The 112,555-nt window shown below is 67.5% G+C and carries 102 protein-coding genes, 1 tRNA gene and 1 riboswitch (1 of these 104 cut by a window edge); of the genes, 57 read left to right on the top strand and 46 right to left on the bottom strand.

All coding sequences use genetic code 11. The features are described 5' to 3' along the window. Both CFB45_RS15480 and CFB45_RS15475 read left to right on the top strand, forming a co-directional pair. Positions 1-1,056, top strand: the 3' portion of a protein-coding gene (locus CFB45_RS15480; protein ID WP_089426317.1) for an MDR family MFS transporter. 540 nt of this gene lie to the left of the window's left edge; 1,056 of the gene's 1,596 nt are visible here — the last part of the coding sequence; the start codon falls outside the window, past its left edge; it ends in the stop codon at positions 1,054-1,056. Between the two features lie 26 nt (positions 1,057-1,082). Then, the gene (locus CFB45_RS15475; RefSeq protein ID WP_089426316.1) at positions 1,083-1,529 is read left to right on the top strand and encodes a MarR family winged helix-turn-helix transcriptional regulator; all 447 of its coding nucleotides are present in this window, start codon (positions 1,083-1,085) and stop codon (positions 1,527-1,529) included. Between the two features lie 81 nt (positions 1,530-1,610). Here the strand turns inward: CFB45_RS15475 and CFB45_RS15470 are convergent, their stop codons facing one another. Both CFB45_RS15470 and CFB45_RS15465 read right to left on the bottom strand, forming a co-directional pair. Further along, positions 1,611-2,192, bottom strand: a complete 582-nt coding sequence (locus tag CFB45_RS15470) for a DJ-1/PfpI family protein (protein WP_021161332.1) — start codon at positions 2,190-2,192, stop codon at positions 1,611-1,613. A gap of 166 nt (positions 2,193-2,358) precedes the next feature. Continuing rightward, positions 2,359-3,639, bottom strand: coding sequence for an amino acid deaminase (locus CFB45_RS15465; protein WP_039360131.1), 1,281 nt, complete (start codon positions 3,637-3,639; stop codon positions 2,359-2,361). A 132-nt stretch (positions 3,640-3,771) separates the two neighbouring features. On the opposite strand from CFB45_RS15465, the gene CFB45_RS15460 reads away from it, so the two are divergent. The 4 genes from CFB45_RS15460 to CFB45_RS15445 all read left to right on the top strand — a co-directional run bounded on the left by CFB45_RS15460 (position 3,772) and on the right by CFB45_RS15445 (position 7,253). Continuing rightward, positions 3,772-4,710 (top strand): MurR/RpiR family transcriptional regulator, encoded by a 939-nt coding sequence (locus tag CFB45_RS15460; protein ID WP_089426315.1) that lies wholly within the window; start codon positions 3,772-3,774, stop codon positions 4,708-4,710. 2 nt (positions 4,711-4,712) lie between these two features. Beyond that, on the top strand, positions 4,713-6,194 hold the full coding sequence (locus CFB45_RS15455; protein WP_089426314.1) for an N-acyl-D-amino-acid deacylase family protein: 1,482 nt from the start codon (positions 4,713-4,715) through the stop codon (positions 6,192-6,194). A gap of 76 nt (positions 6,195-6,270) precedes the next feature. After that, positions 6,271-6,657, top strand: a complete 387-nt coding sequence (locus tag CFB45_RS15450) for a RidA family protein (RefSeq protein WP_011353171.1) — start codon at positions 6,271-6,273, stop codon at positions 6,655-6,657. A gap of 176 nt (positions 6,658-6,833) precedes the next feature. Next, positions 6,834-7,253, top strand: a complete 420-nt coding sequence (locus tag CFB45_RS15445; protein ID WP_089426313.1) for a bleomycin resistance protein — start codon at positions 6,834-6,836, stop codon at positions 7,251-7,253. Between the two features lie 124 nt (positions 7,254-7,377). On the opposite strand, the gene queF is transcribed toward CFB45_RS15445, so the two are convergent. Together queF and ilvA are read right to left on the bottom strand one after the other, a co-directional pair. Beyond that, on the bottom strand, positions 7,378-8,202 hold the full coding sequence (gene queF, locus CFB45_RS15440) for an NADPH-dependent 7-cyano-7-deazaguanine reductase QueF (RefSeq protein WP_089426312.1): 825 nt from the start codon (positions 8,200-8,202) through the stop codon (positions 7,378-7,380). Between the two features lie 11 nt (positions 8,203-8,213). Next, positions 8,214-9,737 carry a threonine ammonia-lyase, biosynthetic gene (gene ilvA, locus CFB45_RS15435; protein WP_089426311.1) on the bottom strand — a complete coding sequence of 508 codons (1,524 nt, stop codon included), beginning with the start codon at positions 9,735-9,737 and terminating at the stop codon, positions 8,214-8,216. Positions 9,738-10,312: 575 nt separating this feature from the next. Between ilvA and CFB45_RS15425 the strand changes: the two genes are divergently transcribed. The 18 genes from CFB45_RS15425 (at position 10,313) to CFB45_RS15340 (ending at position 32,406) form a co-directional block, all read left to right on the top strand. After that, positions 10,313-14,347: a DUF3683 domain-containing protein gene (locus CFB45_RS15425; protein ID WP_089426309.1), complete on the top strand. Its 4,035-nt coding sequence runs from the start codon at positions 10,313-10,315 to the stop codon at positions 14,345-14,347. 85 nt (positions 14,348-14,432) lie between these two features. Beyond that, positions 14,433-14,876: an HIT family protein gene (locus tag CFB45_RS15420; RefSeq protein WP_089426308.1), complete on the top strand. Its 444-nt coding sequence runs from the start codon at positions 14,433-14,435 to the stop codon at positions 14,874-14,876. Next, on the top strand, positions 14,873-15,286 hold the full coding sequence (locus tag CFB45_RS15415; RefSeq protein WP_089426307.1) for a gamma-butyrobetaine hydroxylase-like domain-containing protein: 414 nt from the start codon (positions 14,873-14,875) through the stop codon (positions 15,284-15,286). The genes CFB45_RS15420 and CFB45_RS15415 overlap by 4 nt, the downstream gene beginning before the upstream one ends. 53 nt (positions 15,287-15,339) lie before the next feature. Then, positions 15,340-16,071, top strand: coding sequence for a bifunctional demethylmenaquinone methyltransferase/2-methoxy-6-polyprenyl-1,4-benzoquinol methylase UbiE (ubiE, locus tag CFB45_RS15410; protein ID WP_039360112.1), 732 nt, complete (start codon positions 15,340-15,342; stop codon positions 16,069-16,071). Positions 16,072-16,112: 41 nt separating this feature from the next. Next, positions 16,113-17,147: a Tim44 domain-containing protein gene (locus tag CFB45_RS15405; protein WP_071335064.1), complete on the top strand. Its 1,035-nt coding sequence runs from the start codon at positions 16,113-16,115 to the stop codon at positions 17,145-17,147. 163 nt (positions 17,148-17,310) lie between these two features. Then, on the top strand, positions 17,311-17,937 hold the full coding sequence (locus tag CFB45_RS15400) for a ubiquinone biosynthesis accessory factor UbiJ (RefSeq protein ID WP_069248831.1): 627 nt from the start codon (positions 17,311-17,313) through the stop codon (positions 17,935-17,937). Positions 17,938-17,950: 13 nt separating this feature from the next. Continuing rightward, positions 17,951-19,528 carry a ubiquinone biosynthesis regulatory protein kinase UbiB gene (gene ubiB / locus CFB45_RS15395; RefSeq protein WP_089426306.1) on the top strand — a complete coding sequence of 526 codons (1,578 nt, stop codon included), beginning with the start codon at positions 17,951-17,953 and terminating at the stop codon, positions 19,526-19,528. A 17-nt stretch (positions 19,529-19,545) separates the two neighbouring features. Continuing rightward, positions 19,546-20,172 (top strand): SAM-dependent methyltransferase, encoded by a 627-nt coding sequence (locus CFB45_RS15390; RefSeq protein WP_089426305.1) that lies wholly within the window; start codon positions 19,546-19,548, stop codon positions 20,170-20,172. A 95-nt stretch (positions 20,173-20,267) separates the two neighbouring features. Next, positions 20,268-20,615: an FmdB family zinc ribbon protein gene (locus tag CFB45_RS15385; RefSeq protein WP_089426304.1), complete on the top strand. Its 348-nt coding sequence runs from the start codon at positions 20,268-20,270 to the stop codon at positions 20,613-20,615. Positions 20,616-20,676: 61 nt separating this feature from the next. Then, positions 20,677-21,327: a DUF502 domain-containing protein gene (locus CFB45_RS15380; RefSeq protein WP_069248829.1), complete on the top strand. Its 651-nt coding sequence runs from the start codon at positions 20,677-20,679 to the stop codon at positions 21,325-21,327. A gap of 67 nt (positions 21,328-21,394) precedes the next feature. After that, positions 21,395-23,197: an aspartate--tRNA ligase gene (aspS, locus tag CFB45_RS15375; protein ID WP_059820390.1), complete on the top strand. Its 1,803-nt coding sequence runs from the start codon at positions 21,395-21,397 to the stop codon at positions 23,195-23,197. A 159-nt stretch (positions 23,198-23,356) separates the two neighbouring features. Beyond that, positions 23,357-23,851 (top strand): dihydroneopterin triphosphate diphosphatase, encoded by a 495-nt coding sequence (nudB, locus tag CFB45_RS15370; protein ID WP_089426303.1) that lies wholly within the window; start codon positions 23,357-23,359, stop codon positions 23,849-23,851. Beyond that, a complete protein-coding gene (gene clsB, locus CFB45_RS15365; RefSeq protein WP_089426302.1) occupies positions 23,848-25,122 on the top strand; it encodes a cardiolipin synthase ClsB in 1,275 nt (424 codons plus the stop codon). The genes nudB and clsB overlap by 4 nt, the downstream gene beginning before the upstream one ends. A 201-nt stretch (positions 25,123-25,323) precedes the next feature. Continuing rightward, complete coding sequence (locus tag CFB45_RS15360) at positions 25,324-25,923, top strand: TetR/AcrR family transcriptional regulator (RefSeq protein WP_006751498.1); 600 nt, start codon at positions 25,324-25,326, stop codon at positions 25,921-25,923. Between the two features lie 58 nt (positions 25,924-25,981). Beyond that, the gene (locus tag CFB45_RS15355) at positions 25,982-27,769 is read left to right on the top strand and encodes an acyl-CoA dehydrogenase C-terminal domain-containing protein (RefSeq protein WP_089426301.1); all 1,788 of its coding nucleotides are present in this window, start codon (positions 25,982-25,984) and stop codon (positions 27,767-27,769) included. A 113-nt stretch (positions 27,770-27,882) separates the two neighbouring features. Then, complete coding sequence (locus tag CFB45_RS15350; RefSeq protein WP_089426300.1) at positions 27,883-30,318, top strand: 3-hydroxyacyl-CoA dehydrogenase/enoyl-CoA hydratase family protein; 2,436 nt, start codon at positions 27,883-27,885, stop codon at positions 30,316-30,318. Positions 30,319-30,345: 27 nt separating this feature from the next. Next, positions 30,346-31,545, top strand: a complete 1,200-nt coding sequence (locus CFB45_RS15345; RefSeq protein ID WP_039360089.1) for an acetyl-CoA C-acyltransferase — start codon at positions 30,346-30,348, stop codon at positions 31,543-31,545. 93 nt (positions 31,546-31,638) lie between these two features. After that, entirely contained in the window at positions 31,639-32,406 is a 768-nt protein-coding gene (locus CFB45_RS15340; protein WP_089426299.1) for an enoyl-CoA hydratase, read from the top strand. Positions 32,407-32,465: 59 nt separating this feature from the next. On the opposite strand, the gene fdhD is transcribed toward CFB45_RS15340, so the two are convergent. Continuing rightward, positions 32,466-33,308, bottom strand: a complete 843-nt coding sequence (fdhD, locus tag CFB45_RS15335; protein WP_373558412.1) for a formate dehydrogenase accessory sulfurtransferase FdhD — start codon at positions 33,306-33,308, stop codon at positions 32,466-32,468. A 117-nt stretch (positions 33,309-33,425) separates the two neighbouring features. On the opposite strand from fdhD, the gene CFB45_RS15330 reads away from it, so the two are divergent. Next, positions 33,426-33,908 (top strand): nitrate reductase associated protein, encoded by a 483-nt coding sequence (locus CFB45_RS15330; protein ID WP_089426298.1) that lies wholly within the window; start codon positions 33,426-33,428, stop codon positions 33,906-33,908. Between the two features lie 44 nt (positions 33,909-33,952). Here the strand turns inward: CFB45_RS15330 and CFB45_RS15325 are convergent, their stop codons facing one another. Next, positions 33,953-34,348: an acyl-CoA thioesterase gene (locus CFB45_RS15325; protein ID WP_041492954.1), complete on the bottom strand. Its 396-nt coding sequence runs from the start codon at positions 34,346-34,348 to the stop codon at positions 33,953-33,955. 175 nt (positions 34,349-34,523) lie between these two features. On the opposite strand from CFB45_RS15325, the gene CFB45_RS15315 reads away from it, so the two are divergent. Continuing rightward, the gene (locus CFB45_RS15315) at positions 34,524-36,395 is read left to right on the top strand and encodes an ABCB family ABC transporter ATP-binding protein/permease (protein ID WP_046546241.1); all 1,872 of its coding nucleotides are present in this window, start codon (positions 34,524-34,526) and stop codon (positions 36,393-36,395) included. A gap of 190 nt (positions 36,396-36,585) precedes the next feature. On the opposite strand, the gene murU is transcribed toward CFB45_RS15315, so the two are convergent. Both murU and CFB45_RS15305 read right to left on the bottom strand, forming a co-directional pair. Continuing rightward, positions 36,586-37,305, bottom strand: coding sequence for an N-acetylmuramate alpha-1-phosphate uridylyltransferase MurU (gene murU, locus CFB45_RS15310; protein ID WP_089426296.1), 720 nt, complete (start codon positions 37,303-37,305; stop codon positions 36,586-36,588). 31 nt (positions 37,306-37,336) lie between these two features. Further along, positions 37,337-38,386 carry an aminoglycoside phosphotransferase family protein gene (locus CFB45_RS15305; RefSeq protein WP_089426295.1) on the bottom strand — a complete coding sequence of 350 codons (1,050 nt, stop codon included), beginning with the start codon at positions 38,384-38,386 and terminating at the stop codon, positions 37,337-37,339. A gap of 223 nt (positions 38,387-38,609) precedes the next feature. Here CFB45_RS15305 and CFB45_RS15300 point away from each other — a divergent pair, with 223 nt between their 5' ends. The 4 genes from CFB45_RS15300 to rsmA are packed head-to-tail and all read left to right on the top strand — an operon-like array spanning position 38,610 to position 44,258. Continuing rightward, positions 38,610-40,970 (top strand): LPS-assembly protein LptD, encoded by a 2,361-nt coding sequence (locus CFB45_RS15300; protein WP_089426294.1) that lies wholly within the window; start codon positions 38,610-38,612, stop codon positions 40,968-40,970. Between the two features lie 51 nt (positions 40,971-41,021). Then, positions 41,022-42,380: a peptidylprolyl isomerase gene (locus CFB45_RS15295; protein ID WP_089426293.1), complete on the top strand. Its 1,359-nt coding sequence runs from the start codon at positions 41,022-41,024 to the stop codon at positions 42,378-42,380. An 11-nt stretch (positions 42,381-42,391) separates the two neighbouring features. Beyond that, entirely contained in the window at positions 42,392-43,381 is a 990-nt protein-coding gene (pdxA, locus tag CFB45_RS15290) for a 4-hydroxythreonine-4-phosphate dehydrogenase PdxA (RefSeq protein WP_089426292.1), read from the top strand. A 49-nt stretch (positions 43,382-43,430) separates the two neighbouring features. Beyond that, the gene (gene rsmA, locus CFB45_RS15285; RefSeq protein WP_047852199.1) at positions 43,431-44,258 is read left to right on the top strand and encodes a 16S rRNA (adenine(1518)-N(6)/adenine(1519)-N(6))-dimethyltransferase RsmA; all 828 of its coding nucleotides are present in this window, start codon (positions 43,431-43,433) and stop codon (positions 44,256-44,258) included. Between the two features lie 95 nt (positions 44,259-44,353). Here rsmA and CFB45_RS15280 read toward each other — a convergent pair whose 3' ends face one another. After that, complete coding sequence (locus CFB45_RS15280) at positions 44,354-45,289, bottom strand: DMT family transporter (RefSeq protein ID WP_089426291.1); 936 nt, start codon at positions 45,287-45,289, stop codon at positions 44,354-44,356. A 395-nt stretch (positions 45,290-45,684) separates the two neighbouring features. On the opposite strand from CFB45_RS15280, the gene gloA reads away from it, so the two are divergent. Continuing rightward, positions 45,685-46,074: a lactoylglutathione lyase gene (gene gloA / locus CFB45_RS15275; protein WP_089426290.1), complete on the top strand. Its 390-nt coding sequence runs from the start codon at positions 45,685-45,687 to the stop codon at positions 46,072-46,074. Between the two features lie 113 nt (positions 46,075-46,187). Here the strand turns inward: gloA and CFB45_RS15270 are convergent, their stop codons facing one another. Genes CFB45_RS15270 through glyQ form a run of 5 tightly spaced genes read right to left on the bottom strand, consistent with a single transcriptional unit; the run spans position 46,188 to position 51,630 of the window. Continuing rightward, complete coding sequence (locus CFB45_RS15270) at positions 46,188-47,075, bottom strand: M48 family metallopeptidase (RefSeq protein ID WP_089426289.1); 888 nt, start codon at positions 47,073-47,075, stop codon at positions 46,188-46,190. 46 nt (positions 47,076-47,121) lie between these two features. Continuing rightward, positions 47,122-47,886, bottom strand: a complete 765-nt coding sequence (locus CFB45_RS15265) for a lysophospholipid acyltransferase family protein (protein WP_039360052.1) — start codon at positions 47,884-47,886, stop codon at positions 47,122-47,124. Positions 47,887-47,929: 43 nt separating this feature from the next. Further along, entirely contained in the window at positions 47,930-48,493 is a 564-nt protein-coding gene (gene gmhB, locus CFB45_RS15260) for a D-glycero-beta-D-manno-heptose 1,7-bisphosphate 7-phosphatase (RefSeq protein WP_089426288.1), read from the bottom strand. A 10-nt stretch (positions 48,494-48,503) separates the two neighbouring features. Continuing rightward, positions 48,504-50,603: a glycine--tRNA ligase subunit beta gene (glyS, locus tag CFB45_RS15255; protein WP_089426287.1), complete on the bottom strand. Its 2,100-nt coding sequence runs from the start codon at positions 50,601-50,603 to the stop codon at positions 48,504-48,506. A 22-nt stretch (positions 50,604-50,625) separates the two neighbouring features. Beyond that, a complete protein-coding gene (gene glyQ, locus CFB45_RS15250) occupies positions 50,626-51,630 on the bottom strand; it encodes a glycine--tRNA ligase subunit alpha (RefSeq protein ID WP_011885965.1) in 1,005 nt (334 codons plus the stop codon). A gap of 321 nt (positions 51,631-51,951) precedes the next feature. Here glyQ and CFB45_RS15245 point away from each other — a divergent pair, with 321 nt between their 5' ends. Beyond that, entirely contained in the window at positions 51,952-53,607 is a 1,656-nt protein-coding gene (locus CFB45_RS15245; RefSeq protein WP_089426286.1) for a hypothetical protein, read from the top strand. Positions 53,608-53,705: 98 nt separating this feature from the next. Here CFB45_RS15245 and lnt read toward each other — a convergent pair whose 3' ends face one another. From lnt to CFB45_RS15210, 8 genes are all read right to left on the bottom strand, one after another. Beyond that, the gene (gene lnt, locus CFB45_RS15240) at positions 53,706-55,394 is read right to left on the bottom strand and encodes an apolipoprotein N-acyltransferase (protein ID WP_089426285.1); all 1,689 of its coding nucleotides are present in this window, start codon (positions 55,392-55,394) and stop codon (positions 53,706-53,708) included. Positions 55,395-55,446: 52 nt separating this feature from the next. Continuing rightward, on the bottom strand, positions 55,447-56,334 hold the full coding sequence (locus tag CFB45_RS15235) for an HlyC/CorC family transporter (RefSeq protein ID WP_089426284.1): 888 nt from the start codon (positions 56,332-56,334) through the stop codon (positions 55,447-55,449). Positions 56,335-56,643: 309 nt separating this feature from the next. Beyond that, complete coding sequence (locus CFB45_RS39020) at positions 56,644-56,796, bottom strand: hypothetical protein (protein ID WP_174972906.1); 153 nt, start codon at positions 56,794-56,796, stop codon at positions 56,644-56,646. Between the two features lie 70 nt (positions 56,797-56,866). Then, positions 56,867-57,499, bottom strand: coding sequence for a gamma-glutamylcyclotransferase (locus CFB45_RS15230; protein ID WP_089426283.1), 633 nt, complete (start codon positions 57,497-57,499; stop codon positions 56,867-56,869). Positions 57,500-57,511: 12 nt separating this feature from the next. Next, positions 57,512-58,288: an rRNA maturation RNase YbeY gene (gene ybeY / locus CFB45_RS15225; protein ID WP_089426282.1), complete on the bottom strand. Its 777-nt coding sequence runs from the start codon at positions 58,286-58,288 to the stop codon at positions 57,512-57,514. A 147-nt stretch (positions 58,289-58,435) separates the two neighbouring features. After that, the gene (locus CFB45_RS15220) at positions 58,436-59,482 is read right to left on the bottom strand and encodes a PhoH family protein (protein WP_089426281.1); all 1,047 of its coding nucleotides are present in this window, start codon (positions 59,480-59,482) and stop codon (positions 58,436-58,438) included. Between the two features lie 29 nt (positions 59,483-59,511). Beyond that, complete coding sequence (miaB, locus tag CFB45_RS15215) at positions 59,512-60,885, bottom strand: tRNA (N6-isopentenyl adenosine(37)-C2)-methylthiotransferase MiaB (protein ID WP_089426280.1); 1,374 nt, start codon at positions 60,883-60,885, stop codon at positions 59,512-59,514. A gap of 215 nt (positions 60,886-61,100) precedes the next feature. Further along, entirely contained in the window at positions 61,101-62,033 is a 933-nt protein-coding gene (locus CFB45_RS15210; RefSeq protein ID WP_089426279.1) for a LysR family transcriptional regulator, read from the bottom strand. A gap of 144 nt (positions 62,034-62,177) precedes the next feature. Here CFB45_RS15210 and CFB45_RS15205 point away from each other — a divergent pair, with 144 nt between their 5' ends. The 3 genes from CFB45_RS15205 to ribB all read left to right on the top strand — a co-directional run bounded on the left by CFB45_RS15205 (position 62,178) and on the right by ribB (position 65,446). Then, positions 62,178-63,353 carry an MFS transporter gene (locus tag CFB45_RS15205; RefSeq protein ID WP_089426650.1) on the top strand — a complete coding sequence of 392 codons (1,176 nt, stop codon included), beginning with the start codon at positions 62,178-62,180 and terminating at the stop codon, positions 63,351-63,353. A 218-nt stretch (positions 63,354-63,571) separates the two neighbouring features. Next, on the top strand, positions 63,572-64,273 hold the full coding sequence (locus CFB45_RS15200; protein ID WP_069248802.1) for a helix-turn-helix domain-containing protein: 702 nt from the start codon (positions 63,572-63,574) through the stop codon (positions 64,271-64,273). 195 nt (positions 64,274-64,468) lie between these two features. Continuing rightward, a riboswitch (FMN riboswitch) is annotated at positions 64,469-64,617 on the top strand. A 118-nt stretch (positions 64,618-64,735) separates the two neighbouring features. Next, complete coding sequence (gene ribB / locus CFB45_RS15195; RefSeq protein ID WP_039360016.1) at positions 64,736-65,446, top strand: 3,4-dihydroxy-2-butanone-4-phosphate synthase; 711 nt, start codon at positions 64,736-64,738, stop codon at positions 65,444-65,446. A gap of 106 nt (positions 65,447-65,552) precedes the next feature. On the opposite strand, the gene CFB45_RS15190 is transcribed toward ribB, so the two are convergent. The 5 genes from CFB45_RS15190 to CFB45_RS15170 all read right to left on the bottom strand — a co-directional run bounded on the left by CFB45_RS15190 (position 65,553) and on the right by CFB45_RS15170 (position 70,610). Continuing rightward, entirely contained in the window at positions 65,553-66,239 is a 687-nt protein-coding gene (locus CFB45_RS15190; RefSeq protein WP_089426278.1) for an HAD family hydrolase, read from the bottom strand. Between the two features lie 202 nt (positions 66,240-66,441). After that, the gene (gene iolG / locus CFB45_RS15185; protein ID WP_089426649.1) at positions 66,442-67,428 is read right to left on the bottom strand and encodes an inositol 2-dehydrogenase; all 987 of its coding nucleotides are present in this window, start codon (positions 67,426-67,428) and stop codon (positions 66,442-66,444) included. Positions 67,429-67,499: 71 nt separating this feature from the next. Continuing rightward, positions 67,500-68,327, bottom strand: coding sequence for a TIM barrel protein (locus CFB45_RS15180; protein WP_089426277.1), 828 nt, complete (start codon positions 68,325-68,327; stop codon positions 67,500-67,502). A 39-nt stretch (positions 68,328-68,366) separates the two neighbouring features. Then, positions 68,367-69,389 (bottom strand): xylose isomerase, encoded by a 1,023-nt coding sequence (locus CFB45_RS15175; protein WP_089426276.1) that lies wholly within the window; start codon positions 69,387-69,389, stop codon positions 68,367-68,369. 156 nt (positions 69,390-69,545) lie between these two features. Next, entirely contained in the window at positions 69,546-70,610 is a 1,065-nt protein-coding gene (locus CFB45_RS15170; protein WP_089426275.1) for a LacI family DNA-binding transcriptional regulator, read from the bottom strand. A 172-nt stretch (positions 70,611-70,782) separates the two neighbouring features. Between CFB45_RS15170 and CFB45_RS15165 the strand changes: the two genes are divergently transcribed. From CFB45_RS15165 to CFB45_RS15155, 3 genes are read left to right on the top strand one after another with little or no spacing between them, the layout of a single operon-like run. Next, positions 70,783-71,865 carry a fatty acid desaturase family protein gene (locus CFB45_RS15165; RefSeq protein WP_089426274.1) on the top strand — a complete coding sequence of 361 codons (1,083 nt, stop codon included), beginning with the start codon at positions 70,783-70,785 and terminating at the stop codon, positions 71,863-71,865. A 36-nt stretch (positions 71,866-71,901) separates the two neighbouring features. Then, positions 71,902-72,210 (top strand): non-heme iron oxygenase ferredoxin subunit, encoded by a 309-nt coding sequence (locus CFB45_RS15160; protein ID WP_089426273.1) that lies wholly within the window; start codon positions 71,902-71,904, stop codon positions 72,208-72,210. Between the two features lie 4 nt (positions 72,211-72,214). Continuing rightward, on the top strand, positions 72,215-73,456 hold the full coding sequence (locus CFB45_RS15155) for an NAD(P)/FAD-dependent oxidoreductase (RefSeq protein WP_089426272.1): 1,242 nt from the start codon (positions 72,215-72,217) through the stop codon (positions 73,454-73,456). Between the two features lie 95 nt (positions 73,457-73,551). On the opposite strand, the gene CFB45_RS15150 is transcribed toward CFB45_RS15155, so the two are convergent. From CFB45_RS15150 to glpD, 3 genes are all read right to left on the bottom strand, one after another. Continuing rightward, positions 73,552-74,268: an MIP/aquaporin family protein gene (locus CFB45_RS15150; RefSeq protein ID WP_006484467.1), complete on the bottom strand. Its 717-nt coding sequence runs from the start codon at positions 74,266-74,268 to the stop codon at positions 73,552-73,554. An 81-nt stretch (positions 74,269-74,349) separates the two neighbouring features. Then, positions 74,350-75,852, bottom strand: a complete 1,503-nt coding sequence (gene glpK, locus CFB45_RS15145; RefSeq protein ID WP_069248793.1) for a glycerol kinase GlpK — start codon at positions 75,850-75,852, stop codon at positions 74,350-74,352. Positions 75,853-75,958: 106 nt separating this feature from the next. Further along, positions 75,959-77,482 (bottom strand): glycerol-3-phosphate dehydrogenase, encoded by a 1,524-nt coding sequence (glpD, locus tag CFB45_RS15140; protein WP_089426271.1) that lies wholly within the window; start codon positions 77,480-77,482, stop codon positions 75,959-75,961. Positions 77,483-77,644: 162 nt separating this feature from the next. Here glpD and CFB45_RS15135 point away from each other — a divergent pair, with 162 nt between their 5' ends. After that, positions 77,645-78,013 (top strand): hypothetical protein, encoded by a 369-nt coding sequence (locus tag CFB45_RS15135; RefSeq protein WP_069248791.1) that lies wholly within the window; start codon positions 77,645-77,647, stop codon positions 78,011-78,013. A gap of 91 nt (positions 78,014-78,104) precedes the next feature. On the opposite strand, the gene CFB45_RS15130 is transcribed toward CFB45_RS15135, so the two are convergent. Both CFB45_RS15130 and CFB45_RS15125 read right to left on the bottom strand, forming a co-directional pair. Further along, positions 78,105-78,302 carry a hypothetical protein gene (locus CFB45_RS15130; RefSeq protein WP_011353109.1) on the bottom strand — a complete coding sequence of 66 codons (198 nt, stop codon included), beginning with the start codon at positions 78,300-78,302 and terminating at the stop codon, positions 78,105-78,107. A gap of 303 nt (positions 78,303-78,605) precedes the next feature. Next, a complete protein-coding gene (locus CFB45_RS15125; RefSeq protein WP_006493999.1) occupies positions 78,606-79,385 on the bottom strand; it encodes a DeoR/GlpR family DNA-binding transcription regulator in 780 nt (259 codons plus the stop codon). A 223-nt stretch (positions 79,386-79,608) separates the two neighbouring features. On the opposite strand from CFB45_RS15125, the gene CFB45_RS15120 reads away from it, so the two are divergent. The 3 genes from CFB45_RS15120 (at position 79,609) to CFB45_RS15110 (ending at position 82,981) form a co-directional block, all read left to right on the top strand. Then, positions 79,609-81,249, top strand: coding sequence for a gamma-glutamyltransferase family protein (locus CFB45_RS15120; protein WP_089426648.1), 1,641 nt, complete (start codon positions 79,609-79,611; stop codon positions 81,247-81,249). A 327-nt stretch (positions 81,250-81,576) separates the two neighbouring features. Beyond that, on the top strand, positions 81,577-82,404 hold the full coding sequence (locus CFB45_RS15115; RefSeq protein ID WP_039360322.1) for a ferritin-like domain-containing protein: 828 nt from the start codon (positions 81,577-81,579) through the stop codon (positions 82,402-82,404). 70 nt (positions 82,405-82,474) lie between these two features. Continuing rightward, the gene (locus tag CFB45_RS15110) at positions 82,475-82,981 is read left to right on the top strand and encodes a hypothetical protein (RefSeq protein ID WP_089426270.1); all 507 of its coding nucleotides are present in this window, start codon (positions 82,475-82,477) and stop codon (positions 82,979-82,981) included. On the opposite strand, the gene CFB45_RS15105 is transcribed toward CFB45_RS15110, so the two are convergent. The 3 genes from CFB45_RS15105 to CFB45_RS15095 all read right to left on the bottom strand — a co-directional run bounded on the left by CFB45_RS15105 (position 82,975) and on the right by CFB45_RS15095 (position 86,640). Further along, positions 82,975-84,423: a DEAD/DEAH box helicase gene (locus CFB45_RS15105; protein ID WP_089426269.1), complete on the bottom strand. Its 1,449-nt coding sequence runs from the start codon at positions 84,421-84,423 to the stop codon at positions 82,975-82,977. The genes CFB45_RS15110 and CFB45_RS15105 overlap by 7 nt on opposite strands. A 134-nt stretch (positions 84,424-84,557) precedes the next feature. Continuing rightward, positions 84,558-85,856, bottom strand: coding sequence for a c-type cytochrome (locus CFB45_RS15100; RefSeq protein ID WP_089426268.1), 1,299 nt, complete (start codon positions 85,854-85,856; stop codon positions 84,558-84,560). Positions 85,857-85,875: 19 nt separating this feature from the next. Beyond that, positions 85,876-86,640: a c-type cytochrome gene (locus tag CFB45_RS15095; RefSeq protein ID WP_046544481.1), complete on the bottom strand. Its 765-nt coding sequence runs from the start codon at positions 86,638-86,640 to the stop codon at positions 85,876-85,878. A gap of 379 nt (positions 86,641-87,019) precedes the next feature. Here CFB45_RS15095 and CFB45_RS15090 point away from each other — a divergent pair, with 379 nt between their 5' ends. Then, positions 87,020-87,952 (top strand): CopD family protein, encoded by a 933-nt coding sequence (locus CFB45_RS15090; protein ID WP_089426267.1) that lies wholly within the window; start codon positions 87,020-87,022, stop codon positions 87,950-87,952. 153 nt (positions 87,953-88,105) lie between these two features. Here the strand turns inward: CFB45_RS15090 and dgoD are convergent, their stop codons facing one another. Then, positions 88,106-89,254 carry a galactonate dehydratase gene (gene dgoD / locus CFB45_RS15085; protein WP_089426266.1) on the bottom strand — a complete coding sequence of 383 codons (1,149 nt, stop codon included), beginning with the start codon at positions 89,252-89,254 and terminating at the stop codon, positions 88,106-88,108. A 163-nt stretch (positions 89,255-89,417) separates the two neighbouring features. Between dgoD and CFB45_RS15080 the strand changes: the two genes are divergently transcribed. Further along, the gene (locus CFB45_RS15080) at positions 89,418-90,101 is read left to right on the top strand and encodes a FadR/GntR family transcriptional regulator (protein ID WP_089426265.1); all 684 of its coding nucleotides are present in this window, start codon (positions 89,418-89,420) and stop codon (positions 90,099-90,101) included. 27 nt (positions 90,102-90,128) lie between these two features. Here the strand turns inward: CFB45_RS15080 and CFB45_RS15075 are convergent, their stop codons facing one another. Further along, positions 90,129-90,374, bottom strand: coding sequence for a DUF1272 domain-containing protein (locus tag CFB45_RS15075; protein ID WP_039359973.1), 246 nt, complete (start codon positions 90,372-90,374; stop codon positions 90,129-90,131). A gap of 155 nt (positions 90,375-90,529) precedes the next feature. Here CFB45_RS15075 and CFB45_RS15070 point away from each other — a divergent pair, with 155 nt between their 5' ends. Next, positions 90,530-90,877: a GFA family protein gene (locus tag CFB45_RS15070; protein WP_089426647.1), complete on the top strand. Its 348-nt coding sequence runs from the start codon at positions 90,530-90,532 to the stop codon at positions 90,875-90,877. A 34-nt stretch (positions 90,878-90,911) separates the two neighbouring features. Here CFB45_RS15070 and CFB45_RS15065 read toward each other — a convergent pair whose 3' ends face one another. Then, positions 90,912-94,013, bottom strand: a complete 3,102-nt coding sequence (locus CFB45_RS15065; RefSeq protein WP_089426264.1) for a transglycosylase domain-containing protein — start codon at positions 94,011-94,013, stop codon at positions 90,912-90,914. 424 nt (positions 94,014-94,437) lie between these two features. Here CFB45_RS15065 and CFB45_RS15060 point away from each other — a divergent pair, with 424 nt between their 5' ends. Both CFB45_RS15060 and CFB45_RS15055 read left to right on the top strand, forming a co-directional pair. Then, complete coding sequence (locus CFB45_RS15060; RefSeq protein ID WP_089426263.1) at positions 94,438-94,830, top strand: MAPEG family protein; 393 nt, start codon at positions 94,438-94,440, stop codon at positions 94,828-94,830. A 155-nt stretch (positions 94,831-94,985) separates the two neighbouring features. Next, positions 94,986-95,270 (top strand): PAAR domain-containing protein, encoded by a 285-nt coding sequence (locus CFB45_RS15055; protein ID WP_048242675.1) that lies wholly within the window; start codon positions 94,986-94,988, stop codon positions 95,268-95,270. Between the two features lie 58 nt (positions 95,271-95,328). Here the strand turns inward: CFB45_RS15055 and CFB45_RS15050 are convergent, their stop codons facing one another. Both CFB45_RS15050 and CFB45_RS15045 read right to left on the bottom strand, forming a co-directional pair. Beyond that, complete coding sequence (locus CFB45_RS15050) at positions 95,329-95,640, bottom strand: cupin domain-containing protein (protein WP_089426262.1); 312 nt, start codon at positions 95,638-95,640, stop codon at positions 95,329-95,331. Between the two features lie 67 nt (positions 95,641-95,707). Beyond that, entirely contained in the window at positions 95,708-96,391 is a 684-nt protein-coding gene (locus CFB45_RS15045; RefSeq protein ID WP_089426261.1) for a DJ-1/PfpI family protein, read from the bottom strand. A 116-nt stretch (positions 96,392-96,507) separates the two neighbouring features. Between CFB45_RS15045 and CFB45_RS15040 the strand changes: the two genes are divergently transcribed. Both CFB45_RS15040 and CFB45_RS15035 read left to right on the top strand, forming a co-directional pair. Next, entirely contained in the window at positions 96,508-97,479 is a 972-nt protein-coding gene (locus CFB45_RS15040) for a GlxA family transcriptional regulator (protein ID WP_089426260.1), read from the top strand. Positions 97,480-97,655: 176 nt separating this feature from the next. Continuing rightward, entirely contained in the window at positions 97,656-98,627 is a 972-nt protein-coding gene (locus tag CFB45_RS15035) for a LysR family transcriptional regulator (RefSeq protein WP_089426259.1), read from the top strand. A gap of 38 nt (positions 98,628-98,665) precedes the next feature. Here CFB45_RS15035 and CFB45_RS15030 read toward each other — a convergent pair whose 3' ends face one another. The 6 genes from CFB45_RS15030 to CFB45_RS15000 all read right to left on the bottom strand — a co-directional run bounded on the left by CFB45_RS15030 (position 98,666) and on the right by CFB45_RS15000 (position 103,992). Beyond that, complete coding sequence (locus CFB45_RS15030; RefSeq protein ID WP_143329847.1) at positions 98,666-98,995, bottom strand: hypothetical protein; 330 nt, start codon at positions 98,993-98,995, stop codon at positions 98,666-98,668. An 18-nt stretch (positions 98,996-99,013) separates the two neighbouring features. Next, entirely contained in the window at positions 99,014-99,388 is a 375-nt protein-coding gene (locus CFB45_RS15025; RefSeq protein WP_089426257.1) for a hypothetical protein, read from the bottom strand. 171 nt (positions 99,389-99,559) lie between these two features. After that, positions 99,560-99,636 (bottom strand) — tRNA-Met (locus CFB45_RS15020). 158 nt (positions 99,637-99,794) lie between these two features. Further along, positions 99,795-101,453, bottom strand: coding sequence for an MFS transporter (locus tag CFB45_RS15010; RefSeq protein WP_089426255.1), 1,659 nt, complete (start codon positions 101,451-101,453; stop codon positions 99,795-99,797). Positions 101,454-101,689: 236 nt separating this feature from the next. Then, positions 101,690-103,246 (bottom strand): sensor histidine kinase, encoded by a 1,557-nt coding sequence (locus tag CFB45_RS15005; protein ID WP_089426254.1) that lies wholly within the window; start codon positions 103,244-103,246, stop codon positions 101,690-101,692. A 17-nt stretch (positions 103,247-103,263) separates the two neighbouring features. Continuing rightward, positions 103,264-103,992, bottom strand: a complete 729-nt coding sequence (locus CFB45_RS15000; protein WP_041492943.1) for a response regulator transcription factor — start codon at positions 103,990-103,992, stop codon at positions 103,264-103,266. 187 nt (positions 103,993-104,179) lie between these two features. On the opposite strand from CFB45_RS15000, the gene recA reads away from it, so the two are divergent. From recA to CFB45_RS14960, 8 genes are all read left to right on the top strand, one after another. Further along, complete coding sequence (gene recA / locus CFB45_RS14995) at positions 104,180-105,253, top strand: recombinase RecA (protein ID WP_089426253.1); 1,074 nt, start codon at positions 104,180-104,182, stop codon at positions 105,251-105,253. Further along, on the top strand, positions 105,253-106,122 hold the full coding sequence (gene recX, locus CFB45_RS14990; RefSeq protein ID WP_089426252.1) for a recombination regulator RecX: 870 nt from the start codon (positions 105,253-105,255) through the stop codon (positions 106,120-106,122). Before recA ends, recX begins: the two co-directional genes overlap by 1 nt. A 146-nt stretch (positions 106,123-106,268) precedes the next feature. Continuing rightward, positions 106,269-106,877 (top strand): DUF2889 domain-containing protein, encoded by a 609-nt coding sequence (locus CFB45_RS14985; RefSeq protein WP_039360581.1) that lies wholly within the window; start codon positions 106,269-106,271, stop codon positions 106,875-106,877. A gap of 68 nt (positions 106,878-106,945) precedes the next feature. Next, entirely contained in the window at positions 106,946-108,112 is a 1,167-nt protein-coding gene (gene sucC, locus CFB45_RS14980) for an ADP-forming succinate--CoA ligase subunit beta (RefSeq protein WP_011353083.1), read from the top strand. Positions 108,113-108,180: 68 nt separating this feature from the next. Further along, positions 108,181-109,062, top strand: coding sequence for a succinate--CoA ligase subunit alpha (gene sucD, locus CFB45_RS14975; protein WP_006477916.1), 882 nt, complete (start codon positions 108,181-108,183; stop codon positions 109,060-109,062). Positions 109,063-109,218: 156 nt separating this feature from the next. Continuing rightward, positions 109,219-109,923 carry a TerC family protein gene (locus CFB45_RS14970; protein ID WP_089426251.1) on the top strand — a complete coding sequence of 235 codons (705 nt, stop codon included), beginning with the start codon at positions 109,219-109,221 and terminating at the stop codon, positions 109,921-109,923. A 96-nt stretch (positions 109,924-110,019) separates the two neighbouring features. Then, positions 110,020-110,616: a pilin gene (locus tag CFB45_RS14965; protein ID WP_089426250.1), complete on the top strand. Its 597-nt coding sequence runs from the start codon at positions 110,020-110,022 to the stop codon at positions 110,614-110,616. Between the two features lie 154 nt (positions 110,617-110,770). After that, complete coding sequence (locus tag CFB45_RS14960) at positions 110,771-112,549, top strand: PglL family O-oligosaccharyltransferase (protein ID WP_089426249.1); 1,779 nt, start codon at positions 110,771-110,773, stop codon at positions 112,547-112,549. The last annotated feature ends 6 nt before the right edge of the window (positions 112,550-112,555 follow it).

Here is a 112,555-nt window from a genome sequence, read left to right as displayed (position 1 = left end):
GTGAACCTGCCGGTCGGGCTGCTGTCGCTGCTGTTCGTGTGGCGCTACCTGCCGCACCTGCGCCACGTCGAGCACGATCGCAAGATGCGGCTCGACTGGCCGGGCGCGCTGCTGATCGCGCTGTCGCTCGGCGCGCTGCAGCTGTTCGTCGAATGGCTGCCGAAGTACGGTGTCGCGAGCTGGGCGTCGCTGCTGCTCGTCGTCGCGGTCGCGGCCGGTTTCGGCCTGTGGCACTGGGAGAAGCGTTGCGCGCAGCCGATCTTGCCGTTCGACATGTTCGGCAACCGCGCGCTGTCGGCACTCTTCGTGCTGGCGATCCTCGCCGGTTTCTCGATGTTCTCGCTGCTGTTTTACGCGCCGCTGCTGTTCCAGGGCGGGTTCGGGATGTCGCCGAAGGAGGCGGGGCTCGTGATCACGCCGCTCGTCGTGTTCATCACGATCGGCAGCATCATGAACGGCCGGGTCGTCACGCGCATCCGCAACCCGAACGCGATGCTGCACGTCGGCTTCGTGCTGTTCGCGATCACCTGCGCGGGCATCGTCGTGTCGACCCACACGACGCCGAAGTGGCTGCTGATGGCGCTGATGGTCGCGGGCGGCATCGGGCTCGGCTTCGTGCTGCCGAACCTCACCGTCTTCGCGCAGCAGACGGCCGGCCGCGAGCATCTCGGCATCGCGACGGCGTTGCTGCAGTCGCTGCGGATGGTTGGCGGGATGGTCGGCACCGCGCTCACCGGCACGCTCGTCAACCAGATGTATTCGAGCGGCGTGCGCAATGCGCTGTCGGCCGACCAGGCGATGCAATGGCATGCGCGGCTCGCCGATCCGCAGATCCTGATCGATCGCGCTGCGCAGGGTGGTCTCGTCGCGGAGCTGACGCGCGCCGGGCATAATGGCGCGCTGCTGCTGGAAGCGGCCCGCGAATCGCTCGTCGGCGCGATTCACCTGGGCGTCGCGATGGCGGCGGTCGTCGCCGTGGTGTCGGTGTGGCAGTGCCGCCGCGTGCCGCCGATCGCGCTGCGGCACAAGATCGAACCGCATGTCGCGGCCGACTGAACGATTGAACGAGTAGAACTGAGCGCATGGAAGAACAGGACCGCGTCGCGATCTTGCAGCAATTCGGACGCACGTATCGCGCGTTCATGACCGCGTTCGAGGCGCACGTCGGGCAACCGATGCCGCGCTGGCGCATCATGGTCGCGTTGCACACGATGGGCGGGCATTCGTCGCAGAAGAAGCTCGTCGAAGTGCTGCGCGTCGATCCGGGCGCGCTCACGCGCCAGTTGAAGTCGCTCGACGCGCTCGGCTGGATCCAGCGCGAATCCGACGCACGCGACAATCGCGTGACCAACGTGACGCTGACGGACGACGGCCGCGCCGCGTTCGACGCGTGCCTGCCGCGCCGCAAGGCGTTTCTCGAACAGACGATGGCGCAATTGCCGGACGACGTGCTGACTGCGCTGTCGGGCGCGCTGGCGATGCTGGAGTCGCGGATCGCGGACGTCGGCTCGACGCCGGCCGCGCGCTGAAGCGCGGGGCAGGGGCGGCGCGCATCCGCCGCCGGCCCGGCCCTTCATCTCATCTCAATTCACTGTCGGTCAGAAGCGGGTTCAAAGCTCGATGCGCGTGCCCAGCAGCGCGAGGAACTGCGCGAGCCAGGCCGGATGCGCGGGCCACGCGGGCGCGGTGACGAACGGCGCATCGGTCACGGCCGCATCGACCGGGATGTCCGCGTATTCGCCGCCGGCGAGCTTCACCTCGGGCGCGCAGGCCGGGTAGGCCGAGATGCGCTTGCCGCGGATCACGTCGGCGGCCGCGAGCAGTTGCGCCGCGTGGCAGATCGCCGCGATCGGCTTGCCGGCTTCGGCGAACTCGCGCACGAGCGAGATCACCTTCGGATCGAGTCGCAGGTATTCGGGCGCGCGGCCGCCCGCGATCGCGAGCGCGTCGTAGCGCGATGCGTCGACGTCGTCGAACGCCGCGTTCAACGTGAACTGGTGGCCGGGCTTCTCGGTATAGGTCTGGTCGCCCTCGAAATCGTGGATCGCGGTCTTGATCTTGTCGCCCGCGCGCTTGCCCGGGCAGACTGCATCGACGTGGTGGCCGACGGCCTGCAGCGCCTGGAACGGCACCATCGTTTCGTAGTCTTCGGCGAAATCGCCGGTCAGGAACAGGATCTTCTTCGCGGCCATGGCTTTCTCCAGTGGAGCTGCGTTGAGGGCCCGCGCGACAGGCAAGTGCCACGCCCGCGTGGGGCCCCGAGGACGAGAGCGCAGTGTACTCCGGCCGCTTGAAGCGCGCGTGACGGCCGCCCCGCGCGAGCGGCGGGGCGGTGGTGCACGTTGTGCGCGACGGGCGTCAGAAGAAGGTTTCGACGACTTCCGTCACGCTGAACTGCGGATCGAGCACGAGCACCTGGCGCCACTTGTCGAACGTCAGGCACGGGTGCGAGATGTCGAACGCGACCATGTCGCCCACTTTCACGTCTGCGCCCGGCGGGATCTGCAGGTACGCGTGCTGGTCCATCATCCCGGTGACGGCCCAGCCTTCGGTGGCGGCGACGTCGCGCGGCGCGGTGTCGCGGCCCGGGCGGAAGTGGCGCGCCGGCTCCGGCAGCCCCGCGTCGAACGCCGCGTCGCGCTTGCCGAGCGCGACGATCGCGCGGTCCGCCTCCGGCACCGACTGCACGTAGGCCCACAGCTGCAGCGCGGGCAGCAGCCCTTCGCCCATCGTGCGTGCGATCGGGTTGCGCGCGAACACGTCGGTCTGCGCCTTCTTGTAGATGCCGACGTCGTGCGTCAGGTAGCAGCCCGGACGCAGCACGACTTCCGCGAAGCCGGCGTTCGACGCCTTCGCGAATTCCTCCGCGACCACGTCGTACCACGCCGAACCGGCGCCCGACAGGATTGCCGGCGTACGCGCGAAGCGGCCTGCTTCGGCGAGCTCGCGCGTGAGCGCGACCGCTTCCTGCAGGAACGTGCGGATCTCGCCTTCTTCCTTCAGCACGCCTTCATAGAGTTCGATCCCGGCCAGCTTCAGCGTGTCCGGATAGCGCGCGATCGCGGCGAGCACGGCTTCGCGTTGCGCGGCATCGCGCACGCCCGCGCGGCCGCCCGGCACGCCGAGCTCGAGCAGCACGTTCAGCGGCTTCTTCAGCGCACCGAAGAAGCGGCCGAGCTGGTCGACGCTCTCCGCCGAATCGACGAGACAGAAGAATTCGAAGTCGGGATCGGACAGCAGCCCGGCGATGATCGTCATGTTCTGGCGGCCGACCAGCTGGTTCGCGAGCAGCACGCGCCGCACGCCGCCGTGATACGCGGCCTGCGTCTGGTGCGCGGTCGCGAGCGTGATACCCCACGCGCCGGCGTCGAGCTGGCGGCGGAACAGTTGCGGCGCCATCGTCGTCTTGCCGTGCGGCGCAAACTTGACGCCGTACTTCTGCACGAAGGCCTGCATCCAGTTCAGGTTGTGTTCGATGCGGTCCTCGTAAAGCACGGCGGCCGGCAGGCTGACGTCTTCCGCAAGCAAGTTCCACTCGAGACGGCCTGCTTCGCCGAGCGGCACGCTCGCGCTGGGCAGATTGCCGAGGCCCTTGCCGAACGGATCGATCGTCGCTTCCTGATAGTTTGTAACTTTCATGTCATCCTGCTCCATCATCACTATGCATTGCACTGAAGTTGACACGCCGATGGTACAGAAAGTAGCATCGGCGCGGTGATGTTATTTAGTAACATCGAGCTTCGCACCCTCGAGCTTCGCCCCTTTTTGCAGATGAATACGCCTGCCACCCCGTCCACCCCGCTCGCACCCGAGCTTCATCCGGCGCCGGCCGCTCCGCCGGTGCTCGACATCGTCGCGCGGATCGCCGAATGTGCGCCCGAGCTGCGCGAAGCCGAGCGCAAGGTCGCCGCGTTCATCCTCGCCGACCTGGCGCGCGCCGCGCATGCGAGCATCGGTGCGCTGGCACGCGACGCGGAGGTCAGCGTCGCGACGGTCACGCGTTTCGCGAAGGCGGTCGGCTGCCGCGACGTGCGCGAACTGAAGGTGCTGGTCGCGCAGGCGGCGGCCGTCGGCCAGCGCTTTCTGGTGCCGTCCGACGACGCGCCGGCCGATGACACGAGCCCCGCGTCGATGGTCTACGACGAGATTCGCGTGGCGCTCGCGCACAACCATCAGTTGCTGCGCAACACGTCGTTCGAGGCAGCCGCCGACCTGCTCGCCGCCGCGAAGATGACTTATGTGTACGGGCAGGGCGGCGGCTCGACCGCGCTCGCCGACGAGTTGCGCTTCCGGCTGGTGCGCTTCGGCCGGCCGGTCGCGAGCTACCAGGACAGCGTGCTGCAGCGGATGGTCGCCGCGACGCTGTCGCGCGACACCGTCGTCGTCGCGCTGTCGGTGAGCGGCCGCGTGCCCGAGCTGCTCGAGAGCTGCCGGCTCGCGAAGCGCTACGGCGCGAAGCTGATCGCGATCACCGCGCCGGCATCGCCGCTCGCGAAGCTGGCCGACCACCTGATTCCGGTCGTCGCGTTCGAAACCGATTTCATTTACAAGCCGTCGACATCGCGCTACGCGATGATGATGGCGATCGACGTGCTCGTCACCGGAGTCGCATTGCGGCTCGGCGATGCGGGCCGAGAATCGCTGCGTCGCATCAAGCACGCGCTCGATGCGCATCGCGGCGGCGGAGACCGTCAACCGGTAGGAGACTGACCATGCATTCGCATCCCGAAGCCGCCGATACGCTGATCGTCGGCGCGCAGCTTTACGACGGTACCGGCGCGCCGCCCGTCACGCGCGACGTCGCGATCCGCAACGGCCTGATCGCGGCGATCGGCAACCTGTCGAACTGGCTGGCCGAGAACGTCGTCGATGCGAACGGCCGCGCGCTCGCGCCGGGCTTCGTCGACGTGCACACGCACGACGACACGCACGTGATCCGCGCACCGGAGATGATCCCGAAGATCTCGCAGGGCGTGACGACCGTGATCGTCGGCAACTGCGGGATCAGCGCGTCGCCGGTGACGCTCGCGGGCGATCCGCCCGACCCGATGAACCTGCTCGGCGAGCGCGGTGCGTTCCAGTACCCGACCTTCGCCGACTACGTCGCGGCCGTGAACGGCGCGCGTCCGGCCGTGAACGTCGCGGCGCTCGTCGGCCACACGGCGCTGCGCAACAACCAGATGGATCGCCTCGACCGCGCGGCGACCGACGGCGAGATCGCCGGCATGCGCGCGCAGCTCGAGGAGGCGCTCGCGAACGGCGCACTCGGCCTGTCGTCGGGCCTCGCGTACGGCTCCGCGTTCGCGGCGCCGACCGAGGAGGTGATGGCGCTCGCCGAGCCGCTCGCGAACGCGGGCGCGCTGTACACCACGCACATGCGCACCGAGTTCGACGCGATCCTCGATGCGATGGAAGAGGCGTACCAGGTCGGCCGCCATGCGCGCGTGCCGGTCGTGATCTCGCACCTGAAGTGCGCGGGCCCGTCGAACTGGGGGCGCAGCACCGAGGTGCTCGCGTCGCTCGAAGGCGCGCGCCGCTACCAGCCGGTCGGCTGCGACTGCTATCCGTACAGCCGCAGCTCGTCGACGCTCGACCTGAAGCAGGTGACGGGCGACATCGACATCACGATCACGTGGTCGGAGCCGCACCCGGAAGTGGCGGGCAAGCTGCTGAAGGCGATCGCGGCCGAGTGGGGCGTGACCGAGCAGGAAGCCGCGCAGCGCATCCGCCCGGCGGGCGCGGTGTACCACAACATGTCCGAGGACGACGTGCGCCGGATCCTGTCGCATCCCGCGACGATGGTCGGCTCCGACGGCCTGCCGAACGATCCGCTGCCGCACCCGCGGCTGTGGGGCGCGTTCCCGCGCGTGCTCGGCCACTACGTGCGCGACACGAACCTGCTGCCGCTCGAGGAAGCGATCCGCAAGATGACGTCGCTGTCCGCGCGCCGCTACGGGATCGCGCGGCGCGGCGAGGTGCACGTGGGCTACCACGCGGATCTCGTGCTGTTCGACCCGGCGAGCGTGATCGACGCCGCGACGTTCGAGAAGCCGCAGCAGCCCGCGCACGGGATCGACGCCGTGTGGGTGAACGGCGTGCTCACTTACGAAAACGGCCAGCCGACCGGCGAGCGCGCCGGCGGCTTCGTCGCCCGCGGCGAGCGCGTGCCGGCGAGTGCCGACGCCGCGTTCTGAACGCGGCGGTTGTTCCGATCTGCCGCGCGCGCCATCGTCGGTGCGCGCATCCGTAACCGAAACAAGGAGTGAAACGATGAAGCGATATGGCGTAGGCGAAGCGAAGGGCACCGGCGGCCAGGTGATGCCGTTCGCACGCGCGGTCGAGGCCGACGGCTGGCTGTACGTGTCGGGCCAGACGCCGATGGTGAACGGCGAGGTCGTCGAAGGCGGCATCGTCACGCAGTCGAAGCAGACGATCGAGAACGTGATCGCGATCCTGAAGGAGGCCGGCTACGGCCTCGAGCACGTCGTGCGCTGCGGCGTGTGGCTCGACGACGCGCGCGATTTCGCGTCGTTCAACAAGGTGTTCATCTCGTACTTCGGCGAGCATCCGCCGGCACGCGCGTGCGTGCAGTCGAGCATGGTCATCGACTGCAAGGTCGAGGTCGACTGCATCGCGTACAAGGCGCCGGCGAAGTAACGCGGCCACGGCGAGCCGCTACGCAACGGGCCCGGCGCATTTACATGCGCCGGGCCCGTTTTTTTCATGTGCGGGGCACTGCTCGACCGGTCGGCGGTGTTCCCGAGGCCGCAATCGTCGCAACGCATCCCGACCGTTCATGTAAGGTGCCGCATGACCATACGGGGAGGATGTGCATGGAATGGGCTGCGCTGGTGCCGGAGCTGATTTGCTCGGACCTTGCCGGAAGCATTCGCTTCTATCGCGACGTGCTCGGATTTCGGATTCGCTTCGAGCGTCCGGAAGACGGGTTCGCCTATCTCGAGCTCGGGGGCGCTCAGCTGATGCTCGAGCAGCACAGCCCGGAGGGCTGGTTGACCGGCCCGCTGGAGCCGCCGTTCGGGCGCGGGATCAATTTTCAGATCGAGGTCGATGCACTCGATCCGATCTTCGAGAGGATTCGCGCCGCGGGCGTGACGCTGTTCGTCGAGCCGCGCACGTCCTGGTATCGGGAGGGCGAGATCGAGCATGGCCAGGTCGAGATGCTGGTGCAGGATCCCGACGGCTATCTGTTGCGCCTGGTGGAGCTTCTTCCGGAGCGGCCGGTGAAAGGTTGACCGTGGGCCGGCCGCGTTTCTCCGCGCAATGAAAAACAGCCCGGCCGGTTGAACCCGGTCGGGCTGTTTCATCAGGGGATACCGCCGCGCGTTGCCAACTGCGAACCGCGGCCACCCGCCGCTGTTACTGCCGCGCGTTGCGCGCGTTGTCCGGCATCGGCTGGTTGTAGTTGGTGCGGAACGGGTTGATGTCGAGCCCGCCGCGACGCGTATAGCGCGCATATACCGCGAGCTTCACCGGTTTGCACGCGTGCAGGATGTCGAGGAAGATCCGCTCGACGCACTGCTCGTGAAAGCCCGTGTGGTTGCGGAACGAGATGATGTAGCGCAGCAGGCCCGCGTGATCGATCTGCGGCCCGACGTAGTGGATCTGCACGCTGCCCCAGTCGGGCTGGCCGGTGACCGGGCAGTTCGAGCGCAGCAGGTCGGATACGAGCGTCTCCTCGACCGGCGCTTCGTCTTCAGCGGCCGACAGCAGCGACGGATCGGGTTCGTACACGTCGGTGTCGAGGTCGAGCCGGTCGAGCGACAGCCCGTCGAGCTCGTCCATCTCGAGCTTGCCGAAATCGTGCGGCGACACGAGCTGCACGGAGACGGTCGCGCCGCACGCGGCCGACACGTCGCGCTTCAGCACGTCGCGCACTGCGTCGATCGAATCGAACTTCGTCTGCGCGAACGAGCCGAGATACAGCTTGAACGACTTCGATTCGACGATGTTCGGCGATTCGGCCGGCACGTAGAACGTCGCCACCGCGATCTGCGGCTTGCCGCGCGCGTTGAGCCACGACAGCTCGTACGCGTTCCAGATGTCGGTGCCGAAGAACGGCAGCGCCGACGTGATGCCGAGCTGCTCGCGCGCGCCGGCGCGCGGGATCGGGAACAGCAGCGACGCGTCGTACTGGGCGGCGTAGACGGTGGCCTTGCCGAGCGGGGAATGTTCGGGATTCATGCGTGACGCCTTTACGACAGAAAGAGGCGGTAAGCCGGGTTGGCGCTCTCCTCGACATACGGATAGCCGAGTGCCGCGAGGAAGCGTTCGAATTCGGCGCGATCGGCCTGCGGCACCTGCAGCCCGACGAGGATCGAGCTGTAGTCCGCGCCCTGGTTGCGGTAGTGGAACAGGCTGATGTTCCAGTCCGGCGCCATCGACGACAGGAACTTCATCAGCGCGCCCGGGCGCTCCGGGAATTCGAAGCGGAACAGGCGCTCGTCGAGCGCGAGCGGCGAGCGGCCGCCCACCATGTAGCGGATGTGTTCCTTCGACAGCTCGTCGTGCGTCAGGTCGACGCTCTTGAAGCCATGCGACTCGAAGTTCGCGGCGATCTCGGCCGATTCGCCGCGGCGCTTGATCTGCACGCCGACGAAGATGTGCGCGGCCTGCGCATCGGCGATCCGGTAGTTGAACTCGGTGACGTTGCGGTCGCCGACGAGCGAGCAGAAGCGCTTGAAGCTGCCGCGCTCCTCGGGGATCGTGACCGCGAACACGGCTTCGCGCGCTTCGCCCACTTCCGCGCGCTCGGCGACGAAGCGCATCCGGTCGAAGTTCATGTTCGCGCCGGACGTGACCGCGACGAGCGTCTGGTTCTCGATGCCTTCGCGTTCCGCGTAGAGCTTCGCGCCCGCGACCGCGAGCGCGCCGGACGGTTCGAGCACGCTGCGCGTATCCTGAAAGACGTCCTTGATCGCTGCGCACAGTGCGTCGGTGTTCACCGTCACGACGCCGTCGAGGTATTCGCTGCAGAGCCGGAAGGTTTCCTCGCCGACCAGCTTCACGGCGGTGCCGTCCGCGAACAGGCCGACCTCGCTCAGCTCGACACGCTTGCCGGCTTCCAGCGACTGCGCCATCGCGCACGAATCCTCGGCCTGCACGCCGATCACCTTGATCTCCGGGCGCACCGCCTTCACGTAGGCCGCGACGCCGGACGCGAGCCCGCCGCCGCCGATCGGCACGAAGATCGCGTGGATCGGGCCCTGGTGCTGGCGCAGGATTTCCATCGCGATCGTGCCCTGGCCTGCGATCACGTACGGATCGTCGAACGGGTGGACGAACGTGAGGCCGCGCTCTTCCTGCACCTTGACCGCGTGTGCATACGCGTCGCTGTACGACTCGCCGGCCTGGATCACCTCGACGCTCGGGCCGCCGTGCGCACGCACCGCATCGACCTTCACCTGCGGCGTCGTGACGGGCACGACGATCACGGCCTTGACGCCCATCCGCGCCGCCGAGAACGCCACACCCTGCGCGTGGTTGCCGGCTGACGCCGTAATCACGCCGCGCGCGAGCGCTTCCGACGGAATGTGCGCCATCTTGTTGTACGCGCCGCGCAGCTTGAACGAGAACACCGGCTGGTTGTCCTCGCGCTTCAGGTAGACGGCGTTGCGCAGGCGGGCCGACAGGTTGCGGGCGGATTCGAGTTCCGTCTCGATCGCGACGTCGTAGACGCGCGCGGTGAGGATTTTCTTCAGGTAATCGTGGGATGCCATGGGTGCTCGCGTGCAGTGCGGAAAGCAGACGGTAAAGGATCAATGATAGCGCCAAGGGTCTGTCTGCACGCAAGCGGCATGCCGAGCCGGTGTTCGCGGGGCCGTGCGGGCGGGGCGTCGGCGGGCGCGCGCTGCCTTTTTTACCGGCTTAACCGCACGGTTACCGACCGGACGGACGGCGAATGATCGCGCGAAATCGCGCCGAGCCAGGCCTGGCGCGGCTCGCGGGGATAGCCCCACGACCTGTCCGACGTGTCACGCGTGGCCCGATCATGGGTTAGAATTCCGTTTTGAATCAAGGATCGGAAGATGCAGAGGCACCCTCGGATCGCACCGTTGAAGCCGACGCCGCGCGCAGCCAGCCCCGCGGCCGAACGGCATGCGCGCCGCGCGCGATCGTGCTGATCGTTCCGAGTGCCGCCAGGCCCTGTCGCCGGCCAGGAGGGGCGAGTCGCCCGCTCCGGCCCCATGAAGGACAGCCGCGCGCCTGGTAACAGAACAGATTTCCCCAAGATTGCGCCCACGCGCTTGCCGACGCCCGTGCACGGTGTATCGGCCCTCCGAGTCGTCCGAACATGAACGCACCACAAGTTTTCGATCCGCATGGCGCGGCCGCCGCCGTCGCCGCCGACCCCGCGCCCCGTTTGCGCGAGATTCCCTACAACTACACGTCCTTCTCGGATCGCGAGATCGTGATCCGCCTGCTCGGCGAAGAGGCGTGGTCGGTGCTCGACGAACTGCGCGCCGAGCGCCGTACGGGCCGCTCGGCACGGATGCTGTATGAAGTGCTCGGCGACATCTGGGTCGTGCGCCGCAACCCGTACCTGCAGGACGACCTGCTCGACAACCCGAAGCGCCGCGCGCTGCTGATCGAGGCGCTGAACCACCGCCTCACCGAAATCGGCAAGCGCCGCAGCGCGGATCTCACCGAGCACCGCGACGACGCGGGCCGCGAGCGCGCATCGCGCGTCGAGATGCTCGAAACCGCCGCGCAGCGTGCGGTCAACGAGTTCGCCGACGAATTCGAGAAGATGGCCGACCTGCGCCGCCGCGCGACCAAGGCGCTCGGCCGCTGCACGCAGAAGGACAACATCCGTTTCGACGGGCTGTCGCGCGTGTCGCACGTGACCGACGCGACCGACTGGCGTGTCGAATACCCGTTCGTCGTGCTGACCCCCGATAGCGAAGCCGAGATCGCCGGCCTGATCAAGGCCTGCTTCGAGCTCGGCCTGACCGTGATCCCGCGCGGCGGTGGCACTGGCTACACGGGCGGCGCGGTGCCGCTCACGCCGTTCTCCGCCGTCATCAACACCGAAAAGCTCGAACAGCTCGGCGCGGTCGAGCTGACCGAGCTGCCGGGCGTCGCGCACAAGGTGCCGACGATCTTCTCCGGCGCGGGCGTCGTCACGCGCCGCGTGACCGAGGCGGCGGAAGCGGCCGGCTACGTGTTCGCGGTCGATCCCACCTCGCTCGACGCATCGTGCATCGGCGGCAACGTCGCGATGAACGCGGGCGGCAAGAAGGCCGTGCTGTGGGGCACCGCGCTCGACAACCTGGCCTGGTGGCGGATGGTCGACCCGGACGGCAACTGGCTCGAAGTCACGCGCCACGAGCACAACCAGGGCAAGATCCACGACATCGCGGTCGCGCGTTTCGAGCTGAAGTGGTTCGACGGCGCCTACGCGCCGGGCGAGAAGCTGCTGCGCACCGAAATGCTCGAGATCGAAGGGCGCCGGTTCCGCAAGGAAGGGCTCGGCAAGGACGTGACCGACAAGTTCCTCGCCGGCCTGCCGGGCGTGCAGAAGGAAGGCTGCGACGGGCTCATCACGTCCGCGCGCTGGGTGCTGCACAAGATGCCCGCGCACACGCGCACCGTCTGCCTCGAATTCTTCGGCCAGGCGCGCGAGGCGATCCCGAGTATCGTCGAGATCAAGGATTACCTGTTCGAGACGTCGAAGCAGGGCGGCGCGATCCTCGCGGGCCTCGAGCACCTCGACGAGCGCTACCTGCGCGCGGTCGGCTACGCGACCAAGAGCAAGCGCAATGCCTTCCCCAAGATGGTGCTGATCGGCGACATCGTCGGCGACGATGCCGATGCGGTCGCGCACGCCACGTCCGAAGTGATCCGGATGGCGAACGGCAAGAGCGGCGAAGGCTTCGTCGCGGTCAGCGCGGAGGCGCGCAAGCGCTTCTGGCTCGACCGCAGCCGCACGGCCGCGATCGCGAAGCACACGAACGCGTTCAAGATCAACGAAGACGTCGTGATCCCGCTGAACCGGATGGGTGAGTACACCGACGGTATCGAGCGGATCAACATCGAGCTGTCGCTGAAGAACAAGCTGCAGCTCGTCGATGCGCTGGAAGCGTTTTTCCGTGCCGGCAACCTGCCGCTCGGCAAGACCGACGACGCGAACGAGATCCCGAGCGCCGAACTGCTCGAGGACCGGGTCCAGCAGGCGCTGGAGCTGCTCAAGCGCGTGCGTGCCCGCTGGGAATTCGTGCGCGACCGGCTCGACCAGCCGCTGCGCGAGGCGCAGCACTACCTCGTGCAGCTCGGCTACGAGGCGCTTGCCGAGAAGTTCGCCGATCGCGCGGACGATCAGCCGGGCGCGACCGTGTTCCACATCACGCAGGACCGCACGGTCCGCATCTCGTGGAAGCAGGAAATCCGTGCAGAGCTGCGCGCGATCTTCAACGGCGGCGCGTTCAAGCAGATCCTCGACGAGGCGCAGGCGATCCACAAGCAGGTGCTGCGCGGCCGCGTGTTCGTCGCGCTGCACATGCACGCGGGCGACGGCAACGTCCACACCAACCTGCCGGTCAACTCCGACAACTACGAGATGCTGCAGGACGCCCACGCGGCGGTCGCACGCATCATGACGCTCGCGCGTTCGCTCGACGGCGTGATTTCCGGCGAGCACGGCATCGGCATCACGAAGCTCGAGTTCCTGACCGACGACGAGATCGCCGAATTCCGCGCATACAAGCAGCGCGTCGACCCGAACGGCCGCTTCAACAAGGGCAAGCTGCTCGAAGGCGCCGATCTGCGCAACGCCTATACGCCGAGCTTCGGGCTGATGGGGTACGAGTCGCTGATCATGAAGCAGTCCGACATCGGCGCGATCGCCGATTCGGTGAAGGACTGCCTGCGCTGCGGCAAGTGCAAGCCGGTGTGCGCGACGCACGTGCCACGCGCGAACCTGCTGTACAGCCCGCGCAACAAGATCCTCGCAACCTCGCTGCTGGTCGAGGCGTTCCTGTACGAGGAGCAGACGCGCCGCGGCGTGTCGATCAAGCACTGGGACGAGTTCAACGACGTGGCCGACCACTGCACGGTGTGCCACAAGTGCGCGACGCCGTGCCCGGTGAAGATCGACTTCGGCGACGTCACGATGAACATGCGCAACCTGTTGCGCAAGATGGGCAAGAAGAAGTTCAACGCCGGCAATGCGGCGGGCATGTTCTTCCTGAACGCGACCAACCCGCAGACGATCAACGTCGCGCGCAGCGTGATGATGGGCGCCGGCTACAAGGTGCAGCGCTTCGCGAACGACATGCTGAAGAAGGTCGTGACGAAGCAGACGCAGCACCCGCCGGCGACGGTCGGCAAGCCGCCGGTGGTCGAGCAGGTGATCCACTTCGTCAACAAGAAGATGCCGGGCAACCTGCCGAAGAAGACGGCGCGCGCGCTGCTCGACATCGAGGACAACAAGATCGTGCCGATCATCCGCAACCCGAAGTCGACCACGGTCGATTCGGAAGCGGTGTTCTACTTCCCGGGCTGCGGCTCCGAGCGCCTGTTCTCGCAGGTCGGGCTCGCGACGCAGGCGATGCTGTGGGAAGCCGGCGTTCAGACGGTGTTGCCGCCGGGCTACCTGTGCTGCGGCTATCCGCAGCGCGGCTCGGGCCAGTACGACAAGGCCGAGAAGATCGTCACCGACAACCGCGTGCTGTTTCACCGGGTCGCGAACACGCTGAACTACCTCGACATCAAGACGGTGGTCGTGTCGTGCGGCACCTGCTATGACCAGCTCGCCGGCTACGAATTCGACAAGATCTTCCCGGGCTGCCGGATCATCGACATCCACGAGTTCCTGCTCGAGAAGGGGATGAAGCTCGATGGCGTGACGGGCACGCGCTACATGTATCACGACCCGTGCCACACGCCGATCAAGACGATGGACCCGGTGAAGCTCGTCAACGAGCTGATGGGCGCCGAGAAGGACGGCTACAAGATCGAGAAGAACGATCGCTGCTGCGGCGAATCGGGCACGCTCGCGGTCACGCGCCCGGACATTTCGACGCAGGTCCGCTTCCGCAAGGAAGAGGAGATCCGCAAGGGGGCCGCGAAGCTGCGCAGCATCCCGGTCGTGGCCGGCAACGCGCCCGGGTCGGCTGCAGCGGCCGCCGCGGCCGCGAACGGCCCGGACGTGAAGATCCTGACGAGCTGCCCGTCGTGCCTGCAGGGCCTGTCGCGCTACAGCGAGGACGCGAACCTCGAAGCCGACTACATCGTGGTCGAAATCGCGCGCCAGGTGCTCGGCGAGAACTGGATGGCCGATTATGTCGCACGTGCGAACAATGGCGGGATCGAGCGCGTGCTGGTCTAATGCGGGCATGACGACCGCCCGACCGGGCCAGGAATGAGCGGGCGCCGGCGCGGCAATGCCGGCGCCCGTCCACATGGGAGCGACGATGGAATGCGTGTTTTGCCGTGAAGACGGCGGCGAGGTGCTCTGGCAGGACGATGCGGTGCGTGTCGTCCTCGCGACGGGCGAGCACGACTACCCGGGCTTCTGCCGGGTGATCTGGGGCGCGCACGTGGCCGAATTCTCCGATCTCGGCGAACCGGAGCGGGCACATCTGATGCGCGTGGTCTATGCGGTCGAGCGGGCCGTGCGCCGCGTGATGCAGCCGAACAAGGTGAATCTCGCGAGCCTCGGCAACATGGTGCCGCACGTGCATTGGCACGTGATCCCGCGCTTTTCCAACGACGCACACTTCCCGCAGCCCGTATGGGCGCCGCGCCAGCGCAGCGTGTCCGAGGCGCTGCTGCGCTCGCGCGCAGCGCAGGCCTCGCTGCTGCACAATGCGGTGCGCGAGGAAATTCAACGCATGACCGATTCGAGGCAGCCATGAGCGGTTTGACTTCCACGACGCCGATTCCGTCCGGCGTCGTCGTGCACGCGGTATCGCGCGTGCTCGAATTGCAGTACCCGAACGGCGACAGTTTCCGGATTCCGTTCGAGCTGATGCGCGTGTATTCGCCGTCGGCCGAGGTGCGCGGCCACGGGCCCGGCCAGGAGACGCTGCAGACGGGCAAGCGCGAAGTGACGATCACCGCGCTCGAGGGCGTCGGCCACTACGCGCTGCAGCCGACGTTCTCCGACGGCCATTCGACCGGCATCTACTCGTGGGACCTGCTGTACGAGCTGGCCACGCAGCAGGACGCGCTGTGGCGCGACTATTTCGACAAACTGAAGGCGGCGGGCGTCGAGCGCGATGCCCCGATGCCGGCGGCGAATGCGTCGCACGGCCACTGCCACTGAAATTCGACGGCGCCCGCTCGGCGCCGTCTTGCCATTTACTGAGGATCAACGCGATGAGCAAAACCCACTTCGGCTTCGAAAGCGTCGAGGAAAACGAAAAAGCGAAGAAAGTGGCGGGTGTGTTCCATTCGGTCGCGAGCAACTACGATCTGATGAACGACCTGATGTCGGCGGGCATGCACCGCGCGTGGAAGGCGTTCACGATCGCGCAGGCGAACGTGCGCCCCGGCTTCAAGGTGCTCGACCTTGCGGCCGGCACCGGCGACCTGACCCGGTCGTTCGCGAAGGCGGCCGGGCCCACCGGCGAGGTCTGGCATACGGACATCAACGAATCGATGCTGCGCGTCGGCCGCGACCGGCTGCTCGACAAGGGCATCGTGACGCCGTCGCTGCTGTGCGACGCGGAGAAAATTCCCTTTCCGGACAACTACTTCGATGTGGTCACGGTCGCGTTCGGGCTGCGTAACATGACGCACAAGGATGCCGCGCTGGCGGAGATGCGCCGCGTGACGAAGCCCGGCGGCCGCGTGATGGTGCTGGAGTTCTCGAAAGTCTGGGATCCGCTGAAAAAGGCGTACGATCTGTATTCTTTCAAAGTATTACCGTGGCTTGGCGACAAGTTCGCGAAAGATGCTGAAAGTTACCGGTATCTTGCCGAATCTATTCGGATGCACCCCGATCAGGACACGCTGAAGACGATGATGGAACAAGCAGGCCTCGATGCCGTCAAATATTACAATTTGTCAGGTGGCGTGGTAGCTTTACACATGGGAGCCAAGTATTAAGGGGCTCTTTCCATACATTTGTCTTACATCTGGAGAAACTGATGTTCGAATCGCGTTCGTTGTTCAACCGTAGCAAGCCGTCGAAGCCGTGGGCTCGACGGGTCGGCACGCTGCTGATGGTCGGCCTGCTCACGGCCGGCACGTTCGCATCGCTCGACGCCGAAGCCAAGCGCATGGGCGGCGGGCGCAGCATCGGCCGCCAGAACTCCACGGTCACGCAGCGCCAGGCCACGCCGCCCGCGCAGCAACCGATGCAGCAGGCCGCGCCGTCGCAGGCGCAGCGGGCGAATCCGGCCGCGCCCGCGCCGGCCGCACAGCCCAACCGCTCGCGCTGGCTCGGGCCGATCGCCGGCCTCGCGGCTGGTCTCGGTATCGCGGCGCTGCTGTCGCACTTCGGCCTGGGCGGCGCATTCGCGAGCATGATGGCGAACGTCATCGTGATCGCGCTGCTCGCGGCGGTCGGCATCTGGCTGATCCGCAAGTTCATGAACCGCCGTCGTCCGCAGGAGCCGGCCTACTCGGTCGGCGGCTCGGCGTCGTCGTCGGGCGGCTACTCGCAAAGCCCGTCGTTCCAGCAGGGCGGCACCGGCAGCAACTACTCGGGTAGCGGCAGCAGCTACGCGAACGAAGCGCAAGGCGTGTTCGGCGGCGGTGCCGCGGCCACCGGCGCGGCAGCGGCTGCTGCGGCAGCACCGCTCCAGGTGCCGGCCGGCTTCGACACCGAAGCGTTCCTGCGCAGCTCGAAGGTTTACTTCGTGCGCCTTCAGGCCGCGTGGGACCAGGGCAACCTGGCCGACATCCGCGAGTTCACGACGCCGGAAATGTTCGCCGAGATCAAGATCGACCTCGATTCGCGCGGCAACGAGTCGAACCAGACCGACGTCGTGCAGCTCGACGCGGAACTGGTCGCGATCGAGGATCGCGGCATCGAGCAGTCGGCGAGCGTGCGCTTCCACGGCCTGATCCGCGAATCGGCGAATGCATCGGCCGCGCCGTTCGACGAGGTGTGGAACCTGTCGAAGTCGGGCAGTCAGGGCTGGCTGCTCGCGGGCATCCAGCAGATCAACACGCACTGAGCGTGACCGGCGGCCCGCGCCGCCGGCACCCGGGCGACGGCCGCCGCACTGCGACCGCTTGCCGCCCGGGTGTGCGGTCAGGCACGGTCTGCCGACGATCCGACGTTACAATAGAAACCCGCGTGGGCGCCCGGCCTGCGCGGGTTTTTTCTTTCCCAGCCCGATGACCTTTGCCGCCAAGCCTTTTGCTGCTGCTGTCAATCACCTGCTCGCCCGCGAATCGTGGGCGCGCGACCGCCTGATTCCCTATTCGGGCAAGACTGCCCGGATCGACGTGCCCCCGGTGACGCTGACGCTGTTGGTGCAGCCCGACGGCTATCTGTCGGCCGTCGACGCGCACGATGCGCAACAGGTCGACGTGTCGATCGCGCTTGCCGGCGACACGGTCGCCGCGTTCCTGCAGGGCGGCCAGGCGGCCGTGATGAAGCACGTGAAGATCGAGGGCGACGCGGAGTTCGCCACGCAGATCGCGAAGCTGGCCGAGCACCTGCGCTGGGAACCTGAAGAAGATCTCGCGAAGCTGGTCGGCGACGCGGCGGCATACCGGATCGCGACGGTCGTGCGCGACGCCGGCGCGCGCGCGCGCCGCACCGGCCGCAACGTGCTCGATTCCGTCGCCGAATACTGGCTCGACGAGAACCCGCAAGTCGTCCGGCGCGCGTCGCTCGGCGGCTTCGATGCCGAACTGGCGCGCGCACGCGATGCGCTTGCACGGGTCGAAAAGCGGGTCGAGCGACTCGAACAAAAAATCGGCGCGCGCACGGGTTCCGGCCCGCGCGGCGCGCACTGAGGGGCCGCAGGGCATGCGCATTTTCCGTTTCATCAAGATTGTCTACACCGTCATCCGCTTTGGCCTCGACGAAGTGATGCTGTCCCGGATCGACGACCGGCGCGTGAAGCTGCTGTTGCGGATCACGACGATCGGCCGCCGCTATTCCGATCCGCCTGCCGTGCGGCTGCGTCACGCGCTCGAAAGCCTCGGCCCGATCTTCGTGAAGTTCGGCCAGGTGCTGTCGACGCGCCGCGACCTGCTGTCGGTCGATTTCGCGAATGAACTCGCGAAGCTGCAGGACCAGGTGCCGCCGTTCGATTCGGCGGTCGCGATCGGGATCATCGAGAAGTCGCTCGGTGCGCCGGTCGACGAGCTGTTCGACGAATTCGAGCGCGAGCCGGTCGCGAGCGCGTCGATCGCGCAGGTGCATTTCGCGAAGCTCAAGCAGGGCCAGCACGCGGGCAAGGCCGTCGCCGTCAAGGTGCTGCGCCCGAACATGCTGTCCGTGATCGATTCCGACCTCGCGCTGATGCGCGACATCGCGATCTGGACCGAGCGCATGTGGGCCGACGGCCGGCGCCTGAAGCCGCGCGAGGTCGTCGCCGAATTCGACAAGTATCTGCACGACGAGCTCGACCTGATGCGCGAGGCAGCCAACGGCAGCCAGCTGCGCCGCAACTTCGCGGGCCTCGACCTGCTGCTCGTGCCCGAAATGTTCTGGGATTTCTCGACGTCGCAGGTGCTCGTGATGGAGCGCATGACCGGCGTGCCGATCAGCCAGGTCGAGACGCTGCGTTCGGCCGGCGTCGATATCAAGAAGCTCGCGCGCGAAGGCGTCGAGATCTTCTTCACGCAGGTGTTCCGCGACGGCTTCTTCCACGCGGACATGCACCCGGGCAACATCCAGGTGAGCCTCGATCCGAATACGTTCGGCCGCTACGTCGCGCTCGATTTCGGGATCGTCGGCGCGCTGTCCGATTTCGACAAGAACTACCTCGCGCAGAACTTCCTCGCGTTCTTCAAGCGCGACTACCACCGCGTCGCGACGCTTCACCTCGAGTCGGGCTGGGTGCCGCCCGAAACGCGCGTCGAGGAACTCGAAAGCGCAATCCGCGCGGTATGCGAGCCGTATTTCGACCGCGCGCTGAAGGACATCTCGCTGGGCCAGGTGCTGATGCGGCTGTTCTCGACGTCGCGCCGCTTCAACGTCGAGATCCAGCCGCAGCTCGTGCTGCTGCAGAAGACGATGCTGAACGTCGAGGGCCTCGGCCGTTCGCTCGACCCCGAGCTCGACCTGTGGAAGACCGCGAAGCCGTACCTCGAGCGCTGGATGACCGAGCAGATCGGCCTGCGCGGCTGGTACGAGCGCTTCAAGGTCGAGGCACCGCAGTGGAGCAAGACGCTGCCGCAACTGCCGCGCCTGATCCATCACGCGATGGCCGCGCGCCATGACGCGCCGCGTGCCGCGAGCGAAGACCTGATGCGCCAGATCCTCGTCGAGCAGAAGCGGACGAACCGGCTGATGCAGGCGCTGCTGATCTTCGGCCTCGCGGTCGGCGTCGGGGCGCTCGTCGCGCGCGTGCTGCTGGCGCTCGCGTACGGCACATGACCGAAAGGAGCAGGGCGATGTCCGATCCGAAGCAACCCGCTATACCGTCAGCCGCCGATTTCACGACGCGCGACCCTGGCAACGCATCGTTCTGGGACGAGCGTTTCGAGCGTGGTGTGACGCCGTGGGAATTCGGTGGCGTGCCCGAGGGTTTCAGTGTGTTCGCGCATCGGCTCGAGCCGTGCGCGGTGCTGATTCCCGGCTGCGGCAGTGCGCAGGAAGCCGGGTGGCTGGCCGAAGCCGGCTGGCCCGTGCGTGCGATCGATTTCGCCGCGCAGGCGGTGGCGGCCGCGAAGGCGCAGCTCGGCGCGCATGCGGACGTCGTCGAGCAGGCCGATTTCTTTGCGTACCGGCCGCCGTTCGACGTGCAGTGGGTGTACGAGCGCGCGTTTCTGTGCGCGCTGCCGCCGGCCATGCGTGCCGGCTATGCGGCGCGCATGGCCGAGCTGCTGCCCGTGGACGGATTGCTGGCCGGCTATTTCTTCCTGATGGCGAAACCGAAGGGGCCGCCGTTCGGAATCGAGCGTGCCGAACTCGATGCGCTGCTCACGCCGCACTTCGAGCTGATCGAGGATTTGCCCGTGACCGATTCGCTCGCGGTGTTCGAAGGACACGAGCGCTGGCTCACGTGGCGTCGCCGCTGATGCGCGCGTGTCGCGGCCGTTGCCGGAGCGCGGCAGGGTTTCGGCTATAATTCAAGGTTTTGCAAGCCGTTTCCAGTTTCCGCGGGAAAAATATCATGCCGATCTACGCCTATCGATGCGAAGCGTGTGGTTTCGCGAAGGACGTGCTCCAGAAGATGAGCGACGCGCCGCTGTCGCAGTGTCCGGAATGCGGGAAGGATGCATTTCGCAAGCAGGTCACCGCCGCGGGCTTCCAGCTGAAGGGTTCGGGTTGGTATGTCACCGATTTCCGTGGCGGTTCGGGCGGCACCAGCGCACCGGCGACGGCGTCGGGCGATGCAGCCCCGGCTGCATCGACGGAAGCCGCGCCCGCCGCGGCCGCGCCGGCTGCATCGAGCAGTTCCGAAAGCACGACGACGAGCGCGGCGCCCGCCCCGGCTGCAGCGCCCGCCGCCAGCAGTTGACCGTCGCGGCCCGGCCGGGCTGCGACCAACCCGCGCCGCCGGCGCGGTTCATTGACGGCAGATGATGAAAAAGACGACCCTGAAATCGGTGTTTCTGACCGGCCTGCTGGTTCTCGTCCCGCTCGCGATCACGCTGTGGGTGCTTGGTCTCATCATCGGCACGATGGACCAGACGCTGCTCCTGCTGCCCGAATCGTGGCAGCCCGAGCGGATGCTCGGCTTCCATCTGCCGGGGATCGGCGCGGTGCTGACGCTCGCGTTCATCTTCGTCGTCGGGCTGGCCACGCAGAACTTCATCGGCCAGAAGCTCGTCACGTGGTGGAACGCCGTGGTGCGTCACATCCCGGTCGTCGGGCCGATCTACACGAGCGTCAAGCAGGTGTCGGACACGCTGCTGTCGAGCAGCGGCAACGCGTTCCGCAAGGCGCTGCTGATCGAATACCCGCGCCGCGGCTCGTATACGATCGCGTTTCTGACCGGCACGCCGGGCGGCGACGTGCTCAATCATCTGACGGAAGAATACGTGAGCGTCTATATCCCGACGACGCCGAACCCGACGTCGGGCTTCTTCCTGATGCTGCCGAAGAGCGAAGTCATCGAACTCGACATGTCGGTCGATGCCGCGCTCAAGTACATCGTCTCGATGGGCGTGGTGGCACCCCCGGCGCCGGCTCCGGCGCCTGCACGCCGCCCCGTCGAGCCGCCGCTGTAAGTAAAGAATCATCGCCCGGGCCGCGCGTTGCGGCGCCCGTTGATCAAACCGAACGAAAGCAAACATCATGTCGATGCGTACTGAATACTGCGGTCTCGTGACCGAACACCTGCTGGGCCAAACCGTGTCGCTGTGCGGCTGGGTGCAGCGCCGCCGCGATCACGGCGGTGTGATCTTCATCGACCTGCGCGATCGTGAAGGCCTCGTGCAGGTGGTGTGCGACCCGGATCGCGCGGAAATGTTCGCGACCGCCGAAGGCGTGCGCAACGAGTTCTGCGTGCAGATCAAGGGCCTCGTGCGCAACCGTCCGGACGGCACGGTCAACGCCGGCCTGAAGAGCGGCAAGATCGAGGTGCTGTGCCACGAACTGAACGTGCTGAACGCGTCGGTCACGCCGCCGTTCCAGCTCGACGACGACAACCTGTCGGAAACGACGCGTCTCACGCACCGCGTGCTCGACTTGCGCCGCCCGCAGATGCAGCACAACCTGCGTCTGCGCTACCGCGTGGCGATCGAAGCGCGCAAGTACCTCGACGAGCAGGGCTTCATCGACATCGAAACGCCGATGCTGACGAAGAGCACGCCGGAAGGCGCGCGCGACTACCTCGTGCCGTCGCGCGTGAACGCGGGCCAGTTCTTCGCGCTGCCGCAGTCGCCGCAGCTGTTCAAGCAGCTGCTGATGGTCGCGAACTTCGACCGTTACTACCAGATCACCAAGTGCTTCCGCGACGAAGACCTCCGTGCCGACCGTCAGCCGGAATTCACGCAGATCGACTGCGAAACGTCGTTCCTCGGCGAGCAGGAAATCCGTGACCTGTTCGAAGACATGATCCGTCACATCTTCAAGACGACGATCGACGTCGAGCTCGACGCGAAATTCCCGGTGATGCCGTACTCGGAAGCGATGGCGCGTTTCGGTTCGGACAAGCCGGACCTGCGCGTGCAGCTCGAATTCACCGAGCTGACCGACGCGATGAAGGACGTCGACTTCAAGGTGTTCAGCACGCCGGCCAACGCGAAGGACGGCCGTGTCGCGGCACTGCGCGTGCCGAAGGGCGGCGAGCTGTCGCGTGGCGACATCGACGGCTACACCGAATTCGTGCGCATCTACGGCGCGAAGGGCCTCGCATGGATCAAGGTCAACGAGAAGGCGAAGGGCCGTGACGGCCTGCAGAGCCCGATCGTCAAGAACCTGCACGACGCATCGATCGCGGCGATCCTCGAGCGCACCGGCGCGGAAGACGGCGACATCATCTTCTTTGCGGCCGACCGCGCGAAGGTCGTCAACGACAGCCTCGGCGCGCTGCGCCTGAAGATCGGCCATTCGGAATTCGGCAAGGCGAACGGCCTCGTCCAGGCCGGCTGGAAGCCGCTGTGGGTCGTCGACTTCCCGATGTTCGAATACGACGACGAAGATGCACGCTACGTCGCGGCTCACCACCCGTTCACCAGCCCGAAGGACGAGCATCTCGAGTACCTCGAGACGGATCCGGGCCGTTGCCTCGCGAAGGCCTACGACATGGTGCTGAACGGCTGGGAAATCGGCGGCGGCTCGGTGCGTATCCACCGCGAGGAAGTGCAGAGCAAGGTGTTCCGCGCGCTGAAGATCGGTGCGGAAGAAGCGCAGCTCAAGTTCGGCTTCCTGCTGGACGCGCTGCAGTACGGCGCGCCGCCGCACGGCGGTATCGCATTCGGTCTCGACCGCATCGTCACGATGATGGCCGGCGCCGATTCGATCCGCGACGTGATCGCGTTCCCGAAGACGCAGCGTGCGCAGGATCTGCTCACGCAGGCGCCGAGCCCGGTCGACGAGCGTCAGCTGCGCGAACTGCACATCCGTCTGCGTCAGCCGGAACAGCCGAAGGCGTAACGCGCCTCGTACCCGGTCGTGTGTGCGTTCGCGCGCACACGGCGCACATGAAAAAGGCGCAGCGATGCGCCTTTTTCGTTTTTTGCGGTACAGTCGCAGCACTTGCCGCCCGTTCGGAGCATTTGCCCGGCGCGCGACCCTGTGCTGCATGAAACAAAGATGACGAAGCCGCCGAAAATCCCCGAATCCGTTCTTGTCGTGATCTACACGCCCGACCTCGATGTGCTCGTGATCAAGCGTGCCGACCAGCCTGATTTCTGGCAATCGGTGACCGGCTCGAAGGACGCGCTCGACGAGCCGCTCGCGCTCACCGCCGCGCGCGAAGTGGTCGAAGAGACCGGCATCGCAGTCGGCACGCCGGACGTGCCGGCGAGCGCGCTCGTCGACTGGCGCCACAAGATCGAATACACGATCTATCCGCAATACCTGCACCGCTACGCCCCGGGCGTCACGCGCAACGTCGAGCACTGGTTCGGCCTGTGCGTGCCGCATCGCGTCGACGTGACGCTGTCGCCGCGCGAGCATGTCGACCATGCGTGGCTGCCGTTCCGCGAGGCGGCCGCGCGCTGCTTCTCGCCGTCGAACGCCGAGGCGATCCTGCAACTGCCCGCGCGCGTGGCACTGTCGCGCGCGCCGCACGGCTCGTCCGCATGACGGCGGAAGCCCGCAAGCGCTTCGCGCAATTGCGGCAGATGTTCCTGCAGGAACGCGGTTCCGCGTCGCGGCTCGCCTTCACGTCGGGCAATACCGTGCGATTGTGCGAGACCGGCGGCGAGTTCTTCCGGGCGCTGATCGAGCGGATCGATGCCGCCCGCGAGCAGGTGATGCTCGAAACCTACATCTTCTGCGACGACGCGGCCGGCCGGCCGGTGTCGGATGCACTGATCCGCGCGGCGCAGCGCGGCGTGCGCGTGCGCGTGATCACCGACGGCATCGGCACCGCGCGCCTGCCGTTGTTCGACACGTGGGTGGCAGCCGGCGTCGAGCACTGCATCTACAACCGTTACCTGTTCGGCCGCTTCGGCTTCTCGCGCACGCATCGCAAGCTCGCGGTGATCGATCACGTGGTCGCGTTCTGCGGCGGCATCAACATCGTCGACGACTACACGCAGGGCAGCGCGACGCTGCCGTTCCCGCGCTGGGATTTCGCGGTCGAGATGGCCGGGCCCGCGGTGTCCGACGTGCGCGCCGCGTTCGAGTTGCAGTGGCACCGGATCCAGTTCGGCCACAAGCCGTACGCGCAGTACGCGGCCGGGCTGCACGGCGGCGAAGCGTTCCCCGACATGTTCCGGCGCTGGATGCGCAGCCATCGATGGATCAAGGCCGGCGCACTGCGGGTCGTGACCGAGCCGAGCGTCGCGTTCGTCGCGCGCGACAACGTCGTGAACCGCCGCGCGATCGAGAAGGCGTATCTCGCGGCGATCGGCCAGGCGCGCCAGCGGATCCTGCTCGCGAATCCGTATTTCATGCCGGGCCGCAAGCTGCGCCGCGCGTTGACGGGCGCGGCCCGCCGCGGCGTCGACGTGCAGGTGCTGATCGGTCGCAAGGAATTCACGGCGCTCGATACGGCCGTGCCGTTCCTGTATCACTCGCTGTTGCGGGCGGGCGTGCGCGTTGCCGAATACGACAAGACGATCCTGCACGGCAAGGTCGCCGTGATCGACGATAACTGGGCGACGGTCGGCTCGTCGAACCTGGACGCGCTGAGCCTTATGCTGAACAATGAAGCGAACGTCGTGCTGGTGCGCTACGATGCAGTGACGAACCAGTTGCGCGACGCGATCGCGACCGCGTTCGCCGAAGGCCGGGAGATCGATGCCGCGCGCTACGCCGCGCGCCCGCGCATCGAGCGGCTGCTGAACTGGCTTGCGTACAACACGTACCGCCTCGTGATGAAGGCGCTGACGGTCGGCGGTTACGACTGAACGCAGACTAAGTATTCGCTTCAAAAAATCTGTCCGCACGTTCGTGCGGAAAAGCCGCTCCGGTCCCGCCGGAATCGCGCAAAATAGCGGCTCGGTTAGACACCGGTTTCTAATAATTTCCTTGTTTCGCGAGCGGCCGCACTCAATAATAGTACGGCCGTTCGATTTTATTCGAACCCCCGAACGGTTACAGAAATAGCTATGCGAAAAGGCGAACAGACGCGTGCCGCGATACTTGAAGCTGCTTTGGACCTCGCCAGCCGTGACGGGCTGGAGGGGCTGACGATCGGCCTGCTGGCCGAGCGCATGCAGATGAGCAAGAGCGGTGTGTTCGCGCACTTCGGATCGCGTGAGGACCTGCAGGTCGAGGTCGTCCGCGAGTATCACCATCGTTTCGAAAACGAGGTGTTCTTTCCGAGCCTGCGCGAGCCGCGAGGCTTGCCGCGCCTTCGGGCGATGCTGGCCCGCTGGACGGAGAAGCGCATCCAGGAGGTGACGACCGGATGCATCTACATCAGCGGTGCGGTCGAGTACGACGACCGGCCTGACAGCCCCGTGCGCGAGCAGTTGATCGCAAGCGTGACGGCCTGGCGTGCCGCGATGCTGCGTGCCATTTCGCAGGCGAAGGAAGAAGGCCATCTGCGTGCGGATACGGATCCGGACCTGATGCTCTTCGAGTTGTACAGCTTCACGCTCGGCCTGCATCACGACGCCCGCTTCCTGCATTCGCCGGACGCCGTGCGCCTCACGTGGGCCGCGCTGGAAAAGACGATTGTTTCGTATCAGAGCGAGAGCCGTTAGCGGCGCGTGATCCGCCCGCCAGGAGCTCGAGCCGTTTTGCCCACCTTTGGAGAGAGTCATGGGACAGTACGCCGCGCCGCTGCGCGACATGCAATTCGTGTTGCACGAGCTTCTGAACGTCGAAGCCGAAGTCAAGCAAATGCCCAAGCATGCGGACCTCGACGCCGACACGATCAACCAGGTCCTCGAGGAAGCGGGCAAGTTCTGCTCCGAGGTGCTGTTCCCGCTGAACCAGGTCGGCGATCGCGAAGGCTGCACGTATGAAGGCGACGGCGTCGTGAAGACCCCGACCGGCTTCAAGGAAGCCTACCAGCAGTACGTCGAGGCCGGCTGGCCGGCGCTCGGCTGCGATCCGGACTACGGCGGCCAGGGCCTGCCCGCGTTCGTGAACAACGCGCTCTACGAAATGCTGAACTCGGCGAACCAGGCCTGGACGATGTATCCGGGCCTGTCGCACGGCGCCTACGAGTGCCTGCACGCACACGGCGCACCGGAACTGCAGCAGCGCTACCTGCCGAAGCTCGTGACGGGCGAATGGACGGGCACGATGTGTCTGACCGAGCCGCACTGCGGCACCGACCTCGGCATCCTGCGCACCAAGGCCGAACCCAACGGCGACGGCTCGTACTCGATCAGCGGCACGAAGATCTTCATCTCGAGCGGCGAGCACGACATGTCGAAGAACATCATCCACCTCGTGCTCGCGCGCCTGCCGGACGCGCCGCAGGGCACCAAGGGGATCTCGCTGTTCATCGTGCCGAAGTTCATCCCCGACGCAGCAGGCGAGCCGGGCGAGCGCAACGGCATCAAGTGCGGCTCGATCGAGCACAAGATGGGCATCCACGGCAACTCGACGTGCGTGATGAACCTCGACGGCGCGACGGGCTGGATGGTCGGCGAGCCGAACAAGGGCTTGAACGCGATGTTCGTGATGATGAATGCCGCCCGCCTTGGCGTCGGCATGCAGGGCCTCGGCCTCACGGAAGTCGCGTACCAGAACTCGCTCACCTATGCGAAGGAGCGCCTGCAGATGCGCTCGCTGACGGGCCCGAAGGCACCGGACAAGCCGGCCGACCCGATCATCGTGCACCCGGACGTGCGCCGCATGCTGCTCACGCAGAAGGCCTACGCCGAAGGCGCGCGCGCATTCACGTACTGGTCCGCGCTGCAGATCGACAAGGAACTGTCGCACGGTGACGAAGCGGTGCGCAAGGAAGCGGCCGACCTCGTCGCGCTGCTCACGCCGATCATCAAGGCGTTCCTGACCGACAACGCGTTCGAGTCGACCAACCACGCGATGCAGATCTACGGCGGCCACGGCTTCATCTCCGAGTGGGGCATGGAGCAGTACGTGCGCGACGCGCGGATCAACATGATCTACGAAGGCACGAACTCGATCCAGTCGCTCGACCTGCTGGGCCGCAAGGTGCTCGGCGACATGGGCGCGAAGCTGAAGAAGTTCGGCAAGCTCGTCACGGAATTCGCGGAAGCCGAAGGCGTGAAGCCGGAAATGGCCGAGTTCATCAACCCGCTCGCCGACATCGGCGACAAGGTGCAGAAGCTGACGATGGAAATCGGCATGAAGGCGATGCAGAACCCGGACGAAGTCGGCGCTGCCGCCGTGCCGTACCTGCGCACCGTCGGCCACCTGGTGTTCTCGTACTTCTGGGCGCGCATGGCGCGCCTCGCACTCGACAAGGAAGCGTCGGGCGATCCGTTCTACAAGTCGAAGCTCGCGACCGCCCGCTTCTACTTCGCGCGCCTGCTGCCCGAGACGGCGTCGACGATCCGCGCGGCACGCGCCGGTTCGAAGACGCTGATGGAAGTCGACGAATCGCTGTTCTGACGCGAGTCCGGGCGGGGCGCGAGGCGCGCCGCCCGAACGCAACGGTTCCTGGTACTCACTTCTCCGTGCAGCCCTCACATTCCGCGCTGCACGACACTATCCGGAGACATCCCGTGAGCAATTTCCTGATTCGCAAGGTCGCCGTGCTGGGCGCCGGCGTGATGGGCGCGCAGATCGCCGCGCACCTCATCAACGCGCGCGTGCCGGTGCTGCTGTTCGACCTGCCGGCCAAGGAAGGCCCGAAAAACGCGATCGCGCTGAAGGCGATCGAGAACCTGAAGAAGCTGTCGCCCGCGCCGTTCGGCGTGAAGGACGACGCGAAGTACCTCGAGGCAGCGAACTACGAAGACGACATCGCGAAGCTCGCCGAATGCGACGTCGTGATCGAGGCGATCGCCGAGCGGATGGACTGGAAGCACGACCTGTACAAGAAGGTCGCGCCGCACATCGCGCCGAACGCGATCTTCGCGACCAACACGTCGGGCCTGTCGATCACGAAGCTGTCCGAAGGGTTCTCGGACGAGCTGAAGTCGCGCTTCTGCGGCGTGCACTTCTTCAACCCGCCGCGCTACATGCACCTCGTCGAGCTGATCCCGACCGCGCATACGCGCCCGGAGATCCTCGACCAGCTCGAAACCTTCCTGACGAGCATCGTCGGCAAGGGCGTCGTGCGCGCGAAGGACACGCCGAACTTCATCGCGAACCGCGTCGGCATCTTCTCGATCCTGGCCGTGATCACCGAGGCCGCGAAGTTCGGCCTGCGCTTCGACGAAGTCGACGACCTGACGGGCAGCCGCCTCGGCCGCGCGAAGTCGGCGACGTTCCGCACCGCGGATGTGGTCGGCCTCGACACGATGGCGCACGTGATCAAGACGATGCAGGACAACCTCGCCGACGATCCGTTCTTCCCGGTCTACCAGACGCCTGCCGTGCTCGCCGAACTGGTGAAGCAGGGCGCGCTCGGCCAGAAGACGGGCGGCGGCTTCTACAAGAAGGAAGGCAAGGCGATCAAGGTGCTCGACGCGAAGACGGGCACCTACGTGGATTCGGGCGCGAAGGCGGACGAAACCGTCGGCCGCATCCTGAAGCGTCCGCCGGCGGAACGCCTGAAGCTGCTGCGTGAAACGGACCATCCGCACGCGCAGTTCCTGTGGTCGATCTTCCGCGACGTGTTCCACTACATCGGCGTGCATCTCGAATCGATCGCCGACAACGCGCGCGACGTCGACCTCGCGATCCGCTGGGGCTTCGGCTGGAACGAAGGCCCGTTCGAAGGCTGGCAGGCCGCCGGCTGGAAGCAGGTCGCCGAGTGGGTGCAGGAAGACATCGCGGCCGGCAAGGCGCTCGCGAACGTGCCGCTGCCGTCGTGGGTGCTCGAAGGCGCGGTGGCGGAAAAGGGCGGCGTGCACACGGCCGAAGGTTCGTGGGCGCCGGCAGCGAAGCGCTTCGTGCCGCGTTCGGACCTCGCGGTCTACGACAAGCAGGTATTCCGCGCGCCGCTGCTCGGCGAAGCCGGTGCCGATCCGAAGACGTACGGCAAGACGCTGTTCGAGACCGATGCCGTGCGTGCATGGGTCGACGACCGTGCGGGTGAAGACGACGTCGTGATCGTGTCGTTCAAGTCGAAGATGAACACGATCGGACCGAGCGTGATCGACGGCCTCGTGCAGGCCATCGAACTCGCGGAGAAGGACTACAAGGGCGTCGTGATCTGGCAGCCGACGTCGCTGAAGCTCGGCACGCCGGGCGGCCCGTTCTCGGCCGGTGCAAACCTCGAAGAGGCGATGCCCGCGTTCATGATGGGCGGCGCGAAGGGCATCGAGCCGTTCGTGAAGAAGTTCCAGGAAGGCATGCTGCGCGTGAAGTACGCGAACGTGCCGGTCGTTGCAGCCGTGTCGGGCATCGCGCTCGGCGGCGGGTGCGAGCTGATGCTGCACAGCGCGAAGCGCGTCGTGCACGTCGAGAGCTACATCGGTCTCGTCGAAGTGGGCGTCGGCCTCGTGCCGGCGGGCGGCGGCCTGAAGGAAGCCGCGCTGCGCGCAGCGGATGCCGCAACGGCCGCGAACGCGACCACCGACATCCTGAAGTTCGTCACGAAGTCGTTCGAGAGCGCGGCGATGGCGAAGGTGTCGGCGTCCGCGCACGATGCCCGTGCGATGGGCTACGTGAAGCCGTCCGACACGATCATCTTCAACGTGTTCGAACTGCTCGACACCGCGAAGAAGGAAGCGCGCGCGCTGGCCGCAACCGGCTACCGCGCACCGCTGCGCGCGAAGGACGTGCCGGTCGCCGGCCGTTCGGCGATCGCGACGATCAAGGCATCGCTCGTCAACATGCGTGACGGCCGCTTCATCAGCGATCACGACTACCTGATCGCGAGCCGCATCGCCGAAGCCGTGTGCGGCGGCGACGTCGAAGCCGGCAGCCTGGTCGACGAGCAGTGGCTGCTCGCGCTGGAGCGCCGTGCGTTCGTCGAGCTGCTCGGCACGCAGAAGACGCAGGAACGGATCATGGGCATGTTGCAGACCGGCAAGCCGGTGCGTAACTGAGCGAGCGGATAAGGCAAGGAGTCTCAAATGAGCAAACAATTGCAAGACGCATACATCGTCGCCGCCAGCCGCACGCCGATCGGCAAGGCCCCGCGCGGTGTCTTCAAGAACACGCGCCCGGACGAGCTGCTGGTCCACGCGCTGAAGTCGGCGGTGGCGCAGGTGCCCGGCTTCGACACGAAGCTGATCGAAGACGCGATCATCGGCTGTGCGATTCCGGAAGCCGAGCAGGGCCTGAACGTCGCGCGCATGGGCGCGCTGCTCGCAGGCCTGCCGCAGACGGTCGGCGGCGTGACGGTCAACCGCTTCTGCGCGTCGGGCATCACGGCGCTGGCGATGGCGGCCGACCGCATCCGCGTCGGCGAATCGGACGCGATCTTCGCGGGCGGCTGCGAATCGATGAGCATGGTGCCGATGATGGGCAACAAGCCGTCGATGTCGCCGCACATCTTCGATCGCAACGAAGACTTCGGCATCGCGTACGGGATGGGCCTGACGGCCGAGCGCGTCGCGGAGCAGTGGAAAGTGAGCCGCGAAGACCAGGACGCATTCTCGGTCGAGTCGCACCGCAAGGCGCTTGCCGCCCAGCAGGCCGGCGAGTTCAACGACGAGATCGCCGCGTACACGATCACCGAGCGTTTCCCGAACCTCGCGACCGGTGAAGTCGACGTGAAGACGCGCGAGATCAAGCTCGACGAAGGTCCGCGTGCGGATACGTCGATCGAAGGCCTCGCGAAGCTGCGCACGGTGTTCGCGAACAAGGGGTCGGTCACGGCCGGCAACAGCTCGCAGACGTCGGATGGCGCGGGCGCGCTGCTCGTCGTGTCGGAGAAGGTGCTCAAGGAATTCAACCTGACGCCGCTCGCACGCTTCGTGAGCTTCGCGGTGCGTGGCGTGCCGCCGGAAATCATGGGCATCGGCCCGAAGGAAGCGATTCCGGCCGCGCTGAAGGCTGCCGGCCTGAAGCAGGACGATCTCGACTGGATCGAGCTGAACGAAGCGTTCGCCGCGCAATCGCTGGCGGTGATGCGCGATCTCGGCCTCGACCCGTCGAAGGTCAACCCGATGGGCGGCGCGATCGCACTCGGCCACCCGCTCGGCGCGACCGGCGCGATCCGCGCGGCGACCGTCGTGCACGGCCTGCGTCGCCGCAACCTGAAGTACGGGATGGTCACGATGTGCGTCGGCACCGGCATGGGCGCCGCGGGCATCATCGAACGCCTGTAAGCGGAGCACGACGACAAGCTACGACGGTGCGCGGGCCACGAGCTCGCGCACCGTTTTTTTCATTCCGATAGAGGAAAGTCAAAGGAGACGGTTGTGGCCGAAATTCAAGTGGAACGCGCCGATGGCGTGATGACGATCACGATCGCGCGCCCGGCGAAGAAGAACGCGCTGACGGCGGCGATGTACCAGACGATGGCCGACGCCCTCGCCGAAGCGCAGGAAGACAAGGCGGTTCGCGTGATCCTGCTGCGCGGTGGCGACGGCAATTTCACCTCGGGGAACGATCTCGAGGATTTCCTGAAGTCGCCGCCGAAGGACGACACCGCGCCGGTGTTCCAGTTTCTCGCACGGATCAGCAGCGCGAGCAAGCCGATCGTGGCCGCGGTGCCGGGCCTGGCGATCGGCGTCGGCGTGACGATGCTGCTGCACTGCGATCTGGTCTACGCGGCCGACACCGCGACGTTCTCGCTGCCGTTCACGCAGCTCGGGCTGTGCCCGGAAGCCGCGTCGAGCGCGCTGCTGCCGCGTCTGGCCGGCCATCAGGTCGCGGCCGAGAAGCTGCTGCTCGGCGAAGCGTTCGACGCGCTGGAAGCGCACCGGATCGGCATCGTCAACCGCGTGCTGCCGGCGGCCGAGCTCGACGCGTTCGCGGCGAAGCAGGCGGCAAAGCTCGCGGCGCTGCCGGCGGCATCGCTGCGTGTGACGAAGGCGCTGCTGAAGGATACGGGCGGGGTGGCGACGCAGGCGCGGATGGCAGAGGAAGCGGGTCACTTCGCTACGATGCTGCGCGCGCCGGAAGCGCGCGAGGCGATGACGGCGTTCTTTGAGAAGCGCAAGCCGGATTTCCGTCAGTTCGACTGACCGTCTGACGGAGCAGGGCGCGCCGGCGGTGGACAGCCGGCGCGCTCCCGCGATCGCGATCAGGCCGTGCCGTAGTCGACGTGGCCGGTTTCGCGGCAGAAGCTGACGAGCCGCAAGCCGGCCGCTTTCGCGATCTCGATCGCGAGCGACGACGGCGCGGAGATCGTCGCCACCATCGGGATGCCGACCCGTGCGGCCTTGCGCACGAGCTCGTAGCTCGCGCGGCTCGACAGGAACACGAAGCCGTCGGTCGCGTCGGCGCGCGACAGCACGAGCGAGCCGATCAGCTTGTCGAGTGCGTTGTGGCGGCCGACGTCCTCGAATGCCATCCGGATCGCGCCTGTTGCGTCGCACCACGCGGCCGCATGCAGGCCTCCCGTGAGCCGCGTGAGCGCCTGGTGAACCGGCAGCGCCTGCGCCGCACGCGTCAGCGCGTCGGGGGCGAGGCGTGCGAGAAAGCCCGTATCGGGCACGCGTTCGGGCGCGAGGTCGAGCAGGTCGATGCTTTCGATCCCGCAGACGCCGCAGCCGGTACGCCCCGCGAGCGCACGTCGCCGGTCCTTCAGCGCGGCGAACGCCTGCTGGACGACCTCCAGGTGGACTTCCGCATGCGGCAGCGGCGCGTCGGCGTTCAGGATCACCTCGATGTCCTTGATGTCGCTGCCGCGCGCGACGATCCCTTCCGAGATCGCGAAACCGACCGCGAATGCTTCGAGGTCGCACGGCGTACACATCATCACCGCATGCGAGATACCGTTGAAGACGAGTGCGACGGGCCATTCCTGGCCGACGTAGTCGTGTGCGGTTTCGACGGCGCCGCCGCGCGTGCGGCGCACGGACAGTTCGATCGCGCCGCGCGGTTCGTCGCGCAGGTCGCCGGATTCGGTCGGATTCACGAGCACTCCCGTTGATTCGGCGCGCGGGGCCGGCGGCAATCGTATCCGCCACCCGCGCGCAGAGGTTCTAAAATACCCCAGGCAAGCCGGCCGCGCCGGTATCCGCCACATCAGGTAACGATCATGGGACTCAGCGACGCTCCACTGCTATTCGCCTTCGAACACGCTTCGTCGGAAAACTTCACGTACATCCCGATGATCGTGCGTTTCAATCTCGACCGTTTCGGTCTGCGGATCTCATTGGAGCAGTGGCAGTTGCTGCCGCTCGAGGACCGCAAGCTGCTCGCGCGCTTTCCGGCCGACGAGGACACCGCGATCGAGCCCAACTTCGATCACGCGCTGTTCGAAATGCTGCGTACGCACGCGGACCTGGAGCCCTCGTGGTTCCAGCCGGACGAGCAGCCGGCCTGGCGCGCCACCGACATCGTGCCGGAGTCGCTCGTGCAGCAGAGCGCGCTGGCCGGGCTGATGGCGCCCGAGCTCGCGCAGTGGCAGCGGCTCGCGCCGTTCCAGCGCTACGTGCTGGTGAAGCTGTCGCGCAAGCCGAAGCTGAACCACGATTTCCTGCCCGCGATGCGGGAGTTCGGGCTGACGGCCACGCACTGAGGTGGCCGAAGGCAGGGAAAGCGCCGCCGTGCGGCGCTCGCCCGTCAGAGCGGCGGCAGTTGCCGCGGCTTGCGGTCAGTGCCGGTCGCGACGTAGGTGAGCGTCGCTTCGGTGACCTTCACGACTTCACCCATCAGGCGCATGCGCTGCGCGTACACCTCGACGTCGACCGTGATCGACGTGTTGCCGGTACGCGTGATGGTCGCGTAGAAGCTCAGCAGATCGCCGACGAACACCGGCTGCTTGAACACGAACGAATTGACCGCGACCGTCGCGACGCGACCGTTCGCGCGCTGGCTCGCGGGGATCGAGCCGGCGATGTCGACCTGCGACATGATCCAGCCGCCGAATACGTCTCCGTGGACGTTCGCGTCGTGCGGTTGCGGGACGACGCGCAGCGCGGGCTGCTTTTGCGGGAGTTCGAGGGTCGAATCGGTCATGGCGGGGGCTTTCATCCTGTAATAATTACGCCGCCGCGCGCAGGCCGGCCGGCGAGGGCGCCGGCAGCGGCGCGAGGCGGCTTCTGCGACAATACAACGTTCGCAAATTGTACGAGAAAGTGAGCGAGCCGGCCGCCGATGCATGTGTCCGGCACCGCCGCCGATCCTTCCCCCCATGCGCCGATTTCCTGCTTCCGGCGAGCCCGCGCCGGCTTCGACCGGGCCCCGCAACGACTGGCAAACCATCCGGTCGCTGCTGCCGTACCTGACCACCTACAAATGGCGCGTCGCGCTCGCGCTCGGCTGCCTGATCGGCGCGAAGGTCGCGAACCTCGGTGTGCCGGTCGTGATGAAGCGCATCGTCGACCACCTGTCCTACGTCCAGCAGATCACCGCGATCGGCCGCGCCGAACAGTCGGCCGGCATCGTGCTCGCGGGCGGCGTGGGGCTGCTGGTCGTCGCGTATGCGCTCGTGCGGCTGTCCACTTCACTGTTTACCGAACTGCGCGAGATCCTGTTCTCGAAGGTCACCGAGAGCGCGGTGCGCCAGCTCGCGTTGCAGGTGTTCCGGCACCTGCACGGGCTGTCGCTGCGGTTTCACCTGGAGCGCCAGACCGGCGGCATGTCGCGCGACATCGAGCGCGGCACGCGCGGCATCCAGCAGCTGATTTCGTATTCGCTGTACAGCATCCTGCCGACGCTCGTCGAGGTCGGGCTCGTGCTCGGCTTCTTCGTGGTCAAGTACGAGGCCTATTACGCGTACGTGACGTTCGCGGCGCTGGTCACCTACATCGTGTTCACGGTGAAGGTCACCAACTGGCGCACGCATTTCCGCCGCACGATGAACGAACTCGATTCGCGCGCGAACTCGCGGGCGATCGATTCGTTGATCAACTACGAGACGGTCAAGTATTTCGGCAACGAGGAGTGGGAAGCGCAGCGCTACGACGAGAACCTGAAGCGCTACCGGAAGGCCGCGATCCGTTCGCAGAATTCGCTGTCGGTGCTGAACTTCGGCCAGCAGGCGATCATCGGCACGGGGCTCGTGTTCATCCTGTGGCGCGCGACGCAGGGCGTGCTCGCGGGCAAGCTGACGCTCGGCGACCTGGTGCTGATCAACACGTTCATGCTGCAGCTGTACATTCCGCTCAACTTTCTCGGTGTCGTCTATCGCGAGCTGAAGCAGAGCCTGACCGACATGGATCGCATGTTCGGGCTGCTGTCGGCCGCGAAGGAAGTGGCCGATTTGCCCGATGCGCGGCCGCTCGCGGTGGCCGGCGCGCAGGTGCGCTTCGAGCACGTGAATTTCGCGTACGAGCCGGCGCGGCAGATCCTGCACGACGTGTCGTTCACGATCGATGCGGGCACGACGACCGCGGTGGTCGGCCACAGCGGCTCCGGGAAGTCGACACTGTCGCGGCTGCTGTTCCGCTTCTACGATCTCGACCGGCAGGCGGGCGGCGCGATCCGGATCGACGGCCAGGACATCCGCGACGTCACGCAGGACTCGCTGCGCGCGTCGATCGGGATCGTGCCGCAGGACACCGTGCTGTTCAACGACTCGATCTACTACAACATCGCGTACGGCCGGCCGACCGCGACCCGCGACGAGGTGATCGCGGCCGCGCGTGCTGCGCACATTCACGATTTCATCGAAAGTTTGCCGAAGGGTTATGACACGCCGGTCGGCGAGCGCGGGCTGAAGTTGTCGGGCGGCGAGAAGCAGCGCGTCGCGATCGCGCGCACGCTGTTGAAGAACCCGCCGGTGCTGCTGTTCGACGAAGCGACGTCGGCGCTCGATTCGCGCTCGGAGCGCGCGATCCAGCACGAACTCGACCAGATCGCGCGGCATCGCACGACGCTCGTGATCGCGCACCGGCTGTCGACGGTCGTGCACGCGCAGCAGATCCTGGTGATGGACCACGGGCGGATCGTCGAGCGCGGCACGCACGACGAACTCGTGCGCGCCGACGGGTTGTATGCGCAGATGTGGGCGCTGCAGCAGCAGCGCGCGGCGGCGGGCGGGGAAGAGGCGGAAGCCGCGTGAGCGGCGGGGCGGCGCGCGGGGCAGGACGGGGCACGTTTGATGGGCGGGAGTCGGGCCGGCATGGTGGCCCGACAGGCGCCCGGGCCCTCTGGTCAGCCAGGCCGACGCGGCCAGTTCGCCGGTCAGCCAGCTAGCCAGCCAGTCAGCTAACCGGCCGTTTGATCAATCAGCGCGAGGGCCCGTCAGCCGGTCACTTCGCGGCGCGCAGCCGCGCATCCAGATCGCCGAGCTGCGCGGGCGTGCCGACGTTCTCCCAGATACCTTCATACAGTTCGCCGCTCGCGCGGCCGGCCTCGATCGCCGCGCGATAGTACGGCGTCAGCGCGCGCCGCGTGCCGGGCGCGAGATCGCGGAACATCCGCGTGTCGTACAGGCCGATGTTGCCGAACGTGAAGCGCGCGGCGCCGTCGAGCGCAAGGCGGCCGTCGTCGCCGAGCGCGAAGTCGCCGGCCGGATGGAACGGCGGGTTCGGCACCATCACGAGGTGCATCGCCGGCGTGTCGAGTGTGGCCATCCGGGCGGCGCGCGGCGCGAGCGACCGGTAGTCGAACGCGCAGTAGACGTCGCCGCTGACCGCCGCGAACACGGCCGGCTGCCCGTTGCGCTCGAGCAGCGGCAACGCCTGTGCGATGCCGCCGGCCGTTTCCAGCGCGTCGCCTTCGGCCGAATACACGAGCCGCACGCCCCAGCGCGAACCGTCGCCCAGCGCAGCCTCGATCTGCTCGCCGAGCCACGCGTGGTTGATCACGATCGTCTCGATGCCCGCGCGGGCGAGCGCCTCGATCTGCCACACGATCAGCGGCTTGCCGCCCGCTTCGAGCAGCGGCTTCGGGCGGGTGTCGGTGAGCGGGCGCATCCGTTCGCCGCGCCCGGCGGCGAAGATCATCGCCGTGGTCAGGGTGTTGCTCATGTTCGGCCGGGTGTCAGGAGAGTCGGAACGATCAGAACGTATAGCCCACGTCGGCCGGTGCGTTGCCCTCGAGCTCGTCGAGCAGCTTCGCGAACGGCACGAGCGGGCGATAGCGCAGCGCGACCTTGCGCGCATACGCGATGAAGCGCGGCAGGTCGTTCAGGTAATGCGGCTTGCCGTCGCGGTAATTGATACGCGCGAACAGGCCGAGCACCTTGATGTGGCGCTGCAGCCCCATCCATTCGAGCTGGCGGTAGAACTCGCCGAAATCGGGGTCGACCGGCAGGCCGGCCTTTTTCGCCTTTTCCCAGTAGTACGCGAAGCAGTCGAGCTCGAACTCCTCGTCCCAGCTGATGAAGGCGTCGCGCAGCAGCGACACGACGTCGTACGTCAGCGGCCCGTAGACGGCATCCTGGAAATCGAGGATGCCCGGGTTCGGCTCGCACACCATCAGGTTGCGCGGCATGAAATCGCGCAGCATGAAACCCTGCGGCTGTGCGTGCGCGCTGGCGACCAGCAGCGCGAAGGTGCGGTCGAGCGTGCCGCGCATCGCGTCGGTGACCGGCTTGCCGAGGTGGCGGCCGACGAACCATTCGGGCATCAGCTCCATCTCGCGGCGCAGGAACGCCTCGTCGAACGGCGGCAGCACGTCGGGCTTCGACGTGAGCTGGAAGCGGATCAGCGCGTCGAGCGCGGCGCGCATCAGCGGTTTTGCGGCGGCCGGGTCGGCCGGATCGAGCACCGAGATGTATGACGTGCGGCCGAGATCGGTCACGAGCATGAATCCCGCGTCGAAATCGTGGGCCAGCACGTCCGGCACGTGGTCGCCGGCTGCGGCGAGCAGTTGCGCGACCTGGACGAATTCACGGCACTTTTCGGGCGGCGGCGCGTCGACGGCGATCAGCGTGCCGCCGGCGCTCGTGGCCGACGCGACACGGAAATAGCGGCGGAAACTGGCGTCCGACGACGCGGGCGCGAGGGTCGACAGGTCGAGCGCGTAGCGTTCGGCGAGCGGGTGCAGCCACGCGGTGAGCGCGTCGAGGCGGGCGTCGGGCTGGGATGCGGCGGATGGGGGCGTCATGAAACTCGGCGGAGGGGGGAACGTCTTGCCATATAATACCCCACGACTTTTTTGACGCGCCCCGCGTCAGCTTTCCGCCGTGCAGGCCCGCCGCCTGTCGCGCGGTCGCCCGAACGCCTCCCCGGTTTGCGCTCAGCCGCAGTCGCGGTGCGACGGTGCGGCCTGCCGCGCGCGCATGTGCCGCGACGGCGCGGTTGACAAGGGGCGATTCGCCAAACGATAGATGCCGCCCAAACCGCTATTCCCGAATGTTTTCCCCGGTGACGGGGCGCCGCGCAAACGGCGGCTCGCGCTCGCGCTCCTGGCCGTGCCCGGCCTCGTGCCGGCCGTGTCGTACGCGCAGCTGTCGGGCGCGGCCGCGCAGCCGCAGCCGCTCGACTCGCCGTGGGATCTGCGTCTCGCGCCCCAGCTCGAGGATCATCCGCTGAAGGACGGCGCGAAACCGGCCGCCTTCGTGATCGCCGACCACACGAGCGGCACGGCCGAGCAGGATCTCGCCGCGAAGGGTTCGGCCGAGCTGCGGCGCGGTGACGCCGTCGTGAAGGCCGACGCGATCCACTACGATCAGGATACCGACATGGCCGATGCGTACGGCCAGGTCAGGATCAACAATGCCGGCACGTCGTTCGCGGGCCCCGAGGCGCACCTGAAGATCGAGGCGAACCAGGGCTTCATGACGGCGCCGAAGTATCACTTCAACGTGACGGGTGGCTCGGGCAGCGCGGAACGCGTCGACATGGTCGACAACGAGCGCTCGGTGTTCGTCAACGGCACCTACACCGCGTGCCAGTGCTCGACGAACCCCGCGTGGTACATCAAGGGCAGCCGGTTCGACTTCGATACGGGCGCCGACGAAGGCACCGCGCGCAACGGCGTGCTGTTCTTCCAGGGCGTGCCGATCTTCGCGAGCCCGTGGATGACGTTCCCGCTGTCGGGCGAGCGGCGCAGCGGCCTGCTGCCGCCGACGTTCTCGATGGACTCGAAGAATGGCTTCGAGTTGACGCTGCCGTACTACTTCAACATCGCGCCGAATCGCGACCTGACGCTCACGCCGCGCATCATCTCGCGGCGCGGCGTGATGGCCGAGGCGACGTTCCGCTACCTGTCGCCGTCGTATTCGGGCACGTTTACGGCCAATTACCTGCCGGATGACCGGCTCGCGCACCGCAACCGCTACGCGATCTACTGGCAGCACCAGCAGAATTTCGGCGGCGGCTTCGGCGGCTACGTCTACTACAACAAGGTCTCGGACAACACGTATCCCGAAGACCTCGGGTCGGCGAACCAGTTCATCAACGGCACGCAGACGCTGTACCAGCAGGAAGCCGGTGTCACGTACAACAACGGCCCGTGGTCGGTGCTCGCGCGCTACCAGCACTGGCAGACGCTGCCGCCGTCGATCGCGCCGTACAGCCGCGAGCCGCAGTTGAACGTGAAGTACACGAAGTACAACGTCGGCGGCTTCGACTTCGGCGCGGAAGCCGACTATTCGCGGTTCCGCATCACGACGGCCGATGCGACGGAAGGCGACCGGATCGTCTTCAATCCGTACATTGCGTACGGCGTGTACGGCCCCGGCTACTTCGTCGTGCCGAAGGTCCAGTACCACTTCGCGTCGTACGACCTGAACTACCTGTCGTCGACCACGCCGAACAGCCCGAAGCGCTTCACCGAGTCGATCCCGACCGTGAGCTTCGATACGGGGCTGATCTTCGACCGCTCGGTGCGCCTGTTCGGCCAGGACTTCATCCAGACCCTCGAGCCGCGCCTGTACTACGTGTACACGCCGTATCGCGACCAGTCGAATGCACCGCTGTTCGACACCGCGGAGTCGGACTTCGGCCTCGCGGAGATCTACCAGCCGAACACGTTCGTCGGCAACGACCGGATCGCCGATGCGAACCGGATCACGGCCGGCCTCACGTCGCGCTTCATCGATCCGCGCACCGGCGACGAGCGTGCGCGTTTCGTGATCGCGCAGCAGTACTATTTCGCCGATCAGCGTGTCACGCTGAATTCCGGGCAGTCCGCCGTGCAGGCGCGTCACTCCGACCTGATCGTCGGCGCCGCGCTGAAGCTCGGCTCGGGCTTCATGTCGGAGACGGCGTTCCAGTACAACCAGAACAACAACCAGCTCGTGAAGTCGAGCGTCGGTTTCGGCTACAGCCCGGGCGAGCGCCGCGTGATCAACGTCGGTTACCGCTACACGCGATCGAACACCACGCTCGACAACCAGCCGATCAACCAGTTCCTGGTGTCCGCGCAATGGCCGCTCACGCGCCGCCTGTATGCGATCGGCCGCTTCAACTACGACCTCGCCGGCGATCGCGTGGTCGACGGTCTGGTCGGCTTACAATACGACGCGGACTGCTGGGCGCTCGGGGTCGGGGTGCAACGGGCGGCGAACGGCATCAATTCGTCGGGACAGCAGAGTTCGTCGACGCGAGTCATGATGCAGCTGACGCTCAAGGGCCTGTCGACCGTCGACAACGGCCTCGTGTCGGCGTTCCGCGCCGGGGTGCCGGGCTACACGCCGCTGCCGCCGCCGCCGCCGCCGATGTCCCGCTTCAGCAACTACGAGTAACGCCGGCTTGTCTGCACCGGTCAGCACGATTTCAATGGAGTTCCAGTGGCAATGAAGAAAACCCTTCGTTTCGCGGCAGTCGTGTCCAGCCTCGCTGCGGCCTCCGCGCTGCTCGCCGCCGCGCCGGCCACGGCGCAGGCGCTCGGTTCGCAAGGTGCGCAGCTCGCCGACGAAGTCGTCGCGGTCGTCAACAACGACGTGATCACGGGCCGCGAACTCGACCAGCGTGCCGGCCTGATCGCGCGCCGGCTGCAGCAGCAGAACGCACCGGTGCCGCCGACCGACCAGTTGCGCGCGCAGGTGCTGAACCAGATGGTGCTCGAGCGTATCCAGGTGCAGAAGGCCAAGGACGACGGGATCCGCATCGACGATGCGACCGTGCAGGCCACGCTGCAGCGTCTCGCGCAGGCGAACGGCATGACGCTCGAGCAGTACCGCGCGCGTCTCGAGGCGCAAGGCGTGCCCTGGAGCATCTTCACGAGCGACGCGCGTACCGAACTGATGCTGTCGAAGCTGCGCGAGCGCGAGGTCGACGGCAAGATCACCGTGTCGGACGCCGAGGTCGCGAACTACATCGCGAGCCAGCGCGGGCCGAGTGCGTCGCAACAGCAGGACCTGCGCTTCCAGCACATCTTCATCAAGGCGCCGACCAACGCGCCGCAGGCCGACATCGAAGCCGCGCAGAAGAAGGCTGACGCGCTGCTGCAGCAGGCGAAGTCGGGCGCTGATTTCGAGAAGCTCGCGAAGAACAATTCGGAAGCGAACGACGCGAAGAAGGGCGGCGACCTCGGCTTCAAGGCGCCGAGCGCGCTGCCGGCCGACGTCGTCGACGCCGCATCGAAGCTGCGCCCGGGCCAGGTCAACCCGACGCTGATCCGCGTGCCGGACGGCTTCGAGATCGTGCGCCTCGTCGATCGTCGCCAGAGCCAGGGCGCGTCCGCCGCGGCACCGAAGATCGTCCAGACGCACGTACGCCACATCCTGTTGCGCGTGGGCGAAGGCAAGTCGGAAGGCCAGGCGCGCCAGCAACTGGCCGACATCCGCAACCAGGTCGAGGCCGGCGGCGATTTCGCGAAGTTCGCGCGCACCTACTCGCAGGACGGTTCGGCGTCGCAAGGCGGCGATCTCGGCTGGATCAGCCCGGGCGAGACCGTGCCGGAATTCGAGCGCGCGATGAACAACCTGCAGGACGGCCAGGTCAGCCAGCCGATCCGTACCGAGTACGGCTATCACCTGATCCAGGTGCTGAGCCGCCGCGAAGCGGAAGGCTCGGTGCAGCAGCAGATGGATATCGCGCGTCAGGCGATCGGCCAGCGCAAGGCCGAGCAGGCGTATGCCGACTGGCTGCGCGAGCTGCGCGATTCGTCGTACGTGCAGTACAAGATCGGCGGCGTCGGCCCGGCGAACTGAGCGAGCTTCAGATGACCGCACCCGCGCTGCAGATCGCGATCACGACTGGCGAACCCGCGGGGGTCGGCCCGGAGTTGACCGTGCAGGCGCTGCGTGATGCCGCGCAGCGCTGGCCCGATGCGCATTTCACCGTGCTCGGCGATGCGGCGCTGCTCGATGCGCGCGCGGCGGCCGTCGGCGCCGACCGGGCCACGCTGGCCGGCAGCGGGCCGGTGTCGGTCGCGCATCACGCGCTCGCCGTGCCCGTGCAGGCGGGCAAGCTGGACGCCGCGAACGGCCCGTACGTGCTCGGGTTGCTCGACGCGGCGATCGACGGTGCGCTGGCAGGCCGGTACGATGCGATCGTCACCGCGCCGCTGCAGAAGAGCACCATCAACGATGCGGGCGTGCCGTTCACCGGCCATACCGAATACCTGGCGGAGCGCACGCATACGCCGCGGGTCGTGATGATGCTGGCCGGTACCGGCCACCAGCCGCTGCGCGTCGCGCTCGCGACCACGCACCTGCCGCTGAAGGACGTGTCCGCCGCACTCACGGTCGACGGGCTCGTCGAGACACTCGCGATCATCGATCGCGACCTGCGGCGCGACTTTGGTCTCGCCGCACCGCGCATTCTCGTGACGGGCCTGAACCCGCACGCGGGCGAGAACGGCTATCTCGGCCGCGAGGAGATCGACGTGATCTCGCCGGCGCTGGCCCGCGCGAACGCGCAGGGCATCGACGCGCGCGGCCCGTATCCGGCCGACACGCTGTTCCAGCCGCGCCATCTCGCGGACGCCGATTGCGTGCTCGCGATGTTCCATGACCAGGGCCTGCCCGTGCTGAAGTATGCGACGTTCGGCGAGGGCATCAACGTGACGCTCGGGCTGCCGATCATCCGGACGTCGGTCGATCACGGCACGGCACTCGATCTGGCCGGCACCGGCCGTGCGGATCCGGGCAGCATGATCGCCGCGCTCGACACGGCCGTCACGATGGCGCGTCATCGCCGCACGGCCTGACGCGGCCCGGCTTCACCTCTTTCGTCGTATTTTTCGTTTTACTCAGTCGATGTCGAACAGCAGACAGCACCAAGGCCATTTCGCGCGCAAGCGCTTCGGGCAGAACTTCCTCGTCGATCACGGCGTGATCGACTCGATCGTCTCGACGATCGGCCCCGCGCGCGGCCAGCGCATGGTCGAGATCGGCCCCGGACTCGGCGCGCTGACCGAGCCGCTGATCGAGCGCCTCGCGACGCCCGAGTCGCCGCTGCATGCGGTCGAGCTCGACCGCGACCTGATCGGGCGCCTGCAGCAACGCTTCGGCGCGCTGCTCGAACTGCATGCCGGCGACGCGCTCGCGTTCGACTTCCGGTCGCTCGCGGCGCCCGGCGACAAGCCGTCGCTGCGGATCGTCGGCAACCTGCCGTACAACATTTCCAGCCCGCTGCTGTTTCACCTGATGACGTTCGCCGATGCGGTCATCGACCAGCATTTCATGTTGCAGAACGAAGTCGTCGAGCGGATGGTCGCGGAGCCGGGCACGAAGGCGTTTTCGCGTCTGTCGGTGATGCTGCAGTACCGCTACGTGATGGAGAAGATGCTCGACGTGCCGCCGGAATCGTTCCAGCCGCCGCCGAAGGTCGATTCGGCGATCGTCCGGATGATTCCGTACGAACCGCATGAACTGCCGGACGTCGATCCCGTGCTGCTCGGCGAAATCGTCACCGCCGCGTTCTCGCAGCGCCGCAAGATGCTGCGCAATACGCTCGGCGACTATCGCGAGACGATCGATTTCGACGCGCTCGGCTTCGATCTCGCACGTCGTGCGGAGGATGTGAGCGTGGCCGAATACGTCGGCGTCGCGCAGGCGCTCGCGGCGGTGCGCAAGGCCGGTTGAGGCCGGTCACGCGAGCCGGACCGGATGGGAACAAGAGGCTGCCCTGCGAGGCAGCCTTTTTTATTGCGTGGGTGCGCGCGTGCTGCGCCGGGTCGTCAAGCCCGCCGGCGCGGCGGCGCGTTGACGAGCGCGATGCCGGTCAGCACGAGCGCGGCCGCGGACATGAAGCGCCAGCCGACCGATTCGCCGAGCAGCAGCACGCCGAACGCGACGCCGAACAGCGGCGACAGGAACGTGAAGACGGACAGCCGCGACGCACTGTAGCGCGTCAGCAGCCAGAACCACGACAGGTAGCTGACGAACGCGACGATCACCGACTGGTATGCGAGGCTTGCCACCGCAACCGGCGTGACGTGCGCAAACGACATCTGGCCGAACAGGGCGGCAAGCGCGACCAGCACGACCGCCGATACCGCGAGCTGGTAGAACAGCGTCTTGCTTGCACTCGCCCGCGCGAGCGCCGTCGAGCGCACGACGACCGTCGTCGCGGCCCACATCGCGCCGCCGAGGATCCCGAGCGCGTCGCCGGCGAGCCCGGCCAGCACCGATGCGCCGGGTGCGCGCGGTTTCAGGAAGCCGTCCGCGAATGCGAGCGCGATGCCGGCGAATGCCAGGCCGACGCCGGCCCACTGCGTGCGCTGCAGCCGTTCGCCCGGGGCGAACAGGTGCAGGCCGAGCGCGGTGAAGCAGGGCGCTGTGTACAGGAAGATCGCCATGTGCGACGCACTCGTCAGCGTCAGCCCGAAGAACACGCAGATGAATTCGCCGGCGAACAGTGCCCCGGCCGCGAGGCCCGCGCCGAACGTGCCGTCCGCCTGGAACAGCGGCGTACCGCGCGAGCGGGCCCAGCCCCACAGCAGCACCGCCGCGATCACCGAGCGCAGCCCGGCCTGGAACATCGGCGCAATCGCGGCGTTCGTGCTCTTGATCGCGACCTGCTGGAAGCCCCAGATCGCGCACAGCAGCAGCATCAGGCCGACGGCGCGCGTGTCGAGCGCGCGACGCATGGGGACGGCGGCGAGCGTGGTCATCGGCGAACCTCGCCGGTTCGGCGCGGCGGCTGCAAGGTCGGGAGGGTGGCGCATCCGGCGCGCTCGAATCGGCGGTTTCGCACGGCAGTGTGGCTGTCTCGGGGAAGGAGTGGTCGCGTTCGGGCAGTGGGTCGCATGCCCGTTTTTGGTGCGAGGTGGAAGGATGTTACCCGATCGGCGCAGTAGCCGGGCGAGCCGGATCGTGCCGTTTTACGCCGTCGTGCTCGCGCCGGTTGGCGACGATGGGCCATATCGGCCGCGTTCGGGCGAGGCGCCTTCTGCTGGTCGCTCCTGGATGGCCGCGGCCAGGCGCCCCCGGCTAGGCGCCCCCGGCGAAATTCACCCGACTCTGGTAGAGTTCCCGGTTCTGGAAAGTCCCCACAGGAGTACAACACATGCGATTGCTGCATACGATGCTGCGAGTCGGCGATCTCGACCGCTCGATCAAGTTCTACACCGAATTGCTCGGCATGAAGGTGCTGCGCCGCGACGACTATCCGGAAGGCAAGTTCACGCTCGCATTCGTCGGCTACGGCGATGAAAGCGACAACACGGTGATCGAGCTGACCCATAACTGGGATACGCCGGCCTACGATCTCGGCAACGGCTTCGGCCACCTCGCGCTCGAAGTCGACGATGCGTACAAGGCCTGCGAGCAGATCAAGGCGCAAGGCGGCAAGGTCACGCGCGAAGCGGGCCCGATGAAGCACGGCACGACCGTGATCGCGTTCGTCGAGGATCCGGACGGCTACAAGATCGAGTTCATCCAGAAGAAGGCTCAGTGAGCGTCGGATGAGCGGACTGCAGCGTGCGATGTGCGCCGCGGCAGCAAAAAAGGGCGATGCGGGGTGATCCGCATCGCCCTTTTCCGTTGGCGGAGACGCCGACGCCGTGCGCATCAGAGCGACGGCAGCAACTCGGGCGGGTGATGCTTGAGCGTATGCCGCGCTTCGCGGAACTCGGGGAAGATCGATTCGACGGTCTGCCAGAAGGCCGGGCTGTGGTTCATTTCGCGCAGGTGCGACAGCTCGTGCGCGACGACGTAGTCGATGATCGACATCGGGAAATGGATCAGCCGCCAGTTCAGCCGGATCTTGCCGTCGCTCGAGCAGCTGCCCCAGCGCGTCGCGGCCGACGACAGCGCGTACATCGAATACGTGACCCCGAGTTTCTCTGCGTAGACCGCGAGGCGTTCGCCGAAGATTCGCTTCGCTTCGCCCTGCAGCCAGCCCTGCACGCGATCCTTGATCTGCTGCATGTCGGCCTGCACGGACAGCGGCAGCGAGAGCCGCAGAGCATCGACATCGAACGCGACGGCGCCCGCGCCAAGCGCGATCGTCACCGTCTTGCCGAGATAGGGAAGCGCCGCGCCGTCGCGCCAGTCGATCTGCGGCAGCGCGCGCTGCTCGGTGCGCGTCTTCCACTCCGCGAGCTTCGCGAAGATCCAGCGCTGTTTCTCGGAGATCGCGGCTTCGATGTCGGCGAGGGTGACCCAGCGCGGCGCGGTGATCGACAGCCCGCTGCCGTCGATCGTGAAGCCGATCGTGCGGCGCGCGGAGCGCTTCAGGCGGTATTCGAGCACGCGGCTGTCGAGTGCGAACGTGCGCACGCGCGAGCGGTCGGGTGCCGGGCCTGGATCGAGGGGCGCCGCGGGTGCCGCTTCGGGCGGCGCCGGCGGCGTGGCGGGCGCCGACGGTGCGGCGGCCGGCCCGTCGAAGAGCGGCAGGTCCATCTGGCGATGATCGAGGGCCACGACGGCAGGCCGTGGCCGCGGACGCTGTTTCATCAGTTCGCTTCTTTTTGTCGTACGCAACGGCTGCAACCTGGGGGCGTCAGACACGCGCGGCATCGCGCGTGCCCGCATTGCCCGCCTGGCGATACGAATCGGGATCGATCCGGCGCATTTCCGCTTCGATCCATGCTTCGACCTGCGAGTTCAATGCATCGGGCGTCAGCCCCTCGCTGGGAATCGGCTTGCCGATCGACACGGTGACGACGCCCGGGAATTTCGTGAACGAGTTGCGCGGCCACACCCGACCTGCATTGTGCGCGATCGGCACGACCGGTGCGCCGGTTTCGATCGCGAAGCGCGCGCCGCCCGTCTTGTACTTGCCTTGCTTGCCGACCGGCGTGCGTGTGCCTTCCGGGAACATGATCATCCATGCGCCTTCCGACAGGCGCTTCTTGCCCTGGCGGATCACCGACGTGAACGCGTTCTTGCCTTCCTTGCGGTTGATGTTGACCATGTGCAGCATCCCGAGCGCCCAGCCGAAGAACGGCACGTACAGCAGCTCGCGCTTGAACACGTAGCAAAGCGGCCTCGGCATCAGCGCCGGAAACGCGAGCGTCTCCCACGCGGACTGGTGCTTCGACAGCAGCACCGCGGGGCCGTCGGGCAGGTTCTCGTACCCTTCGATCCGGTAGCGGATGCCGTTCAGCCAGCGCACGACCCACAGCGTCGACTTGCACCAGCCGGCGGCCATCCAGTAGCGCGCGTCGGAACGCATGAACGGAAAGGCGATGAAGCACGCGGTGGCGTACGGCACCGTGTACAGGACGAAGTAGATCAGCAGCAGCAGGGAGCGGACGAAGCGCATCGGCGTAAGTCTGGCGTTAGGGAGGATGCGCGCGGCGGCTGCATCACTCGTGTTCGTGTGAAAGGAAATCGAGCGCGAACGCGCGCAGGTCGTCGTGGACCTTCGTGCCGGGCGGCAGGTTGCCGGCGGCGAGCGTTTTCTTGCCCTTGCCGGTGAGCACGAGGTGCGGCTGGAAGCCGACCGCGACGCCGGCCTGCAGGTCGCGCAGCGAATCGCCGACGACCGGCGTGTGATCGGGATCGATCTCGAAGCGCTCGGCGATCATCTGCATCATGCCGGGTTTCGGCTTGCGGCAGTCGCAGTGATCCTCGGCCGTGTGCGGGCAGAAGAACACCGCGTCGATGCGTGCGCCGACCGCGGCCGCCGCGCGATGCATCTTCAGATGCATCTCGTTGAGGGCGGCCATGTCGAACAGCCCGCGACCGATGCCGGACTGGTTGGTCGCGACCACCACGCGATACCCCGCGTGGTTGAGCCGGGCGATCGCCTCGAGGGCGCCGGGCAGCGCGATCCATTCGTCGGGCGTCTTGATGAACGCATCCGAATCGACGTTGATCACGCCGTCCCGGTCGAGGACGACGAGCTTACGGTTGGGGCTGGTCGGCATCGTGCGGCCCTTATGCGGCGAGCTTCGAGATGTCGGCGACGCAGTTCATCTGCTGGTGCAGCGCGGACAGCAGCGCGAGACGGTTCGCGCGCAGTGCCGGATCTTCCGCGTTGACCATCACGTCGTTGAAGAACGTGTCGACCGGTGCGCGCAGCGCGGCGAGCGCCGACAGCGCGCCCGTGTACGCACGCGCCTCGAGCTGCGACTGCACGTGCGGCGTCACGGCCGCGAGCTGTTCGTGCAGCGCCTTCTCGGCGGCCTCGACGAGCAGCGTCGGCTGCACCGTGCCGTTCGCGCCGCCTTCCGACTTCTTCAGGATGTTCGAGATCCGCTTGTTCGCGGCCGCGAGCGCTTCGGCTTCCGCGAGGCGCGTGAACTCGCGCACCGCGTCGAGGCGCGCGACGAGATCGTCGACACGCGTCGGGTTCAGGCTCAGCACCGCGTCGATTTCGCCGGCCGAGTAGCCGCGCTCGCGCAACAGGCCGCGCAGGCGGTCCATGAAGAACGCGAGGATCGCATCGGTCGATTCGGCCACGCCCGGCATGCCTTCGAAGCGTGCATGGGCCGTGCGCAGCAGCGACACGAGATCGAGCGGCAGCTGCTTCTCGAGCAGCAGGCGCAGCACGCCGAGCGCGTGGCGGCGCAGCGCGAACGGATCCTTCTCGCCGGTCGGCGCGAGGCCGATGCCCCAGATGCCGACGATCGTCTCGAGCTTGTCGGCCAGCGCGACGGCGGTCGACACCGGCGTGGTCGGCAGTGCGTCGCCGGAGAAGCGCGGCTGGTAGTGCTCGGCGCAGGCGAGCGCGACGTCGTCGGCTTCGCCGTCGTGGCGCGCGTAGTACGTGCCCATCGTGCCCTGCAGTTCCGGGAACTCGCCGACCATGTCGGTCAGCAGGTCGGCCTTCGCGAGACGCGCGGCGCGCTTCGCGTGCGTGGCGTCGGCGCCGATCGCGGGGGCGATCTCGCCGGCCAGCGCCTCGAGGCGCTCGACGCGTGCGAGCGCCGAACCGAGCTTGTTGTGATACACGACGTTCGCGAGCTGCGGCACGCGGTCGGCGAGCGGCTTCTTCTTGTCCTGCTCGAAGAAGAACTTCGCATCGGCGAGGCGCGGGCGCACGACGCGCTCGTTGCCTTCGATGATCTCGCCCGGCGTCTTCGTCTCGATGTTCGACACGATCAGGAAGCGCGAGCGCAGCTTGCCGGCGACGTCGGTCAGCGCGAAGTACTTCTGGTTGGTTTGCATCGTGAGGATCAGGCATTCCTGCGGGACCTGCAGGAATTCGTCCTCGAAGCGGCACGGGTAGACGACAGGCCATTCGACCAGCGACGTCACTTCGTCGAGCAGCGACTCGGGCATCACGACGGTATCGCCGTTCGCGTGCTCGTTCAGCTGCGTGCGGATCGTTTCGCGGCGATCGGCGAAGTGCGCGATCACGCGGCCCTTGTCGCGCAGCGTGTCGGCGTAGCTGCGCGCATGCTGGATCGCGACGAGGCCGTCGGACAGGAAGCGGTGGCCGAGCGTGGTGTCACCGGCGTCGACGCCGAATGCGGTGACGGGCACGATGCGATCGTCGTGCAGCACCGTCAGGCGATGCACGGGGCGCACGAACTTCACGTCGGAGCCGTCCGGGCGCTGGTAGGTCATCACCTTCGGGATCGGCAGCTTCTCGAGCGTTTCGTCGAGTGCAGCCTGCAGGCCGTCGGCGAGCGTCGCGCCGGCTGCCGAATAGTTGATGAAGAATGCTTCGGCCTTGCCGTCCTGCGCGCGCTCGAGATCGGCGATCGACAGGTTCGGGTGGCCGAGCGCCGCGAGCTTCTTCGCGAGCGGCGCGGTCGGCTTGCCTTCGGCGTCGAGCGCGACCGACACGGGCAGGACCTTTTCGCGGACCTGCTTTTCAGGGGCGACGGCGCGCACGTTCTGCACGACGACGGCGAGGCGGCGCGGCGTGGCGTAGCGTTCGAACACGAGTTCGCCTTCGATGAGGTCGCGCGCCGCGAGGCGTTGCGCGAGACCTTCGGCGAATGCGTCGCCGAGGCGCGCGAGAGCCTTCGGCGGCAGCTCTTCGGTCAGCAGTTCGACGAGCAGGGGGGCGGGATGATTGTGCGTCATGTTTGGAGTGAATCTCGTCTCGTCAGTCCTGATCGATCTTGCGTTCGACCTTGAGCGGCGGCGCCCACGCCGGCTGTGCGGCGTCCTGGGCGTCGGTGGTGAGGCCCGGCACGCCCGGCGGGTTGCCGAGCATCGGGAAGCCGAGCTTCTCGCGCGAGTCGTAGTAAGCCTGCGCGACGAGACGCGACAGCGCGCGGATGCGGCCGATGTATGCCGCGCGCTCGGTGACCGAGATCGCGCCGCGCGCATCGAGCAGGTTGAACGTGTGGCCGGCCTTCAGCACGAGCTCGTACGCGGGCAGCGCGAGCTGCGCGTCGATCATCTTCTTCGCTTCCGCTTCGTAGCTGTTGAAGAACGTGAACAGCAGGTCGACGTTCGCGTGCTCGAAGTTGTAGGTCGATTGCTCGACCTCGTTCTGGTGGTAGACGTCGCCGTACGACAGGCGGCGCAGCTCGGGGCCGTTCGGGCCTTGCTCCTCCCACTCGGTCCACACGAGGTCGTACACGTTCTCGACCTTCTGCAGGTACATCGCGAGGCGCTCGAGGCCGTACGTGATCTCGCCGAGCACCGGCTTGCAGTCGAGGCCGCCGACCTGCTGGAAATACGTGAACTGCGTGACTTCCATCCCGTTCAGCCACACTTCCCAGCCGAGGCCCCACGCGCCGAGCGTCGGGTTTTCCCAGTCGTCCTCGACGAAACGCACGTCGTTCTGCTGCAGGTCGAAGCCGAGCGCCTCGAGCGAGCCGAGGTACAGGTCGAGGATGTTTTCCGGCGCCGGCTTGAGCACGACCTGGTACTGGTAGTAGTGCTGCAGGCGGTTCGGGTTCTCGCCGTAACGGCCGTCCTTCGGGCGGCGCGACGGCTGCACGTACGCGGCGCGCCACGGCTCGGGGCCGACCGCGCGCAGGAACGTGTGGACGTGCGAGGTGCCCGCGCCGACTTCCATGTCGATGGGCTGGAGCAGGGCGCAACCCTGCTTGTCCCAGTAGGACTGCAGCGTCAGGATGATTTGCTGAAACGTAAGCATGAAGAGCCTTCGTGGCGCTGGCGCTCCGTTGCGGGCGGCGCTCCGGGCGGGGCCCGGAGGGTCGGCTCGCGCGGCGGCGCGGCTTGTTAGTGTGCTGAAACGCGTAATTTTACCGGATCGGCGAGCGGATGCGGCCGGAACGCGGGCGGGCACACCGTCGGCCCCGTCCGGGCGGCCCGCACGGGCGTGACCGATGCCCGCCGGGCGGCCGCGCGCGGCCTGTCGTGACGCGCGTGCCGCGCGGCTTCGCACGGGCGTTAAGATGCGCGTATTGCGGTGCGCGCGACGCGTGCCGCGCCACCGCTAGCCGATTCCGACTGCATGGACGATCCGACCGATATCCTCATTCCGCTGCTTCCGCCCTTCCTCGCGCTGCTCGGGCAGGCCGCCGATGCGCAGGCGCGCGGCGAGCACGCCGCGCACGATCTGTGGCTTGCCGCCGCCGCGCATCTGCATGCGGTCGACGCCGACGCGCTCGCGCAACTCACCGGCGCGCTCGTCTCGCGGCAGCGTACGGCCGATGCGCTCGCGCTCGCCGAATGCGCGGCGCGCGTGCAACCGGGCGCGACCGCGTACTTCAATCACGGCTACGCACTGCAGATGGCGGGCCGCCACGCGGACGCCGTGGCGCCGTATCGCGCGGCGCTGGCGCTCGATGCCGACCGGCCATCGCTGCGCAACAACCTCGCGATCGCGCTGCGGCTGTCGGGTAGCGGCCGCGCGGAGGAGATCGCGCTGCTCGAAGCGGCGGTGCGCTTCGATCCACGCGACGTGCAGGCGTGGATCAATCTCGTCGTCGCGCGGCTCGCGACGCACGACCTGGACGCCGCGCTCGCGTGCGCGGCGCGGCTCGTCGAGCTCGCGCCCGACAACGCGCTCGCGATGAACAACGTCGCGCTGGCGATGAAGGAGGCGCAGCGCTGGGACGACGCCGAGCGCTACGCGGCGCTCGCGTGCGAGCTGGCGCCCGACGACGCGTCGTTCCGCTTCAACCTGGCGATCATCCAGCTCGTGCGCGGCAACGTCGCGGCCGGCTGGCGCGGCCACGAGGCGCGCTGGGACGGCGCGGGCGAGTTGCGCGGCCGCCGGCCGGTGCTGCCGGGCCCGCGCTGGCAGGGCGAGCCGCTCGCCGGCAAGACGCTGCTCGTGTGGGGCGAGCAGGGGCTCGGCGACGTACTGCAGTTCTGCCGCTTCGTCGCGCCGCTCGCCGAGCGCGTGCATCGCGAGGGCGGCCGGCTCATCTGGAATACGTTCCCGCTGGTGGGCACGCTGATGCAGCGCAGCCTCGGCGCGCATGCGGACGCATTCAGCGCGGGCGGCGGCATCGAATTGCTGCCGGCCTTCGATTACGAAGTGCCGCTGATCGGCCTGCCGCTGATGCTCGGCATGGAAGCGTCGACACTCGCGTCGTCGGTGCCCTACCTGCGGGCCGATCCGCATGCGCGCGAGGCGTGGCGCGCGCGACTCGCGGGCGACCGCCGGCTGAAGGTCGGGCTCGTGTGGACGGGCAGCGCGGGGCACCAGCGCAATCCGTTCCGGCGGGTCGGGCTCGAGCGCTATGCCGACGCGTTCCGCGGGATCGACGACGTCGCGTTTTTTTCGCTGCAGCCGGGCGCGAACGCGGATGTCGAGGCGGCGCGCGCGGCGGGCTTCGCGATCGAGGATGTCACGGCGGAACTGACGAGCTTCGACGATACGGCCGCGTTCATCGGCGCGCTGGATCTGGTGATCACCGTGTGCACGTCGGTCGCGCACCTGGCGGGTGCGCTCGGCGCGCGCACCTGGGTGCTGCTCGACGTGAATCCGCACTGGCCGTGGCTGCTCGAACGCAAGGACAGCCCGTGGTACCCGACCGCGACGTTGTACCGGCAACCGGTGTTCGGCGCGTGGGCGCCGGTGATGGAGGAGGTGAGCCGCGACCTGCGGCGTCTGGCCGCGCAGCCGGTTCAATCGGAGGAGTCGACCCGGCAGGCTTGAGCGGCCGGCCGTTTCGCGGCTGCGGGCCGCTGCCGCATGTTGCAGCATGTTGGATTCGACGGCGGCCGCCACGCACTGCGCGGCGGCCGCCCGTTGCGTCATTCCGGCTGGTCGTCGCCGTTCTTCTTGCCGTTGCGCCGGCGCAGCCCGGGGCCGAACGTGAAACCGAACGCGAGCAGCACGAGCGACACCGCGAGCACGATGTTGTTGCCGCTCGTCACGTAGGGCGTGAAGCCGCTGGTGCCTTCGATCCGCACGTCGAGCGAGCCGATCGTGAACGGCTTCAGCTGTCCGAGCACGCGGCCGCGCGCATCGATCGCGGCCGTCATCCCCGTGTTGGTCGCGCGCAGCATCGGCCGGCCCGTCTCGAGCGAGCGCATCCGCGCGATCTGCAGGTGCTGGTCGAGCGCGATCGTGTCGCCGAACCACGCGAGGTTCGTCACGTTGACGAGCACGCCGGGCGGCTGCGGATTGTCGCGGATCGTCGCGGCGATTTCCTCGCCGAACAAGTCCTCGTAGCAGATGTCGGCCATCACGGGCTGGTTGTGCACGAGGAACGGCTTCTGCACGGGGGCGCCGCGCGCGAAGTCGCCGAGCGGCATCTTCATCAGGTCGACGAACCACCGGAAGCCCCACGGGATGAATTCGCCGAAGGGCACGAGGTGGTGCTTGTCGTAGTGATAGATGTCGCGCGAATTCGGCGTCACACCGTACAGGCTGTTCGTGTAGTCGACGTAGTGGCCGTCCTCGGTCACCGATGCGCCGACCGCGCCGAACAGCACGGCCGAGCCCGTCGTGTCGCTGAACTTGCGGATCGCGACGGCGAACGGCTCGGGCAGCTCCTGGATCATCACCGCGATCGCGGTTTCGGGCGTGACGATCAGGTCGGCCGGCTTCTCGATGATCATCTGCGTGTACATCTTGATCGCCGCGTCGATGCCCGCTTCCTCGAACTTGATGTCCTGCTTCACGTTGCCCTGCAGCAGCCGCACGGTGAGCGGCTTGTTCGCCGGCACGGTCCACGTGACCTGCGACAGGCCGAGACCGGCCGCGATCAGCGCGAGCGCGATGCCGGCCGGCGCGGCGATGCGCACGCGCGCATCGCCGGCGCGGGGCTCGGCAAGCGGCGACGGCCGGGCGGCGGCGAGCGCCTGCACGACGAGCGCGGCGAACAGCGCGAGCACCCACGCGATCCCGTACACGCCGGCGACCGGCGCGAAGCCCGCGAACGGGCCGTCGACCTGCGGATAGCCGCTGGCGAGCCACGGGAAGCCGGTGAGGACGGTGCCGCGCAGCCATTCGCCGAGCGCCCACGCGCTCGCGAACGCGAATGCGCCGTGCCAGGTCGGCGAGAACGGCCGCGGGTCGGGCGTGCGGCGATGCCACGCATGGCCCGCGCCGAACGACCACAGCCCGGCGGAGAACGCCGGGTACAGCGACAGGTACAGCGAGAACAGCACGAGCGCGCCGCCCGCGAGCGGCGCGGCCATCTCGCCGTACACGTGCATGCTGATGTAGAGCCACCAGACGCCGGTGATGAAGTTGCCGAAGCCGAACGCGCCGCCGGTGAGCGCGGCGCTGCGCCAGCTCGCGGTGCGCGTGAGCTGCGCGAAAAACCAGACGAATACGACGAGTTGCAGCCAGCCGCCATGCGGCGTCGGTGCGAAGCTGAGCGTATTGGCTGCGCCGGCGAGCAGCGCGGCCGGGTAGTGCCAGCGCGGCAGCGCGCGGCCGGGAGTCGGCGCGAGCAGGCCGCCAGCCGGGCGGGACAGGATCGGATCGTCCATGTGAAGCGGAAGTGGGCGAGCGGTTGTGGAACGCGCGGCTGGCGCGCGACGGTCAGTCCTCGTGCGAGGTTTCGGCGCGACGGCTGGCGAGCGGATTGCGGCGCACCAGCAGTACGTGGACCTGGCGCGCATCGCCGCGCTGGATCTCGAACACGAGGTTGCCGAGCTGCAGCTTTTCGCCGCGATGCGGGACGCGGCCGAAATGATGCGTGATCAGCCCGCCGATCGTGTCGACTTCGTCGTCGGGGAAATCGGTGCCGAACGTCTCGTTGAACTGCTCGATCTCGGTGAGCGCGCGCACGCGATAGCGGCCGTCGGGCCCCGAGATGATGTTGCCGGCTTCCTCGTCGAAGTCGTATTCGTCCTCGATGTCGCCGACGATCTGCTCGAGCACGTCCTCGATCGTGATCAGGCCCGCGACGCCGCCGTATTCGTCGACGACGATCGCGAGGTGGTTGCGGTTCACGCGGAAGTCGTGCAGCAGCACGTTCAGGCGCTTCGATTCGGGAATGAACACGGCCGGGCGCAGCATCCCGCGCACGTCGAATTCCTCTTCGGCATAGAAACGCAGCAGATCCTTCGCGAGCAGCACGCCGATGACGTTGTCGCGGTTCTCCTCGTACACGGGGTAGCGCGAGTGCGCCTTCTCGAGGACGAACGGGATGAAATCTTCGGGCTTGTCGGCGATGTTGATCGCGTCCATCTGGGCGCGCGGCACCATGATGTCGCGTGCGCACAGGTCGGATACCTGGAACACGCCTTCGATCATCGACAGCGAATCGGCGTCGATCAGGTTGCGCTCGTGGGCGTCCTGGAGGATTTCCAGCAGCTCGCCGCGGGATTCGGGCTCGGGCGAGATGAAGTCGGTCAGGCGCTCGAGCAGCGAGCGCTTTTCTTGCGGTTTGTCGGTTAGCTTACGACTGGGATACGAATCGTTCATGGTGGTGCGCCCGGGTCATGCCGGAGCGCGCTGTCACGGAGTAGGCAAGGATACACCAAGGGCACGACGCGACCGTGTCACACCGGCCGCACGGCCAGGGTGGGCGGCTCGCGCGGGCCCCGCTCGCGGACGCCCGCGCCGGGCGCGGCATCGTCCTCGGTTCCATCCTATCCCAGAAAGGCGCGGTGGGGCAGCGGCGGCAAAAAACGGGTGCGGAAGGGGTGGGGCGCCGTGACGCGGGAAAACGTCCGGCGGAGGCGGCCTGGGGCGGCATTCTGACGCACGCGGGTTTTGTCGCCGCGCCGCGGTTCAGAACCGCATGCCGGCCGAGCAGCCGCCGGCGGCCGCGCCGTTGGTCGCGGCGCCGCCGCAGCCCAGGATGCCGCAGCCGGACAGCGCGACGCTCGCGGCAACGAGCAGCGCGGCAATCCTGCAACGCGACCAGCGTGACGGTTTCATCATCGGGCGTGCCCTCGTTCGAATGCGCACGCGGCGCGGCAGCGCGTGGCGGCAAGCCGGGCGCCAGGCCGCGTCACCGGCATCGCGCGAGCAGGCCTTCAAGTGCGCGATCGGGGATGCCGCTCGCGCGCAGCGCGTCGACCGTGCGGCTCACGTAGTCGAGCGTCGTGCCGTAGCGGCCGGCCGCGCAGCTGAACACTTCCTTCACGACGGGATCGGTCAGCTTGCCCGTGTAGGTCGGCGCGTCGCGGCGCATCACGAACGCGAGCGCGTTCACGCGTTCGCCGCTTTCCAGCGAGCACGGCAGCCACGCGGGCCGGTACGAGCCCATCGGCATTTCGCGCTTCCACAACGTTTCGAGGTGCGGTTGCGCGGTCGGGCCGGCGAGCCGGAACGCGATGCCCGAGCAGGAGCCGCCGCGATCGAGCGCGAGCACGAGGCCCGGGCGTTCGGGCGTGCCGCGGTTCACGCGCGACCAAAGGTAGAGCCCGCGATGATAGCCATGCACCTTGCCGCGCACCGCGGCGACGGTCGGCAACCCCGGGTTCCAGATCAGCGAGCCATAGCCGAACAGCCAGAGATCCTGCTGGCCGTCCCAGTCGCGCATCGTGTGCGCGAGCGAGGCCGCGAGCTCGTCTTCCGTCAGCAGGCGCCCGGCGCCGATCGACGGCGGGTAGGCGGGCGGGAGCGTCGCGGCGTTGCGCATCGTGCGGAGGGCTTACTGGTACGGGTTCGGGAAGCCCAGCTTCGCGAGGATGTCGACTTCGAGCGCTTCCATTTCGGCTGCGTCCTCGTCGCTCGTCTCGTGGTCGTAGCCCTGCGCGTGCAGCGCGCCGTGCACCAGCAGGTGCGCGTAATGGGCCGTGAGCGGCTTGCCCTGATCGTGCGCTTCCTTCTCGACGACCGGGCAGCACAGCACGAGGTCGCCGATCACGGTGCCGTCGGGTGCCGCGTCGTACGCGAAGGTCAGCACGTTGGTCGGGTAGTCCTTGTGGCGGTAGCCGGCGTTCAGCGTGCGGCCTTCTTCGTCGCCGACGAAGCGCACCGTGAGCTGCGCGCTGGCGAACAGCGCGGGCTCGATCCACTCGGCGATCAGCTTGCGCTTGGGTAGCGTCTTGCGCACGTCGCTCGTGATTTCGTCACCGTATTGCACGGACAGGTCGAGCTCCGGCTCGCGCAGCGCGTCCTCGGCGTCGTCTTCGCGCGGCGCGGGCTCGGCGCCCACGTGCAGCGTCACGCTGTCGTAGTGCTCGGGCTGCAGCGCGAGCTTCGCGCGCATGGCCGGATCGTTGTGCTGCGCGACGATCGCGACGGCGGCTTCTCCCGAACTGCCCGACAGGTCGAACATCAGGCTGCGGCCATCCGGGAAGTCGATTCGCAGCCCTTGCGCGTTGACGGTCCGGGCCTTGCCCTTCGCATCGAACAGCGACAGGCGGGGGGAGGCGGGCGCGGCCGGCTGGGCGCGCCCGGACTTGCGGGAACGGGAGGATTTCATGACGCGTACGGCGATTAGGACGCGTTGAGGATACACCAAACGGCCGATCGCACCCGAATTCGCACAGGCGAAAAAAAGCCCGGCGCGCCGTGTGGCGGGCCGGGCCGGGCTGTCGGGCCGGGGCGGCGTACGGGTGCCGCCGGCCGGTCAGCCGTCCTGGTGCTGCGCGTGGAATTCGTCGTACGCCTCGACGATGCGCGCGACGAGCGGATGGCGCACGACGTCCGCGCTCGTGAAGCGCGTGAGCGCGATGCCGCGCACGCCGCCGAGCACCTGCTGCGCCTCGACGAGGCCGCTCTTGTGGCCGCGCGGCAGGTCGACCTGGCTCGTATCGCCGGTCACGACGGCCTTCGAGCCGAAGCCGATCCGCGTGAGGAACATCTTCATCTGCTCGGGCGTCGTGTTCTGCGCCTCGTCGAGGATGATGAACGCGTGGTTCAGCGTGCGGCCGCGCATGTACGCGAGCGGCGCGATCTCGATCATCTGGCGCTCGAACATCTTCGCCGTCTTGTCGAAGCCGAGCAGGTCGTACAGCGCGTCGTACAGCGGACGCAGGTACGGGTCGACCTTCTGCGCGAGATCGCCCGGCAGGAAGCCGAGCCGCTCGCCGGCCTCGACGGCCGGGCGCGTCAGCACGATCCGCTTGACCTGATCGCGCTCGAGCGCGTCGACCGCGCACGCGACCGCGAGGTAGGTCTTGCCGGTGCCGGCCGGCCCGATGCCGAACGTCACGTCGTGCGACAGGATCTGCTTCAGGTACTCGCGCTGCGCCGGCGTGCGGCCGCGCAGGTCGGCGCGCCGCGTGTAGAGCTTCGGCGCGGGCTCCTCGTCCGGCTCGCTGGCGTCGAGCTGCACGACGGGCTCGTCGAACGGATGGTCGGGGTCGCCGCGAAAGCGCACGTCGAGCGTGTCCTGGCGGCCGTTGCCGGACGTATGGCGCACTTCGACCAGCGCGAGCTGGATGTCGTCGACCGACAGCGCATCGCGCGCGCGGTTGTAGAAGTTCTCGAGTGCGGCGAGCGCGAGCTTGGCGCCGCGCCCGCGGATCGCGATCCGGTGGCCGCGTCGCGACAGCGTGACGTCGAGCGCCTGTTCGATCTGCCGCAGGTTCTCGTCGAGCGGGCCGCAGAGGTTGGCGAGGCGCGCGTTGTCGTCGCGCGGCGCGACGAATTCCAGTGCTTGGGTCGGCTTCAAAGTGGCGTCGGGCTCCTGTTGAGCGTCAGTCAGTGCGTGGCCGCGCTCGCGTCGTCGCTGACGAGCACGAGCTCGCCGCGCAGCGAATGCGGGTAGGCGTGGTTGATCTTCACGTCGATCATCTGGCCGATCAGGCGCGGGTGCGACGCGAGCGGCGCCGGGAAATTCACGACCCGGTTGTTCTCGGTACGGCCCGCGAGTTCGTTCGGGTCCTTGCGCGACGGGCCCTCGACGAGGATCCGCTCGACCTTCCCGACCATCGACTCGCTGATGCGCGCGACGTTTTCCTCGATGGTCGCCTGCAGATGTTGCAGGCGTTTGAGCTTCACGTCGCGCGGCGTGTCGTCATGCAGGTTCGCGGCCGGCGTGCCGGGGCGCGGGCTGTAGATGAACGAGAAGCTGGTGTCGTAGCCCATCTCGTGCACGAGCGCCATCATCTTGTCGAAATCGTCCTCGGTCTCGCCGGGGAAGCCGACGATCATGTCGGTCGACAGCGACAGGTCCGGGCGGATCGCGCGCAGCTTGCGGATCACCGACTTGTATTCGAGCACCGTGTAGCCGCGCTTCATCGCCATCAGGATGCGGTCGGAGCCGTGCTGGACGGGCAGGTGCAGGTGGCTCACGAGCTTCGGCACCTTCGCGTAGGTGTCGATCAGGCGCTGCGTGAATTCCTTCGGGTGCGACGTCGTGTAGCGGATCCGCTCGATGCCGGGGATGTCGGCGACGTATTCGATCAGCGTCGCGAAATCGGCGATTTCCGACGAGCCGGCCGCCAGCGCGCCGCGATATGCGTTCACGTTCTGGCCGAGCAGCGTGACTTCGCGCACGCCCTGGTCGGCGAGGCCGGCCACTTCGGTCAGCACGTCGTCGAGCGGGCGCGACACTTCATCGCCGCGCGTGTACGGCACCACGCAGTAGCTGCAGTACTTCGAGCAGCCTTCCATGATCGACACGAACGCGCTCGGCCCCTCGACGCGCGCGGGCGGCAGGTGGTCGAACTTCTCGATTTCGGGGAACGAGATGTCGACCTGCGCACGGCCGCTCTCGCGGCGCGCGTCGATCATCTGCGGCAGGCGGTGCAGGGTTTGCGGGCCGAACACGAGGTCGACGTACGGCGCGCGCGACACGATCGATGCGCCTTCCTGGCTCGCGACGCAGCCGCCGACGCCGATCAGCAGGCCGGGCTTCGCTTCCTTCAGCTCGCGTACGCGGCCGAGATCGGAGAACACCTTCTCCTGCGCCTTTTCACGCACCGAGCAGGTGTTGAACAGGATGATGTCCGCGTCTTCCGGCGTATCGGTCTTTTCGAGGCCTTCGGCCGCATTCAGCACGTCCACCATCTTGTCCGAGTCGTACTCGTTCATCTGGCAGCCGAAGGTCTTAACGTAAACTTTCTTGGTCATGGGGTTCGCCGTTCGCAGTGGTTGACCTGGGGGCGTCGTCTATCAGGTGAATCGGGACGGCCGTGCGCTGCGCGCGGTTGGCGCGCAGCCAGCATGAAAAGCCGTCGGGAAAGCCTTTCATTATAGCTTTTCATGCTGGCCGGGACGGGCGGCGGGTTGCGGCCGCGCGACGCCGTCCGCCACGTTCCGACCCCTTGGCGTCGGCGCGCCGGCCGTCAGCGGCACGCGTTCAGCAGGTCTTCGTGCGCGGTTTCCTCGCGCGCGAAGCGTTCGGCGAGAAAGTCGAGCAGCACGCGCACGCGCGGCGCCATGTAGCGCTTGCCCGGATAGATCGCGTGCAGCGGCGCGCTCTGGTGCCGCCAGTCCGGCAGCAGGACCTTGAGTCGCCCGGCGCGGATGTCGTCGGCGACATCCCAGATCGAGTTCAGCACGATGCCGCGGCCGCGCAGCGCCCACTCGCGGGCGAGGCCGCCGTCGTTGGTCTCGAACGCGGTGGCGAGCGGCACCGTGCAGGTCTGGGTGTCGTCGCCGCGCGTGAAGCGCCAGGTGTTCATCGGTCCGGACGCCACCGTGATCACGTTGCACGGAAAGCGGGCCAGATCGTGCGGGTCACTCGGCACGCCGTGACGTTCGATGAACGACGGCGACGCGCACGGCACGCGCCGGTCCGCGGCGAGCCGGCGGGCGATCAGCGCGCCGTCGGGCGGCGCCGCGAAGCGGATCGCGAGGTCGATCTCGTCCTGCCACAGGTTCACCGTCGAGTCGGACGCCGTCAGCGAGAACGTCACGTCCGGGTAGCGCGCGGTGAATTCGTCGAGCCAGTCGAGCAGTCGTCGGCGGCCGAAATCGGACGTCGCCGACAGCCGCACCCGGCCGCCGACGACGTTGCGGCCGGCCTGCAACAGCGCGTTCGCGTCGTCGAGCGCCTGCAATGCCTGCCGGCAGCCGTTCAGGTACAGGCGGCCCTCGTCGGTGAGCCGCAACTGCCGGGTCGAACGGTCGAACAGCCGGGTGGCGACCGCCGCCTCGAGCTTCGCCAGCCGCGCGCTCGCGGCGGCCGGCGTGAGGTTCAGCTTGCGCCCGGCGGCGGACAGGCTGCCCAGTTCGGCCGCCTCGACGAACAGCCGGATATCGCCCAGTCGATCCATGCGATTTTCCAGAAATATTTGAAAATGGTTCAAATGCCACGCCAATTATCAAATATCGGCATCTTCGGGACAATGCGCACATCCTGCCTTTTGTGCGGTGCGGCACCGACCGGGCGCCGCGCCCGCCGCCTTCCGGAGAACGACATGCCCATTCCGTTACTGGCGCTTGCGATCAGCGCCTTCGCCATCGGTACCACCGAGTTCATCATCATGGGCCTGCTGCCCGAGGTCGCACGCGATCTGGCCGTGTCGCTGCCGTCGGCCGGCCTGCTGGTCACGGGCTACGCGCTCGGTGTCGCGGCCGGCGCGCCGCTGCTCGCGGTGCTGACGAGCCGCATGCCGCGCAAGGCCGCGCTGCAGTGGCTGATGGCGATCTTCATCGTCGGCAACGTGCTGTGCGCGACCGCGTCCGGCTACGCGATGCTGATGGTCGCGCGGGTCGTCACGTCGTTCGCGCACGGGTCGTTCTTCGGGATCGGCGCGGTGGTCGCCGCGTCGCTCGTGCCCGCCGACAAGCGTGCGAGCGCGATCGCGCTGATGTTCACGGGGCTCACGCTGTCGAACGTGCTCGGCGTGCCGTTCGGCACCTTCGTCGGCCAGCTGCTCGGCTGGCGCGCGTCGTTCTGGATCGTCGCCGCGCTCGGCGTGCTGTCGCTCGGCGGCGTCGCCGCGCTGGTGCCGAACCGCCACGACAGCGGGCCGGTCGGCCTCGGCCAAGAAGTGCGCGTGCTGAAGGAGCCGCAGGTGTGGCTGGCGCTGCTGATGACCGTGCTCGGCTTCGGCGGCGTGTTCGTCGTGTTCACGTACATCGCGCCGATTCTCCAGTCCGTGTCGGGCTATTCGCCGCGCGCGGTCGCGCTGATCCTCGTGCTGTTCGGCGCGGGGCTGACGATCGGCAACACGCTCGGCGGCAAGCTCGCCGACCGCGCGTTGATGCCGTCGTTGATCGCGATCCTCGTCGCACTGATGGCCGTGATGGTCGTGTTCGCCAGGACGAGCCACCATCCGGTCGCGGCGGCCGTCACCGTGTTCGTATGGGGGATCGCCGCATTCGCGACGGTGCCGCCGCTCCAGGCGCACGTGGTCGAGAAGGCCGCAAGCGCGCCGCATCTCGCATCGACGCTGAACATCGGCGCGTTCAACGTCGGCAATGCGCTCGGCGCGTGGCTCGGCGGCCTTGCGCTGGAGCACGGCCTGGCGCTCGATGCGCTGCCCTGGGTGGCCGTCGCGGTGACGTTCGCGGCGCTCGTCGTCACGTGGTTCGCGATGCGGCTCGGCGCGCGCGGGCCGTCGCGCGGCACGGCACCGGCGGCGCAATGAGCGGTGCAACGCGCGGCGCCCGCATGACGCGATAGCGGCAGGAAAAGGTTCGCGAGGAACGCATTCCTCCGCGATGCTGATAACGGTGTGAAGATAACTTCGTTTGCCGGTGCAAGACCGGGTGATAGCGTCTCGATACGCGCCGTTGCTGGCGCAATCCGATTCCGATCCCGGCTTACCCCATTCGCAGGGCTGCACCGCGGCCCGGAGGCAATGCTATGTCTTCATCCCTGGCGCTCGTGCGCGACGTGTCTTCCTTCGAATCCGGCAACGCCGCCGATGCGCGGGCGTCCGCGTCGCTCGACGTGCTCGAACAGGTCGTTGGCGTGAACCTCGCGCGGTTGCGTGCCGAGCGGCAATTGTCGCTCGATGCGCTCGCGCGGCTGTCCGGCGTGTCGCGCGCGATGCTCGCGCAGATCGAGTCGGCGCGCAGCGTGCCGTCGATCAAGGTGCTCTGCAAGATCGCCGCGGCGCTGAAGGTATCGGTCGCCGCCTTCCTGCGCCGCCATGCCGTGAACGGCTTCGAGCATCTGGCGGCCGAGCGTGCGTCGCGGGTCGTCAGCTCGAACGGCCGCTTCTCGGCACGCGCGCTGTACCCGGAAGGCGAGCCGGCCGCGGCCGAGTTCCACGAGCTGCGGATCGCGCCGCTGCATACGGAGCCCGGCGCCCGCCGCGCGCCCGGCACGACGGTCAACCTCGTCGTCAGCGAGGGCACGCTCGAAGTCAGCGTGCACGACCGCCGCCAGTTGCTCGCGACCGGCGACGCGATCGTGTTCGATGCCGACCAGCCGTACAGCCTGCGCAACCCGGGCGACAGCGAAGCGCGTGCATTTCGCGTGACGGTGAGCCCCGAGGTGCCGCCGCGCTGGCTCGTGCCCGATGCGGCGCACGCGGCACATGCCGCGCACGCGGCCGGCTGACCGCGCAACGCAGGCCGCACGGAAGCGGCTCGCGTGCTCGCCGTTCGGACGAGAACGCGGGTCGGCCGTCGGCCGTTTGGACGATGCCGTTAGACGGAGTCGTCAGTAAGGTTTTAGGGAGTGTCCGCTGCGCCGAGCGCGCAGCTGTTGTATGCTTGGCCCGCCGTCGATGGGGTTGGCCCATCCGGCAAATCAGTGCGTCTTCAGGGCGGGGTGCAATTCCCCACCGGCGGTAGGCTGGCGTAAGCCGGCGAGCCCGCGAGCGCCCGCGCATCCGCGCGGGGTCAGCAGATCTGGTCGAATGCCAGAGCCGACGGTCATAGTCCGGATGAGAGAAGATGTGCAGATAGTCATGTCCGTCAGGGCCGCTTCGCCATGTGTGCGAAGCGGGTTGTCGTTCTGTCTGTTTGCAATGCCCTGAAACGTTTTTCGCCCAAATCGTATTTGCGAGGAGCGTTTCACATGTCCTTGATGTCCGTTTCGTCGGCCCCCGCCGACGCCTTTGCCGATCTCCCGTTGCTGGATTCCGAACCGGTGCCGCCGCGCATCGCCGCCGCGCTCGAAGCGATGCGCGCCGGCCGTGCCGTGGTGCTGCAGGACGACCACGACCGCGAGAACGAAGCCGACCTGATCGTTGCCGCCGAGCGCATCACGCCCGAGACGATGGCGCTGCTGATCCGCGAATGCAGCGGCATCGTGTGCCTGTGTCTGACCGACGACACCGTGCGTGCGCTCGAGCTGCCGCCGATGGTGCAGACCAACGAGAGCCGCAACGGCACCGCGTTCACCGTGTCGATCGAGGCGCGCGAAGGCGTGCATACGGGCGTATCGGCGGCCGATCGCGTGACGACGATTCGCGCGGCGATCGCAGAAGGCGCGAAGCCGCACGACATCGTGCGCCCGGGCCACGTGTTTCCGTTGCGTGCGCAACCGGGCGGCGTGCTGGCGCGTCGCGGTCACACCGAAGGCACGGTCGACCTGTCGATCCTCGCGGGCCTGAAGCCGGCCGGCGTGCTGTGCGAGCTGATGAATCCGGATGGCACGATGACGCGCGGCGACGATGTCGAACGTTTCGCGCAACAGCACGGGTTGCCGATGCTGACGATCGCGGAACTCGTCGAGTTTCGCGAGGCGCTGGCCGCCGCGCGCGAGCGCTGCTGCGAACCGGCCTGAGTGCTGTGAAGGGGAAGGCGGGTGCGTTCGCGCGCCCGTTGCACGGCGTGCGTGAACCGGCGCACGCCGGATCGGCTCGATCAGCCTGATCGGGCCGGCACGACCATCAGGACTGTACGTCTCCGAATTCGCCGCGCATGCCGGCTTCGACGAGCGCCGGCAGTTCGTCCATCTTGCGCATGATTCGCGTGATGCCCATCGCGCGCAGCGCGTCCGCGTAGTTGTCGGGGATGTGGCTCGCGCCGACGAATGCGATCGTCTTCATGCCTGCCGCCCGCGCGGCATTCAGCCCCGACACGCTGTCCTCGACGACGATGCAGCGCTCCGGCGCGACGCCGAGCGTGTGCGCTGCATGCAGGTAGACATCGGGGTAGGGCTTCGGCCGCGCCACCTGCTCGGAGCTGAACACGCGATCGCCGAAGATCTCGGTGAGCGCCGCGCGCTTCAGCGAGCTGCGCACGCGGGCGAGCCGGCTGTTCGACACGACGGCCGCCGGCAGGCTCACCTTCAGCAGCGCGTCGCGCACGCCGGAGATCGGCGCGAGCGATTGCGCCAGCGCGCGCTCGATGTTGTGCTCGATGGTATCGATGAAGTTGGCCGGCATCTCGATCCCGAAGCGGGATTCGATTCCCGCCAGGAAGCGCGACGTCTGCTGGCCGAACGCCGACTTGGCGGCGGCTTCGAAATCGAGATTCGGGAACGTGGCGGACAGCGTGTCGAGCAGGACGCGGTCGGCAATGATTTCGCTGTCGACGAGCACGCCGTCGCAGTCGCAGATGAGGTGATCGAGCATGGTGGTGAAAAAGCGGGATGTCGGCGACACAGATCAATTCGCCATCATACGTGCATTCACGCACACGCCGCGCGACGCTTCGGCAAATTTTCCCGACGCGGCCGCGCGCTGGCTGCGTCTCGTCCGGGTGGGGTGCCGATCGTCCGGCGGCGGCCCGCTTGCGCGGTTCGCCGCCGCCTGTCACCGCTTGTCGCCCGTGACGTCACAGCTCGATTACGCGCCCCGTTTTCCACGAAGTCATCGCGGCCTCGGCCAGTTCGAGCGCGGCGAGCCCGTCGTCGATCGTCGTGCGGACCGGCGTGCCGTCGCGCAGCGCATCGACGAAGTGCGCGATCTCGGCCGCATACGCGTGCCGGTAGCGTTCGAGGAAGAACGGCTCCGGCACATCCGTCGCGATGCCGGCCGCGAGCCACGCGCTCACCTCGGTCGGCCGCACGTTGCCGGCCTGCAGCATTCCGGTGCTGCCGAGCAGCTCGAAACGCTGGTCGTAACCGTACGCGGCACGCCGCGACGTGTTGATCTGGCACAGCAGCCCGCGTCGCGTGCGGATCGTCACGGCCGTCGAATCGATGTCGCCCGCGTCGTGCACGGCCGGATCGGTCAGGCAACTGCCGGTCGCGTGCAGCGTCTGCGCTTCGTCGCCGAGAATCCAGCGGAACACGTCGAAGTCGTGGATCAGCATGTCCTTGAAGATGCCGCCCGAACTGCGGATGTAGTCGACGGGCGGTGCGCCCGGGTCGCGGCTCGTGACGACCAGCATTTCCGGCGCGCCGATCTCGCCGCGCTCGACGCGCGCCTTCAGCGCGGCGAACGTCGGGTCGAAGCGGCGCTGGAAGCCGATCATGCAGGTCACGCCGCTGCGCCGGACGGCGTCCGCGCACGTACGCGAGCGCTCGACGCTCAGGTCGACGGGCTTCTCGCAGAATTGGGCCTTGCCCGCATTCGCGGCCGCGACGATCAGGTCCGCATGCGTGTCGGTGCTCGACGCGATCACGACCGCCCGGACAGCCGGATCGCCGAGTGCGCGCTCGATGTCGGCCACCTGCGCGCCGTGCGCGTGGGCCAGCGCTTCGGCCGACGGCGCATGCCGGTCGATGACGTACTTCAGCTTCGCGCCCGGATGGCGCGCGAGATTCGCCGCATGGATCTTGCCGATCCGTCCCGCGCCGAACAACGCGAATTCGATCATTCCGTTCTCCTGTTGATTTCGTGAATATGCGCCGGTGCGCGGCTGCAGTTGGCCGTGCACCGTGGCGGCGCTCATTGATTCGCCAGTTCGCCGCGCACGTAGTCGATGCTCGCTCGCAGTCGGTCCTCGATGTCGTCGGCCTCGGCGATTTCGTGCGCGAACGGCTCGAACGAGAATGCGCCACGGTAGCCGCGCGCGAGCAGTTGGCGCAGTTGCCGGATATTGCCGAGCCGGTCGGCGCCGCCGACCAGCACGCGATGGCCGTCGCGCATCCGGTCGACCGGCAGGTCGTCCTCCTCGACGCCAGAGACGTGCACGAGGCCCGTCAGGGTCGGGAAGAAGATGTCCTCGCCCGACAGGTGATGGTGGAACGTGTCGTGCACGAGCCGGAACACCTGTTCGCCCGCCGCGTCGTAGATGCCTTTCACCGCATCCGACTTGCGGCGCAGCGCGCATTCCTCGAAGCCGAGCGGCTCGATGAAGCCGAGCAGGCCGCGCGCGTCGAGGATCGGCTTGAGCGCCTTCAGCGCCTTCACGAGATCCGCGTGGCGCACGTCCGCGCTGCGCGTGTCGCCGCGGCTGTTGGTCGGGCACAGCACCAGCGCACGCGCGCCGCATTGCGCCGCGTAGTCGGCCAGCACGGTCGCCTCGTCCGCGCGCTCGGCGTTCCATTGCTCGAAGCGCTGCAGCGCGTTGATCGTCAGGATCGTCACGCCGCCGGCTTCGGCCGTTGCGCGCACGGTGGCGGCCGGCGTGCCGTCGGCGATCTCGACGCCGTCGAGATCGTTGCGGATCTCGATCGTGTCGACGCCGAGGCGCTGGCACAGCGCGACGTAACGGTCGAACGGCAAGCGCGGGGCGCTCATCCGGTTCAGCGAAAAATGGAAGGCTTGCGTCATCGTTCTGTCCTTGGGTCTCGAGTGGGGGCGGGGGGCGAATCAGGTGCCGGTGTGTGCGACGTCGGCTGCCGGCGGCGCGGCGAGGGCACGCCACGTGTCGCGCAGCCAGTGCGCGCATGCGACGTTGTTGTCGAAGATCGAATAGCGCGCGCCGCCGCCGTAGTCGGGAAACGGGATGAATTCGCAACTGATCTGCTCGACGCGCGCCGGCTGTGCGTGGGCCTGCGCGTGCAGCAACTGCCGAAGCGCGGCCTTCCACGTGTCGAGTGCCTCAGCGCGCCATGCGCCGTGATAGGTGCCCGGTGCCGGCGCGACGAACGGATACTGGATGCCGCGCCCGGGCCTGCCGTCGGCGCGGCGCATCCACGCGTTGTCCGGATTATTCGGCATCACGCTGCGGGCATGCGCATGCCGGACCCAGCCGCACGCGATCCAGTCGGCGTAGAGGGCGTCGGGCGATGCAGGGTCGAGCAACCGCCGGCCGCCGTCGGCCGCGTCGCGGATGCCCGATGCATCGAGTTCGGTGTGGTTGCCGATCTTGAACAGCAGGTGCGAATGATCGAGCGTGATCCGGAACGGCACGCCGGCCTGCTCGACAAGCCGTGCGACGCGTGCGATGCGCGTGAAATCCTCGCTCCACATGTCGACGTGCACTTCGAGGCTCGGCAGGCAGCCGGCCGGCTCGCCGCGCTCGTAGGTCCGCAGGTAGAAATCGGCGACCTCGCGATCGGACAGCGGATGGCCGCTCGCGTGACGCGCATGCAGCTGACAGTTGAGCACCGTGCTGCCGAAGCGCGCGCCCGCGTCGACGATCTCGGCGACGTGCGCTTCGTCACGGCCCGCGCACCAGATGCCACCGATCACGCGAATCGGCAGCGCATGGCGTTCGACCAGCGCGAAATACGGCGACAGGTCCTCGCCGCGCGCCGGATTCTTTTCGACGTAGTCGAACACACCGGCGCCGGCGACCATCCGGAAGCGTTCGGCGGGCGCGGGCAACGGCAGGTCGTCGTGTTCGAGCACGCCGTCGAGGTTCACGCCGATGAGGATCGGTTCAGCCATCGTCTCCTGTCCGCCATTGTCATGGGATGGGCTGCCCAATGTACGGAGGCGCGGCGCGGGCTGCATGACAAACGTTGGCGAAAAATCGCCAACGCGGCAGTCGATATTTTCGCAACGCGCATGTGGCGCGACAGACGGTGGGCCGGGCGTTCGAATTCAGGCCGGCAGGTACGCGCTCGTCCGCACGTTTGCCGGACAGAACACGCGGAATTCGACCGGATCGGCCGGTGGCGGCTGTTCGACGATCCCGCACGCATGCAGCACGTGCTGCAGTGCGGAAATCACCTGGCCGTCCGGATCCTGGTCGATCGCGAGATCCATCGCGCCGGATTCGATGAAGGTGCGGTGCAGGTCGATCATCTCATGGCCGATCCACACGACGCGGCCGGCCGCGCCGGCCTTGCGCAGCGCCGCTTCGATGCCGGCCGAGCCGGCGCCGCTGTTGTAGATCGCGACCACGTCGTCGTGCGCATGCAGCGTCTTCGTCACCGCGCGGTAGCAGCGGTCGTCCTGGTCGAGCGTCTCGACCGGCTCGGCGTCGCAGCGGACGGCGGCGAACGCTTCGGCGAGCTGGTCGCGGCAGCCGGCCATCCGGTCGGCGTGCGCGCGGTAGCCCATGCGCCCGCCGAGCAGCAGCACGCGGCCGGGGTGTGCCGCCAGGCGGCCGATGTAATAGCCGGCCGTGCGCCCGGCCCGGTAGTTGTCGATGCCGGCGAAGTGCGCGCGGTCGATGCCGCCGATGTCGGTGACCATCGTGACGACGGTCTCGCCGCGCGCGATCGCGCCGGCCAGCGCGTCGCGCACGCGGCTCGTGTCGCGCGCCGTGACGATCAGCGCCGCGCGCCGGTAGGCGGGCCGTTCGATCAGCGCGGCGGCCCGCTCGTCGTCGGCGGCGGGCAGGATCGTCCGGTGCACGACCACGCGCCGGTCGAGCATCTGCAGCGAGCGCTGCAGCGCCAGCTGCAGCCGCTTGAAGAAAGCCGCGTCGGTGTCCGGCAGCAGCACGTCGACGTGGAGCAGCCCGTGCCGCGTGTCGGGCAACTGACGCGGCACGCCAAGCTGCCGCGCGGCCGCCACCACGCGTTCGCGCGCCTGCGCCGAGACGCTGCCGCGCTCGTTCAGCACGCGGTCGACGGTGGTCGTGCTGACGCCGGCAAGCGCCGCGATCTCGTCGAAGCGTGCGGTGCGCTTGCGCCAGCGCGGCCCGGATTCGCCTGCCATGGATGTCTCCATCGTGGGGTCGCCATCGAGACGTGGCAATGCGGGGAACGCTAAAGCGATGGCGAAATTTCGTCAACGTTTCGATTGAGCGAGGGAGGCCGCGGGCCTAATTTTGATTCCATGCCGAAGCGCTTGCCGCGCTTCCTACGAACAAGGAATCCAGGAGACGCACGTGGCTCATATCGACGACCAGGCGCACGACCGCACGGTGGCGCGCCGTCAGGCCTACCGGATGATCGGCGGCGCCGGCGAGCGCGCGCAGGCGGCCGGGCTCGCCAACGCGGAGTGGTATCGATGCCCGGTGCCGCGGCCGCTGATGAAGCAGCTGATGCAGCGCGGCAACGCGCGCGCGATCCGCGACACGCTGATCTGGTACGCGGCGATCGCGATCAGCGGGGGGCTCGCATGGCTGGCGTGGCGCGCACATTCGGCGTGGGCGATTCCCGCGTTCTTCGTGTACGGCACGCTCTACTGCAGCCCGGCCGACTCGCGCTGGCACGAATGCGGGCACGGCACCGCGTTCCGCACGCGCTGGATGAACGACGTGCTGTACCAGGTCGCGTCGTTCCAGGTGTTCCGCCGCGCGACGGCGTGGCGCTGGAGCCATGCACGTCATCACACCGATACGCTGGTCGTCGGGCGCGATCCGGAAATCGCCGCGCCGAAGCCGACCGACTGGGCCTCGCTCGCGCTGAACATCGTCGCGCTGAAGCACGTGGCCGGCGAGCTGCGCAAGATGATTGTGACGGCCTTCACCGGACGGCTCGACGACGAGGAGCGCACCTACGTGCCCGAATCGGAACGGCCGAAGGTGGTGCGCGAGTCTCGCCTCCATCTCGCGGTGTACGCACTCGTGACCGGTGCTTCGCTCTACTGGCACACGATCCTGCCGCTGCTCTACATCGGGCTGCCGAGCCTCTACGGCGCGTGGCTGTACCTGTATTTCGGCCTCACGCAGCACGCGGGCATGCCCGAGAACGTGCTCGATCACCGGCGCAACTGCCGGACCGTGATGATGAATCCGGTGTTCCGCTTCCTGTACTGGAACATGAACTACCACGTCGAGCACCACATGTTCCCGATGGTGCCGTTCCACGCGCTGCCGAAGCTGCACGAGGCGGTGAAGGCCGACATGCCGCCGCCGTACCGCAGCACGCTGGACGCGTATGCGGAGATCGTGCCGGCGCTGGTCAGGCAGACGCGCGACCCGACCGATTACGTCGTGCGGCCCGTGCCGGATGCCGCGCGCGCGTGACCGACATCGAACCTTCCAACCCAGGAGACATGCAACATGACGCAATGGATCGACACCGGCGCGCTCGACGACATCGACGACGAAGACGTCGCGCGCTTCGACCATGCCGGCCACACGTACGCGATCTACCGCATCGACGGCGAAGTCTATGCAAGCGACGGCCTGTGCACGCACGAGCAAGTACATCTCGCGGACGGGCTCGTGATCGACCACGTGATCGAATGCCCGAAGCACAACGGGCGCTTCGACGTGCGCGACGGCCGGCCGCTGTCCGCGCCCGCCTGCGAGAAGCTGCGCACGTACCGCGCGAAGATCGACAACGGCCGCATCCTGATCGAGGTGTAACGCGATGACGAGCGACCGGGTGATGGCGATCGTCGGCGCGGGCCACGCGGGCGGCCGCGCGGCGCAGGTGCTGCGCGAATCCGGCTGGGGCGGGCGGATCGTGCTGATCGGCGCGGAGGCGCACCTGCCGTACGAGCGGCCGCCGTTGTCGAAGGGCGTGCTGACCGGCGAACGCAGCGCGGCGCAGTGCCGGTTGCGCGATCCGGAAGCGTGGGCGGCCGATCACATCGAGCCGGTCGTCGCGACGGTCGAGCGTATCGATCCGGACGCACGCGAAGTGCGCCTGTCGGATGGCCGCGTGTCCGGCTACGACGCGCTGCTGCTCGCGACCGGCGGCCGCGCGCGTCGCTTGACGATTCCAGGTGCGACGTTAGACGGGGTGTTTGCATTGCGCACGCTCGACGACGCGGCGGCGCTCGGCACGCGGCTCGTGCCCGATGCACGGGTCGTGCTGATCGGCGGCGGTTTCATCGGCCTCGAAGTCGCGGCGTCGGCGCGACTGCGCGGGTGCCGCGTGACGGTGCTCGATGCGGCGCCGCGCCTGCTCGGGCGTGCGGTGCCGGAGGCGATCGCGGCGCGCGTGCACGCGCTTCACGAACGGCAGGGCGTGGCCATTCGCGTGAAGCGGAAGCCGGTTGCGATCGAGCGGACGGCGGGCGGCGCGCTGGCCGTCGTGCTCGACGACGGCGACACGCTGATCGCCGACACGGTCGTCGCCGGCATCGGCATCGAGCCGGCCGACGAGCTGGCGCGTGAGGCGGGCCTCGCCGTCGAGCGCGGCATCGTCGTGAACGAGCGGCTCGAGACGTCGGCGCGCGGCATCTACGCAGCGGGCGACGTGGCGGTGTTCCCGAGTGCGTTGTCGGGCCGGCCGGTCCGGCAGGAAACCTGGCACGGCGCCGAGACCCAGGCACGCGTCGCCGCGCGCAACATGCTCGGCGCCGACGAGCCGTATCGCGAGACACCGTGGTTCTGGTCGGATCAATACGACGCGCAGTTGCAGGTGGCTGGAGAGCCGGCGCTTGGCGAGCGATCGGTCGCGCGCGTGCTCGGCGACGACGCGGAAATCCATTTCCATTTCGATGCCGGAGCGCGGCTCGTCGCCGCAAGCGGTTTCGGCCGCGCGTCGGGGTTCGTCAAGGACATGCGGGTGGCGAGAATGCTGGTCGAGCGCGGGAGCGACGTGAGCCCGTTGGCTGTCGCGGATACGGGGGTGAAGCTGAAGTCGCTGGTATCGGCCGAGTGAGGCCGGTAGCGGAAACGAAGCGCGAGGGAAGGCGAACGAAGGAAGGAAAGCAAAACGCGCGGCGAGGACCGCCGCGCGTTTCGGTCAAGCCACGATCAGATCGTCGTATGCAGGTGCAGGTACAGGCCGGCCGCCGCGGCGCCGCCGAGCAGCGGACCGACGACGGGCACCCATGCATAGCGCCAGTCGCTGTCGCGCTTGCCGGGGATCGGCAGCAGCGCGTGCATGATGCGCGGCGACAGGTCGCGCGCGGGGCTCATCGCATAGCCGGTCGGGCCGCCGAGCGAGATGCCGATGCCGAGCACGAGCAGGCCGACGGGCAGTGCGTCGAGCGCGCCGAGGCCGACTTGCGGCGACGCGAGGTACAGCACGCCGAGGATCAGCACGAACGTGCAGATCGCTTCGGTCAGCACGTTGTGCGTGACGCTGCGGATCGCGGGCGCCGTGCAGAACACCGCGAGCTTCAGGTCCGCATCGGCTTCCTTCGCGAAGTGCTGGCGATAGGCGAGCCACACGAGCAGCGCGCCGGCCATCCCGCCGAGCATCTGCGCGAGGACGTAGCCGCCGACTTTCGACCACGCGAACTTGCCCGCGAGCGCGAGACTGATGGTAACGATCGGGTTCAGGTGCGCGCCGCTGAACGACGCGGTCACGTAGACGGCGACGAACACGGCCATCGCCCAGCCCATCACGATCACGATCAGGTCCGCGCCTTTGCCCTTGGTCTTTGCAAGCAGCACGTTGGCGACCGCGCCGTTGCCGAGCAGCACGAGGATCGCTGTGCCGATGAATTCCGCAATATAAGGTGACATGTTTGTCTCTCTTGAATCACGGCGGACTCGCGCAGTGCGCGGTCCGCCGGTGTTGTTGTATTTCGTCCGGATGCCTGACGGTTACTGCGCGTCGTCGGCCCATGCCTTCGCGGCACGCACCGCACGCTGCCAGCCCGACATGCAGCGTTCGACGTGCTCCTTCGGCATCGACGGCGAGAAGCGGCGATCGAGCTGCCACTGGTCGCGCACTTCGTCGAGGTTCTTCCAGTAGCCGATCGCGAGGCCCGCGAGGTAGGCCGCGCCGAGCGCGGTCGTCTCGGTGATCTGCGGACGCACCGCGTCGACGCCGAGCAGGTCCGCCTGGAACTGCATCAGCAGGTCGTTCGCGCTCGCGCCGCCGTCCACGCGCAGCTCGCCGATGCTGATGCCCGAATCGGCTTCCATCGCGGCTAGCACGTCGAGCGACTGGTACGCGATCGAATCGAGCGCCGCACGTGCGAGGTGCGCGGAGGTCGTGCCGCGCGTGACGCCGAACACCGAGCCGCGCGCCCGCGCGTTCCAGTGCGGTGCGCCGAGGCCGGCGAACGCGGGCACCAGGTAGACGCCGTCGGTGTGCGGCACGCTCGCGGCGAGCGCTTCGATTTCAGCGGCCGACTTGATGATGCCGACGCCGTCGCGCAGCCACTGCACCACCGCGCCCGCGATGAAGATGCTGCCTTCCAGCGCGTACTGCACGTCGTCGCCGATCTGCCAGGCGATGGTCGTGACGAGGTTGTTCTTCGACTCGATCGGCTTGTCGCCGGTGTTCATCATCAGGAAGCAGCCGGTGCCGTAGGTGTTCTTCACCATGCCCGACGTCGTGCACATCTGGCCGAACAGCGCCGCGTGCTGGTCGCCTGCGATGCCCGCGAGCGGGATCTTCGATGCGAACACGGTGGTCTTCGTGTGGCCGTAGATTTCCGACGATGCCTTCACTTCCGGCAGCATGCTGCGCGGGATGTCGAGCATGTCGAGCAGTTCGTTGTCCCACTCGCGCGTGTGGATGTTGAACAGCATCGTGCGCGACGCGTTCGTCACGTCGGTCACGTGCAGTTCGTGCTTCGTGAAGTTCCACACGAGCCAGCTGTCGACGGTGCCGAACGCGAGCTTGCCCTGCTTGGCCTTCTCGCGTGCGCCCGGCACGTTGTCGAGAATCCAGCGGATCTTGGTCCCGGAGAAGTACGAATCGATCGGCAGGCCGGTCTTCGCGCGCACCTTCGCCTCGAAGCCCTGGGCCTTCAGCGCATCGCAGAAGTCGGCCGTGCGGCGATCCTGCCAGACGATCGCGTTGTAGACGGGCTGGCCCGTCTCGCGATCCCAGACGATCGTGGTTTCGCGCTGGTTGGTGATGCCGATCGCGGCGATCGACGTGCCGTTCAGGCCCGTGCGCGTGACGGCTTCGGCGGCGACGCCGGCTTGCGTCGACCAGATTTCCTGCGGATCGTGCTCGACCCAGCCGGGTTGCGGGTAGATCTGCTCGAATTCCTTCTGGGCGATCGAAACGATATTGCCCTGGCGATCGAACAGCATCGCGCGGGAACTCGTGGTGCCCTGGTCAAGCGCGAGGATGTACTGATCCTGCATGTCTCTCATCTCCATCCGTGGATTTGGCTTAGTTGTGATGCGCGCCGCATGTGGGGCGGCGCGTCGGTGAGTCAACGTCGGTCAAGCAACTGCAACTGCATTCCGGTCAGGCGTGCGGCGCGTGCGCGGCGGCGAACCACGCGTCGACCGCGGCGGTCACCGCGTCGAGCGTGCCGGGCGCGACGTGCAGGCCGAGCTTCGAGCGGCGCCACAGCACGTCCTGCGCGCAGGTCGCCCATTCGGCGTCGCGCAGGTAGCGCAGTTCGGCGTCGTAGATGCCCGGTGCGATTTCGGTGCCGAGATCGGCGAGCGACTTCGCGCCGTCGATCACGCGTTCCGCGCGCGTGCCGTATGCACGGGCATAGCGGCGGGCGAGCGCGGCGGGCAGCCACGCATGGCGTTTGGCGAACGTATCGGCGAATGCGTCGAACTTCGCGTTCGCGATGTCGCCGCCCGGCAGCGCGACGCCGGCCGTCCAGGTCTTCGCGTCGCGGCCGAGTACGCGGCACAGCATGTCGCCGGCTTCTTCCGCGAGCTTGCGGAACGTCGTGATCTTGCCGCCGAACACCGACAGCAGCGGGGCGCCCGCGCCGTCGTCCAGCTCGAGGCGGTAGTCGCGCGTGACGGCCGATGCGTTCGCGGCGTTTTCGTCTTCCAGCAGCGGGCGCACGCCCGAGTAGGTCCAGTGCACGTCGGCCGGCGAGATCTTGCGCTTGAAGTAGCGGTTGATCGAATCGCACAGGTACTGCGTCTCGTCGCGATCGATCGCGACCTTCGCGGGATCGTTCGTGTATTCGACGTCGGTCGTGCCGATCAGCGTGAAATCGTGCTCGTACGGAATCGCGAAGATGATCCGCTTGTCCGGGTTCTGGAAGATGTACGCGTGGTCATGATCGAACAGGCGGCGCGTGATGATGTGGCTGCCCTTCACGAGCCGCACGCTGTGGTGCGCGCCGCGGCCGAGCGCGCCTTTCAGCACGTCGCCGACCCACGGGCCGGCCGCGTTCGCGATCGCGCGGGCATGCACGACGCGGATCGAGCCGTCGGCGTGCTGCAGTCGCGCTTCCCATTCGTCGCCGCGGCGTTCGGCGGACACCAGCTTCGTGCGCGTCAGGATCTGGGCGCCGCGCTCCTTCGCATCCATCGCGTTCAGCACGACGAGGCGCGCGTCGTCGACCCAGCCGTCCGAATAGACGAAGCCGCGCTTGATCGAATCGATCAGCGGCGCGCCGGCCGCATGGCGGCGCATGTCGATGCCGCGCGAGCCGGGCAGCAGTTCGCGTTTCGCGAGGTGATCGTAAAGGAACAGGCCGATGCGGATCAGCCAGGCCGGACGCAGGTTCGGCATGTGCGGCATCACGAAGCGCAGCGGCCACATGATGTGCGGCGCCGCGCGCAGCAGCGTCTCGCGCTCCTGCAGCGCCTTGCGCACGAGCCCGAACTCGTTGTACTCGAGGTAGCGCAGGCCGCCGTGAATCAGCTTCGTGCTGGACGACGACGTGTGCGACGCGAGATCGTCCTGCTCGCAGAGCATGACCGACAGGCCGCGGCCGGCCGCATCGCGCGCGATGCCCGCGCCGTTGATGCCGCCGCCGACGACGAGCAGATCGTAGCGATTCGGTTGGGTCACCTGCTGTCCTTATCGTCTGATGGAAATGGGTGAACAGGAAATGTTCGAATTCGAAATTTAACGAACGAAATCGAAAAAGTAAAGTTCGATAAAGCGGGGCCAGTAGCGCGCGGCGCGATCCCGGACGATACTGGCGAAATCGACCGTTTCACGAGGTGAATCATGCGTATTGGGATGTGGGCCGGCGTATGCGCCGTCCTTCTGGCGGGGTGCACTGCCGGGATGCCGCCGCTCGCCGGCAACTGGCGCACGCCGTCGTTCGTCGACCTGCAGACGTCATGCGGCGGCACGGCACGGGACTGGGGTGCGGACGCGCAGCCGGTCTACTCGACGCTGTATGACGCGTACGTGGCGAAACGGTATCGTGGGCTGACCGATGCGAACTATTGTGCGTTCGTAAACGAACTTTCGACGCACTATGCGGCGCCCGATGCGGCGGCGCGTGCCGGCTGGATCGCGTATTTCAACGGCGCGCGTGCGCAGGCCATCAGCTGGCGGGCGGCGGTCGATCCGACGCTGCGCGGCGGCTGAAGCAGGCTGCGGCGGGGCGGGGGGAGGGAAGCGGGGGTGACCGCGCGGCCCGGCAGCCGGGCGGCGCGGTCAGGTCAGGAACGGTGTGGTTTTACGAATAGCGGTACTTGATGGATCGCAGCGCGGCGTCGCCGGTTTCGGTCACGCAGTATTTGCGCCCCGAACCGAGTCCTTCCAGACGGACGAGCTGCTGTTCGAGCAGTGCGTCGATTTCGTCCCGATCCATGTGGGTTTGATCGGGAGCGTCCTTCACAAGCAATAGCGTGGCGAATTCATGCGGACTCAGCATCGTTCTCTCCATGGCGACCAGTCAGCCCGCGCAGCCGGCGCACGGGCCGACGCGCGATACCCAGCGGGGTATGGCTTGGGGGGAAAGCTGTATTCGCCGGCCATGCCATTCGTCCGCGCCCTGGCACAGGCGGAACGGTCGAAATGGGCCGGGGAACTGGAGTCTAGTCGAGCGCGCGGGCAACGACAAATCGGGCCCCGTTAATTTTCCGTTTGACAGCCGAGCCACGCGCAAGCGGTTTGCTCGCAACGCCAACTTCTTGATTTCACTTGAAGTTTCGGGTGCGGTGCAGCATCGGAACCGTCACTCGGCGACGTACACCTGGGTGCCGGCGGCCGCGACGGTGTCGGCCATCTCGGGCGGCAGCGGCTTGTCGGTGAAGAGCGCGTGCACCTGGCTCAGGTGGCCTTGGCGCACCAGCGCGGGACGGCCGACCTTCGAATGGTCGGTCACGAGATAGACGGTGCGCGCATGCTGCATGATCGCCTCGGCCACGCGCACCTCGCGTGTGTCGAAGTCGCGCAGCGTGCCGTCGGCCTCGATCGCCGACGTGCCGATGATCGCGTAGTCGACCTTGAACTGGCGGATGAAGTCGATCGCGAGTTCGCCGACGATCCCCTTGTCCCACGGCCGCACGATGCCGCCCGTGATCAGCACCTCGCAGTCGGGGTAGCCGCTCATCATCGACGCGACGTTCAGGTTGTTCGTGATCACGTGCAGCCCGTGGTGGCGGTTCAGCGCGCGTGCGACTTCCTCGGTGGTCGTGCCGAGGTTGATGAACAGCGACGCCTGATCGGGAATGTGCGACGCCGCGAGCGCCGCGATGCGCCGCTTCTCGTCGTGGAACATCCGCTGGCGAGCGGTGTACGACACGTTCTCCGAGCTGGTCGGCAGGCTCGCGCCGCCGTGGTAGCGGCGCAGCAGGTTCAGGTCCGCCAGCCAGTTCACGTCGCGGCGGATCGTCTGCGGCGTCACCGCGAAGTGCGCGGCGAGATCGTCGACGGTCACGAAGCCGTCGCGCTGCACCCATTCGAGCAATTCCTGCTGGCGCGCGTTGAGGGTGAGGCGGGGATCTCGGGTCATGGCTCGATGGTCGTGTCGTGAGACGGAGCGGGTATTGTAAGGGCGGCAACGGCGTTAGGCCGGCCCGGCCCGCACGGTTGCCTGATATTCATGCGGAAATCGCATGGATTCATGTGACAAATGAATTTGTGCGATTGTGCCGATCGCGCTGCAATGGCGGATTGCCCGCGCACGCGGGGGGCGCGTCCGGCGCGATCATTCAGCTTTCGACGAGGTGGAACCGATGACTGGCTTCAACTGGCACAACCCGTATCCGACGACCCGCATCCCGGTGTTCGCGCGCAACGTCGTGTCGACGTCGCACCCGCTCGCCGCGCAGGCGGGGCTGCGGATGCTGTGGAAGGGCGGTAACGCGGTCGACGCGGCGCTGGCCGCCGCGGCCGCGATCACGGTCGTCGAGCCCGTGTCGTGCGGGCTCGGCGGCGACGCGTTCGCGCTCGTGTGGGACGGCGAGCGGCTGTCCGGGCTGAACGCGTCGGGCGTCGCGCCGGCCGCATGGAACGTCGACTATTTCCGCACGCGCCACGGCGACGCGGGTAACGGCATCGCGAACAAGCCGACGCGCGGCTGGGACACCGTCACCGTGCCGGGCGTGATCGCGGGTTGGGAAGCGCTGCATGCGAAGTTCGGTTCGCTGCCGTTCGCGGACCTGCTCGAACCGGCGATCGAGATCGCGGAGCGCGGCTATGCGGTGCCGCCGATCGTCGCGCACAAGTGGGCGGCCGCGGTGCCGGAACTCAAGGGGTTGCCGGGTTTCGCGGACACCTTCATGCCGCATGGCCGCGCACCGCAGGTGGGCGAGCGCGTGTGCCTGCCGGGCCATGCGCAGACGTTGCGCACGCTGCAGAAGGAAGGTGCGCGCGCGTTCTACGAGGGGGTGCTCGCCGAGCGCATCGCCGCGTTCTCCCGCGAAGGCGGTGGCGCGCTGACCGCAGCCGACCTGCAGGCTTACCGGCCCGAATGGGTCGAGCCGATCGGCAAGCGCTTCGGCCGTCACACGATCCACGAGATTCCGCCGAATGGGCAGGGCATCGCCGCGCTGATCGCGCTCGGGATCGCCGGGCATGCGGGCGTGACCGAGTGGCCAGTCGATTCGGTCGACTCGCAGCATCTGCAGATCGAGGCGATGAAGCTCGCGTTCGCCGATGTCTATCGCTACGTCGCCGATCCGCGCGCGATGGAAGTCACGCCCGAGCAGATGCTCGACGACGCGTATCTCGCCGAGCGCGCGAAACTGATCGACCCCGCGCGCGCGACGCACTTCGCCGCTGGCCGGCCGCATTCGGGCGGCACGATCTACCTGTCGGCGGCCGACGAGCGCGGGATGATGGTGAGCTTCATTCAGTCGAACTACATGGGCTTCGGCTCGGGGCTCGTCGTGCCCGGCACCGGCATCGCGCTGCAGAATCGCGGGCACGGCTTCTCGATGGACCCGGCTTCGCCGAACGTCGTCGCGGGCGGCAAGCGGCCGTTCCACACGATCATCCCGGCGTTCGTCACCGAGGAGGTCGAAGGCCGGACCGAGGCCGTGATGAGCTTCGGCGTGATGGGCGGCGACATGCAGCCGCAAGGACACCTGCAGACCGTCGTGCGGATGCTCGGCTACGGGCAGCAACCGCAGGCGGCCTGCGATGCGCCGCGCTGGAAGGTCAACCGCGACTTCACGCTCGACGTCGAGGCAACGATGCATCGCGCGACCGTCGATGGGCTGGCCGCACGCGGCCATACGATCAAGTCGATCGACGATCCTTACATGGATTTCGGTTCGGGGCAGTTCATCTGGCGTCTCGATCGCGACGATCGCGAGCGCGGCTACGTGGCCGCGAGCGACAGCCGGCGCGACGGTCTGGCGGCTGGTTTCTGACGGATTCCCGGCGACGTTCGCCGGCATGTCGTGTGCTTAGCGGGCGGCCGAATGGCCGCCCGTTTCGTTTGCGGCAAGCCGTATCACCGCGCGGGCGCAAGCGGTTTGAAGGACTCGTCTAACGAACGGCAACAGACGCCGTGGAACTGCGCTTGTCGGGTATGGTCAGTGCTTTGAAGCATGAACATCAAAGTCCGGCTAAGATGCCAGCATGGTTCGGCCGGACCAATCCACTATAAACGCAAGTAAAACGCCGCCTGCGGGAGGGCCGGCGCCTGTGCCGAAGGCATGGGCCGGCCTCCGCGCGACGACTGGGAGCGCACCACCATGGACACCAAAACGACGCATGTGATGCCGTGGCGAATCGAGGACATCGACCTGAACCGGATCGATCGTCAACGTGCCGCCGCGAACGAGGATCTGTTGCTGCTGCTGTGCGCGTCGTCGTTCATCGAAAGCGGCTCGGATCTCTACACGAGCAATCTGAGCCAGTTCTTCAACGACGATCCGGAAGTCTCCGCATGGCTCAACAATGCATGGGAGCACGAAGAATTGCAGCACGGGCGCGCGCTGAAGGCATACATCGCGCACGTGTGGCCGGAGTTCGACTGGGATACCGCGTTCGCGAACTTCTTCGCCGAGTATTCGCAGACCTGCAAGGTCGAGGCGTTCGAGAAGACCCGCGCGCTCGAGATGGTCGCGCGCTGCGTCGTCGAGACGGGCACGGCCACGCTCTATCGCGCGATCAACGAGTGCTCGGACGAGCCCGTGCTGAAGGAAATCACCGACAACATCCGCACCGACGAAGTGCGCCACTACAAGCACTTCTTCAAGTTCTTCAAGAAGTACAACCAGGTCGAAGGCAATGGCCGCCTTGCGGTGCTCGGCGCGCTGGCGCGCCGCGTGATGGAGATCAAGAACGAGGATTCGGAGATCGCGCTGCGCCACGTGTTCGCGGTGCGCTATCCGGATCGTGTCGGCGACAGCCAGTACAACCGCGAACGCGCCGCGCGCATCAGCACGCTCGTGCGGCGCAACCTGTCGGCCGACATGTGCGTGAAGATGCTGCTCAAGCCGCTCGACCTGCCCGCGAAGATCCAGCCGGGCGTTCACTATCCGCTCACGAAGATCACGCGGCACGTGTTCCTGCGCTGAGCGCCGCGGCGCGGCCCGACGCGCGTATGCTGCGGCTCTTCATCCGCTTATCCATCGGGGCCACGCCATCATGACCGATACCCATCGCCACGCGCTCGAACAATGGACGTTCGATGCGTGGCCGCCGGCCGTCGTCTCGTTGTTCGACGGTACCGCGCTCGAGCGTCATGCCGACCTCGCCGCATCGTTGATCGTCGCGACCGACGATGGCCAGTTGCGCACGACGCTGCTCGGCGTCGGCGAAATCTATGCACACGATGCGCGCACGCTGCTGCTGGCGCTCTGGCCGCAATCGCGTGCGGCGCGCGCGATCGCGCAACGGCGGTCGGCCGCGTTGACGCTGGTCGCGGACGGCGCGTTCTTTCAGGCGCAATTGAGAATGGCGCCGCTCGAAGGAGATTTCGGCGGACTGGCCGGATTCGCTGCGACGATCGCGCACGGCGATGCGCAGCGGGTCGGCTATGCGCGTCTCGCGACAGGTGTCACGTTCACGCTGGAAGGGGAGCGCACCGAGGTGCTCGCGCGCTGGCAACGCCAGGTCGAGCACCTGCGGCGCGCAGCCGCACGGCTTCAGTGACCGCGCTGGCCGCTGCGCGACGAGCGGTTGCGGTTCGCGTGCGCGGCATTGCCGTTCGCCGGGCGTGCGCTGTTGCCGCCACCGGCCGGACGCCCGCCGTTGCCGCCGGCGCCGCCTTGCCCTTGCGTGCGCGGCTTCGCGGCCTTCTGCTGGGTCGCCTTCGGTTGCGCATTGCCGTCGCGTTTCGCGGCCGGCTGGCCTGAGCCGCCTGCGCGCGGCTGGCGATTGCCACCGCCGCCGCCACCGCCGCGCGGCTGCTGCTGCCCGCGGCGCTGCTGGATCGGCTCCGGCTTCGCGTTCGGATCGGGTTCGAAGCCCGCGATCACTTCCTGCGGAATCTCGCGCTTGATCAGCCGCTCGATGTCGCGCAGCAGCTGCTTCTCGTCGACGCACACGAGCGACACGGCTTCGCCGGTCGCGCCCGCGCGGCCCGTGCGGCCGATCCGGTGCACGTAGTCTTCCGGCACGTTCGGCAGGTCGAAATTGACGACGTGCGGCAGCTGGTCGATGTCGATCCCGCGCGCGGCGATGTCGGTCGCGACGAGCACCTGCAGCGTGCTGTTCTTGAACTCCGCCAGCGCGCGCGTGCGGGCCGACTGGCTCTTGTTGCCGTGGATCGCCATCGCGCTGATGCCGTCCTTCGTCAGCTGCTCGGCGAGCCGGTTCGCGCCGTGCTTCGTGCGCGTGAACACGAGCACCTGGAACCAGTTGTGTTCGCGGATCAGGTGCGTGAGCAGTTCGCGCTTGCGGTCGCGGTCGACCGGGTGGATCTTCTGCGCGACGCTTTCGGCGGTCGTGTTGCGGCGTGCGACCTCGATCAGCGCGGGCGAGTCGAGCAGGCTGTCGGCGAGCGCCTTGATCTCGTCGGAGAAGGTGGCCGAGAACAGCAGGTTCTGGCGCTGCGGCGGCAGCTTCGCGAGCACGCGCTTGATGTCGTGAATGAAGCCCATGTCGAGCATCCGGTCGGCTTCGTCGAGCACGAGGATGTCGAGGTCCGACAGGTCGATCGTCTTCTGCTGCATGTGATCGAGCAGGCGGCCCGGCGTCGCGACGACGATGTCGACGCCGCGCTTGAGCGCATCTATCTGCGGATTGATGCTGACGCCGCCGAACATCACGGTCGAGCGCAGCTTCAGGTACTTGCTGTACGCACGGACGCTTTCCTCGACCTGGGCGGCGAGTTCGCGCGTCGGCGTGAGGATCAGCGCGCGCACTGCGCGCTTCGCGCCGCGATGTTCCGCATAGAACGTATGCAGGCGTTGCAGGATCGGCAGCGTGAAGCCGGCGGTCTTGCCGGTGCCCGTTTGCGCGCCGGCGAGCAGGTCGCCGCCGCCGAGGACGGCCGGGATCGCCTGTTGCTGGATCGGGGTCGGCGACGTGTAGCCGAGCTCGTTGACCGCCTTGACCAGCGGTTCGGCCAAGCCGAGAGATTCGAAAGACATAGATACCACTCTTCAGTTTTATGATCGGCGACGTCGCGCGCGGCCCGCGCGGGAAGTGACATCGCAAAATGCAAAATGCAAAAGGGCGCGGCCGCGGTTTCCCGCAGCCGCGCCCCGTTTGTGTCAGCCGCTTCTTAGTCGAGCGGCGCGGAACGCAGGTCGCTCACCTGTTGCGGCGAGATCGGCGTACCGTTGTTGCCCCACGATACCCGGATATACGTGACGACCGCCGCAACTTCCTGGTTCGACAGCGACTGCGCGAACGGCGGCATCCCGTACGGACGCGGATTCTTGAACGTGCTCGGCGGATAGCCACCGTTCAGCACCATGCGGATCGGGTTGACGGCCGATTCCATCATGATCGAGTGGTTGCCCGCGAGCGGCGGATACGCCGGCGGCTTGCCCGCGCCGTTTTCGGCGTGGCAGGTCGCGCAGTTGTCCGCGTAGATCTTCTTGCCCTGGTCGAACAGCGCGTTGCCGAACTGCTTCGACGGCTCGTACTGCATGTTCTTCGGCGCTTCAGCCTTCTGCGGGATCGACTTCAGGTACGTCGACATTGCGCGCGTATCTTCGTCGGTCATGTACTGCAGGCTGTTGTGGACCACGTCCGCCATCGGGCCGAACACCGCGCCCTTCTGCGACACGCCGGCCTGCAGCAGGTCGGACAGCTCCTGCACGTGCCAGTCGCCGAGGCCGAGTTCCTTGTCGTTCGTCAGCGACGGCGCATACCAGTTCTGCAGCGGGATCAGGCCGCCGGCAAACGCCGAGCCCGTCACCGGGCCGCCCATCATGTTGATCGACGTGTGGCACATCGAGCAGTGGCCGAGGCCTTCGACGAGGTACGCGCCGCGGTTCCATTCGACCGACTTGGTCGGATCCGGCTTGTATTCGCCTTCCTTGAAGAACAGCGTGCGCCAGCCGATCAGCAGGTTGCGGTTGTTGAACGGGAACTTCAGTTCATGCGGACGGCTCGGCACCGACACCGGCGCGACCGAGCGCAGGTACGCGTAGATCGCGTCCGAATCCGCACGCGTGACCTTCGTGTAGCTCGCGAACGGGAAGCCCGGGTAGAGCAGGCTGCCGTCCTTCGAACGACCGGTGTGCATCGCGCGGTAGAAGTCGTCCGACGTCCACTTGCCGATGCCATCCTTGTCGTCCGGCGTGATGTTCGGCGTGTACATCGTGCCGAACGGCGTCGCCATCGGCAGGCCGCCCGCGAACGACTTGCCGCCGCGCACGGTGTGGCACGCGATACAGTCGCCGACGCGCGCGAGGTATTCGCCCTTCTTGATCAGCGCGGCCTGGTCGGCCGGCGTGGCCGCGACGGCGGAAGCGCCGTGCAGCGTGTCGTTGCCCGGCCACAGGACCGGCACGAGAGCGGCAGCCGCGACGATCGCGACGGCCGAGAGTGCAAACAGGGACTTGCGTTTCATTGTGTCTGTCTCCCTTGCCTTATTGCGGTTCGCTGCCGCAGGCGAGCGGAGTCTTCATCGAACGCGCCGGAGCCGGCACGGGGTTGGCGGGCGCCGGTTGCGCGGCAAGCCATGCGGTCACGGCCGTCACGTCTTCGTCGGAAAGCTTCGACGCGACTTCATGCATGCAGTCAGGCGCCTTCGCGTGACGGTTGCCCGAACGCCATGCACCGATCTGCGCGCTCAGGTAGTCGGCGTGCAGGCCGACCAGGCCCGGGATCGCCGGCTGCATGCCGGTCAGCGTCGCGCCGTGGCAGGCCACGCAGGCCGGCAGCTTGCGGGACGGGTCGCCTTGCGTGACGAGCTGCTTGCCGCGCGCGAGCGTCGCGGCCGGCAGCGTCGGCTTCGCCGGCGCCGGGTACGGCGGGCGTTCGGCCGAGAAGTGCTCGGCCATTTCACGCAGGTAGTCGTCGTTCAGGTACGTCAGCAGGTAGTTCATCGGCGGGTACTTGCGCCGGCCGTCACGGAAGTTGACGAGCTGGTTGTACAGGTACTCGGCCGGCTTGCCGGCAAGACGCGGGAAGTAGTCGTTGTCCGTGCCCTGGCCATGGACGCCATGGCAGGCCGTACAGCCGCGCACACGCTCGGCCATGGTATCGGGTGCCTTGAGCGGCGCCTGCTGGGCGTGCGCTTGCTCCGTGGGCTTGGTCTGCGCTTGGGCAGCGCTCATAAGGCCCGCGCTGCCGAACATCAGTACGGCGAGCAGCGGACGGAAGAGGCGTCTTGAAGACACACGAGACTCCATGTTTATTCGACGGGGACCTGTTGTCCGGGCTACGATCGGCTCGGCGCATGACGGCAGGGCAGCCGGGCTGCTGCGACGCGGCATTCTATCATCGATGGGTAATGACGGCTATTTGGCAAAAGGACATCGGTTCCTGTCCGTTTGCGACTTGCGACAATTTGACGCGCATTGCGACGTGTCGGTGTGAACCGGCGTGCGTTTTCACCATCGAAGACCGTACACTCGCGGGTCGCGCGGCGCCGCCTCCGCCGCAGGTCCAGTCATTTCTCCCGTTTCCGGATTCATCGATGACGTTTTCTACCGTGCCGTTGCCTTCCTCACGCTGTCCATCCCGTTGCTGCCATCTCGTCGGCCTGCCGCTGTCGGGAGGGTGTGCGCGATGAAGTTCGACAGCTTGTGGATCGGTCAGGTCGCGCTCGCGGCACTGATGGACGCGGCGTTCGCGATGGCGGTCGGCTCGGCGCTGCTCAAGGCATGGCTCGGCAAGGACGGTGCGCGTCCGGTCGTCGCGCCGTCGCACTCCGCGTGGCTGCGCGCGCAACATTCGCTGGTCGCGGCGGCGCTGGCGCTGGTGCTCGCGGATCTCGGCTGGCTCGTCTACGAGGCCGCGACGATGAGCGGGGCGGGGCTCGGCGGCGCGTTCGCCGCGATTCCCGTGATGCTGATGCAGACGCATACGGGCTTCGCGTGGAGCGTCGCGTTCGCCGGCGCCGTGGTGCTCGCGATCGTCGCGCTGGCGAAGCCGGAGGGCCCGGCCGCGCACGCGGTGCTGTGGCTCGCGGTGATCGTGGTCGCGGCCGGCAAGGCGTCGCTCGGCCATGCGGCCGATACGGGTGCGCTGTCCGCGGCGGTCGGCGTGCAGACGCTGCACCTGCTCGCGACGGCCGTGTGGGGTGGCCTCGTGCTCGCGGGCGGGCTCGCGGTGCTGCCGGCGCTCGGGTCGTCGGTCGCGCGCGGCGCGCTGATCCGCATCGGCCAGCATCTGTCGCGCACGTCGATCATCGCGGTCGTCTTCGTGCTCGGCACTGGCGCGCTCAATGCGATCCGCGGGCTCGGCGGTTCGCTCGCACCGCTCGACGGCAGCACGTGGGGGCGCGTGTTGCTGCTGAAGCTGCTGCTCGTCGCGCTCGCGCTCGTGCTCGGCGGCCTGAACCGCTTCGCGGCGCTGCCGCGCCTGCGCCGCACCGCGTCGACCGAGGATGCGCACACGTTCCGCAACATCCTGCATCTCGAGGCGCTGACGATGATCGGCGTGTTCGTCGCAGCCGCCGTGCTGTCGTTCAGCGTGCCGGGGTTCGCGGCACTCGGCTGACGGCAGGGCGCGCGCGGCGCGGCGCAAGGCCGCCGTCGCGCACCCGGCACGTGCCGGGCCCCGCACCGCGCATGCAAAAACGGCTGCCTGCTGGCAGCCGTTCTCGAATCGATACTTGCCGCGCGCGCCGAAGCCGCACGCCGCGCATCGCGCTCACCACTCGGCGACGCTGCCGTCCTCGTGACGCCACACCGGGTTGCGCCAGCGGTGCCCCGTCTTCGCCATCTCGCGCACCTTCTCCTCGTTCACGTCGATGCCGAGCCCCGGGCCCTGCGGGATCGCGACGAAGCCGTCCTCGTAGCGGAACACCTCGGGGTTGCGCAGGTAGTCGAGCAGGTCGTTGCCCTGGTTGTAGTGGATGCCGAGGCTCTGCTCCTGGATGAATGCGTTGTAGCTGACCGCGTCGAGCTGCAGGCACGCGGCGAGCGCAATGGGCCCAAGCGGGCAGTGCAGCGCGAGCGCGACGTCGTAGCTCTCCGCGAGCGTCGCGATCTTGCGGCACTCGGTGATGCCGCCCGCGTGCGATGCGTCGGGCTGGATGATGTCGACGTAGCCGCCTGCGAGGATGTGCTTGAAATCCCAGCGCGAGTAGAGCCGCTCGCCGAGCGCGATCGGCGTGTTGGTCTGGTTGACGATGTCGCGCAGCGCCTCGGCGTTCTCCGACAGCACCGGCTCCTCGATGAACATCAGCTTGTACGGATCGAGTTCCTTCGCGAGCACCTTCGCCATCGGCTTGTGCACGCGGCCGTGGAAGTCGACGCCGATCCCGACGTGCGGGCCGACCGCATCGCGCACCGCCGCGACGTTCGCGATCACCTGCTCGACCTTGTCGTAGGTGTCGACGATCTGCAGCTCCTCGGAGCCGTTCATCTTCACGGCCTTGAAGCCGCGCTCGACCACCGCGCGCGCATTGTTCGCGACGTCGCTCGGCCGGTCGCCGCCGATCCACGAATACACCTTGATGCGATCGCGCACCTGGCCGCCGAGCAGCGCGTGGACGGGCACGCCGTGATGCTTGCCCTTGATGTCCCACAGTGCCTGGTCGACGCCCGCGATCGCGCTCATCGTGATCGGGCCGCCGCGGTAGAAGCCCGCACGGTACATCACCTGCCAGTGATCCTCGATCAGCAGCGGGTCGCGGCCGACGAGGTAGTCGGCCAGCTCCTGCACGGCAGCCTCGACCGTGTGCGCGCGGCCCTCGACGATCGGCTCGCCCCAGCCGACGATGCCCTCGTCGGTTTCGATCTTGAGAAACAGCCAGCGCGGCGGGACGACGAAGGTTTCGAGGCGGGTGATTTTCACGGTGCGAGTCTCCAGGGTTGACCAGCGCGGGCAGTCGGGCGCGGCGCGCAGTCGCGTGCTTTCGCGGTTATCCTAGCGCAGTCCGATAAAAAATAGTATTAATAGCACTATTGTGCAGATAGTGGGCAGCCGGCACGCCCGGGTACTCGCATAACGGAGAACGATCATTCGACGCGACCTGCATGGACAAACGGCCTTCCGGCTCGCCACGGCGATCCTGCGCGGCGACTACCCGCCCGAGTCGCTGCTGCCGAGGGAACCCGACCTGATGGTGATGTACGGCGTGAGCCGCACGGTGATGCGCGAGGCGCTGCGTACGCTCACGTCGAAGGGGCTCGTCGAGTCGCGGCCGAAGATCGGCACGCGCGTGCGGCCGCGCGGCGTCTGGAACCTGCTCGACGCCGACCTGCTCGACTGGTACGCGCGTGTCGCGCCGCCGATCGCGTTCGCGCTGAAGCTGCAGGAGATGCGCGAGATGGTCGAGCCGTACGCGGCCGCGCTCGCCGCGCGCATGCATACGCCGGAGACGTTCGACGCGATCGACGGCGCGGCGCGCGCGATGGCCGCCGCGCGCAACGTCGACGAATGGGTGCGCGCCGACCTGCGCTTTCACCTGAGCGTGCTCGAGGCCGGCGGCAACGAACTGCTGGTGCCGCTCGGCACGCTGATCGATCGCACGCTCGAGGCGCAACTGCATCTGAATGCGCGCCGCGCGGACGTATACAACGCGTCGCTCGCCGAGCACATGGCCGTCAGCGACGCGATCCGCGTGCGCGACGAGGACGGTGCGCGCCGCGCGATGGCCGCGCTGCTCGCGGTGACGCGCGCCCGGATCGAGATGTCGTGACGGGAGGGGCGGGGCAGTGCGGCGCCGTCAGGCGTTCGCGCAGCCGCCCGGCTTGTGGATGCGTTCGGTGGACGCCGGGTACTTCGCGAGCAGGCTCGCCGGCCGCCGCGGGCGCGCGACCAGGTCGCCGCCGCAGTTCGGGCAGCGGCCCTTCAGCACGTCGTCGGCGCAGGTCGCGCAGAACGTGCATTCGAACGTACAGATGCGTGCATCGGCCGAATCGGGCGGCAGGTCCTTGTCGCAGCATTCGCAGCCGGGGCGCAGTTCGAGCATGACGGTTTTCCTTGGTTTGGACAGGGTCGGGACGGGTGCCGCACGGACATTGCATGCGGCGCATGTGCGCGCTACTGTACCCGCTTGGATCGGCCCGGCCAACGGTGTTCCGCCGGGGCGCCGTCGATGCGCACGGGCCGCACCGGGAGACGACCATGCTTTATCGCGGAAGCTGTCACTGCGGTGACGTGAAGTTCGAGGCGGAAGGCGACCTGCAGGGCGTGATGGCGTGCAACTGCTCGATCTGCCGGCGCAAGGGCGCGCTGATGTGGTTCGTGCCGCGCGACCACATGACGCTCCTCACGCCCGACGACCATCTCGCCACCTACACGTTCAACAAGCACGTGATCCAGCACCGCTTCTGCAAGCGCTGCGGGATTCACACGTTCGGCGAGGGCGTCCACCCGAACGGCACCGCGATGGCCGCGATCAACGTGCGCTGTCTCGAGGATGTCGATATCGACGCGCTGCCGATCACGCACTACGACGGCCGCTCGCATTGAGCGGCGCGCCGGCGCATGAACGGACGCGTGGCCGTCAGGACGGTTGCGCGGTCGCGGCGCCCGGCGCGGGCGTTTCCGCCTGCGGGGCGGGGCCCGCGGTGCGCGTGCCGGCCGGGCGCTCGATCAGCGGCGCGAGCGCCGGCGCCATCGACTTCAGCAACTGCACGGCCATCGCGCTCGTGAAGTCGTAGCGTGCGGCATACGGTTCGTGCGCCGTTGCGGTCAGGACCCCGAAGAACCGGTCGCCGAGCACGAACACGAAGGTGCCGCTGCGGTTCACCTTGCGCGACTCGATCAGCCGCGCGCCGCGCGCATAGACGTTGAAGCGCTGGTCGCCCGTCCCCGTCTTGCCGTACACGTCGAGCGTCTTGCCGTCGGGCAGCGTGAAGCCGCCCGCGAGGCGGCGCGCGGTGCCGTTGAGCACGACGTCGCGCAGCAGCGTGTGCGCCACGTTGACGATCTCCGGCGACAGCATCGGCTGCGGCTGGGCGGCCGCGCGCACGAAGCGCGTTTCGTACGGCGTGCCCTTCGCGAAGTCGAGCCGCGTGATCGTCTCGGTCGGCGCCTTCTGACCGCCGTTCGCGATCAGGCCGATCAGTTTCGCGAGTGCGTCGGGCTGGTCGCCCGATGCGCCGATCGCGGCCGCGTACGACGGCGTGACTTCCGCGAACGGGTAGCCGAGCGCGCGCCACGACTTCGTGATTTCCGCGTACGCGCGCAGCTCGACCATGCGGCGGATGCGGCGGTCCTGGGTCGCGTGGTAGCGCGTCTTGTACAGCCACGAGTACGTGTAGAAACGCGCGTCGCGGCTCTCGCGCTGGACATCGGCGAGCGACGCTGCCGGATGCGCGCGCAGGTAGTTGAGCGTCCACAGCGCGAGCGGATGCACGCTCGCGATATAGCCGCGATCGTTGAGGTTGAAGCGTTCGATCGCGTACTTCGCGTAGAGCCTGGCGAGATCGTCGTCGGACAGCGTCGCGGCCGGCGTGCCCTTCAGTTGCACGCGCATCTGCGCATCGAACCACGCGAGCGATTCGTTCGGTGCGACGCTGCGCAGCACCGTCGCGATCTTCGGCGGCGATTTGCGCACGTCCTTCAGCATCAGCGCGAGCGCGTCGTCAGGTGCCTTGCCCGCATAGCGCGTGTAGTAGCGCTTCACGTAGACCTGGCTTTCGCCGTCGACGAACTGCTGCAGGTAATGCCGGCGCTGCTCCGGATCGCCGAGCCACGATGACGACGGGCCGGCCGCCTGCAGCGTCTCGTAGTGGACGATGTCGCGCATCAGCCGCACGAACACGAGGTTGACCGAATGCTCGAACGCCTTGTGCAGCGTCAGGATGCGGCCGTTGTCCGACTTCTCGAAGTTCGAGAACACCTGCGCGCCGCCGCCCGTGTAGAACACGTCCGGGCTCGCCGAATACTTGCGTTCGACGGCCGCGTCGAGCATCGCCTGCAGCGAGCGGTCGCGCGTATGCGACAGGTAGTCGAGCGCCCAGCGCGACAGCCCGTCGATCGGGTCGGGCTTCACGCGCGCCAGCTCCGCGTTCGACAGGTTCGCGTAGCGCGCATGCAGGTCGGACACGATCTGCAGGTACGTGATCAGCGTGCGCAGCTTCGCGGTCGAGCCGAGGTTGATGCGGCCGCCGCGATTCACGTCGAACGGCTCGTTCACGCTGTCGGTCTGCACGCGCAGCAGGTTCGCGCCGTTGCGGTGTTCGTACAGCGTGAAGCTGTACGTGAGGTGCGACGGGTCGTCCTTCGGCGCGAGCATCTCGAAACCGTACAGGCCGGCCTTCTGCGCCCCGTCGCGCGTCGACGCCTGCGCGAGCCGTTCGGCGACCGCCTGCTGCACGCCGTTGTCGAGCGTGCTGGTCGCCTGCAGGTCGAACTGGTCGAGCTGGTACAGGTCGCTGATGCCGAGCGCCGACAGCAGCGACGCGCGCGCGGACGTCACGGCCTTGCGCGACACGAACGACTGCACGTGCGCGGCGGCCGGCGGCGCGCTGCGTTCGATCTGCGCGGCAAGCGCGGCGTCGCGCAGCGCGGGCGAGATCACGCCGCCGTTCGACAGCAGCCGCAGGTAGCTGTCGGTCAGCTTCTGCAGCGCCGGGTAGCCGCGGTTGAGGAAGTACGACGGTGCGCGCTGCGCGATGATCAGCGACAGCACCTCGCGGAACGTCTTGCCTTGCTCGTCGACGTTGTCGCCGGTCGTCGGCGCGGACAGGATCCGGTTCACGTCGTTGAAGTCGCGGCCGTACCACGCGGCGAGACCGTCGCCGATGCCGGTGATTTCGCCGATATGCGGCCGTGCGGCGAGCGGCACCGAGTTCAGGTAGCGCACGACGATGGTGCGGCGTGCGAGCATCGTCTGCGGGCCGTTCAGGTACGCGCGCACCGACGCGGACGCGATCTGCCGCAGCTTCTCGGGCGGCGTCGCGGTGCGGCCCTCGGGCGAATGGCGGAACTTCTCGATCTGCGTCGCGAGCGTGCTGCCGCCCGGGCGCGCCTGGTGGCGGTTGACGACGTGCAGCGCCTGGTCGGCGACCGCGCGGCCGAAGCGCCCCCAGTCGATCGCCGGGTTGCGGTTCGGTTCGTTCGCATCGAGCAGGTAGCGATCCTCGATGAACAGCAGCGAATCGGCCACCACGCGCGGCACCAGGTCGAAGTCGGCGTAGACGCGCTGCGGGAACACGGTCGCGAACAGCGGCGCGCCGGTCGAGTCGAACAGCATCAGGCCCGCCTGGTCCTTTTCTTCAAACGGGAGGAACAATCCGCGCTCGCCGAGCGACAGCATTCGCTGCGAATCGCGCGCCTGCTTGCCGACGACGAAGCCGCGCGCGAGCAGCCGCTCCTGGAACGCCGGAATCATCGCGTAGCCGAGGCGCTGGTCGTAGGGGCCGTTCGCAGGGAAGCGGATGTGATCGCTCGGGCCCGTCTCGACCGTGTAGCCGACGTCGCGGGTGAGCTCGGACAGGTAGTGCGCCTGCAACCGGGACGTTTCGATCTCGCTCTGCACGAGTCGCGCAACGATCGCCACGGCGATCAGCAGCGCGGCCAGCAAAGACCACTTGACCCACGTCCAGACCGATGCGGGACCGGTCACGCGCGGCAGGATACGATTCAGCGGCCGATTCATGGCGGCGTCTCCCTGAAGGCGCGGGCTCCGGCCGCACCCCATTAAGGATTAGTGTAGTCCTCCGCAGCGGGCTGCCAAGGACGTTCACTACCGAGATGCGTCGACGCAACGCGCATGCCTGCGACGCGCTGTAACCCGCGTTGTGTTGCGATGGTGCATGCCGTCGCATGCGTAACGTTTGCGCGTTTCGTGCCGGGATGTCCGTGTGCTGGGGTGGGTCAGCGGGCAGGCCCGGACGGCGCGGCAGGCGGGGGAGATGCACCGGTTTCGTGCGGTACGGCGGCGCGACAATTGGGATCGGAACCCGACCGTAAAATTGTGTCCGCCGCACGACGATGCTGCGGGTTTCCGTGATGGTCGCGCGTGTCGGTCACGGGTACGATCATTGGCTATGCGGCGCATTTCTGCGTTTGCCGGGAGTCCCATGCCGATCCACCCCGTCGCGCTCGTTTGCACGGCCATCCTCGGGCTGCTGCTGTTCGGGCTCGGGCTCGTCGTGTCCGTCACGCGCTTCCGGTGCACCACCGGTTCCGGGTGTGCGGCCGATCCCGCGAACGGGTTGCACAAGATCGTGCGCGCGCACGGCAACACGGCCGAATACGCGCCGTTTCTCGCGGTGCTGTTTCTCTATTTCGGTACACACGATCCATCGCGCGCGATCCTGACGCTGATCGTCGCGGCGACCGCGTGCCGCTGCCTGCTCGTGATCGGCCTGCTTGCCTGGCCGACGATGGCCGACCCGAATCCCGCGCGTTTCGTCGGCGCGCTCGGCACGTATCTGTGCGGTGCCGCGCTGTGTTTCGCGCTGTTCGTCTGAATGGCGGCGCCGGCAGCATACGGCACGAGCTCTGATCCGGGGGGCGGCTGAGGCGCGCGGTGATATGCTCGCGGGACGCCCGCGATCGACGGGCAGATTCCGACTGCCTGCGCGCTGCCGCGTTGCACGGCATTTCCGAGGGAAGAACCGACAACATGAGCCGCAAATTCATTCTGAAGGGCGACACGACCGACCACGGCGGCGTCGTGCTCGAAGGGATCGCCAATTCGTCGTTCGACGGACGCGAACTCGCCTATCTCGGCGCGCCGGTGTTCTGCGCCGCCTGCAAGTCGCCGGGCGTGATCGTGTCCGACGGCGGCGAGCGGACGATGACCGTGATGGGCAAGGTCGTCGCGCTCGAACACGACCTGTGCCAGTGCCTGTGCACGCCGCAGCCGAAGCTGATCGCGTCGCAGGCCACCGGGACGATCACCGGGTGAAACCCGCCGCGCGGAGGCGGCTGCCATCCGCGCGGCATCGACGCCCGGCCGCTGGCCGTCAGACGCTGCCTTCGGTTTCGATCACGAGGATGCGTGCTTCACCGAGCGGATGCGCGACGTGCTCGGTGCCGGCCGATGCGTGGAACACGTCACCCGTTTCGAGCACTGTCGCGTGCTCGACGCCCGCTTCGCGATAGCGCATCTCGACGCGGCCGTCGAGCACCGCGAACACTTCCTCGCCGTCGTTGACGTGCCACCGATACGGCTGGTTGGTCCAGTGCAGGCGGACCGTGATGCCGTTCAGGTTCGCGATGTCGAGCGCGCCCCATGCGCGATCCGCCGTGAACGCGGCGCTGCGGATGATGTTCATCGATGGGTTCTCCGGCGGGGATGCGCGTCGTCTGCCAGTCTTCGAGTCAATTTTCTGGTGTCCGCATTCAGCGCGACCTCGCGCGCAGCGCCTGTTCGATCGTCGCCTTGCGCGTTGCGAAACCGGCGGCCGACCGTTCGGTGACGCGCTTCACGACCGCTGCCGGTGCGGTGTCGGGCGAACCGGCGTCGAACGGCGGTGCCGGCGCGTACTCGAGTTGCAGCTGGATCGCCTGCGCTTCTTCTTCGCCGGCCAGCTCCGCGGCGATCGTCAAGGCGAAGTCGATGCCGGCCGTGACGCCGCCGCCCGTGATCAGGTTGCCGTCGCGTACCACGCGCTCGCGCACCGGCACCGCGCCGAGCGTTTCGAGCAGCGAGTGGAACGCCCAGTGCGTCGTCGCGCGCCGCCCGCGCAACAGGCCGGCCACGCCCAGCAGCAGCGCACCCGTGCACACCGACGTCACGTAGCGCGCGGCGGCCGCGCGCTGCTGCACGAACGCGATCGTTTCGGCATCGAGCAACAGCGCGTTGATCCCGATCCCGCCCGGAATGCAGATCACGTCGAGCGGCGGACAGTCGTCGAACGTGCAGGTCGGCGCGAGCGCGAGTCCGCTGCTCGATGCGACGGAGTCGCGCGACTTCCCGACCAGATGAACGGTGGCGTCGGGCACCGACGCGAGCACGTCGTGCGGGCCGGTGAGATCGAGTTGCTGGACGCCTGGAAACACGAGAAAGCCGATATGCAGGGTCATGCGAAGACTCCGATTGGATGGGGGCGGGCCGTAGCCGGCACGGGATGGACAGGTCGATTCTAGGCGCGTAGTGTTTGGCGAAATTGCCATATCACCCACGTTTTCAGCCAATCGCCATGCCTGCCACCCCGCGTTCGATCCTGATCCTCGCGTTTCCTCGTGCCCAGCTGCTCGACGTGTCGGGGCCGCTGCAGGTGTTTGCGTCCGTCAACGAGCTGGCGCAGGAGCGCGGCCAGCCGGCGCCGTATGCGCCGCGCGTTATCGCGGCCGAGGCGGGGCCCGTCGAGACGTCGTCGGGCCTGGTCGTGATGGCGGAATCGCTGCGCTCGGCGGTGCGCCATCCGGACACGCTGATCGTCGCCGGCGGCAAGGGCGTGCATGCGGCATCGAAGGATGCGCGGCTGGTGCGCTGGGTGCGGCAGCAGGCGGCGCGCACACGGCGCGTGGCATCGGTCTGCACCGGCGCGTTCCTGCTCGCCGAGGCCGGCTTGCTCGACGGGCGGCGGGCGGTCACGCACTGGGCGCGCTGCGAAGAATTCGCGGCACGCTATCCGAATGTGCGCGTCGAATCCGATCCGATTTTCATCCGCGAAGGTGCGTTGTGGACGTCGGCCGGCGTGACGGCCGGCATCGATCTCGCGCTCGCGCTGGTCGAGGAGGATCTCGGGCGCGCGACCGCCCTCGACGTCGCGCGCGAACTCGTCGTGTTCCTGAAGCGTCCGGGCGGGCAGGCCCAGTTCAGCACGATGCTGTCGATGCAGCGCACCGACGACCGGTTCGGCGAACTGCACGCATGGATGGCCGAGCACCTGGCGGCCGACCTGTCGGTGCCCGCGCTGGCCGAGCGCGTGCGCATGAGCGAGCGCAGCTTCGTGCGCCACTACCGCGCCGGAACCGGCCGCACGCCCGCGCGAGCGGTCGAGCAGATCCGCGTCGAGGCCGCGCAACGCCTGCTCGGTGAAACGGCATGGCCCGTCAAGCGGATCGCCGCGCGGTGCGGCTTCGGCTCGGAGGAGACGCTGCGCCGCTGTTTCGTGCGCGTGCTGGGCGTGTCGCCGCAGGGGTATCGCGAGCGATTCGTGCGGTAACGCGCGGCGTGCGACCGGCGGGGCCGGAACGATCGCCGCGTGGGACTGAACGGAAATCGATCGCTTTCCAGTCCGAAACGCCGAAACTATTCAGGATCGGAGAACAATGGGTGGGGACTTGTGCCGCGCGCGTCGCGCGCTCTATTCTGTTTCGTTGGCGATTCGAAGGGGGCAGCATGGACCGAATCCAGGCAATGGAAGTTTTTACCCGTGTGGTCGACGCGAACAGCTTCACGCGCGCGGCCGACACGCTCGCGATGCCGCGCGCGTCGGTGACGACCATCATCCAGAATCTCGAGGCGCTGCTCGGCGTGCGCCTGATGCACCGCACGACGCGCCGGCTGTCGCTGACGCCGGAAGGTGCGGCGTACTACGAGCATTGCATGAAGATCATCTCGGAGATCGCGGAGGCCGACGCGAGTTTCCAGACCGGCAACCGCAAGCCGAGCGGCGTGTTGCGCGTTCACATGCCGAGTTCGCTCGGGCGGCGCATCGTGCTGCCGTCACTGTCGATTTTCCGGCAGCGCTATCCGGACATCACGCTCGAACTGGGGCTCTCCGACCGTTACGTGGATCCGGTCGAGGAGGGGATCGACTGCATGATCCGGGTCGGTCCGCTCGAGGATTCGTCGATGGTCGCGCGGCGGATCGGGATGCTGAAGCGCGTGACCTGCGCGTCGCCCGACTACCTCGCGCGTCACGGCGAGCCGCACGAGATTGCCGATCTCGCCGACCACCACGCGGTGAATTTTCGGTCGAGCCACGGCGCGCGGGCAATTCCGTGGGTGTTCATGATCGACGGCAAGCCGTTCGAGGTGCGGATGAACGGGAGCGTCACGGTCAACGATTCGGATGCCTATGTGACGTGCGGGCTCGAAGGGTTCGGGATGATCCAGCCGACGCTGTTCATGGTGCTGCCGCACCTGCTCGACGGCTCGCTGGTCGAGGTGCTGCCGGACTGCAATCCGAAGCCGAAGCCGATTTCGATCGTCTATCCGCATAATCGGCATCTGTCGCAGAAGGTGCGCGTGTTCGCGGACTGGATCGCGGAGGTGTTCGAGTCGACACCGTCGCTGGAAGGTGGGGAGAACTGGCGCGGGCGGGTGGGGGTGCAGGCCCGAGAGCCGCGCAGCTCGGTAGCGGCGTAGCCTTGAGCGGCGAGACCGGCCGAGCGAGTCGCGCCCGATCAGGTCGGCAGCATGCCGATGCGCGGATTCAGGCACGCATAGACGAGGCTGAAGGCGAGCAGCGCGAACAGCAGCGACGTGACGATGCGGGCGACCGTGCGTGTGCGTTCGATCCGGATGAAGAGCGTGCTGCCGACGAGCATCAGCGCCACGCCGATGTAGAAGCTGTTGGCGAATTTGCCTAGGTCGCGTTCGACGAGGCTGTCCGCGAAGCTCATGTAGTCGTAGCTCAGCAGGCGATGCAACTGGTCGGGCGTCGACAGGTTGACGAATGTGCCGGCGACGAACACGAGCCCGATCAGCGTGAGCAGCGTGGCAATGACGATCATGATGCGCCGCTTCATCGGTCAGCCCACGTTGTAGAACGCCTGGATCTGCGCGTTGACGAGCACGATCAGCATGACGAAGGCCCAGCCGAGCAAGAGCGCGAAGCGCCTGCGGCTGCGATGGGCGTCAAGTGCAAACAGCGCGGCCATGGCGTTGAGTGAGGCCAGCACCAGTACGTAGAAGCGGCTGGCGAACAGGTCAGCCTCAGGGATCGCGCGGTCGGCGTGATTGACCCAGTGATAGGTGATCGGTTTGAGGGCGAGGCCTTCGCCGATCACGGCGGGGTCGAGCAGGCGGGAGAGCGTCGGCGCACCGGCACCGGTATAGCAAAGCCCGACCGCCACAAGTGCGAGGGCGGCGGTGCGCCATGGCTTGTCGGGGATGCTCGGGATCATCGGGTGACGTCGGCCGTGTACTGGACGGCGTCATTGTGCCTTCGAAGCAGGGCGGCGGTGTTGATGCGCGACTCAGGCGGCGCGAAGGTCGGCTCGTGAAAGCGGAACCGGCGCATCGGAAGATGCAAATGAAAAAGCCGCTGTTTCTTTCGAAACAGCGGCTCTCGCATTTGGTGGCGAATCAGGGATTCGAACCCCGGACCTGCGGATTATGATTCCGTCGCTCTAACCGACTGAGCTAATTCGCCGAAGACTTGAATTATGTCGATCGGACGGTCGGCTGTCAATACCTTTTTCCATCTTTCCCGAAAAAAGTTGCCGGCGGCCCGTGTCGACCTTCATTGCGGGCGGGAGCCGGTCCCCGGAAGGAGGCCTTCCGCCGACCGTCCCCGCTGCGCACCCGCCATCAATCCTGCGCGTAGATGTTCGAGTCCTTCGTCTCCTTGACGAACAGCAGGCCGATCACGAACGTGGCCAGCGCGATCACGATCGGATACCAGAGGCCCGAGTAGATGTTGCCCTTCGCCGCGACGATCGCGAACGCGGTGGCCGGCAGGAAGCCGCCGAACCAGCCGTTGCCGATGTGATAGGGCAGCGACATCGACGTGTAGCGGATCCGCGTCGGGAACATCTCGACCAGCATCGCCGCGATCGGGCCGTAGACCATCGTCACGTAGATCACGAGGATCGTCAGGATCACGATCGTCATCGGCCAGTTGAGCTGCGCCGGGTCGGCCTTCGCCGGGTAGCCGGCCGATTTCAGCGTCGACGCGAGCGTCTTGTCGAACGCCGCGCCCTGCGCCTTCGCGTCGGCCGCCTTGCCTTCATAGGCGGGGATCACCGTGTCGCCGACCTTGATCTGGGCCGTCGCGCCAGCCGGTGCCGCGACGTTCTCGTAGTTCAGGCCGGCCTTCGCGAGCGCGCTCTTGGCGACGTCGCACGAGTTCGTGAACTTCGACGTGCCCACCGGGTTGAACTGGAACGAGCAGGCGGCCGGATCGGCGATGACCGTGATCGGCGCCTTCTGCGTCGCGACCTCGAGCTGCGGGTTCGCGTAGTGCGTGAGCGCCTTGAACAGCGGGAAGTAGGTCAATGCCGCGATCAGGCAGCCCGCGAGGATGATCGGCTTGCGGCCGATCTTGTCCGACAGCGAACCGAAGAACAGGAAGAACGGCGTGCCGATCAGGAGCGCGATCGCGATCAGGATGTTCGCGCTCGCACCATCCACCTTCAGCGTCTGCGTGAGGAAGAACAGCGCGTAGAACTGGCCCGTGTACCACACGACGGCCTGGCCGGCAGTCAGGCCGACGAGCGCGAGGATCACGATCTTCAGGTTCTTCCACTGGCCGAACGCTTCGGTCAGCGGCGCCTTCGACGTCTTGCCTTCCGCCTTGATGCGCAGGAACACCGGCGATTCGTTCAGCTGCATCCGGATCCACACCGACACCGCTAGCAGCAGGATCGACGCGACGAACGGCACGCGCCAGCCCCAGCTGCCGAACGCTTCCTCGCCGATGAACGTGCGCACGCCGAGGATCACGAGCAGCGACAGGAACAGGCCGAGCGTGGCGGTCGTCTGGATCCACGCGGTGTAGAAGCCGCGACGGTTGGCCGGCGCATGCTCGGCGACGTAGGTCGCCGCGCCGCCGTACTCGCCGCCGAGCGCGAGGCCCTGCAACAGCCGCATCGCGATGAAGATCACGGGGGCGGCGATGCCGATCGACGCGTAGCCGGGCAGGAAGCCGACCACGAACGTCGAGATGCCCATGATCACGATCGTCACGAGGAACGTGTGCTTGCGGCCGACGAGGTCGCCGAGGCGGCCGAACACGATCGCGCCGAACGGCCGCACCGCGAAGCCGGCCGCGAAGCCGAGCAGCGTGAAGATGAAGGCGGCGGTTGGATTGACGCCGGAGAAGAAACTCTTGCTGATGTAGGCCGCGAGCGAGCCGGCCAGGTAAAAGTCGTACCACTCGAACACGGTGCCGAGCGACGACGCGAAGATCACTTTCTTCTCTTCGCCCGTCATCGGCGAGTGGGAAATTTGCCCGCCTAACGTTGCCATGAGTCGTCTCCAAGTCCCTTGATATAGATGTGCGGCCGCCTTGGGTGGACGGGCCTGTCGAGGATTATTGGTACGGAAACTTACGGCCGACTGACTCGCGCGTGCAAAACGACTGCAGGTTAACCCGCGCCGAATCGGTGGCTTTGTGAGCTCATCGTGCTACGAAGTGCTTTGATTGTCTGGTAAATCGTCGATTTCGACTCAATCGCGGCGTGCTGCGGCGGCGCCCATCAGGGTTAATCCGGGGCGGTTTCGGCCAGCGGCAGGCTGACGCGCACGAGCGTGCCGGCGAGGCGCGGTGCGTGCTGGTAGACGTGATCGTCGAGCGTCAGCGTGCCGCCGTGCTGCGTGGCGATCTCGCGCACGATCGCGAGCCCGAGGCCGCTGCCGTCGCCTTCGCGGCCGAGGATCCGGTAGAAACGCTCGACGACGCGCTCGCGTTCGGCGGCCGGGATGCCCGGCCCGGTGTCCTCGACTTCGAGATGCACGAGCCGCGCCGCGGGCTCGGCGCGCACGCGCACCGTGATGCGGCCGCCGTCCGGCGTGTAGCGGATCGCGTTGTCGATCAGGTTGCCGAGCATCTCGCGCAGCATCACCGGATTGCCGTCGACGTCGAGCGGCCCGTCGTCCGGCGGGTCCGGCGGGCCTTCGTAGCCGAGATCCATCCGTTTCGCGAGCGCGGCCTGTACCCAGTCGCGCACCGCGCGCCGCGCGAGCGTGGCGATCTCGACCGGCTCGAACGTCAGCCCGCTCGCGCGGTTCTCGGCGCGCGCCAGCGCAAGCAACTGCGTGACGAGCCGCGCGGCCTGCTCGGAGCTCGTCGCGATCTGCTCGAGCGAGCGCTGCACGTCGGGCGGGACGGGGTGGCGCAGCGCGAACTCGGCCTGCGTGCGCAGGCCCGCGAGCGGTGTCTTCATCTGATGGGCGGCGTCGGCGATGAAGCGCTTCTGCAGCGCCATGTTCTGTTCGAGGCGGGCGAGCAGGTCGTTGAACGACGTGACGAGCGGCTCGATCTCGGGCGGCGCGCGCTGCGCCTCGACGGGCGACAGGTCGTCGGGCCGCCGCGCGCGGATGTGCGCCTGCAGCGCGTTGAGCGGCGCGAGCCCGCGCGACAGCCCGAACCAGACCAGCAGGATCGCGAGCGGCAGGATCACGAACTGCGGCAGGATCACGCCCTTGATGATGTCGTTCGCGAGCGCGTTGCGCTTGTCCAGCGTTTCGCCGACCTGCACGAGCACGGGCTGCGGGCTGCCCGCTTGCGGCAGCGCGACCGTCGTATAAGCGACGCGCACGTCGTTGCCGCGCAGCAGGTCGTCGCGAAACATGACGACGCCCGGCGGCGGGCGGTCCTCGTCGCGCGGCAGCGGCATGTCGGCTTCGCCCGCGACCAGCTCGCCGCGTGTGCCGAGCACCTGGAAGTACACGCTGTCGACGTTGTCCGCGCGCAGGAAATCGCGGGTCTGCTCCGGCAGCGTCAGCTCGGCGACACCGTTCACCGGATGGATCTGCCGCGCGAGCACATAGGCGTTGGTCTCGAGCGCGCGGTCGAACGGGCCGTTCGCGATCGTCTTCGCGACCAGATAGGTGACGGCGATGCTCATCGGCCACAGCAGCAGCAGCGGCGCGAGCATCCAGTCGAGGATCTCGCCGAACAGCGAGCGCGGGCGCGGCGCCTCGGGCGCATCGGTTTCGTCGGGCGGCGCGAACGGGTTCTCGTAGCGCGCGTCGCGCGCTTCGTCGGCGGCCGACGACGGCGCGCCGGTCGGATGGCGGGTAGGGGCCGGCGTGGCCATCGCGGCGACGCCCGGGTTCAGCGCAACGGCGTGCCGGCCACCGCGGGCTGGGGCGCTGCCGTGTCGGCCGGCGCGGCGGGCGCGACCTTCTCGAGGCAATAGCCGAGGCCGCGCACGGTCGAGATCCGTACGCCGCTGGGTTCGATCTTCTTGCGCAGCCGGTGCACGTAGACTTCGATCGCGTTGTTGCTGACTTCCTCGCCCCATTCACAGAGATGGTCGACGAGCTGCTCCTTCGACACGAGCCGGCCGATCCGCTGCAGCAGCACCTCGAGCAGGCCGAGCTCGCGGGCGGAAAGGTCGAGCACGTGATCGTTCGCATACGCGATCCGGCCGACCTGGTCGAACGCGAGCGAGCCATGGCGCACAACGGTCGGGCCGCCGCCCGCGCCGCGCCGGGTCAGTGCGCGCACGCGCGCCTCGAGCTCGTTGAGCGCGAACGGCTTGGCCATGTAGTCGTCGGCGCCGAGGTCGAGCCCCTTCACGCGCTCGTCGACGCTGTCGGCGGCCGTCAGGATCAGCACGGGGAGGTTGGAATTGCGGGCGCGCAGGCGCTTGAGCACGTCGAGCCCGGGCATTTTCGGGAGCCCGAGATCGAGGATCAGCAGGTCGAATGTCTGCATCGACAGCGCGGTATCGGCGTCGACACCGGTCTTCACGTGGTCGACCGCATAGCCCGATTGGCGGAGTGACCGGGTGAGGCCGTCCGCGAGTATGCTGTCGTCTTCCGCGATGAGAATTCGCATGGTGCTGACCGATGGCCGGCAGGGCGTTCGCGCCGGCCGGCTGTCTCCGAAGTTATTCGTGTACAACGCTCTGCATTGCGGGCTTGCACAAAACACTGTTTTTTTATACAGTGTCTGCATTCGTGGGCAGCGCTTGAAAGCGGGCGCGCCTCTAACAGACGCTGCTCATCATAGCAAAGGACGATTCATGGAAGATAGCAAGAAGGGCTCCGGGATGACCGCCGAGAAGAGCAAGGCGCTGGCCGCCGCGCTTGCCCAGATCGAGAAGCAGTTCGGCAAGGGCTCGATCATGCGCATGGGCGACGGCGAGGCGGCCGAGAACATCCAGGTCGTGTCCACGGGCTCGCTGGGTCTCGATATCGCGCTCGGCGTCGGCGGCCTGCCGCGCGGCCGGGTGGTCGAGATCTACGGTCCGGAATCGTCCGGTAAAACCACGCTCACGCTGCAGGTCATTGCCGAACTGCAGAAGATCGGCGGCACCGCAGCGTTCATCGACGCCGAGCACGCGCTCGACGTTCAATATGCGGCGAAGCTTGGCGTGAACGTGCCGGAGCTGCTGATCTCGCAGCCGGACACCGGCGAGCAGGCGCTTGAAATCACCGACGCGCTGGTGCGCTCGGGCTCGATCGACATGATCGTCATCGACTCGGTCGCGGCGCTCGTGCCGAAGGCCGAAATCGAAGGCGAGATGGGCGATTCGCTGCCGGGTCTGCAGGCCCGCCTGATGTCGCAGGCGCTGCGCAAGCTGACCGGCACGATCAAGCGCACGAACTGCCTGGTGATCTTCATCAACCAGATCCGGATGAAGATCGGCGTGATGTTCGGCAACCCGGAAACCACGACGGGCGGCAACGCGCTGAAGTTCTACTCGTCGGTGCGTCTCGACATCCGCCGGATTGGCTCGATCAAGAAGAACGACGAGGTGATCGGCAACGAAACCCGCGTGAAGGTCGTCAAGAACAAGGTGTCGCCGCCGTTCCGCGAAGCGATTTTCGACATCCTGTATGGCGAAGGCATTTCGCGTCAGGGCGAGATCATCGATCTCGGCGTGCAGGCGAAGATCGTCGACAAGGCGGGCGCCTGGTACAGCTACAACGGCGAGAAGATCGGCCAGGGCAAGGACAACGCGCGTGAATTCCTGCGCGAGAATCCGGAAATCGCACGCGAGATCGAGAACCGCATTCGCGAATCGCTTGGCGTGGTCACCATGCCCGATGGGGCAGGCCAGGACGAAGCCGAGGCGATGGACGAAGAAGAGTGATGGTCGGGCGCCGAGGTCAGGCTGGCGAGCCGGAGGAGAGCGACGCGCCCGAAACGGCGGGTCGCTCCGGCCGGCGAGCCGGATCCTCGGGCGCCGATCGGCGGGGCGCAGGCAGCAATGCCGCGAACCGCACCGCGACGAGGGCATCCGACGATGCCCTCGTTTCGTTTGAGATTGCCGCACCGGACGATCCGTTCGACGACGATGAATCGTTCGACGCGCACGATCGCTCCCGCCGTCGTGTTTCCGGTGTCAGCTTCCCGGGTGATCGCGCAGCCGATGCATCGGCGCCGGCCAGGGAAGATGTCTATACGCGCAGCAGCCAGCATCCGCGCCGCACACGTCGCGCGCCGGGTGCTTCTTCCAGCACTGCATCAGGTGACGCTCCGGGCGCGACCGAGCGCAAGTCATCGAAGCCTCAGCGATCGCTGAAGGGCCGCGCGCTCGGCTATCTATCCCGCCGTGAATACAGTCGCACGGAACTCGCGCGCAAGCTCGCGCCCTACGTCGGCGAAGACGAATCCGTCGATCCCGTGCTCGATGCGCTGGAACAGGAAGGCTGGCTGTCCGATGCGCGCTTTGCCGAGAGTCTCGTGCATCGTCGCGCGTCGCGTGTCGGCGTCGCACGCATCGTCAGCGAGCTGAAGCGTCATGCGGTGGGCGACACGCTCGTCGAAGAGGTGAATGCGCAGCTCCGCGAGACCGAATGGGCGCGTGCGCAGGCGGTCTGGCGCAAGAAATTCGGTGCACTGCCGCAAACGCCGGCCGAGCGTGCGAAGCAGGCGCGCTTTCTCGCCGCGCGCGGCTTCTCGAGTGCGACCATCGTGAAGTTGCTGAAGGTCGGCGACGATTTCCTGGTCGACGACTGACCGCGCCGATCGCGCGCGTGGCGCGCGATTTTGCTGCATCGCAACCGCTTCCGGACAGGCGGGAATACCCGCCGTTGCGTCAAGCTGTCTCAAATACCCAATATGCTAAAATCCTTGGGTTTTCCTCTTCGGCCTCAACCTCCAGCATGCCGCTATCCGAGCCCGTGCCCCGTCAGTTGCGACATCAACGCGCAATCCGAGCGGAAGCTTACGAGCGCGGCGACGGCTTGTGGGACATCGAAGCCTGCCTGACCGACCACAAGCCGCGCGATGTCGCGCTTGCGTCGGGCATCCGGCCCCAGGGCCTGCCGATCCACGAACTCTGGCTGCGCGTGACTATCGATCGTGACCTCAATGTCGTCGACGCCGAAGCGTCTTCGGAATGGGTTCCCTATCCCGGTCACTGTCAATCCGCCACTCCCGCCTATCGGGCCCTCATCGGGCTCAATCTCTTCCGCAATTTTCGCCGCAACGCGAACCGGCTGCTCGCCGGCGTCGCAGGCTGCTCCCATCTCACCGAACTGTGCGCCGTGCTGCCGACCGCGGCGATCCAGGCGTTCGCCGGTGACGTGTGGAACGTGCGCGAGGAGGGGGGCGAGGGGCCGGACCATGACGGCGTGCACGACGAAGCGCCTTTCCAGCTCGGCCGCTGCCGGGCGTTGCGGTTCGACGGCGAGGTCGTGCGGCAGTACTACCCGCGCTGGTATGGCGCGAGCCGGCCGGACGTGCCCGGTGAAGGCAGCACGAAGGAATGAACGGAAATCATTCGAAGAAGCGTCTAAAGCGACTTTTCATCCAACTCTCAGACTGAAGGGAATCACGCATGAAGATTCACGAGTACCAGGGTAAGGAAATCCTGCGGAAATTCGGAGTCGCGGTACCGCGCGGCAAGCCGGCGTTCTCGGTGGACGAGGCCGTCAAGGTGGCAGAAGAGCTCGGCGGCCCGGTATGGGTCGTGAAGGCTCAGATTCACGCAGGTGGCCGTGGCAAGGGCGGCGGCGTGAAGGTGGCGAAGTCGATCGAGCAGGTCCGCGAATACGCGAACCAGATCCTCGGCATGCAGCTCGTCACGCACCAGACGGGCCCGGAAGGCCAGAAGGTCAACCGTCTGATGGTCGAAGAAGGCGCCGACATCAAGCAGGAACTGTATGTCAGCCTCGTCGTTGACCGCGTGACGCAAAAGATCGTTCTGATGGGTTCGAGCGAAGGCGGCATGGACATCGAAGAAGTCGCCGAAAAGCACCCGGAACTGATCCACAAGGTCATCGTCGAGCCGTCGACGGGCCTGCTCGACGCACAGGCCGACGACCTCGCCGCGAAGATCGGCGTGCCGGCTGCTTCGATTCCGCAAGCGCGCGCGATCCTGCAAGGCCTGTACAAGGCATTCTGGGAAACCGACGCGTCGCTGGCTGAAATCAACCCGCTGAACGTTTCCAGCGACGGCAAGGTCATCGCGCTCGACGCGAAGTTCAACTTCGACTCGAACGCGCTGTTCCGCCACCCGGAAATCGTCGCATACCGCGATCTGGACGAAGAAGATCCGGCTGAAATCGAAGCGTCGAAGTTCGACCTCGCGTACATCTCGCTCGACGGCAACATCGGCTGTCTCGTGAACGGCGCAGGCCTGGCAATGGCGACGATGGACACGATCAAGCTGTTCGGCGGTGAGCCGGCGAACTTCCTGGACGTCGGCGGTGGCGCGACCACCGAGAAGGTCACGGAAGCGTTCAAGCTGATGCTGAAGAACCCGGATCTGAAGGCGATCCTCGTGAACATCTTCGGCGGCATCATGCGCTGCGACGTGATCGCGGAAGGCGTGATCGCCGGTTCGAAGGCCGTGAACCTGAACGTGCCGCTCGTCGTGCGCATGAAGGGCACGAACGAGGACCTCGGCAAGAAGATGCTGGCCGATTCGGGCCTGCCGATCATCTCGGCGGACAGCATGGAAGAGGCTGCGCAGAAGGTCGTCGCGGCTGCCGCAGGCAAGTAAGCGCGCTCAATGAATAGGTATGGCGGCGCGGTTTGCACGCGACGCCAATCGAACAGAGGTCAAAATACATGTCGATTCTGATCAACAAGGACACGAAGGTCATCACGCAGGGCATTACCGGCAAAACCGGTCAGTTCCATACGCGCGCCTGCCGTGAATACGCAAACGGCCGCGAAGCATTCGTCGCGGGCGTGAACCCGAAGAAGGCCGGCGAAGATTTCGAAGGCATTCCGATCTACGCAAGCGTCAAGGAAGCGAAGGCGGAAACCGGCGCGACCGTGTCGGTCATCTACGTTCCGCCGGCAGGCGCAGCCGCTGCGATCTGGGAAGCGGTCGAAGCCGACCTGGATCTCGCGATCTGCATCACGGAAGGCATTCCCGTCCGTGACATGATCGAAGTGAAGGACCGCATGCGTCGCGAAGGCCGCAAGACGCTGCTGCTCGGGCCGAACTGCCCGGGCACGATCACGCCGGACGAACTGAAGATCGGCATCATGCCGGGTCACATCCACCGCAAGGGCCGCATCGGCGTCGTGTCGCGTTCGGGCACGCTGACGTATGAAGCGGTTGCCCAGCTGACGGCACTCGGCCTCGGCCAGTCGTCGGCAGTCGGTATCGGCGGCGACCCGATCAACGGTCTGAAGCACATCGACGTGATGAAGATGTTCAACGACGATCCGGATACGGACGCAGTCGTGATGATCGGCGAAATCGGTGGTCCGGACGAAGCCAATGCGGCAGAGTGGATCAAGGACAACATGAAGAAGCCGGTGGTCGGCTTCATCGCTGGCGTCACGGCGCCTCCGGGCAAGCGCATGGGCCACGCCGGCGCGCTGATCTCGGGCGGTGCGGATACGGCCGAAGCGAAGCTGGAAATCATGGAGGCGTGCGGCATCACCGTGACGCGCAACCCGTCGGAAATGGGCCGTCTGCTGAAGAAGGCGCTGTAATATTTCCACCTGGGTTCGTCCTGCAGAAAACGCCGGCTTTGCCGGCGTTTTTTGTTATGCTCGCGCAATGAATTCGTAAGCACCGGGCATGCATCGCGCATGTGCCGGCAATGAACCGGGTCGCCCGCGGGCGGCCGCCGTCCTGCCCGTCACGCCATGCTCGAATTCCTGACGTCGCTCCACTGGGGCGCCGTTCTCCAGATCGTCATCATCGATATCCTGCTCGGCGGCGACAACGCCGTCGTGATCGCGCTCGCATGCCGCAACCTGCCCGCGAACCAGCGGCTGCGCGGCGTCGTCTGGGGCACCGCGGGGGCGATCCTGCTGCGTGTCGCGCTGATCACGTTCGCGGTCGCGCTGCTCGACGTGCCGTTCCTGAAGCTCGGCGGCGGGTTGCTGCTGCTGTGGATCGGCATCAAGCTGATGGCGCCGGCCGAGGGCGCGCACGACGACATCAAGCCGGCCAGCCGGCTGTGGGACGCCGTGAGGACGATCGTGATCGCCGATGCGGTGATGAGCCTCGACAACGTGATCGCGATCGCGGGCGCGGCCGAACAGGCCGACCCGTCGCACCGGATCGCGCTCGTGATCTTCGGGCTCGTCGTCAGCGTGCCGATCATCGTGTGGGGCAGCACGCTGGTGCTGAAGCTGCTCGACCGTTTCCCGATCTTCGTGGCATTCGGCGCGGGGCTGCTCGGCTGGATCGCGGGCGGGCTGATCGTGAATGACCCGGTCGGCGACCGCTGGCCGGTGCTCGATACGCCGGAGGTCCTCTACGGCGCGAGCATCGCGGGCGCGCTGTTCGTCGTGGCGATCGGTTACACGCTCAGGAAGCGCCGCGACGTACCGCACGCGCACTGACATTGGCCGTCCGGCCGACTGCCGGATTCACGGCCCGCTGGCTACGATCGAGACGCCTGCCTTTACGGCAGGCGTTTTTCGTTTCCGGAGCCTGCCATGTTCGAAGCCTTTTCCGTTTCCCTGTTCCGTCGCGTGGCCGCCGATCTGCGGCGCGCGAACCGGCCGTCGCCGCGCTGGCGGCCGGCCGGCTTCACGCTGATCGAACTGATGATCGTGCTGGCGATCGTCGGCGTGATCGCGGCCTATGCGATTCCCGCGTACCAGGATTACCTTGCGCGCTCGCGCGTCGGCGAAGGGCTCGCGCTTGCGTCGTCCGCGCGGCTCGCCGTCGCCGACAACGCCGCAAGCGGCGCGAGCCTCGACGGCGGCTACAGCCCGCCGGCCGGCACCCGCAACGTCGAATCGGTTGTGATCGACGGCGAGACCGGCCAGATCACGGTCGCTTTCACTACGCGCGTCGCCGCGGCCGGGGCCAATACGCTGGTGCTCGTGCCGTCCGCGCCCGACAAGGCCGATGCGCCCACCGCACGCGTGCCGCTCAAAAAGGGCGCGATGCAGGCCGGCGCGATCGCGTGGGAGTGCTTCGCCGCCGGCAAGGGGGCGTCGTCGCTGCCCGCGCCGGGGGCCGGGCCGCTGCCGGCTGACGCGGCGACGCTGCCCGCGAAATACGCGCCGGCGGAGTGCCGCGCTTAGTGCCGATGGTGGTGCAGGGCGGCGCGGGCAGCATGCCGGCCGCCTCGTCAGCCGGCCGGGGGCGGCCACCCGGCGCCAGGGCGCGGAGCGAAGGCCCCGCACAGAGGGGGCAAAGTTTTGTATAGTGCGCCGGTTGCTGACATCCGGTTCGCTCATGCCTTCTACTTTTTCCCGTTCGTTGCCGCTCGTTGCGCTGGCTGTCGCCCTGATCGTGCCGTATGCGATCACGAATCACACGTATCCGATCCCGACCTTCTATTCCGAGTTTTCGGCACTGGTGCTGTATTTGCTGGTCGGGGTGTCCGTTGTGCTGCTCGCGCGCGCGGGCCGCCCGGCCGAGCCGTTTGCGGCGCCGGCCGCGTTCGTCGCGCCGCTCGGGTTCGCCGTGGTGCTCATCGCGCAGGTCGCGCTGATCCCGCTCAAGGTGCCGTCGATGAACTGGCTGGCGGTCGGCTATCTCGCCGCCGCGCTGGTCGCGATGCAGGCCGGCTATGCGCTCGCGCGCGACGGCCTGGCCGAGGCCGTGTCGCGGATGATGGCCGGCGCGCTGCTCATCGGCGGCGTGTTCGCGGTCGGAACGCAGATCGTGCAGCTGTTCCACCTCGAGTCGGCGCTGTCGCCGTTCGTCGTGATATACAACGTCGCGGTCGATCGCCGTCCGTACGGCAACATGGCGCAAGCGAACCATCTGGCCAGCTACATCGCGTTCGCGCTCGCGGGCGCGCTGTATCTCGTGCAGACGCGCCGGCTCGCGGTATGGGCGTGGCTCGTGCTGTCGATCGTGCTGTCCGCCGGTCTGGCGCTGACGGTGTCGCGCGGGCCGTGGCTGCAGGTCGCGGTGATGGTCGTCGCGGGCTTCTGGATGGCGTGGCTCGAATCGCGCCGCGCGCCGGGCAATGCGCGTGCGTGGGCGATCCCGGTCGTGCTCGCGGTGGCGTTCATCGCGGTGAACGTCGCGGTGCGCTGGGCGAACGTCCACTATCACCTGGGTCTCGCGGAATCCGCGGCCGACCGGATGCGGGACGCGGGGCAGATCGCACCGCGCCTCGCGCTGTGGAAGTACGGGCTCGCGATGTTTCGCGAACATCCGCTGCTCGGTGTCGGCTGGGGTGAATTCCCGTCGCACCAGTTCGCGCTCGTGCGCTCGCTCGGCGGTGTCGAGATCGCGAACAACTCGCACGACATCTTCATCGACCTGCTCGCGAAGTCCGGCCTCGCCGGCCTGGGCGTGCTCGTCGTCGCGCTCGTGACGTGGTTCGTGCGCGCGGTGCGCGCGCCGCAGTCGAGCATGCGCGTGTTCGGCTTCGCGCTGATCGGCATCCTGCTGATGCACGCGCTGGTCGAGTATCCGCAGCAGTACATGTTCTTCCTGTTGCCGGCCATGTTCGTGATCGGGCTGCTCGAGGTGAAGTCGCTGCGCATCCTGCCGGGGCGTGCGGCATTCGGGCTGTTCGCGGTGCTGTCGGTCGGCGGCGTGCTGGCGGCGGTGCCGGTGCTGCGCGACTACCAGCGCGCGGAAGTGCTGTATTACGGCAGCGATCCGGCTGCGCAGTACCGCGATGCGCCGTCGCTGCTGTTCGGCGCGTGGGGTGAATACGGTGCGGCCACGCTCCTCCCGATTTCGGCGGACGACCTGCCGGCCAAGCTCGCCGCGCATGAGCGCGCGATCGCGCTGCTGCCCGGCGAGACGGTGCTGCGCCGCTATGCGGCACTGCAGGCGCTGGCCGGCCGCGAGGCCGACGCGCTCGACACCGTCGCACGCCTGCACGTGTTTGCGAAGGAGTTGAAGGACTGGCCGCAACAACTGGCCGCGCTGTACAAGCTGTGCGATCAGCAGCCGGCGCTGAAGCCGTTCAAGGCGGCGGTCGTCGCGAAATACGGCGAAGTGCCGGCCGATGCGGCCGACGACGAGGACGACGACGATTCGGATTGATGCGCG

This window comes from Burkholderia sp. HI2500, assembly GCF_002223055.1.
In the GTDB taxonomy this organism is placed as follows: Bacteria; Pseudomonadota; Gammaproteobacteria; order Burkholderiales; family Burkholderiaceae; genus Burkholderia.
The sequence above is the reverse complement of the archived record's forward strand: the minus strand, read 5'-3'. Positions and strand labels throughout refer to the sequence as shown.

Bases quoted from the DNA above. Each gene is read 5' to 3' on its own strand.
- CFB45_RS15130 (WP_011353109.1), bottom strand. From the start codon at position 78,302: ATGCTGAGTCCGCATGAATTCGCCACGCTATTGCTTGTGAAGGACGCT.
- glpK (WP_069248793.1), bottom strand. From the start codon at position 75,852: ATGCAGGATCAGTACATCCTCGCGCTTGACCAGGGCACCACGAGTTCC.
- CFB45_RS15360 (WP_006751498.1), top strand. From the start codon at position 25,324: ATGCGAAAAGGCGAACAGACGCGTGCCGCGATACTTGAAGCTGCTTTG.
- CFB45_RS15160 (WP_089426273.1), top strand. From the start codon at position 71,902: ATGACGCAATGGATCGACACCGGCGCGCTCGACGACATCGACGACGAA.
- CFB45_RS15035 (WP_089426259.1), top strand. From the start codon at position 97,656: ATGGACCGAATCCAGGCAATGGAAGTTTTTACCCGTGTGGTCGACGCG.
- ubiB (WP_089426306.1), top strand. From the start codon at position 17,951: ATGCGCATTTTCCGTTTCATCAAGATTGTCTACACCGTCATCCGCTTT.
- CFB45_RS15295 (WP_089426293.1), top strand. From the start codon at position 41,022: ATGAAGAAAACCCTTCGTTTCGCGGCAGTCGTGTCCAGCCTCGCTGCG.
- CFB45_RS15400 (WP_069248831.1), top strand. From the start codon at position 17,311: ATGACCTTTGCCGCCAAGCCTTTTGCTGCTGCTGTCAATCACCTGCTC.
- CFB45_RS15115 (WP_039360322.1), top strand. From the start codon at position 81,577: ATGGACACCAAAACGACGCATGTGATGCCGTGGCGAATCGAGGACATC.
- CFB45_RS15460 (WP_089426315.1), top strand. From the start codon at position 3,772: ATGAATACGCCTGCCACCCCGTCCACCCCGCTCGCACCCGAGCTTCAT.
- CFB45_RS15280 (WP_089426291.1), bottom strand. From the start codon at position 45,289: ATGACCACGCTCGCCGCCGTCCCCATGCGTCGCGCGCTCGACACGCGC.
- CFB45_RS15450 (WP_011353171.1), top strand. From the start codon at position 6,271: ATGAAGCGATATGGCGTAGGCGAAGCGAAGGGCACCGGCGGCCAGGTG.
- aspS (WP_059820390.1), top strand. From the start codon at position 21,395: ATGTCGATGCGTACTGAATACTGCGGTCTCGTGACCGAACACCTGCTG.
- queF (WP_089426312.1), bottom strand. From the start codon at position 8,202: ATGAATCCCGAACATTCCCCGCTCGGCAAGGCCACCGTCTACGCCGCC.
- gmhB (WP_089426288.1), bottom strand. From the start codon at position 48,493: ATGCCGACCAGCCCCAACCGTAAGCTCGTCGTCCTCGACCGGGACGGC.
- rsmA (WP_047852199.1), top strand. From the start codon at position 43,431: ATGTCGAACAGCAGACAGCACCAAGGCCATTTCGCGCGCAAGCGCTTC.
- CFB45_RS15245 (WP_089426286.1), top strand. From the start codon at position 51,952: ATGGACGATCCGACCGATATCCTCATTCCGCTGCTTCCGCCCTTCCTC.
- CFB45_RS15190 (WP_089426278.1), bottom strand. From the start codon at position 66,239: ATGCTCGATCACCTCATCTGCGACTGCGACGGCGTGCTCGTCGACAGC.
- CFB45_RS15270 (WP_089426289.1), bottom strand. From the start codon at position 47,075: ATGAAACAGCGTCCGCGGCCACGGCCTGCCGTCGTGGCCCTCGATCAT.
- glyS (WP_089426287.1), bottom strand. From the start codon at position 50,603: ATGACGCACAATCATCCCGCCCCCCTGCTCGTCGAACTGCTGACCGAA.
- ybeY (WP_089426282.1), bottom strand. From the start codon at position 58,288: ATGAAATCCTCCCGTTCCCGCAAGTCCGGGCGCGCCCAGCCGGCCGCG.
- lnt (WP_089426285.1), bottom strand. From the start codon at position 55,394: ATGGACGATCCGATCCTGTCCCGCCCGGCTGGCGGCCTGCTCGCGCCG.
- CFB45_RS15170 (WP_089426275.1), bottom strand. From the start codon at position 70,610: ATGGCAGGCGAATCCGGGCCGCGCTGGCGCAAGCGCACCGCACGCTTC.
- CFB45_RS15380 (WP_069248829.1), top strand. From the start codon at position 20,677: ATGATGAAAAAGACGACCCTGAAATCGGTGTTTCTGACCGGCCTGCTG.
- CFB45_RS15475 (WP_089426316.1), top strand. From the start codon at position 1,083: ATGGAAGAACAGGACCGCGTCGCGATCTTGCAGCAATTCGGACGCACG.
- CFB45_RS15300 (WP_089426294.1), top strand. From the start codon at position 38,610: ATGCCGCCCAAACCGCTATTCCCGAATGTTTTCCCCGGTGACGGGGCG.
- CFB45_RS15100 (WP_089426268.1), bottom strand. From the start codon at position 85,856: ATGAAACGCAAGTCCCTGTTTGCACTCTCGGCCGTCGCGATCGTCGCG.
- ubiE (WP_039360112.1), top strand. From the start codon at position 15,340: ATGAGCAAAACCCACTTCGGCTTCGAAAGCGTCGAGGAAAACGAAAAA.
- CFB45_RS15095 (WP_046544481.1), bottom strand. From the start codon at position 86,640: ATGGAGTCTCGTGTGTCTTCAAGACGCCTCTTCCGTCCGCTGCTCGCC.
- iolG (WP_089426649.1), bottom strand. From the start codon at position 67,428: ATGATCGAATTCGCGTTGTTCGGCGCGGGACGGATCGGCAAGATCCAT.
- CFB45_RS15110 (WP_089426270.1), top strand. From the start codon at position 82,475: ATGACCGATACCCATCGCCACGCGCTCGAACAATGGACGTTCGATGCG.
- CFB45_RS15425 (WP_089426309.1), top strand. From the start codon at position 10,313: ATGAACGCACCACAAGTTTTCGATCCGCATGGCGCGGCCGCCGCCGTC.
- CFB45_RS15405 (WP_071335064.1), top strand. From the start codon at position 16,113: ATGTTCGAATCGCGTTCGTTGTTCAACCGTAGCAAGCCGTCGAAGCCG.
- CFB45_RS15265 (WP_039360052.1), bottom strand. From the start codon at position 47,886: ATGCGCTTCGTCCGCTCCCTGCTGCTGCTGATCTACTTCGTCCTGTAC.
- pdxA (WP_089426292.1), top strand. From the start codon at position 42,392: ATGACCGCACCCGCGCTGCAGATCGCGATCACGACTGGCGAACCCGCG.
- CFB45_RS15325 (WP_041492954.1), bottom strand. From the start codon at position 34,348: ATGACCGATTCGACCCTCGAACTCCCGCAAAAGCAGCCCGCGCTGCGC.
- ilvA (WP_089426311.1), bottom strand. From the start codon at position 9,737: ATGGCATCCCACGATTACCTGAAGAAAATCCTCACCGCGCGCGTCTAC.
- sucD (WP_006477916.1), top strand. From the start codon at position 108,181: ATGTCGATTCTGATCAACAAGGACACGAAGGTCATCACGCAGGGCATT.
- CFB45_RS15030 (WP_143329847.1), bottom strand. From the start codon at position 98,995: ATGATCGTCATTGCCACGCTGCTCACGCTGATCGGGCTCGTGTTCGTC.
- CFB45_RS15000 (WP_041492943.1), bottom strand. From the start codon at position 103,992: ATGCGAATTCTCATCGCGGAAGACGACAGCATACTCGCGGACGGCCTC.
- gloA (WP_089426290.1), top strand. From the start codon at position 45,685: ATGCGATTGCTGCATACGATGCTGCGAGTCGGCGATCTCGACCGCTCG.
- CFB45_RS15120 (WP_089426648.1), top strand. From the start codon at position 79,609: ATGACTGGCTTCAACTGGCACAACCCGTATCCGACGACCCGCATCCCG.
- glyQ (WP_011885965.1), bottom strand. From the start codon at position 51,630: ATGCTTACGTTTCAGCAAATCATCCTGACGCTGCAGTCCTACTGGGAC.
- CFB45_RS15060 (WP_089426263.1), top strand. From the start codon at position 94,438: ATGCCGATCCACCCCGTCGCGCTCGTTTGCACGGCCATCCTCGGGCTG.
- clsB (WP_089426302.1), top strand. From the start codon at position 23,848: ATGACGGCGGAAGCCCGCAAGCGCTTCGCGCAATTGCGGCAGATGTTC.
- CFB45_RS15105 (WP_089426269.1), bottom strand. From the start codon at position 84,423: ATGTCTTTCGAATCTCTCGGCTTGGCCGAACCGCTGGTCAAGGCGGTC.
- CFB45_RS15455 (WP_089426314.1), top strand. From the start codon at position 4,713: ATGCATTCGCATCCCGAAGCCGCCGATACGCTGATCGTCGGCGCGCAG.
- CFB45_RS14965 (WP_089426250.1), top strand. From the start codon at position 110,020: ATGTTCGAAGCCTTTTCCGTTTCCCTGTTCCGTCGCGTGGCCGCCGAT.
- CFB45_RS15415 (WP_089426307.1), top strand. From the start codon at position 14,873: ATGAGCGGTTTGACTTCCACGACGCCGATTCCGTCCGGCGTCGTCGTG.
- CFB45_RS15025 (WP_089426257.1), bottom strand. From the start codon at position 99,388: ATGATCCCGAGCATCCCCGACAAGCCATGGCGCACCGCCGCCCTCGCA.
- CFB45_RS15005 (WP_089426254.1), bottom strand. From the start codon at position 103,246: ATGGCCACGCCGGCCCCTACCCGCCATCCGACCGGCGCGCCGTCGTCG.
- CFB45_RS15345 (WP_039360089.1), top strand. From the start codon at position 30,346: ATGAGCAAACAATTGCAAGACGCATACATCGTCGCCGCCAGCCGCACG.
- CFB45_RS15180 (WP_089426277.1), bottom strand. From the start codon at position 68,327: ATGACGCAAGCCTTCCATTTTTCGCTGAACCGGATGAGCGCCCCGCGC.
- murU (WP_089426296.1), bottom strand. From the start codon at position 37,305: ATGAGCAACACCCTGACCACGGCGATGATCTTCGCCGCCGGGCGCGGC.
- CFB45_RS15305 (WP_089426295.1), bottom strand. From the start codon at position 38,386: ATGACGCCCCCATCCGCCGCATCCCAGCCCGACGCCCGCCTCGACGCG.
- CFB45_RS15135 (WP_069248791.1), top strand. From the start codon at position 77,645: ATGCGTATTGGGATGTGGGCCGGCGTATGCGCCGTCCTTCTGGCGGGG.
- ribB (WP_039360016.1), top strand. From the start codon at position 64,736: ATGTCCTTGATGTCCGTTTCGTCGGCCCCCGCCGACGCCTTTGCCGAT.
- CFB45_RS39020 (WP_174972906.1), bottom strand. From the start codon at position 56,796: ATGATGAAACCGTCACGCTGGTCGCGTTGCAGGATTGCCGCGCTGCTC.
- recA (WP_089426253.1), top strand. From the start codon at position 104,180: ATGGAAGATAGCAAGAAGGGCTCCGGGATGACCGCCGAGAAGAGCAAG.
- CFB45_RS15230 (WP_089426283.1), bottom strand. From the start codon at position 57,499: ATGCGCAACGCCGCGACGCTCCCGCCCGCCTACCCGCCGTCGATCGGC.
- CFB45_RS15075 (WP_039359973.1), bottom strand. From the start codon at position 90,374: ATGCTCGAACTGCGCCCCGGCTGCGAATGCTGCGACAAGGACCTGCCG.
- CFB45_RS15050 (WP_089426262.1), bottom strand. From the start codon at position 95,640: ATGAACATCATCCGCAGCGCCGCGTTCACGGCGGATCGCGCATGGGGC.
- CFB45_RS15210 (WP_089426279.1), bottom strand. From the start codon at position 62,033: ATGGATCGACTGGGCGATATCCGGCTGTTCGTCGAGGCGGCCGAACTG.
- CFB45_RS15090 (WP_089426267.1), top strand. From the start codon at position 87,020: ATGAAGTTCGACAGCTTGTGGATCGGTCAGGTCGCGCTCGCGGCACTG.
- recX (WP_089426252.1), top strand. From the start codon at position 105,253: ATGGTCGGGCGCCGAGGTCAGGCTGGCGAGCCGGAGGAGAGCGACGCG.
- CFB45_RS15045 (WP_089426261.1), bottom strand. From the start codon at position 96,391: ATGACCCTGCATATCGGCTTTCTCGTGTTTCCAGGCGTCCAGCAACTC.
- CFB45_RS15065 (WP_089426264.1), bottom strand. From the start codon at position 94,013: ATGAATCGGCCGCTGAATCGTATCCTGCCGCGCGTGACCGGTCCCGCA.
- CFB45_RS15010 (WP_089426255.1), bottom strand. From the start codon at position 101,453: ATGGCAACGTTAGGCGGGCAAATTTCCCACTCGCCGATGACGGGCGAA.
- CFB45_RS15125 (WP_006493999.1), bottom strand. From the start codon at position 79,385: ATGACCCGAGATCCCCGCCTCACCCTCAACGCGCGCCAGCAGGAATTG.
- CFB45_RS15055 (WP_048242675.1), top strand. From the start codon at position 94,986: ATGAGCCGCAAATTCATTCTGAAGGGCGACACGACCGACCACGGCGGC.
- CFB45_RS15330 (WP_089426298.1), top strand. From the start codon at position 33,426: ATGGGACTCAGCGACGCTCCACTGCTATTCGCCTTCGAACACGCTTCG.
- CFB45_RS14970 (WP_089426251.1), top strand. From the start codon at position 109,219: ATGCTCGAATTCCTGACGTCGCTCCACTGGGGCGCCGTTCTCCAGATC.
- CFB45_RS15070 (WP_089426647.1), top strand. From the start codon at position 90,530: ATGCTTTATCGCGGAAGCTGTCACTGCGGTGACGTGAAGTTCGAGGCG.
- CFB45_RS15315 (WP_046546241.1), top strand. From the start codon at position 34,524: ATGCGCCGATTTCCTGCTTCCGGCGAGCCCGCGCCGGCTTCGACCGGG.
- CFB45_RS15470 (WP_021161332.1), bottom strand. From the start codon at position 2,192: ATGGCCGCGAAGAAGATCCTGTTCCTGACCGGCGATTTCGCCGAAGAC.
- CFB45_RS15040 (WP_089426260.1), top strand. From the start codon at position 96,508: ATGCCTGCCACCCCGCGTTCGATCCTGATCCTCGCGTTTCCTCGTGCC.
- CFB45_RS15175 (WP_089426276.1), bottom strand. From the start codon at position 69,389: ATGGCTGAACCGATCCTCATCGGCGTGAACCTCGACGGCGTGCTCGAA.
- CFB45_RS15420 (WP_089426308.1), top strand. From the start codon at position 14,433: ATGGAATGCGTGTTTTGCCGTGAAGACGGCGGCGAGGTGCTCTGGCAG.
- CFB45_RS15465 (WP_039360131.1), bottom strand. From the start codon at position 3,639: ATGAAAGTTACAAACTATCAGGAAGCGACGATCGATCCGTTCGGCAAG.
- CFB45_RS15155 (WP_089426272.1), top strand. From the start codon at position 72,215: ATGACGAGCGACCGGGTGATGGCGATCGTCGGCGCGGGCCACGCGGGC.
- sucC (WP_011353083.1), top strand. From the start codon at position 106,946: ATGAAGATTCACGAGTACCAGGGTAAGGAAATCCTGCGGAAATTCGGA.
- CFB45_RS15385 (WP_089426304.1), top strand. From the start codon at position 20,268: ATGCCGATCTACGCCTATCGATGCGAAGCGTGTGGTTTCGCGAAGGAC.
- CFB45_RS15205 (WP_089426650.1), top strand. From the start codon at position 62,178: ATGCCCATTCCGTTACTGGCGCTTGCGATCAGCGCCTTCGCCATCGGT.
- miaB (WP_089426280.1), bottom strand. From the start codon at position 60,885: ATGACCAAGAAAGTTTACGTTAAGACCTTCGGCTGCCAGATGAACGAG.
- CFB45_RS15235 (WP_089426284.1), bottom strand. From the start codon at position 56,334: ATGAACGATTCGTATCCCAGTCGTAAGCTAACCGACAAACCGCAAGAA.
- nudB (WP_089426303.1), top strand. From the start codon at position 23,357: ATGACGAAGCCGCCGAAAATCCCCGAATCCGTTCTTGTCGTGATCTAC.
- CFB45_RS15150 (WP_006484467.1), bottom strand. From the start codon at position 74,268: ATGTCACCTTATATTGCGGAATTCATCGGCACAGCGATCCTCGTGCTG.
- CFB45_RS15200 (WP_069248802.1), top strand. From the start codon at position 63,572: ATGTCTTCATCCCTGGCGCTCGTGCGCGACGTGTCTTCCTTCGAATCC.
- CFB45_RS14985 (WP_039360581.1), top strand. From the start codon at position 106,269: ATGCCGCTATCCGAGCCCGTGCCCCGTCAGTTGCGACATCAACGCGCA.
- CFB45_RS15355 (WP_089426301.1), top strand. From the start codon at position 25,982: ATGGGACAGTACGCCGCGCCGCTGCGCGACATGCAATTCGTGTTGCAC.
- CFB45_RS14960 (WP_089426249.1), top strand. From the start codon at position 110,771: ATGCCTTCTACTTTTTCCCGTTCGTTGCCGCTCGTTGCGCTGGCTGTC.
- CFB45_RS15390 (WP_089426305.1), top strand. From the start codon at position 19,546: ATGTCCGATCCGAAGCAACCCGCTATACCGTCAGCCGCCGATTTCACG.
- CFB45_RS15445 (WP_089426313.1), top strand. From the start codon at position 6,834: ATGGAATGGGCTGCGCTGGTGCCGGAGCTGATTTGCTCGGACCTTGCC.